Annotated in this window: 48 protein-coding genes (1 of these 48 running past the window's edge); 47 read left to right on the top strand and 1 reads right to left on the bottom strand. The window is 51.7% G+C overall.

Annotated elements, in window-relative coordinates:
- The 47 genes from NTU47_00315 to NTU47_00085 form a co-directional block, all read left to right on the top strand.
- Nucleotides 1–2048, top strand: partial view of a DUF5050 domain-containing protein gene (locus NTU47_00315; protein ID MCX6132225.1) — the 3' end only. Its footprint begins 5434 nt before the window's first position; the window shows 2048 of its 7482 coding nt (coding positions 5435–7482); the start codon falls outside the window, past its left edge; the stop codon is at nt 2046–2048.
- Between the two features lie 11 nt (nt 2049–2059).
- Entirely contained in the window at nt 2060–2575 is a 516-nt protein-coding gene (locus tag NTU47_00310; protein MCX6132224.1) for a hypothetical protein, read from the top strand.
- Between the two features lie 23 nt (nt 2576–2598).
- The gene (locus NTU47_00305) at nt 2599–3942 is read left to right on the top strand and encodes a caspase family protein (GenBank protein MCX6132223.1); all 1344 of its coding nucleotides are present in this window, start codon (nt 2599–2601) and stop codon (nt 3940–3942) included.
- A gap of 28 nt (nt 3943–3970) precedes the next feature.
- Nucleotides 3971–5695, top strand: a complete 1725-nt coding sequence (locus NTU47_00300) for a caspase family protein (GenBank protein MCX6132222.1) — start codon at nt 3971–3973, stop codon at nt 5693–5695.
- 106 nt (nt 5696–5801) lie between these two features.
- Nucleotides 5802–6629, top strand: coding sequence for a cohesin domain-containing protein (locus NTU47_00295; GenBank protein ID MCX6132221.1), 828 nt, complete (start codon nt 5802–5804; stop codon nt 6627–6629).
- A complete protein-coding gene (locus NTU47_00290) occupies nt 6626–19261 on the top strand; it encodes an FG-GAP-like repeat-containing protein (protein MCX6132220.1) in 12636 nt (4211 codons plus the stop codon). Before NTU47_00295 ends, NTU47_00290 begins: the two co-directional genes overlap by 4 nt.
- A gap of 82 nt (nt 19262–19343) precedes the next feature.
- The gene (locus NTU47_00285; protein MCX6132219.1) at nt 19344–21491 is read left to right on the top strand and encodes an adenylate/guanylate cyclase domain-containing protein; all 2148 of its coding nucleotides are present in this window, start codon (nt 19344–19346) and stop codon (nt 21489–21491) included.
- 9 nt (nt 21492–21500) lie between these two features.
- Nucleotides 21501–22739, top strand: a complete 1239-nt coding sequence (locus NTU47_00280; protein MCX6132218.1) for a M48 family metalloprotease — start codon at nt 21501–21503, stop codon at nt 22737–22739.
- Nucleotides 22740–22769: 30 nt separating this feature from the next.
- Nucleotides 22770–23102 (top strand): hypothetical protein, encoded by a 333-nt coding sequence (locus tag NTU47_00275; protein ID MCX6132217.1) that lies wholly within the window; start codon nt 22770–22772, stop codon nt 23100–23102.
- Nucleotides 23103–23493: 391 nt separating this feature from the next.
- A complete protein-coding gene (locus NTU47_00270) occupies nt 23494–29643 on the top strand; it encodes an FG-GAP-like repeat-containing protein (GenBank protein ID MCX6132216.1) in 6150 nt (2049 codons plus the stop codon).
- Nucleotides 29644–29760: 117 nt separating this feature from the next.
- Nucleotides 29761–34986: a T9SS type A sorting domain-containing protein gene (locus NTU47_00265; GenBank protein ID MCX6132215.1), complete on the top strand. Its 5226-nt coding sequence runs from the start codon at nt 29761–29763 to the stop codon at nt 34984–34986.
- A gap of 24 nt (nt 34987–35010) precedes the next feature.
- Nucleotides 35011–45162 carry an SUMF1/EgtB/PvdO family nonheme iron enzyme gene (locus NTU47_00260; protein MCX6132214.1) on the top strand — a complete coding sequence of 3384 codons (10152 nt, stop codon included), beginning with the start codon at nt 35011–35013 and terminating at the stop codon, nt 45160–45162.
- An 81-nt stretch (nt 45163–45243) separates the two neighbouring features.
- A complete protein-coding gene (locus tag NTU47_00255; protein ID MCX6132213.1) occupies nt 45244–45813 on the top strand; it encodes a hypothetical protein in 570 nt (189 codons plus the stop codon).
- Between the two features lie 63 nt (nt 45814–45876).
- Entirely contained in the window at nt 45877–46407 is a 531-nt protein-coding gene (locus NTU47_00250) for a hypothetical protein (protein ID MCX6132212.1), read from the top strand.
- A 2-nt stretch (nt 46408–46409) separates the two neighbouring features.
- Nucleotides 46410–47276, top strand: a complete 867-nt coding sequence (locus tag NTU47_00245) for a PEGA domain-containing protein (protein MCX6132211.1) — start codon at nt 46410–46412, stop codon at nt 47274–47276.
- A gap of 19 nt (nt 47277–47295) precedes the next feature.
- Complete coding sequence (locus NTU47_00240) at nt 47296–48555, top strand: hypothetical protein (protein ID MCX6132210.1); 1260 nt, start codon at nt 47296–47298, stop codon at nt 48553–48555.
- A gap of 147 nt (nt 48556–48702) precedes the next feature.
- Nucleotides 48703–49692, top strand: coding sequence for a hypothetical protein (locus tag NTU47_00235; protein ID MCX6132209.1), 990 nt, complete (start codon nt 48703–48705; stop codon nt 49690–49692).
- Nucleotides 49693–50446: 754 nt separating this feature from the next.
- Nucleotides 50447–51592: a galactose mutarotase gene (locus NTU47_00230; protein ID MCX6132208.1), complete on the top strand. Its 1146-nt coding sequence runs from the start codon at nt 50447–50449 to the stop codon at nt 51590–51592.
- A gap of 272 nt (nt 51593–51864) precedes the next feature.
- Complete coding sequence (locus NTU47_00225) at nt 51865–54666, top strand: trehalase family glycosidase (protein MCX6132207.1); 2802 nt, start codon at nt 51865–51867, stop codon at nt 54664–54666.
- A gap of 507 nt (nt 54667–55173) precedes the next feature.
- Nucleotides 55174–58164 (top strand): TonB-dependent receptor, encoded by a 2991-nt coding sequence (locus NTU47_00220; protein ID MCX6132206.1) that lies wholly within the window; start codon nt 55174–55176, stop codon nt 58162–58164.
- Between the two features lie 58 nt (nt 58165–58222).
- Entirely contained in the window at nt 58223–59878 is a 1656-nt protein-coding gene (locus NTU47_00215) for a T9SS type A sorting domain-containing protein (protein MCX6132205.1), read from the top strand.
- Nucleotides 59879–60356: 478 nt separating this feature from the next.
- Nucleotides 60357–62495, top strand: a complete 2139-nt coding sequence (locus tag NTU47_00210) for a heparinase II/III family protein (GenBank protein MCX6132204.1) — start codon at nt 60357–60359, stop codon at nt 62493–62495.
- Between the two features lie 185 nt (nt 62496–62680).
- Complete coding sequence (locus NTU47_00205; protein MCX6132203.1) at nt 62681–64819, top strand: heparinase II/III family protein; 2139 nt, start codon at nt 62681–62683, stop codon at nt 64817–64819.
- Between the two features lie 718 nt (nt 64820–65537).
- Nucleotides 65538–68198 carry a TonB-dependent receptor gene (locus tag NTU47_00200; GenBank protein ID MCX6132202.1) on the top strand — a complete coding sequence of 887 codons (2661 nt, stop codon included), beginning with the start codon at nt 65538–65540 and terminating at the stop codon, nt 68196–68198.
- Between the two features lie 56 nt (nt 68199–68254).
- Nucleotides 68255–71479, top strand: a complete 3225-nt coding sequence (locus NTU47_00195; protein ID MCX6132201.1) for a hypothetical protein — start codon at nt 68255–68257, stop codon at nt 71477–71479.
- A 34-nt stretch (nt 71480–71513) separates the two neighbouring features.
- Complete coding sequence (locus NTU47_00190) at nt 71514–72521, top strand: PorV/PorQ family protein (protein ID MCX6132200.1); 1008 nt, start codon at nt 71514–71516, stop codon at nt 72519–72521.
- A gap of 135 nt (nt 72522–72656) precedes the next feature.
- On the top strand, nt 72657–75665 hold the full coding sequence (locus tag NTU47_00185; protein MCX6132199.1) for a T9SS type A sorting domain-containing protein: 3009 nt from the start codon (nt 72657–72659) through the stop codon (nt 75663–75665).
- Between the two features lie 170 nt (nt 75666–75835).
- Nucleotides 75836–76150 carry a hypothetical protein gene (locus tag NTU47_00180; protein MCX6132198.1) on the top strand — a complete coding sequence of 105 codons (315 nt, stop codon included), beginning with the start codon at nt 75836–75838 and terminating at the stop codon, nt 76148–76150.
- A gap of 58 nt (nt 76151–76208) precedes the next feature.
- Complete coding sequence (locus NTU47_00175; protein ID MCX6132197.1) at nt 76209–78458, top strand: GH92 family glycosyl hydrolase; 2250 nt, start codon at nt 76209–76211, stop codon at nt 78456–78458.
- 84 nt (nt 78459–78542) lie between these two features.
- Nucleotides 78543–81887 carry a glycosyl hydrolase-related protein gene (locus NTU47_00170; protein MCX6132196.1) on the top strand — a complete coding sequence of 1115 codons (3345 nt, stop codon included), beginning with the start codon at nt 78543–78545 and terminating at the stop codon, nt 81885–81887.
- Between the two features lie 186 nt (nt 81888–82073).
- A complete protein-coding gene (locus NTU47_00165; protein MCX6132195.1) occupies nt 82074–84851 on the top strand; it encodes a DNRLRE domain-containing protein in 2778 nt (925 codons plus the stop codon).
- Between the two features lie 149 nt (nt 84852–85000).
- Entirely contained in the window at nt 85001–89530 is a 4530-nt protein-coding gene (locus NTU47_00160; GenBank protein ID MCX6132194.1) for a glycosyl hydrolase family 28-related protein, read from the top strand.
- A gap of 39 nt (nt 89531–89569) precedes the next feature.
- Nucleotides 89570–90451: a cupin domain-containing protein gene (locus tag NTU47_00155; protein MCX6132193.1), complete on the top strand. Its 882-nt coding sequence runs from the start codon at nt 89570–89572 to the stop codon at nt 90449–90451.
- 146 nt (nt 90452–90597) lie between these two features.
- Nucleotides 90598–92187: a sulfatase-like hydrolase/transferase gene (locus NTU47_00150; GenBank protein ID MCX6132192.1), complete on the top strand. Its 1590-nt coding sequence runs from the start codon at nt 90598–90600 to the stop codon at nt 92185–92187.
- Nucleotides 92188–92491: 304 nt separating this feature from the next.
- On the top strand, nt 92492–94033 hold the full coding sequence (locus NTU47_00145; protein ID MCX6132191.1) for a T9SS type A sorting domain-containing protein: 1542 nt from the start codon (nt 92492–92494) through the stop codon (nt 94031–94033).
- 125 nt (nt 94034–94158) lie between these two features.
- The gene (locus NTU47_00140) at nt 94159–96159 is read left to right on the top strand and encodes a hypothetical protein (protein MCX6132190.1); all 2001 of its coding nucleotides are present in this window, start codon (nt 94159–94161) and stop codon (nt 96157–96159) included.
- 224 nt (nt 96160–96383) lie between these two features.
- The gene (locus NTU47_00135; protein MCX6132189.1) at nt 96384–97451 is read left to right on the top strand and encodes a GntR family transcriptional regulator; all 1068 of its coding nucleotides are present in this window, start codon (nt 96384–96386) and stop codon (nt 97449–97451) included.
- 153 nt (nt 97452–97604) lie between these two features.
- The gene (locus tag NTU47_00130) at nt 97605–98486 is read left to right on the top strand and encodes a metallophosphoesterase (GenBank protein ID MCX6132188.1); all 882 of its coding nucleotides are present in this window, start codon (nt 97605–97607) and stop codon (nt 98484–98486) included.
- 216 nt (nt 98487–98702) lie between these two features.
- Nucleotides 98703–100523 (top strand): peptidylprolyl isomerase, encoded by a 1821-nt coding sequence (locus tag NTU47_00125; GenBank protein MCX6132187.1) that lies wholly within the window; start codon nt 98703–98705, stop codon nt 100521–100523.
- A 247-nt stretch (nt 100524–100770) separates the two neighbouring features.
- Nucleotides 100771–102090, top strand: coding sequence for a sugar MFS transporter (locus NTU47_00120; GenBank protein ID MCX6132186.1), 1320 nt, complete (start codon nt 100771–100773; stop codon nt 102088–102090).
- Nucleotides 102091–102246: 156 nt separating this feature from the next.
- On the top strand, nt 102247–103362 hold the full coding sequence (locus tag NTU47_00115) for an ROK family protein (GenBank protein MCX6132185.1): 1116 nt from the start codon (nt 102247–102249) through the stop codon (nt 103360–103362).
- A complete protein-coding gene (locus tag NTU47_00110) occupies nt 103343–103477 on the top strand; it encodes a hypothetical protein (protein ID MCX6132184.1) in 135 nt (44 codons plus the stop codon). Before NTU47_00115 ends, NTU47_00110 begins: the two co-directional genes overlap by 20 nt.
- A 13-nt stretch (nt 103478–103490) precedes the next feature.
- Nucleotides 103491–104759, top strand: coding sequence for a glycoside hydrolase family 71/99-like protein (locus NTU47_00105; protein ID MCX6132183.1), 1269 nt, complete (start codon nt 103491–103493; stop codon nt 104757–104759).
- Nucleotides 104760–104886: 127 nt separating this feature from the next.
- Nucleotides 104887–107187, top strand: coding sequence for a GH92 family glycosyl hydrolase (locus NTU47_00100; GenBank protein MCX6132182.1), 2301 nt, complete (start codon nt 104887–104889; stop codon nt 107185–107187).
- Nucleotides 107188–107417: 230 nt separating this feature from the next.
- Entirely contained in the window at nt 107418–109619 is a 2202-nt protein-coding gene (locus NTU47_00095; protein MCX6132181.1) for a GH92 family glycosyl hydrolase, read from the top strand.
- Complete coding sequence (locus NTU47_00090; GenBank protein MCX6132180.1) at nt 109616–111952, top strand: GH92 family glycosyl hydrolase; 2337 nt, start codon at nt 109616–109618, stop codon at nt 111950–111952. Before NTU47_00095 ends, NTU47_00090 begins: the two co-directional genes overlap by 4 nt.
- Before the next feature lie 75 nt (nt 111953–112027).
- Nucleotides 112028–113422, top strand: coding sequence for a sulfatase (locus NTU47_00085; protein MCX6132179.1), 1395 nt, complete (start codon nt 112028–112030; stop codon nt 113420–113422).
- A gap of 580 nt (nt 113423–114002) precedes the next feature.
- On the opposite strand, the gene NTU47_00080 is transcribed toward NTU47_00085, so the two are convergent.
- The gene (locus NTU47_00080; GenBank protein ID MCX6132178.1) at nt 114003–115181 is read right to left on the bottom strand and encodes an IS4 family transposase; all 1179 of its coding nucleotides are present in this window, start codon (nt 115179–115181) and stop codon (nt 114003–114005) included.
- Between the last annotated feature and the right edge of the window lie 162 nt (nt 115182–115343).

Genomic DNA, 115343 nt, shown 5'->3' with positions numbered 1-115343 from the left:
ACGATTCAACAATTGTCAACACCTCCTACCAAACGCCAAGCCTTGCCGCCAACACAGTCTACTATTGGCGGGTTGGCGGAGTAAACGCGGGGGGCGCGGGTGCCTGGTCCATCTCAAGAAGCTTTACAACGGTCCCGATCCTCACAGTCGGACCCGCGCTGATTTCGCCGCAAGACAATGAGCTGAACGTTTCTCTATCCCCAACGCTAAGCTGGAACACACTCAGCGGCGCGGTTTCATACCGTTTGCAGGTGTCTGCGACGTCGGACTTCGCGACTCTAATCCTTGACCAGAGCGGATTGACTTCACCTTCAAGATCAGTTACAGGCCTTGCGAACGGGGCAAAGTACTTCTGGCGCGTCAACGCATCGAATTCCGCGGGAACGAGCCCATACTCGGGGCAGCGGAGCTTCACTACTTTCTTCTTGCCGCCTGCTGCCCCCGTGATATCTTCTCCCGGGAGCGGTTCATCAAATCAGCCAACAACGGTGACCTTGACGTGGAGTGCCCCTTCAACAGCTTTGACATACCACTTGCAGGTGTCACAAAACACCGCATTCGCACCGACTCTTGTCGATGACTCGACGATCACTTCAACCTCCAGGCAGGCAGGCCCGCTCTCGTTCGGTGGTACGTACTATTGGAGAGTGAGTGCCTCAAATACTGGCGGGTCGAGTCCGTATACTCAAGCTTCCAGTTTCTCCGTCGTCCCGGCACCGGCTCCGAGTGTCAGCATCAGCACCACAATCTCCTTTCCAGCGAGATCCCGTGCTGGCGATTTTACGGCTTCGGATTATCACCTTATCGGCCTGCCTGGCTCAACGGCAATTCCGGTCGCTTCTGTTCTCTCCGGGACTCAGAAAAAGGACTGGCAGGTATATTGGGACAATGGAAATGCGTCGAATTATCTGGTTGAATATGTCGCAGGCAATCAATTCCAGTTTGGATCTGGGAAGGCGTTCTGGGTTGTGTCGAAGAGTAGTCTGACCATCAACCAATCGGTTACGTTCCCCACGCTCAATTCGTCCGGCAATTTCGAAATTCCGCTTCAACCCAGTTGGAATCTCATAACGAATCCATTCAACAGCTCGATACCGTGGTCGAGGATTCAAAGTGCCAACAACACGACAGCCTCGATATTTGCTTTCAATGGTTCCTTTGGCAGCCCATCTGTAAACTTCGACCCATATGTTGGGTATTACTACTTCAACGGCTCGCCGGGGACGACTCTCCCGGTTCTCAAAATTCCGTACACCGCTTTGTTTGGGAACCTCGCCGGACCGATCGGCCCGACGTATGACGGATGGAAAGTAGCGATGTCGCTTTCATCCGAAGGATCTTCGGAGCAGTCATTGGCCGAGGCTTCATTTGGAGTATCTGTTGGTGCGGCAAATGGGATGGATGCATTCGACATGCGCAAACCGCGTGCTGTGGCACAGACTTCCGGTCTCTACTTCGACAGGCCGGACTGGGACGCGCTCTATTCTACGTTCGGATCTGATATTCGTCCGGTGATCAACAGAATTGAGAAATGGGATTTCAAGGTCAACGCCGAACCATTGAGACCGTCTCGTCTGATATTCCGAGGTCTTGCTGATGTCCCGATGTCGAATGAGGTCTATCTGGTCGATGCGGCAAACTGTATTTCAGCGAATCTCCGTCTTGACTCAGTTTACAGTTTCGTATCACCGTTGAGAGAATTGCAGTTCTCCGTTTTCGTCGGATCGACAGATGCCGTTCTGGCTCGGATCGTTCAGGCGCTGCCAACGGAATATGAACTAAGCAACAACTTCCCCAATCCTTTCAATCCAACGACCAGTCTCAGACTTTCCCTGCCGGAGAGATCGATGGTCCATCTTGCGATCTACAACATCCTGGGCCAGAAAATCCGTTCGCTCCGCACAGGCACGTTGACTGCCGGCAATCACTGGATCACGTGGGATGGGAAGAATGATCAAGGGGCGATTGCTCCCAGCGGGGTGTACTATTGCAGATTAAACATTGAAGGAAGGCAAAGCATCGTCAGAAGAATGGTTTTATTGAAATGAGGACATTACATATGCAAACGAGAATGTTTCGGCTGAGGTCCGTCTGTGTCTTGCTTGCTGCTCTGTTGCTGGCAGAGCCACTGGCCGCATCTTCACCTGTTCCAGGCGAGGATATAGCGGTAAAGAATGTGCGGTTCGAGTTATCGGGCAAGACCGTCATCGTTTCGTATGATCTCGCTGGCTCATTGGATCAGGCGTACTTGATTAAGGTGACACTCAAACGGAGACAGGTCCCGGGGTTTGAATATGTTCCGAAGTCGCTATCGGGTGACGTTGGGGAAGGGAAATTCAGCGGAGTCGGCCGCAAGGTCCATTGGGACATGCTCCGTGATTACCCGAACGGATTGGAAGGCGATGATTACTATTTCCGAATTGAAGCGACAATGATTTCTCAAAGCAGCAATCTTCTCTATTACGTTGGCGGCGGTGTGGCGGTGGTAGGAGCGGTGGTTTACCTCCTGATTCACAAGCCGTCGGTTGACGAGGGCGCATTTCCGCAGCCTTCCGGGCGACCAAGTGGTTACTAATTTCAAATGAGGAGGATTTCGCAATGGTAAGTGCAAGGCGATCCAACACATCACCAGATTGCACGCGGTCTTGGGACCGATTCACAGTGCTCGTGCTGATACTGATGCTCGTGTCTGTATTCGTTCGTAGTGTCGCGTTTGGGCAGGTGGCATCTGGGGAAAGCCAGTCGGGATCGCTCCTGGTTGGAGGCAAGAAGGTGGACGACCTATCAGGGCCTACAATCGAGATTCTCGAGCCCGCTGGGATGGGGCAGAGGGGGATGAAATCTGTAGCCGAAGAAGGACTGGTCGTGACCAGCGGCGAGATCAAAATCCGGGGTCTCGTGCGTGGAGCTAACGCCATTGCTGTCGTGAAGGTCCAAGGCAAAGAAGCTGATCTGAGGCCGACCGGGGATGGATACGAATTTTCGTCGGATGTGCTGCTGGAGTTTGGTCCCAACTCCGTCTCCATCGAGGCCACTGACATCCGGCGCAAGAGCTCTACTCTTTCATTCAAATTGAAGCGAGAAGTACCTGTTGCGAAAGTGGATAAGAAAGTTCCTCAAACCGAACTATTCAAGGGCCGTCAGGTGTGGGCGGCGGTGATCGGTGTCTCCGAGTATCAGAATCCAAAGATAAATCCCCTTCGCTATGCTGACAGAGACGCCGAAGCGTTTTATCAGTACCTAATTACGCCTATTGACTCCGGCGGGAGAGGAGTTCCCGAGGGCCATATCCGGAAACTCCTCAATAAAGAAGCCACCAGGGTGAATATTGTGGAAGCTTTCAAGGATTTCATGCGGAATACCATTGATGACGACATTGCGATCATCTATTTCGCCGGCCATGGCATGGTCGACCCGGCGAAGCCGACCATCGCTCATTTATTAGCCTATGACACGGACATCTCGAGGCTGGGGGCGACGGCGGTACGGATGAGTGAAATACAGGAATCGATCCGGGACTACATCAAGGCAGGAAGGATCATCGTGTTTGCCGATGCATGCCATAGCGCTGCGGTAGGCGCTGATGTTGCAATGCGAGATGTTGCGAGCGCTGAAACCGTAAATAAGTTTCTTGAAGATATCGCGAAATCAGGAAACAGTATACTCACGTTCAGCGCGAGCGAAGCCAACGAAACTTCGCAGGAAGGGCCGCGTTGGGGTGGAGGGCATGGCGTTTTTACCTTCTATCTGCTCGAAGGTCTGAAGGGAAAGGCGAACATAGATTTCGATCCAACGGATCCATTCATACGGCTTGGTCGACTCGTGGATTATGTTGAGAGTAACGTGAAGAGGGACACTCAGAGCCAGCAACACGCCTCGCACAGCCAGGGCACGTGGGATCGCAATCTGCCGATGTCAATCGCGACTGAAAAGTCGAAATAGTTCCTTTTGATCGAAAAGGAGGAATTTCATGCAACCTCATGACCAGAGAACCGCAGTTCTGCTCGCCCTAATACTTTTAGGTCCGGTTCTTCTTGCGCAGGACCGCGGATTTCGCCCTCTTGATGCCTCAAAGATCGACAGCCTTTCTGTCAAACCGGGGAAAGACTATGCGCTGCTGATCGGAATTGATGCGTATGAGGAGTTGAAAACTCTGGCAAACCCAGTCCGCGATGCAAGAACCATTTCAGAAGAACTGCGGGACCAGTACGGCTTCCAAACAGAGATTCTCGAAAACGTGAGGCAGCGGGAAATCCTGCTGAAGCTGCGGGACTATGCCCTCAGGAAGTACGGAGAGCAGGATCAACTGTTCATTTTTTTCGCTGGACACGGACAATTCGACGATGTCACTGGTGACGGGTATCTGGCCGCCAGGGATTCCAAGCTGAAGGATGATGCCAAGATGAGTTACATCTCCCATTCCAGCTTGCGAACGAGCATCAACAACATCCCTTGCAGGCACATCCTCCTCGTCGTCGACGCGTGTTTCGGTGGGACGTTTGATCCCCTTATCGCTGCAAACCTCCAGAGGGGGGAAGAAAGCAGTGACATAGCGAAGCCGGAATTCATCGCCCGCAAGATGAAATTCAAAACGCGCAAGTATATCACCTCCGGCGGCAAGGAGTATGTCCCGGATGTATCGCCCTTCGTACGACGCCTTCTTGAAGCATTTCGAAGTTATGGCGGCTCCGACGGAATTCTCACCTTCAACGAGCTTCTCCCATTTCTCGACAAAGTAAGACCTGAACCGCGCCACGGAGATTTTGGATCTCCAGATCCCGGTAGTGATTTTCTCTTCGTAGCAAAAGCACCGCCGAAGTACCTTGGTACCATGACAATCCTGCCGAGTCCGCCGGATGCTAAGGTTTTCATTGATGGAAAGCACGTATCAACAGGCTCGCTGGAACGATTCGAACTCCCTCCCGGCAAGCATGATGTCATGGTAGTCAAGGAATCCTTCGACGAATGGCAAAAAGAGGTGAACGTCGATCAAGGCAAAGATACACAGATTGAGATGAAATTGGATATCACCAAGGGGTACGTGTCCGTTGTTGGGGTTCCTTCGGACGCCGAGGTACTCATCGACGGAAAGAAAATCGGATTGGGGCCGCTCGTGCGGCACGATGCCTTGCCCGGATCTCACGCACTTGAGGTGAGAACTTCAGATCCAGCGCTCGGGGCATCGCGTGAGGTGGTTATTGTTAACCGGCGGGAGAGCAAGCTCGAGGTTCGCCTCGGCCAGTTCAATCCATATCCGGCTCTCCGTTCGGCCGTGATCCCAGGTTTGGGGCAAATCATTAACGGCTCAATCGCCAAAGGGTTCATGTTCCTGGGCGGTACGCTTGGCGCAGGTGCCTATGTGGTCCTCACTCATCTTGATTACACGGACCAGGTTGGCAAATACAATTCGCTTGTCACCGCATACGCGTCAGCTGCCTCGGTGGATGAAGCGACGACGAAGCGCGGGGAGATGTTGCGGCAATTCACCGTCGTCGAAGACGCAAAAAAGATGCGACTGATCGCAGCTGGTGCAACCGCCGGACTTTATCTTCTGAATCTCCTGGATGCATTGCTCTTCGACGCGAAACAGAGCCAGCTTGTTCTCCTGTCTGATCAGAGTGAAATCCAAATGCGTCCGATGTTCTACTCTGCAGCGCAAGGACCGGCATTGGAGGTTAGAATAGTCATACGGTAATTCAACGATGTTCTTGAATGCTACCAGGCAGTCCAGCACAGCCGCAAGAACCAGTTCTCTCAAAGCAAAGAATCCAGGCCCTGTTTCCCAACCAAGCGAGAGTGCTATGAAGAAGATCCTTCGCAAAAGCCGGTTTGTCTGCCTGCCAGTAGTTTCCCTCCTCCTGGTTCTCTCTTGCGAAAAGGCAGTGACGCCACCCGAATCGGTCCCGACGAATCCACTCGATATCCCGGGACTTCCTGTGACAACCATTACACAAGGTCCTGCTCAGGGTTCCGTCCTCGCTACGAGCAGCGCGACGTTTCGCTGGTCCGGCAACTCCGAGGTGGGAGCATTCTCGTGCAGACTGAACGGGGGCACCTGGTCTTTCTGGTCGACAAGAACGGACACCACAATCGATGACATCGATGATGGATCATGCTTGTTTGAAGTCAAGAGTCGCCACAAGAACAATATTACTGAAGAACAGAACTTTCCCACCCGGTCCTTCTCGGTGGATGCGATACAGGGACCGGCCGCCATATTCTACCCAAGGCGCAAAGCTGTGACGGTTTCGCAATCATTCACATACGATATCCGGGCCGAAGATGTGAGCGGACTCCTTGGCTGCAAGCTGGCAATGACATATGACCCGGCAATCATCAAGATTGACACGATTGTAGCGGGTGACCTGGTGAAGAAGAACGGGGGTTTTGCAGAATCGTACCTGACAAGAGACCCAAGCGGCGTCAAGGTCGTATTTGAAGCCGTGATACTGGGGGGGACTCCGAAAGGTGTCACCGGAAGCGGCGCGCTCGCGACGCTTACATGTCGTGTCGTGGGTGCGCAGCAAGCAAACCTCGTGTTTGTGCAGACAGAAACACTGTACCGGGACACCGGCAATAAGCCTCTCACAATCCGGCAGTTAGTCGGCGGGAAGGTGGTGGCAAAATGAGAAACTCCATCCTCATCTCGCTCAGCTTGCTTTTCTTAACGCTTTCCACTTTCGCCCAGGTTCCGACCAACGGCCTGGTTGCATACTATCCGTTCAACGGCAACACAAATGATATGAGCGGAAGCAACTACCATATTACCAACTATGGCGCCGTCCTGACGACCGATCGTTTTAGCCAGGCCAACAGCGCATACGACTTTGACGGAACAAATGCCTACATGACGATACCCGATTCATCGAAGGGGCTTTCATTCAACGCTGTCACCGATGCCTACACGGTATCGGTATGGGCCAATTTCTCGTCCCTACCAAGTCGACATATTCACATTCTCACGGATCGCCTAGAGACGGGTGGATGGTCTTATTATCTCAATTATGATCAAGTGAACAAACAGATCTCTTTCACTCCATTTGACGGTTCGAACATAATCAGCACGGTTGCGAGTTGCACACTTCAGACAAGTACCTGGTATCACTTTCTGCTCGTGATATCAAACAAGTCGGTGACACTCTACATCAACGGTGCCTCTGTGATGACTGCGACAATCCCTGCGGGATATGGAAGCACAAAGAGAACCTCCAATGTTGCGCTGATTGGGGCTAGCGCGATGGCGGGCCCCAGCATCATAGACAAGATGGTTGGCAAAATCGATGATCTTAGAATATACAATCGTGCGCTGAATGTAACAGAGATTCTGGCGCTGTACTTTGAAGGGGTCCCCACTGTCACTTCGTTCTCTCCAATGAGTGGTCCCGTTGGCACCACGGTTACGATCACGGGCACGAACTTCAACACAACCACGTCTGCTAACGTTGTCTTCTTTGGAGCGGTTCAGGCCACTGTATCGTCTGCAGCCTCGACATCGCTTTCTGTATTGGTGCCAGCGGGCGCGACATATCAACCCCTGACAGTAACATGCAACGGACTCACTGGTTGCTCGGCAAAATCGTTCGTCACCACTTTTACCAGCAGCGGAACGGTCAATGTCAGCTCTTTTGCTGGAAGGGTGGATTTCCCTACCAGCACCAAACCACGGGGATTCAACGTTGCCGATCTCGACGGCGACGGAAAGCCGGATGTTGTCACCTGCAGTGAGAACGCCGCTACACTCTCCGTCTTGAGAAACACAAGTACGAGTGGAAGTGTTGCCTTCGCGTCGAAACTTGATATTGCTACAGGAACCACTCCTCTGTATCTCGCCATAGGTGATATCGATGGTGATGGGAAGCCCGACCTCGTCGTGCCAAACTATGGCAGCAACACAATGTCCGTGTTCCGCAATACAGGCACGAGCGGGACTATTTCCTTCGCGGCGAAAGTGGATTATCCGACATCGAATACTCCGTACGCGGTGGCACTCGCCGATTTTGATGGAGATGGAAAACTGGATATTGGGCTGAGCAACTACTCATCAGTTACAGCATCAGTATTCCGCAACCTGAGTACTCCTGGGACGATATCTCTGGCGGGAAAAGTGGATGTGCAAGTTGGAAGCAGCGCAGAAGGAATAGCCGTTGGCGACGTGGACGGAGATGGGAAACCGGATCTTGTTGTGGTCAACGGGACAAGTGCGTCGGTTGGTGTGTTTAGGAATACCACTGCTGGTGGAACGATTTCATTCTCATCCCGGAGCGATTTTGGGATGGGAAATGACCCCCATCTGATTTCTGTTGCGGACATCGACGGTGATGGCCGACTCGACTTGATAGGTGAAAATGCTGTCAGCCAATCGATCTCGGTTCTTAGAAATACAGGCAGCGTTGGGAGCGTTTCTTTTGCGACCAAGGTGGACTATCCGGTCGGCACCAATCCTCTGGCCACGGCCATTGGAGACGTCGATGGAGATGGCAAGGTCGATGTTTTGGTAGTGGAAAGTAGTGCCAACACAGTGTCTCTGTTCAAGAATGGAAGTAGCACAGGTTCCATATCTCTTGCCTCGAGAGTATCATTCACAACAGGTGCGTCCTGTTATAACGCCAGAATTGTCGATCTTGACGGTGACGGAAAACCGGATCTCGTTGTGGCGAATTATGGAGACAATTCGGTGTCAGTCTTGAGGAATATCTCTGTGCCCGCGCTCCCCGGAGAATACACGCCTGATGCCAACACGGTGCTTTTGCTGCATATGGATGAGACTAGCGGCTTGACGGTGAGTGATGCCAGCAGTTCTGGCAACAATGGAACCGCCACGGGGACATCCATTATCAATGGGAAATTCGGAAAGGGGAGATCGTTCAACGGAACGACTGATTACATAGATATTCCTCATACTGCTTCGTTGAATTCGAGCACAAATCTCACTATTGAGGCCTGGGTCACACTCAATCAATACGGTGGCAATCCACATCGTTATGTTTTCTCCAAAGGTACCTACGACTATGCTCTTCTTGTGCTTGATGACGGCCGTCTTGCCTTCAACAGGCTCGGCTATACCTATGTGGCGAAGACGGTTGCGCTCAATAGAATGACTCACCTCGCCGCAGTGGTGAGCGGTACTCAACTTACCCTCTACAAAGACGGCGTTGTCGACACCACCATCAATATGGGTGGGGGATTGACAAACAATTCCCAGAATCTCAGGATCGGAGGAAGCTCAGCTGGATCAGAGTATTGGGCCGGACTGATCGATGAAATCCGGATCTCCAACATGGCCCGTCTGCCCCATGAATTCGGTCTTCAACTACCTCCGAAGAACCTCGCTGCCACGGTATCTGGAACAACTATCAACCTGAGCTGGCAAAACGGAGGCGGTTTGAATGGACTGCTGAGATACAAGATCTATCGCGGAGGAGATTCAACCAACGTTACGCTCATTGACTCAACTTCTTCAACCTCGTACACGAACAGCAATCTGCTCCCAGGTAGGTACTATTACAGGGTATCAGCGGTTGACTCAACCGGATTTGAAGGCTCGAAAGGCTTCGCATCCGGGGCAATTATTTTCGGATTGGTGGCGTCATTTCCTTTTAGCGGTAGTGCGAACGATTTGAGCGGGAACGGAAACAACGGGACGGGGAGTTCGGTCACAGCAACTGCCGATCGGTTCGGGACTGCAAACGCTGCATATTCATTCAACGGGACTTCCAGCCTCATAGTCGTTCCAAATAGCTCTTCGCTCCGGATAAGTTCTGACATCACCGTATGCGCGTGGGTGAAGGCATCTTCCCCCCAGCAAGGCAGGGGCATTGTTGAAAAGTACTATGGAGGCACGAATACCGACCAAGGGTGGTTGCTCAATACAGAAACAGCGGGAACAGCCATTATGCAAGGACGCGACGGTCGCGGTGGGGCTACAACTCTCTCAAGCGGCTACTCAACTGGGTTTTCAGATGGTCAATGGCACTTTGTCGTTGGCCAGCGGCTCGGAAACATTTGGAAAATATTTCTCGACGGGCAACTGTCCTCCTCGACGGACGTCGGCGGAACGGCGGGAAGTATCGAATCGGGAGGAAACATCGCAATTGGCGCATACGGCAATCTGGGTCCGATTAGTGGGGTCTGGCAGGGATCCATCGATGACATCCGCATCTATAACAAGTCCCTGAGTGTTGTGGAGATAGACTCACTTTATCATCTCAATGGCTGGCCGGTTCTTCCGACGATTACGACCGTGACCCCAGTGAAGTTCTCAGCATCGATTAGTCCAACCGCTGCACTTACGGCGGTCTTCGACAGTGACATGAACCAGGCGACATTTACTGCCAGCACTATCAAGATCCGAGGATCACTCGGTGGCGCTTACACGTTCACACCGAGCTATAGCGCCGGGACGCGGACGTTGACGCTGACTCCGACCACCTCATTCAAAAAAGGAGAGATTGTCAGTGCGACCTTGACGCGCGGCATCAAGTCGGCAGCCGGTGATTCTCTCAAGGCACCCTATGTTTGGAATTTCAACGTCGCGGTCAGTGGTGGTGTGGGTTCCTTCACGGCGAGCCAAACGCTTGACATCGGTGGATCACCCACAAGACTGGCAGCAGGCGACTATGACAAAGACGGCGACCTTGACCTGGCGGTTGTCACGAACAGTCAGGGAACGGCACCGACAGTAACACTCTTGCGAAACAATGGGCAGGGTACATACGCATCTTGGAGCACGTTGAACGTTGGTGTATCCCCCAGCTACATCCTCACATCAGATGTGGATCTCGATGGTGACATGGATCTCATCATCGGCCGAACGTCGAGCGGTGCGGTGCTCACGTACCTCAATGACGGTACCGGATCGTTCACCCTCGGGGGGACATACGCTCTCGGCCAGCCATCGGAGATGTCCGTTGGGGACATGAATGGCGATGGCTATGATGATGTCGCACTATCAAATATCTCTTCGCAGCAGACTGTGATTCTGAAGAACAACGGCAATGGTCAATTGTCATCGCTTGCCACCCTCAGTATCTATGGAGGAGCGGTGCGGGTGACAGATGTGGATGGCGATGGTGACATGGACGTCGTGGTGTTCCAGGCGGGAAATCCGAATCCGAACGCATTGCACGTGGCCAAGAACGATGGGAAGGGGAGTTTCGCTGTGACGTCGACGGCTGTCGATGGAATTCAAGGCATGTATGTCTCCGCAGGCGATTTCGATGGTGATGGAGATATTGATCTTGTCCTCGCGGATGCAGGAGATTATCCATCGTACAACAACTCCAAAGTCCGGATATACAAGAACAACGGCTCCGGGTCATTCGCCCTCTTCGCAACGTACGCGTGCGGAAACTATCCTGTGGCTGTTGCGATCGGAGATTATAACAATGACGGCAAACTGGACTTTGCTGTGTCGGAATACACCGGCCAGTCGGTGAGCGTTTTCATAGGGAATGGTGACGCGTCATTCACAAAACTGGGGAATTCAATTGCTGTCTCCAATGCTTTCGGCATCGTCGCTGGTGACTTGGATGGAAACGGCGCTTTGGACCTGGCTGTGGCAAATTATCCGCCTTCCGGTGGCTCAGTGACGATTCTTAAAAGCGCAGCGCTTCAGTACGGTTTGGTCGCCTACTATCCATTCACCGGCAACGCCGGCGATTCGAGCGGTTATGCTAACCATGGATCGACGGTAGGTGGAGTTTCGATCGACACAGACCGTTTCAACCGTGCAAACTCTGCATACAGCTTAAATGGAGCGACGGGATACGTTCAGGTCCCCAGCTCAACCACTCTTCGGGCACCTTCCACTGCTCTTACACTTTCCGGGTGGATCAATATTGCAAATTGGCCTGGTACTCAGGTCGCGGGATTGATACAGAAAACAAATACAACCAGCTATGGCCAGTACTCTCTCTATTATCAAGGCTATGGCACACCCGGCGTCTACTTCAATTTCATCACGCAATCGGGATCACAGGGATTCGGAGCACCGATCTCGCTCCAATTGAATCAGTGGTATTTCGTGGTTGGCACGTGGGATGGGATCACCGCGAAGATCTATGTCAATAATTCGCTTCTTGGAAGCCAGAGTGTTTCCGGACAACTCGTTGCTGACTCTAATCCGCTCACGCTCGGTCTTGACAGCCCGGGTTCTGCGGAATATTTGCAGGGAAAGCTGGACGATATCCGAATCTATGATCGTTCGCTCTCGGCCGCAGAAGTCGACTCACTCTATCGCGTTGGGGGGTGGCCGACATCGACTTCGACATTGCCTGGTGAATACTCTGCCGATGCAAACACCGTTCTTCTGCTTCACATGAACGAAACCAGCGGCTCGATGATCACTGATGCCAGCGGCAATGCCAATACCGGGACCGCGACGGGGACCAGTATATTGGACGGAAGGTTCGGGAAAGGGCGCAATCTCAATGGATCTTCCGAATGGATCGATTGTGGAAACTCGCAGAGTCTGCAACTTACTTCAGCATTGTCGATTGATGGGTGGATCAAGCTCAGCGCCTATCCCGGGTCGGGCTACATCAGTTTCCTGGCTGGAAAATTCGACGGGTCCGCTGGAGATGCCAACAACAATTTCTGTTTAGGCATCCAAGACTACGGAAATCCAATATTGAGAGTAGGAGGCGTCGCGACGACGCTTGTTAGCCGTACGATAGTTCCAATCAACACGTGGGTTCATTTGGCAGCGACCTTCGATGTGTCAGGAAGTGGCGCGAACATGAAGATTTATGTGAATGGGGTGTTGGATACATCAAGTACCAGAAGCTCTAATGCCCCCACAAACGGATATCCGTTGCTTTTGGGTAAGAGACTCGCGAGTGAGAATCACAGGTTCTTTGGCCTCATGGATGAAGTGCGCGTCTCCAACAAGGCTCGGACGCCCCAGGAGTTTGACCTTCAGCGTCCCCCGACGAATGTCAGCGCTGCGCCATCAGGCACAACAGCCAATCTCACCTGGCAAAATGGCGGCGGCGGGGTCAGTCTCCTGAGGTATAGGATCTATCGAGGAGCAGATTCTACGACCGTGACGCAAATCGACTCCACGAGTTCAGTTTCTTGGACCAACACCGGTTTGACAGCCACCAGTACTTATTACTATCGTATTTCCGCAGTTGATATCACCGGTTTTGAGGGCGTGAGAAGCTATGCAGCAAAGGTGGTAGTTCCCAGCCTGCAACCGACGACGATCGCGTTAGCCTCAGGCAATAATCAAAGCAGTCTTGTGAGTACTGCATTAGCAAATCCATTCGTTGTGACTATTACTGATGTCGGTGGCAATCCAGTTCCCGGTGTGAGCGTTACCTATGCAATCTCCTCGGTTCCGTCCGGAGCCACGGGCCAATCGCTGAGCACAACCACGACTACGACCAACAGCAGCGGCCAGGCTTCCACGCTGTTGACATTGGGAAACAAGACAGGGACGTATACGGTTACAGCTATCTCGGGCACGCTCACCGGCAGCCCGATTGCGTTTACAGCGACTGGAACTGTCACGCAGGCGACAACAATCGCGCTGACTTCAGGGAACACTCAGTCAGCTCCGATCAGTACTCCTCTCACGAATCCGATGATTGTAACGGTAACGGGTGCTGGAGGGAATCCCGTGGCAGGCGTGAATGTCTCGTTCACAATTGCTTCGTCGCCGACAGGAGCAACTGGGCAGGCGTTGAGTGCGACATCCGCGACATCAAATTCAATTGGACAAGCATCTACCGCACTGACACTAGGCAACAAAGTAGGCACGTACTCGGTGACGGCGACAGCTGGCGGCTTAAGCGGAAGTCCGGTGACGTTCACAGCGACATCGAGCACAGGTCCCGCGACAGCGATCGCATTGACATCTGGCAATTATCAAACCGGGCCCATCAGTGCCGCGCTTGGCTCTCCTTTCGTTGTTACTGTGACCGATGCGGGGGGAAACCCAGTGTCGGGTATCACTGTTGGTTTCAGTCTCGCATCGGTTCCTTCCAGTGCGACAGGGCAGTTGTTGAGCACCACAAATGCAACGACGAACTCAAGCGGACAGGCTTCGGCTATATTGACTCTTGGGAACAAGACGGGAACGTACTCCGTGACTGCGACTTCAGGGAATCTGACCGGAAGCCCGCTCACGTTCACGGCAACTGCGGGTGTAAGCAACGCGAGGGCCATCACGCTTAGTTCCGGAAATGGCCAGAGCGCGGTTATCAATTCGGCGCTTTCCGCACCTTTCGTCGTGACAGTGACGGACACCGGAGGCAATCCCGTCTCTGGGGTGAATGTTAGTTTTGCCATTACATTGATGCCTGATAGCGCAACAGGGCAATCACTGAGCATCAGCAATTCTCAAACGAATTCAAGTGGTCAAGCGTCGACGGTGTTGACGCTGGGGAGCAAAGTAGGGACCTACACGGTGACAGCGACATCTGGTACGTTGAGCGGAAGCCCCATACTATTCACGAGCACCGCCTTGGTTGGACCGGCGAGGTCTTTGGTTTCAATGTCGGGCGACAACCAATCGGTGTCAATCAACGCGCCTCTCCCCAGTCCTCTTGTAGTGAAGGTCACGGATCAAGGAGGCAATCCCGTCTCGGGGGTCGGTGTGACTTTTGCGATATCTTCCGCTCCAACGGGAGCGAGCGGGCAATCACTTAGTATTGTCAACGCGATCACGAATTCAGTCGGCCAAGTGTCGTCGGTACTGACTGTTGGGGGCAAGAAGGGCACATACACTGTCACTGCAACCTCCAGCGGACTCAGCGGAAGTCCAATAACGTTTACTGCTACGGCAGGCGGCGGTGCTGCGACGACAATTGCCCTGACATCAGGCAATAACCAGAGTGCCCAGATAGGCCTCGGCATACCAAATCCATTTGTGGTGACAATAGTTGACCAAGGAGGCAATGGAGTGTCCGGTGTAAACGTTAGCTATGCGATCACTTCTGTGCCGACGGGAGCGGCCGGACAGTCTCTGAGCACATCCAGCGCAGTGACTAACGCGAATGGTCAATCCTCTACAATTCTCACCCTCGGCAATAAAACCGGGGCATATGTCGTCACGGCGGCATCGGCTGGATTGGCTGGGAATCCCGTCCTGTTCACCGCGACCGCTACTATTGGGCCGGCGAAGACGATCACACTTACGTCAGGCAATGGCCAATCAGCTCCCAATGGGAGTGCTCTGACGAGCCCATTCGTGGTTACAGTAACCGATGATGGCGGCAATCCGGTGCCCGGGGTGACCATTAGTTTTGGATTCACTTCGACACCGGCGGGTGCAGCTGGCCACATGTTGAGCGCTATGAACGCAACGACAAATGTGAATGGTCAGGCGTTGACAACACTTACTTTGGGGAACAAGGCAGGCTCATATTTGGTCACTGCAACGTCTGGTAACCTGAACGGAAGCCCGGTGACATTTTCGGCCACTGCCACCACAAGCGTTCCAACGACGATGAGTCTGACTTCAGGTAGTATCCAAAGCGCCGCGATCAACAATCCACTTCCCAATCCGTTCGTTGTAACCATTACGGATGCCAGTGGAAATCCTGTGCAAGGGGTAGGTGTCAGCTTTGCAATTGCTTCCACGCCGGGAGGAGCCACCGGGCAATCACTGAGCATCATCAGTGGGGTCACGAATTCTTCCGGTCAAACGTCGACTACTCTGACACTCGGGAATAGGATCGGAGCGTACTCGGTAAATGCTTCGGCAAGCGGCTTAAATGGGAGTCCGATAACTTTTACATGCTTGGCGGTTGTCGGGACGGGGAAGAACATCACTTCTACTTCGGGAAACAACCAGCTAGGAATGGTCGGATCCGCAGTGTCCAATCCATTTGTAGTAACAGTGACTGACGAGGGAGGCAATCCTGTCTCTGGTTCGTCAGTCAACTTTGAAATCATCTCTGTGCCACCAAGCGCCACGGGCCAGTCGCTGAGTATTGGCACGTCCGTGACGAGTTCGAACGGACAGGCGCTTACGACATTGACACTGGGGAGCAAAGTGGGTTTGTATTCGGTGGCTGCGACTTCAACTGGTTTGTCCGGGAGCCCATTGACATTTACAGTGACCGCAACACCAAGACCGGCCTCACAACTCACGTTGTTCAACGGAGATGGCCAGGCCGGACCTATCGGTAGTGCACTCTCGAATGTTTTGACTGCAAGGGTGTCAGACGTCTACGACAACCCAGTGGCTGGAATCAATGTCAACTTCGCTATTACAGCAACTCCGTCAGGGGCAACTGGACAAACCTTGAGTTCAACCTCGGCAATCTCTGATGTCAATGGACATGCGTCAACGAGGCTGACATTTGGGAATAAAACTGGCACGTATTTGGTCTCAGCATCTTCTGGGAGTATGGGCGGCAGTTTGGTCACGTTTACTGAGACTGCAACAACAGGAACGGCAAGAATTATTACGCTCGCCTCCGGCAACAACCAATCTGCCGTGATCAACAAGACTCTTGGTAACCCGTTTGTGGTCACAGTGACAGATGATGGAGGAAATCCCGTTTCGAACGTGGCAGTCGGATTTGCCATTTCTTTGACCCCGGCTGGTTCAGTGGGGCAATCGCTGAGTGTCAGCAGCACTACAACGAATGCCAGTGGTCAGGCGTCAACGACAATGACACTGGGTAGTAAAATCGGAGATTATGCAGTGACTGCAACGCTTGTTGGCACGGGTGGAAACCCAGTGAGCTTCACAGCAACCGGAATTGTCGGAGCAGCCAAATCAATTGCACATTGGTCGGGAGATAATCAATCGGCTTCAATCAACAACCCCGTTACAAATCCAATCGTGGTCGTTGTCACGGATGAAGGCGGGAATCCAGTGCCTGGAACCAATGTCAACTTTGGAATAGCTTCGACGCCGAGCGGAGCGACAGGGCAGTCATTGACGTTTAACACTGCATCGACGAACGCAAATGGATTGGCATCTACCTCGCTGACTGTCGGGAACAAAATCGGGACCTACTCGGTGGTGGCATCATCTGGAAGTCTGAGCGGTAGTCCAGTCGCTTTCACGATAACGGCAACACCGGCTGCCGCAAAGGCGATGTCTCTCGTTGCAGGTGACAACCAGCAGGCGCAAATTAGCACAACGTTGCAGAACTCATTTGTCGTGCTGGTGACAGATGAGGGTGGAAATCCTGTTCCAAATGTCTCTGTCGGGTTCACAGTCACAGCCTCACCCAGCGGTGCTTCAGGCCATGCATTGAATCCCCCTAATACAGCCACGGACGCGTCAGGTCATGCGTCAACAGTGCTAACCCTTGGTACCAAGGTTGGTATTTACCAGGTATCTGCAATTGCCAATGGTCTGATTGGGAGTCCTCTCAAATTTGCTGCGACTGCAACCACCGGGCCTGCGAAGACAATCGCTTTGACCTCCGGCAATTCTCAAACCGAAATGATCAGCACTGTTCTCCCGAACCCCTTTGTGGTTACGGTTGTCGATGAAGGAGGGAACGCTGTTTCCAATGTGTCAGTCTTCTTCGCAATAGCATCGGTTCCAAGTGGAGCAACGGGACAGTTGTTGAGCGTCACCAACTCAACTACCAATACCAATGGACAGGCGTCCTCCTCTTTAACATTGGGAAACAGGATCGGAGTATACACAGTGACTGCAATGTCGGGAAGTCTGAACGGCAGCCCTGCCACGTTCTCTGCGACAGCAGTAATCGGAAGGCCGACCAAGGTGGCATTCAGCGCTCAGCCCATGACCGGAAAAGGGGGGGCTCTCTTCTCCGTGGTCCCTGTCGTAGCGATCCAGGATGCACAGGGAAATACAGTCACGGGCAATACCGCCATGGTCACGGTCGCTCTCGAAAGCAATCCGAGTGGAGGTACTCTCAGCGGAATAACCAGCGTTGAGGCCGCTGACGGTGTGGCGACGTTTAGAGATCTAAGCATCGATAAAATCGGAATTGGGTACACACTTGTTGCGAGATCCTCAGGCCTGACACAAGCCACAAGTACTCCATTCAATGTCGTTGTCGGTCCCCCGAAAACAATCTCGATAAAAAGCGGAACCAATCAGCACAAGATCGTTACTCGTGTTCTTGATGATCCCTTCATTGTAAGTGTGATGGACGCGGGGGGAAATTCCGTGCCAGGTGCGAGAGTCTCGTTCAATGAGTCGGGATTTCCATCGGGGTCTCATCGCTACAGCCTGAGCACACGCGATACAACAACGAATTCTGTCGGCCAGGCAGCGACCAGATTGACTCTGGGAGACAAACGTGGGAACTATTCGGTGACCTCAAGCTTGCCAGATGCCATAGGATCCAATGTCGTTTTCACCGCGAGGGGGGACTACCCGGCAGATTTTACAGGAGATGATCGGATCAACGTTGCGGACCTCGCTATCTTCGTAAAAAGCTGGCAAGACAGGAGCCTTGCCATTGGCGATATCGGTCCGGTCAACGGCAACGTTCCTGACCTTGTTCCGGTGCCGGATGGCAAGATCGATTTTGAAGACCTCATGGTGTTCGGGCTTATGTGGAACTGGACACTGGACTATCCTCCCCCTGCCGCCAAGTCGATTCCGGGCCTCGTCCAAAGTCTCCGGGGTGTCTTCGAGATCCTCCCTGGTGAGATCCCGACATTCGATACCGGTGACACGAAACAAATCTCACTGATGCTTCGAGGCGCAGAAGACATACGCACGGTCTCGCTGGAGATGGAATTTGATCCATTGAGGGTTTTGGTGAAGTCTATTGATGTGGAGACCGACAACGGCACCATAGTGTTGAAGCGCATCATTCAGCAAAGGGGGTATGCAGTGCTCCAGCTTGCTTCGTTGGGCGGCACTCTCGAGCAGCGACTTGCCCTGCAAGGTGCCGTCCGGATTACGGTGACTTCACTCGCCCCCTTCTTCAACGAGCCGATGCGAATCAGCGCTGAATCGTACGGCAGCGATGCACAGCTGAACGCAAAGGCAGCCAAAGATCTGATGCTGAATCCTGGCCAATACATAAGCCAAGGGTTTATTCTTGGCCAGAACTACCCGAATCCGTTCAATCCTTCGACAATGATCTCCTACACATTGCCCCGCGATGCGCAGGTCAGACTGACTGTCTGCGATGTCCTGGGTCATGTCATGTCGTACTTGGTGGATCAATGGCAGCGCGCAGGAACGTATGAAGTTCAGTGGAATGCCCGGACAGGGGCGGGTGCCGAATTGCCTTCAGGTGTCTACATTCTCCGAATGACAGCTGATGAATATCGCGATTCACGGAAAATGCTTCTTCTGAGATAAGGAAGGTTGAGTTTTCAGCCGCTCCCGCTAAGGGGGTGTTGGATCAATTCATCGGGCAGGTTGCAGAGCCCGGAGAAAGACTATGTATTCGAACAGAACCTACGGTCTTGGACTTGCCTTGGGCTGCGCGCTTGCCATCACTATTCTCTTTCTCGCGGGTGCCATCGAAAGTCTTGAGCTAAAAAGCCTCGACCTCCGCTCCCACTGGTTCGCGGGCCATCAGAAAGCTGACACCAACATCGTCATCGCGGCCATCGATGAAAGAAGCCTGCTCGAATTCAAACACAGTGGCGTTGTCTGGAAGTGGCCGCGGGAGTTCTACGGGGCGCTTGTCCGGTACTTGCATCGTGGTGGGGCGAAAGCCGTCGTATTCGACGTTCTGTATCCGGATCCTGACATCGACCGCTCAAATACGAACGGAGAGGAGTCGGATTCTTCATTCGCTCGTGCGATGAACACCGCCGGAAACGTCGTCCTGGCCTCGTTGTTCCACCGGTCAGATGACCCGCTCTGGGAAGACAACCCGATCGTCTACAAGCCACGGTACCGGGTTCAGCTGCCATTCGATACGACTGCCGTGCGGTCGGTTCCGTTTGCGAGTCTCCCCATTCCGCTTTTTCAACAATCGGTTGCCGTCCTCGGCTCGGCAAACTACTACGAAGATCTCGACGGCGTCTGTCGCCGCAGTCCTCTCTTCTATCGCTATCACAATACCATCATCCCTCACCTGGGCCTTGCGGCTTATGTCGTATCGGAGAAGATCGACAACTTCCAAGTCGACGAAGGCCAGATCCGACTGGGCAAAAGAGTCATTCCGTTGGATAAGAGCGGGCAATTCCTTATCTCATACTATGGTAAGGGAGGTCCACATGGCGTTTTCCGGTACCACTCAATCGGAGCATTGCTGGCTTCTGCACGAGACGAGGAACTCCAGAAGCCGCCCCTCGTGCCCTCGGCCGAATTCAAGGACAAGATTGTGTTTGTCGGATCGAATGCGGCCGGCCTTTTCGATTTGAAGAACACTCCGTTCAGCGCGTTGGAACCGTATCCCGGCGTCGAAATTTCCGCCACTATCCTGAGCAACGTTCTTCACAATCACTTCTTGAGTCGAGTTCCCTCATTTGTAGTCATCCTTTCGATTCTGATACTGTCCTTGATAGTCGGAGCAGCTTTCTTCCATCTTCACAGTCCGAGAATCGCCGTCGCTGTTACGGTCGCGCTCGTTGCGGTCTGGAGCCTCGCAATCCTCATTCTGTTCAACTATTCCAATGTCTGGCTCGACTGGGTCTCGCCGATGATCGCTGTCACGGTGACATTTGCGGTCTCTGCGCTCGTGAGCTATCAGACAGAGGGAAAAGCCCGGCGCGAGCTCCGTCAAGCGTTCAGCGGGTATCTTAGCCCGGCGGTTGTTGAACACGTGATCGAGAACCAGAGCGAGATCACACTTGGAGGAGCGGAAATCGTAGCTACGGTCCTGTTCACTGACCTCAAGGATTTCACGAGCATCAGCGAAAAGAAGAGTGCGCCCGAACTGATCGAGATGCTCAACCGGTATTTCACCCTGACGAGCGCGAAGATTCTGGATCGGGGCGGACTTGTCGACAAGTACATTGGCGACTCGATCATGGCTGTGTTCGGTGCACCTCTTCCGGTGACAGAACACGCTTCGCTTGCCTGCAAGGCGGCGTTGGAAATCGCAAATCTGGTTTCACAATCCGGCGGTCAAAACGGTCTCCCCCTAGTGACCAGGATCGGAATAAATACCGGCAAGATGGTTGTGGGAAACGTTGGCTCGAACGACCGGCACGACTACACGGCGATTGGTGATACCGTGAATCTAGCTTCCCGGCTTGAAGGAACGAACAAAGTGTATGGGACGAAGATTATTGTGAGCGAATCGACACTCGAGCAGGTGCCAGACGCGTTTCTCGTCCGACCGCTTGACAAACTTCTTGTGAAGGGAAAACAGAAGCCTGTCGTCATCTACGAATTGATGAGTGAACGGATAACCGCGGGAGAACTGGAGATGGAGATTGTCGACGAGTTTGTGAAAGCACTCGGTCTCTATCGAAAACGTGCTTTCAAAGATGCGCTCTCAGTGTTTCGGCACATTCTGAGGGTCGCGCCAGATGATGGTCCTTCGCATGAGTATCTCCGACGATGCCATGAGTTCATCAAAAACCCGCCGCCAAGACGATGGAGCGGAGTTCACACCCTTCTCACAAAATAAGGTTCTGCTATGCGACGAATAGCATGGTTGTTGGTCATTGCCATCCTCAGCGTCTGGGCGCCGGGGATTTCACAATCGGTAGAATACACGAAGCGATCCAAGAATGAGGTTCGCGATGGTCCCGGAAGCTACTTCCAGCTCTTGAAGGTGCTGCCAAAGGGTGTCCCAGTTCCCATCATGAAGCGTGACGGAGGATGGGTGAACTTCAAGCCAGGGAACTCTGCAGGTGGGATGTCAGTCTGGCTTTCCAAGAATTGCCTGGTTGAAGGCAAGCCAATCGATTTGCTGCGCGATTTGAAGCTCGAATGGCAGTCGTCCAAAGCCTCCCCGTCTGCCGTCGCGGCAGCAATCCGTGGATTTGCCGTGCGGTATGGGAAAGTACCTTCAGCAGTTGTCGACACCGTGCTTGGGATGCAGGAGGGGTTGTTTACTTCAGAGGAATACGCCGAGTTTGAATTGATGACGAAAGGAGGCCGTCTGATCACTCAGCAGAAATCGTCCTCAGGTATTGCCGATCTGATGAAGGAGCCCGAGTCGTCGGTCTCTCTGGATGGATTAGGGGCAGGGATAGCAGCGCGGTTGGCGAGTCAGGGGTTGGTCTCGAACCGACAACTGGTGAAGTACGTAAACCTGCTCGCCGCCACACTTGCTGTCATGACGCCATACTTCGATACGCCAATGAGGGTTTATGTTCTCAAAGGCGAAGAGCCGAGGGCCTATGCGATCCCGGGTGGATACATATTCCTGGGGGAGGGATTGATCCATCTGTGCAGTGATGAGGCAGAGCTGGCCGCAATCATTGCGCACGAAATTGCTCATCTCGCAGCCGGCCATGCCATGGAGGAAGAGTTCCAACGGAGATTCAGAGTGAGAATGGATGAGGTCTTTGCGGAGCTTGAACGGGAGCTTGACCAGAAGCCCGATTCATCTGAGACGGATCTCGAAGAGATGATCCAGGAAGCATACGATGAGGTCGTGAAGCCTCGCCTCCAGGTTTACGAAGAACAAGCCGACAAGGCGGCAGTGATGATGCTCTCATCTCTTGGCTATGATGCGCAGGCTGTGCCGGGAATCGTCGAGAAGACTGGTCGAGTCATCAAGGGTCGCGTCAAAGACTGGACAGAAAGTCCCTTTATGCATCTGGATTTTGAGAAAAGGTACGCTGCGCTGCACAAGCTGCTGCAGGCAAACCCTGGTTACGCTGGCGGTGCCAGAAATGGAGAGAGGTTCAGGCGGATAGTGCGATAATTTGAAGAGATGCCGTGGGTAGACGCAGAGATGAAAAAGCTGATGCCGACGGAGATCAAGGTCGGACCGAACTATTCGAACCCGTTCTCCGCCGGAGGCGGATCCGCCTATGGCGGAAATCCGGAGACGATCATACCGGTTGAGCTGCCGAAGGCGATGGAAGTGAAGATATTCATTTATGATATCTTAGGCAGAGAGGTACGGATACTTCATGACGGGATGATGGCAGAGGGCAGAAGCTACATTCGGTGGGATGGAACCGATGGGCAGAGGCGTAAAATGGCAAGTGGGGCGTATTTGTATCGCGTGGAAATACCAACGGCAAGAAAAATCGTCAGCGGGAAAATCATGCTGGTGCAGTAGATCTTGAGGATAATTCAAATCGTCTGATCATGCCACACAAGACCCGTTGGGAGGTGGAAGGAGGAGAGTGATTCGACGATTGGTGGAGCATAGCAGCGTATGAGGCTCCTCTTGGGGAGCAGTAATGAAAGGGCTCCGATTGGCTAGCATGCGTTCGAGCAAGTTATCAAGATCATTGTACAATGACAACGAGTTAAGCAGTAGCATAATGGGCCAAAGAGCGCTTGTACGTATGTCGATCATTCTTCGAAGCACGATGTACAAGGCCGTTCATCGCGGAGCAACACCGATGGAAAAGTGCGGTTCGTATAGAAACACCAATTGGGTTTGCGGATGTCGTCGCTCCGGTGGTTTACACTTTGAAGTCAGTTCGATTTGTGAAGCAATGGTGATGGATACGAGTAATGCATTCCGATCACTCTGGCTGGTCTTTTGGGTGGGAACTATTCTGTGGTCGGGCGAAGTGCATGGTGCGGATATGATCACGGTCAGTGTTTCAGCTAGTGCAACATTGGGAACGCTTGTGACTGTTGGGTCGACCGCATTCCAGGAGAAAGACAAACTGTTTGACGATGAGATAAATTCAAATGTCCCTCAAAGAACAACCGATAAGGTTCTTGAACGAGGTAATAAACTCTCAAGAACAGGCACAATTCCCACGATTGTGTCCGTCTTCCCAAAATCAGGCCCGGTTGGGAGCATTGTCACAATTCAAGGGACGAATTTTAGTTCGGTGGTGGCCAACAATGCTGTCTTCTTTGGAGCTGTGCGAGCAACGGTCATTGCGGCAACAACGCAGTCATTGCAGGTCAAAGTGCCGGCCGGTTCGACATACAAACCTATTTCTGTCTGTGCTAATGGGTTAACTGCCTATTCACTGTTGCCGTTCGCTGTGACTTTTAGCCGAACTCAGGATTTGACTGTCAGCTCTTTTGGCAGCCAGGTCAACTATCGACAGGCGACTGAAATGTTTGGAATGGATATCGCAGACTTTACGGGAGACGGGAAGCCTGATATAGTAGTCGGGAACAGCAATAATAACAGTATCTCAGTTTTGAAGAACATGAGTCAGCCATATCAAATCGATGCATCATCTTTCGGCTTGGGTGCGATCCAGAACATAGGGCTTTCCTCCTGGAGCGCGCTAGCAGAGGATTTCGATGGCGATGGAAACAAAGACATCGCGATTGCCAGCTACACAAATGTCTCCATTTCGAGGAACACGGGTCAAGGAGGTCCCATTACCAGTTGGTTCGACCCGTCGTTCGACGTGGCAGGCGGAAGGACTTCTATGGTCTCTTTTTGCGCACATGATCTTGACGGCGATGGCAAGCCAGATCTGGTGGCACCCATGCAATATCCAGCTCAGAACCAGATAACCATTCTGAGGAATACGTCATCGCCTGGGGTTATGAATGCAGCAAGCTTTGCGGATACTCTGATTCTTCAATCGGGGAATGATCCCAGAAGCATAGATGTAGGCGATTTAGATGGCGACGGGTTGCCGGACATCGTTGTCGCGAACTATGCAGACAATACGTTTTCAGTATTGAGAAATGCCGGATCATCGGGACGCATTACACGTTCTGCGTTTCCATCGAGGTTGGATCTGCCGACGGGAACCAACCCAAACCACGTGATTTTGGCCGATATCGATGGCGATGGCAAACTGGACATCGTGATTACCAACCTCACTTCTGGCACCGTTTCGGTTATCAGAAATATCTCAGTTGCGGGGTCGTTAGCTGCTGGATCATTCGCGGCGAAAGTCGACTTCTCGGTTGGAGCTAATTGCTATATGTCAGCAATAGGTGATCTTGATGGAGATGGAAAGGTAGATATCGCGGTTGCAGGACAGGGGAATTTCGGAACGACAATTCTCCGTAACCAAAGCACGCCGGGAGTCATCGATTCGAACTCATTCGCGCCGGGGTTCAAGATATCTTCCTCACATACGCAAAGGGGGATTTGCGTTTGTGATGTAGATGGCGATGGAGTTCCCGACATCGTCTTCGTTAGCCAATTCATTGTGAGTGTTTCGATTTTCAGGAATCAGGTTGCCGACGCGCCGAAAATGAGTGCTGCCGAACTTTCGGCGCCATCGAACACTTCAACTTCCATCTCCACAAGCCCCCTTCTTTCCTGGAAAGGTGTTGATGGAGCGACTTCATTTCGTATCCAGGTCTCCACATCTTCTTCTTTCACGACGACACTTGTGGACGACAGCACGCTTCTGACCGGCTCGAAGCAAATCACTGGCCTACTGAACAACACCATCTACTACTGGCGAGTGTGTGGGCTGAATTGGGGTGGTCAAGGGCCGTATTCATCGACATGGAGTTTCACGACTGTCAAGGCTCCTCCGATTTCGGTAGCTCTTTTCTCTCCACCGAATGGATCATCTGGAATTACGAATAACACCCTTCTTTCGTGGACCCAAATCCGGGATGCATCGGGATATGCAATCCAGGTATCAAAGAGCACGAGCTTCACTTCTCTGGCTTTTGAGGATACCACTCTTACTGATGTGTATCGACAAGTCAGCACTCTCCAGAATGGTACAACGTATTATTGGAGAGTGCGGGCCAGGAATGCCGGGGGGTATGGGCCCTACTCTCCAATATGGAGCTTTGCTACGGTGCCCGCTCCGCCGGCCGCCATAGGACTGCAGGCTCCCACCAATGGGAGTTTGAGCAATTCCGTAAGCTTATCATTGGTCTGGTTTGGCATCAGCGGGGTGGACTCCTACCATGTGCAGGTCAGCTCCGATGTGAATTTCAGTGTCCTCCTGGTCGACGACACTGCTTTGGTCAGCACAGCGAAGCAAGTTGGTCCGTTCCAAAACAACACGACGTACTTCTGGCGAGTCCGGGGGAAGAACGCAGGTGGTTATGGGACGTACTCGCCAACATGGAGTTTCACAACAATCGTCGCAATGTCCCCGCAAGTTACCTTGATATCGCCACTAGAAGGATCTGCGGGAATTGATATCAACCCTATGATGAGCTGGAATGCTCTAAGTGGCGCGACGGCATACCATTTTCAGCTGTCGACCAGTTCATCGTTCATTACTTTGGCAATCGAGGACACGGCGGTCTTGACCACAACGCGTCAGTTGATTGGTCTTCAGAACGGTGGAAGCTATTTCTGGCGAGTACGAGCCAGAAATGCTGCGGGCTTTGGGCCTTTTTCACCAACATGGAGTTTCACCACAATCGTTGCCGCGCCAGTTGCCATTGTTCTGCAGTCACCGTCGAACATCTCAAAGGGTTTGATGATCACTCCCGTACTGACCTGGTTGGGTTTGGCCTCATCAGCATCTTACAATCTCCAATTGAGTCAGGATGCCGATCTTGGAACATTGTTAATAGATGATTCCGGGATTACTCAGCCATCGAAACAGGTTGGTCCGCTTCAGAACAATACAACATACTATTGGCGGGTTCGTGGTATCAATGCAGGCGGGAATGGAGGCTTTTCTTCGACGTGGAGCTTCACCACGGTTGTGAGCTTGCCTCAACAAGTCAGTCTGACTTCGCCAGCGAACAGTGCCACCGGAGTCAGCACGAATCCACTGCTAACTTGGAGCCAGCTCTCGGAAGCTTCCGTGTACCATCTAGAGGTTGCGACAAGTTCATCTTTTCTATCACTCAGTACGGATGATACGACGCTGGCAATACCATCACGTCAACTGGTAGCGCTTCAGAACAGCACGACGTATTATTGGCGAGTTCATGCGAGCAACGGAGCAGGAGACGGTCCCTACTCATCGACGTGGAGCTTCACGACGATCATAGCCGCTCCATCGGTGGCTGCACTGCAATCCCCTTTGAATACATCAACGGGCATTATTACCACACCGTTCTTGAGTTGGACGAGTATAAGCACAGCGACTAGTTATCACGTCCAGGTGAGCCAGGATTTGAACTTCAGTTCACTTGTAGTTGATGACACAACAGTGACGGGGACGGCGAAGCAGATAGGTCCACTTCAAAACAACACGACATACTACTGGAGAGTGAGGGGCAAGAACGCGGGAGGGTATGGTTCCTACTCTCCGACATGGAGCTTAACGACAACTGTGGCCTTGCCGTCAACTGTGATGCTGTCACTACCAGCTGATGGATCGGTGGGAGTGGCTGTTAATCCGATGGTTAGCTGGAATGGTGTCATGGGGGCAGCGGTCTATCATCTAGAGCTCTCGACAAGCCCATCGTTTACTGTGTTGGTGCTCGAGGATAGTACATCAGTCACCACGTCCCGCCAATTAGCCGGGCTGCAGAACAACACCACCTACTACTGGCGAATGCACGGAAAGAACGCAGCAGGAGACGGTCCCTACTCATCGACGTGGAGCTTCACCACGATCATCGCTGCTCCATTGGCGGCAGTGCTGCAGTCGCCGGGGAACACGGCGACGGGTATTACGACCGCACCGACATTAATCTGGTCAATCCTCAGCACTGCGACAAGCTATGATCTACAGGTAAGCTCGGATGTGAACTTCAGTTCGTTGGTGGTAGATGATACAACGTTACTCGGAACATCTAAGCAAATGGGTCCGCTTCAGAACAACACAACTTACTACTGGCGTGTTCGAGGTAAGAACGCGGGAGGGTATGGCCCGTACTCTTCGACATGGAGCTTTGCCACGATTGTAGCACTGCCGAGCATCGTTGTTCTTTCTGCTCCGAGTGACAACGCTGGCGGTGTGCCAACATCACCGGTGTTGAGATGGTCCTCAGTTCTGACAGCAACAACGTATCGTCTTCAAGTCTCAACAAGTGCAAGCTTTGGGACCTTGGTGTTCGAAGACTCAACGCTGACGGGGATATCACAGCAACTCAGCTCACTTCAAAATAGCACGGCGTACTACTGGCATGTCTGTGCAAGGAACGTGGCTGGCTATGGTCCCTACTCACCGACTTGGAGTTTTACGACAGTAATAGCCGCACCTGCATCAGCGACACTGCAGTTTCCTCCCAATGGATCAGGAGGGGTGCCTACCAGCCCGACACTGAGCTGGACAAGTCTTGGCGCAGCGACCAATTATCACCTGCAGGTCTCGACGGATGTGAGTTTTGCCTCCAACCTGATTGATGACACCACCCTGACAGCCACATCAAGGCAGATAGGTCCTCTTCAGAACAACACGATCTATCAGTGGCGCATCAGGGGGAAGAATGCAGGGGGGTATGGTCTCTATTCATCAACATGGAGCTTTACGACGATCCCGGTCTATACACCGGCAGTATCGGTGAGCACAAGCCTTGGGTTCTCAACTAGGGCAAAGGCATCAGACTATACCCCAACAGACTATAAGCTCTTTGGGCTTCCTGGAGGGAGTAACCTCCCGGTAGACTCGGTCTTTACTGGCAGAGAGAACTATGACTGGCAGGTGTACTGGGATGATGGAAGCTCGAGCAATTATATGAAGAAGTATGACGGGAGCCAGACGTTTAGGTTCACGCAGGGGAGGGCATTCTGGGTGATAGCCAAGAATGCGGTGAATGTGAGCCGGACGCTGGGAGCGGCAACGCTGAACACGAACCAGGAGGTCGAGATTCCATTGCAGGCGGGCTGGAACCTGATAACGAACCCGTTCAACGCATCAACACAGTGGTCGAAGATACAGACGATCAATGGAACGACAGCCCCGATATATTCCTTCAGCGGAGTGTTCAACGTATCCTCGACATTTGATCCTTATACAGGCTACTACTTCTTCAACGGATCTCCCAATGCAATCTTGACAACGCTGCGAGTGCCCTATGCCAGCCTGTTCACGAAGACAGTGGAAGCACCAGCGAACAGCAAAGGCTGGAGACTACAAGTCCAGGCAGGGGATAGCAGGGTGGAGATTGGTGTAGAGCCTGAGGCAAAACCAGGGCTGGATGCCTTTGATCAAAGGATGCCGAGAGCCGTGGGAGAGATCAGTCAGGTCAGCTTGAGCCGAGAGGAATGGGACAAAGACTATCCGACGTTCAGGATGGATATAAGGCCTCAGGTAAACAATATAGAGAAGTGGAACATCGAGCTCGCTGCGAAGGCCAAAACGACGACACAGATCAAAGTAACGGGGACAGAAACGGTCCCGAGTCAGTATGAAGTCTACTTGGTGGACCAGGAAGGGAAGAGAACTCAGGATCTCAGGAAGATGCAGGCATATGATTGCGATGTACAAAGCTCTAAGAGAGAGATCTCAATACTAGTCGGGACGAGTGAGTTGGTCAGGTCTGAGGCAGAAAAGAGTCTGCCCACGGAGATCAAGGTGGGTCCGAACTATCCGAACCCATTCAATCCGGAGACGATCATCCCGATTGAGTTGCCGAAGGCGATGGATGTAACGATCGTCGTTTACGACATTCTCGGTCGGCAGGTGAAGGTGCTGCAGAATGGAATCATGGAATCAGGCAGACATTATATGAGGTGGGATGGGAAAGACAGCAATCAGTCGAAAGTTGGCACTGGTGTCTACTTCTTCCGAGTAGAATGCAGTGGACTAAGGAACTTCGTTGTCAAAATGCTCATCATTCAATAATCCGAGAATATGAGGAACCTGCAGCATTCCAGGGTTATCGCTATCTGTTTGGTCCTTCTTGCCCAGGACATTGTCGCACAAGACTTCTGGCAACCGACAACAGGACCCACTGGTACAATGATCTCTGCAATGGCCGAAGATCCGTTTGGCGTTCTTTTCGCGGGAACGTATGGGGCAGGAATCTTCCGATCGACGGACAATGGCATCTCATGGATACCTGTCAACACAGGATTGACGAATTCTATTGTGATGTCACTGGCGTGCAGCTCTGATGGTACTCTCTATGCCGGCACGGAGGGGAGTTACCTCTTTCGTTCTGTTGATAACGGTGATCATTGGTCTCGTCTCACTGCGGGCGATGCTACGTTTGTTCTCTCGATCGCCGTTGCTTCAAACGGGACTGTCTTCATCGGAACGCCTCACATCGGAGTCTTTCGATCGACTGATAGAGGTGGTACTTGGCAGGCTCCGGCAGGCAGCTGGCAGGATTACAACTTCAGGTCGTTGAGCATTGATTCGTTGGGGTACGTTTTTGCTGGTGGGAATAATGGTGCGTACCGTTCAAGTGACAAGGGGATCAACTGGACTCCCATGAACAACGGGCTTTCGGGAGTCAGATTGACGGCATTGACAATCGATCCAAAAGGTCAATTGTTCGCGGGGTGCAATGTCGGCGTTTTCCGATCAATCAATGGAGGCGCTGCCTGGAGTCCGGTTGCCACTTCTCTCCAGAACCTTGATGTGTATGCGTTGGCAGCGAATCCATCTGGAACAGTGTTTGCGGGGACTTTCAACCTTGGAATCGCATCTTCGAGCGACGGCGGGACGGCTTGGAAACTGAGCAATACCGGTTTGACAGACAAGAGAGTAACCTCGCTGCTCAGTTCGAAGAGTGGACGGATCTACGCAGGTACCCGAGGTGGGAGCATCTATATATCGAGTGACGGTGGAACCGCCTGGAATGTAGCGGGATCCCTGACTGCGAATGAATACAGCAGATCGGTGGGGACGGGGGCAACGAACACGGTATTTGCGGGGACGCATTATCAACGCGGAGTCTTCAGATCGTCCAACAATGGTGCTACCTGGGCACTGACTACAAGTGTTTTCAATTCAATGTCGTACGCTGTTGACAAAAAAGGTGTGATCTACGCCGGAAGCGATGGAAGTGTATTTCGTTCAACCGATGACGGCATTACCTGGACCAGGTCACAAGTCGGTGCCTTTAGTATTACCAGCCTGGCTGTAAATTCATCGGGATCAGTTTTCGCCGGTACGGACGGAGGGGGCATCTATCGGTCCACAGATGACGGCCAGACATGGATTGCCATCAACAATGGGCTCAAGAGCAATGTTGTCTTCTCAATGGCGGTGAATTCCAGCGACTATCTTTACGCCGCAGCATATGGCGCGGGAGTTCATCTTTCGACAGATAATGGTTCGACGTGGAACTTGACGAGCCCCACAAGCACCACATGGAGTAATTTCCCTTATGTTCGAGCAGTTGCCATCAACTCTTCAGGCTATCTCTTCGCTGGATGCAACTGGGGTTTAATCAGATCGACTGACAACGGAAGTACTTGGACTGATCTCACGGCAAAGTTCTCCAATGGCACGGTTCAAGGGATCGTCGCCAATTCCATAGGAGAAATTTTCGTGGCGGTGTGGGGAGAAGGTGTTTATCGATCCACGGATAATGGCGATACGTGGTTGATAGTCAACTCGGGGCTGGGAAACATCTACATGCAGCTCCAGACTATCGCCCTGAGCCCAAGTGGTTTTCTATTTCTTGGGACGGCCGACGGTGTCTATCGAAGCGCCCAATCAACGATACCCCGCTACCTTGGCGAAAGTCTGAGTGATCCACGTACGGTTCTCTTGCTTCATCTGAACGAGACGGTTGGCTCGGCGGTCATTGATGCGAGCAGTTATGCGAACACAATGACAGCCCTTGCGACTGTTGTTCAATCTGGTCGATTTGGTCGGGCCAAGAAATTCAGCTTCGGTGGCTCACTTACGGTTAGTCATTCCGCGACGTTGAACATCGGGGCGTCGGATGTGACGTTAGAAGCATGGGTCAACACAAGAACGCCAGACAATCTCTGGACAGTCATGACAAAATGGGATGGGAGAAAGGGGTTTTCCTGGGAGGTCCAGTCCAATGGTATTGTTGCGTTCACTGTGTCGAATGATGCAGGGAATACGCGAAAGTTGACAGGTAAGCGAACCATTGACGACCTTAAGTGGCACCATCTCGCGATACGACGGCTGGGGACCCAGATCGCACAGTACATCGATGGCGCACTTGATGTGTCAATTGATGTTGGCGGATCTGTCGAAGACTTTTCGTCGACAGCGTCTCTTGTCATGGGTTCTGGCGCGGGAAATGTCCAGAACTTCAGCTTGGATGAAGTCCGAATATCGAGTGTGGCCCGTTCCCTTCAGGAGTTCGGCTTGCAGCTTCCACCGAAGAATGTATTAGTCTCCTTGACAGGATCAGCTGTAAATCTGAGTTGGACGAACGGTGGAGGTGCTGTTGGCGCCCTTCGATACAAAATCTATCGCGGGCTGGATTCGACGTTGGTTATTCTTAGAGACTCGACGACATCGCCGGCATACTCTGATCTTGGATTGGCTGCCGCCACACAGTACTACTACGCTGTCAGCGCCGTTGACTCCACAGGGTTTGAAAGCGGCAAAAGCGGCGTTGTCTCTGTGACCACTCAGTCAGCTTCAGGACCGATAGTGGCAACACTGAGTGTCTCTTCAGTAACATCTGGTTCAGCAACACTGAATGGAAGTGTGAATCCCAGTGGACAAAGTACCACTGCATGGTTCGAGTGGGGGACCAGTGCGACGTTCGCGACATACAATCAGACCACTGCACAATCTGTAGGCAGCGGAATCTCGGCGGCGACATTCAGTGCAGATCTCGCCGGGTTGGTGCAAAGCACAACCTACTATTTTCGATCAGTCGCTCAGAATGCAGGAGGTGTCCAGAAAGGCGGATTAGCAACCTTCACGACAACCAAGGCGGCGACTGGGCCAAGTCAGAAGGCAATGCGCTTTTCGGGATCTGGCGACTACGTTGAAATTCCTCATTCAGACAGTCTCGTGCCCTCGAAAATGACTATCGAAGTGTGGATCCGCGTAAATGCGGTGCCTCAAGGGCAAATTCCAGGCCACAATCAGAATATCCTCGACAAGCGAGGGTCTGTGGCTGGAGTACTCGGGGGGTATGAACTTAGGATCCCTGATCAAGCTGTCCCCATGCCGCTCATGCTCGTTCTTCCGTTGGGTGGGACTGAACAGCAGCTGAGTTTCCCCAATGTGTTCCAATTGCTGCGATGGTATCACATCGCGATAACTCATAATGGCTCCTTCGCCAGCCTGTATGTCGACGGCCAATTCGTCTCGAGTCAAGCTTCCACACTCTCGACGAGTTCGAAGGAGCCGCTCAGGTTTGGAGAGATCCCGTATTATCCACTCATCACGATGGCACTCGCGGACATCGATGAAGTGCGAATATGGAACTATGTCCGATCGGCGACTCAAATCAAAGACAACATGAATAAGCTCTTGTTCGGAGATGAGTCTGGATTGGTAGGATATTGGCCATTTGACGCTGATGCTGGAACATCGGTCGCAGACCGGTCGAGGACAGGCAACAATGGCCTGCGTTATGGGAATGCTCTGACGGTGGATTCGGATCTTTCTTTTGCCCCGGCCATGAAGCTAGTCAGTCCAACGAACGGTGCGAGCACGATACCCCTAGTAACTACCTTGGCATGGAACGCGACTCCCGGAGTGTCTCGCTACCGCCTGGAAGTTTCGAAAAGCGCATTTTTCACCAGTTACGTTCTGCAGGATTCGAGCCTCACCACGAAGAATCGACAAATCGGTCCGTTGCAGGATAGCACCACGTACTATTGGAGAGTAATTGCCACGACCACTACCGGAGAAGAAGTAAAAACGGATGTGTGGAGCTTCACCACTGTTCCGGCCTACAAATCTACGGTCGCCATCAGTACATCTCTCGGATTCATCAGCAAAAGCAAAGCGTCCGATTTTAGCGCCACCGACTACAGGCTGTTTGGATTGCCAGGGGCAAGCGATCTGGCGCTGAATTCAGTCCTCAATGGGACTCAAAATGTGGATTGGCAAGCGTACTGGGACAATGGAGCTTCAAGCAATTACATGATACCGTACGACGGCAGCTCCAACTTCAAATTCAGCGTTGGCAGAGGATTCTGGCTGATCTCCATGCGCCCGATCAGTGTTGATCGGGTGGTTGCGACGGCCCCGCTGAACAGCGATCAAGAGCTGATTGTGCCTTTGCGCTCAGGATGGAATATTATCACGAATCCATTTACCTCATCCATTCAGTGGTCGAAGATACAAAGCGTTAATGGAATTGCTGCACCACTTTATGCATTCGACGGAGCCTTCAAATCGTCGTTATCGTTCGATCCGTATGTCGGATACTATCTTTTCAATGGGTCTCCGAATTCGACACTGTCAGGATTAAGGGTGCCATACAGCAGCATCTTCACAAAGCTGGATCAACCGGTGATCGCCGGCAGCAAGGGATGGCGGCTCCATGTGCGCGTTACGGCAGGAAGTGAGGTTATCAAAGGTGTTGAAATCGGAGTCGAGCCTGATTCAAGGGCCGGATTGGATTCCTATGATGAGAGAATTCCAAGGGGCGCTGGGAAAGGCTCCGCAATTCTGCTCCAACGCGAAGAGTGGGACAAGGACTATCCTTCGTTTGGCACTGATATCAGGCCGGGTATCAACGGAGTGGAGAGATGGAACATGACTCTTGAAAGAAGTCAGTATGAGGGAGCCAGGAGTCAGAATGTTCTAATTCACGTAGACGGGATCGAGCGAATCCCGACGCAATACGACGTCTATTTGCTGGACATTGACGGGAAGCGAGAACAGGATCTCAGGAAGAATCAGACGTATGAATTCGAGTCACGGGGCACGATCCGGGAGTTCAGTGTCATCGTGGGAGAGCCCACCCTGGTGAGATCGGAGGCGGAGAAGAATCTGCCAACAGAGATTAAGGTGGGGCCGAATTATCCTAATCCGTTCAATCCTGAAACAATCATACCGATCGAGCTGCCGAAGACGATGGATGTGAAGATTGTGGTGTACGACATCCTCGGAAGGGCTGTGAAAACGCTGTATGATAGAATGATGGAATCGGGAAGACACTACGTGAGGTGGAATGGGAGGGATGAGCAGCAACGGAAGCTGGCGAGCGGCGTGTATCTGTTCCGTGTGGAGGTGACTGCTGGTAAGAAGATTGTAAGCGGAAAGATCACATTGGTACAGTAACGAATGAATGTGAATCGGAGCAAAATGATATTCTTCCGGCCAGGCAAAATGAGTGTGATCGGGCTGCTTGGTGTCCTTTGGTCGGCTCAATTGTTTGCCCAGGATTTCTGGCGGCAGACGAATGGGCCCATCGGTGGAGACGTAAGGTCACTTGCTGTCAGTGGCTCGAGCATCTTTGCAGGGACCGTCAGTGGTATCTTTCGTTCCACGAATAATGGAGCGAGCTGGTCGCATGTCGGCTTGGAGAATGACTACGTGTACTGTTTCGCCGTCAATGGCAGGAATGTCTTTGCGGGAACAGAAGGCTCTGGCGTTCTACTTTCCACAGACGATGGTGGCAGTTGGACTACTGTCAACAATGGTTTTGGCAAGTCCTACATCGTTGTGAGTGCTCTTGCGGTGAGCGGCACAAATCTGTTTGCAGGCGTTGGCGGAAGTGGGGTCTTCGTTTCCACCAACAATGGGTCGAGCTGGAATCAAACTGGGTTGACGAACACAACTATCCTTGCTTTCGCTATCAGCGGGTCAAGCATTTTCGCGGCATCTGACACGGGCGGGGTATTTCGTTCCACCAACAATGGGGGAACCTGGGCTCAATTCAATTCGGGGCTGTCGATCAAGCGCATCTGCTCTCTCGCGGCCATCGGAGCGAATATCTTCGCGGGTACCTATGGTAATGGTGTGTTTCTTTCGACAAACAGCGGTAGTAGCTGGACACCAGTGAATACCGGACTGACAAACGGTTATCCATCCGCACTGGCCGTCCTAGGGAGCAATCTCTATGCAGGGACAAACGGTGGAGGTGTCTATCTCTCCACCAACAATGGATCAAGCTGGACAAGTGTCAATTTGGGCTTGTGGCAAACTAGCGTTTCTTCCCTTCTCGCAAATGGGACGAGTCTCTATGCTGGGACTCTTGGCAGCGGCGTGTTTCGTTCCACCGATGGTGCAACGACCTGGACACAAGCTGTCGTCGGGATGAACGGTGCTACCGTCTTCTCTATATCCGCTTCTGACACAAGTCTTTGCGCCGGCACTGATGGTGGCGGTGTGCATATTTCCAAAGATCATGGAACTACCTGGAACCAGATAGGAATGATACATGGTTCAGTCAGCGCTCTCGCTCTGAGCGGAGGCTTTCTCGTTGCGGGGACCAATGGGAGCGGTGTTTTTGTGACTTCAAACAACGGCCAGCAATGGGCGGGCAGGGGCTCCGGCCTGACAAACACTTCCGTGAACTCGCTGGCGGTTGTCGATGCGAACGTTTTCGCGGGCACTGGTGGCGGCGGCATATTTATATCTACCGATAATGGGACAAGTTGGGCACAGCGGAATAGCGGATTGACGAATCTCGTTGTTCGATCGCTCGCAGTCAGTGGCACAAAGCTTTTCGCGGGAACCTATGGCGGAGGCGTTTTTGTGTCAACAGACAAGGGTAGCACTTGGTCAGAAGCCAATACTGGATTGTCGTGGAATCGCATCAACGCACTTGCCATCGATGGCGCTAACATTTTTGCAGGGACAGAGGGTGGGGCAGGTGTTTATGTTTCGACCGACAAGGGATCAAGTTGGGCCGCGGCCAACACCGGCCTGACGAATAATAATGTGCAGGCAATTGCGTTGAGTCGCAGCTCCAGCGGGACCGGCGGGAGGAACCTGTATGCAGGGACTGAAGGAAGTGGCGTATTCTTCTCCTCCAACAATGGTGCAAACTGGGTTAGCTTGAACGCCGGTCTTCCGAGCACCGATGTACGGTCACTTGCAATCAATGCCGCAGGGTATGTTCTCGCTGGGACTCGAGGCGGCGGTGTGTTCCGAGGTGTAGATTCGACTCCCAAATCGTTGAGTCTGCTTGGCGAATATTCAGCGGATGCCAACACCGTTCTCCTTCTCCACATGAACGAAACCACCGGCTCTGCGGTCGCCGATGCGTCGACGCCTGCAAACAATGGCACAGCGAGGGGAACCACGATCGTAGTGGGGAGATTTGGGAAAGCCCGGCTGTTTGTCCCGAATGAAAATGTTTCAGTGCTGCCCTCGGCAACGCTTTCGTTTAGTGGTGACTTCACGATTGAGACGTGGGTACGAACTCTGACGCCAGGGCCAACCGATCCGCTGTGCTTTGTCTACAAATGGGAAGGAAATGAGACAGGCCCTGGCTTCAAGATGGCTACGGAGGTTCCATCAGGCCATTTGTATTTCGGCTTCGGCGATCTCAATGGAGGCTCACTGGATCAATTTCTCTCCACGTCGCGCGTTGATGATGGGCAATGGCATCACGTTGCCGTCACTCGAGGTGGAAACACATTTCAACTTTTCATAGATGGCATATTCGACGGCTCATTGATATCCAGCAAGGGAAGCCTCGCAAACTCGAGTGCATTGAGTCTTGGCAATTTCAATGGCTCGCTGGACGAGGTAAGAGTCTCCAATCGCACACGTGCTCCGCAGGAGTTCGATCTCCAGCTTCCACCGATGAACCTGACTTCAGTTGGCTCTGGCACAACGATCAACCTCACCTGGCAAAACGGCGGAGGCGCAGTGCCCCTGATGCGCTATAAGATCTACCGCGGCGCGGATTCGACCAATGTCTCGCTGATTGACTCGACATCAACTCCGTCCTACGCCAACTCCGGCTTAAAATCCGGAGCTAGATATTTCTATCGTGTGAGTGCAGTCGATTCTACGGGATTCGAAGGGGCAAAGAGTCATGCCGCGGCGGCAACACCTTATCCTTCAAACCTTGTTCAAGTTGCCGGCGGCACATTCCAGATGGGAACCACTACGGGCGATAACGCAACACTGGTTCATACGGTAACAGTTGGTACATTCTATATCGACAGAACCGAGGTTACGTATGAGAAGTGGACGGACGTGCGCAACTGGGGATTGACCCACGGCTATCCGGATCTGGGGGCAGGTGGAAACGGCTACAGCGGTGCAGGCGTCAACCAACCGGCGACGCAGGGAAACTGGTGCGACATGCTGAAATGGTGTAATGCTCGTTCTGAGAAAGATGGGTTAACACCTGTGTACTACACAAGCAACACGCTCACTACCGTCTATCGCGCAGGGCAGCTTGATCTTTCAGCCGACGCTGTGAAATGGACAGCAAATGGGTATCGACTGCCGACAGAGGCTGAATGGGAATTCGCAGCGCGAGGCGGAACGAAATCGCAGGGGCGTCCGTACAGCGGTAGCGACACTATTGACGCCGTGGCGTGGATTTCCACGAACTCGGGCAACAATACTCATCCAGTGTCAACGAAAGCAGCGAACGAGCTTGGCTTGTATGACATGAGCGGAAATGTCTGGGAGTGGTGTTGGGATTGGTATGCCGCGTATAGCGTTTCGATACAAACAGATCCGAAAGGACCGGCTTCAGGGACAAACCGTGTACAGCGGGGAGGTTCGTTCGAAGTTAGCGGCGGTGGCCTCGAGTACTGTCATGTGGCCGTTCGATTCAACCGCAATCCGTACGACCGCGACCGCAACACTGGTTTCCGTTGTGTCCAGGGAGATGCCGCTATGGTGTTTGTTGCCGGTGGCACATTCCAGATGGGAAGCACAACGGGCAGCTCTGATGAAACCCCTGTCCATTCAGTGACACTTGGCGCATTCAACATTGACAAGACCGAGATTACGTACGAGAAGTGGACGGATGTGCAAAACTGGGGCCTGACGCACGGCTATACAGACTTGGTGGCAGGGAGAAATGGGTTCAACGGCGCGACGAACCATCCAGTGACTGAGATAAAATATCATGATATACTGAAATGGTGCAATGCCCGTTCAGAAAAAGACGGGTTGACGCCTGTGTATTTCACGAGTAACTCGTTTAGTACGGTATACCACACGGGTCGGATTGATCTTGCCGCCGATGCAGTGAAATGGACGGCGAACGGGTATCGGCTGCCAACGGAAGCCGAATGGGAATTTGCTGCAAGAGGAGGGACAAAATCGAAGGGGTGTATATATAGCGGAAGCGACACTATCGAAGCAGTGGCATGGGATTCTTTGAGCTCGGGCCACAATACTCATCCCGTATCAACGAAAGCAGCAAACGAGCTTGGTTTGTATGATATGAGTGGCAATGTATGGGAGTGGTGCTGGGATTGGTACGGAGGATATTCGAGTGCTCCGCAGACGGATCCGAAGGGACCGGCTTCCGGCACATACCGTTTGTGGCGGGGCGGTTCATTCAATCTTATCGATCGGCAGTGTCGAGTGGCCTATCGCGGCTTCCCCGAACCGATCTCGAGCAGCAGCGACGTTGGGTTCCGTTGCGTCCAGACAGAAAGCGCACCCATCGATCAATTCCCACCAACTGCTTCGACGATGTCGGTATCATCAGTGTCATCAAATTCGGCGACAGTAGGCGGCAGTGTCAATCCCAATGGGTTGGCGACTACTGCCTACTTCGAGTGGGGAACAAGCAGCACTCTCTCCACTTCGAGTGCGACTGCCACGCAATCGATTGGATCGGGCAGCAGTGCCGTCTCTCTTGTTGCCAATCTATCCGGGCTCAGTCCAAATACAACATACTATTACCGCGTGGTGGGACAGAATCGCGCGGGCGTGCAGAAGGGTGCAATAACAAGTTTCAGAACGACTGCCGGAGTGCTGGGCGAGTATTCGCCCGATGCCAACACCGTTCTCCTTCTTCACATGAATGAAACCAGCGGTTCGACCGTGAGCGATGCGAGCAGCTATGGCAACGACGGCACGGCCAACGGGACGACAGTCGTAAATGGTAGACTTGGCAAGGCGCGAAGCTGGAACTCCTCTGGGGAGCAGATCGATGTGCCTCACTCAGAAGCGTTGAATTTTGGAACGGGTTCGTACACAATCGAGGCGTGGTTGAATACCCTTGGTTTTCCTCCCTCCGGTGCGCCCCACCACAAGAGAGGCGTACCGCCGAGCATGAGGGGTTGGATTACTGGATTGAACCAGACGGGTGAGCCAGTGTTTGCGGTCTACAACAACCCCGCCTTTTCGGGCGAAGCTGGCAACAGCGGCCTCGGAGGAGGGATTCGCAAGATCAGCGATGGCAAATGGCATCACCTCGCGGTGGCGGTTTCACAAACGACGCTTCAATTGTATGTAGACGGTGTTCTGGACCAATCTGCTGGCGTTGAATTCCCCGGCAGTGCTGACAACGAAGGAATATTATATCTCGGATTTCAGGGCGGAGCTCCATTCCCATTTCGGGGCCTCATGGATGAAGTGCGCATCTCCAACATAGCACGTTCTCCGGAGCAGTTCAACCTTCAGCTTCCACCTAAGAATCTGACTGCTGTTGCATCGGGCACAACGACCAGTATCACATGGCAAAACGGTGGCGGCGCAGTGCCGATGCTGCGCTACAGAATCTACCGCGGTTCTGACTCAACGAATGTCTCGTTGATCGACTCAACGAGTTCAACAGGATTCAACGACAGAGGCGTTTCCTTAGGTACTCGGTACTACTACAAAGTAAGTGCGGTCGATGTTACAGGATTTGAAGGAGCTCAGAGTTCTTCGACCGGAGTGACCGTCGTTGGCGATCTGTCGGTCGTGGCGTTCTATCCTTTCAGTGGCAACGCAAATGACGGTTCAGGAAATGGCAACAACGGCATTAACCATGGTGCAACGCTGGCGACGGACAGATTCGGGAATGCAAACAGTTCGTACGCATTCGATGGAGTTAACAGCTATATAGATGGTGATAAGCTCCTCACGACTGTTCAAGACAACTTTGCGGTCAGTATCTGGATCAAACCCACCCAGCCTCACGAGATCGATGCCGAATCGGTTGTTGGTGGAATCGGAACCGAGGGCCAGAAATACGTCATCTTTCCAACCCACGGTACCGGGTTTGGAATCGGGCAAGCCGGAATGGGGATTTCTGCAGGGACCAATGGAGTGTCGGTGTATGAGCATGCTGCTGAATACATGCCGGTACTCCTTTCGTATTCTGGACCCATCTCAGGCTGGACGCATGTTGTGGTGGTGTACAAGAATAAGCAGCCCACGCTCTTTCTCAATGGATCACTGGTCCGTACCGGTTTGACAAGTTCGTATATTGTCCATCCTTCAATTGGAAAGGCGGGAGTATATCCGAACCATGTCGGTGGATTTGGCGGGGGAACGTATGGGTATTTCAACGGACAACTCGATGACATCCGGATCTACAGCCGCACATTGAGTGCAGCGGAGATTGACACGCTGTACCACGAAGGAGGCTGGCCACTCGGGTCTCCGGACTTAATTCAGGTCGTCGGCGGCACGTTTCAGATGGGAAGCACAACCGGCAACGCTGACGAAACGCCGGCCCACCCGGTAGCATTGAGCGCTTTTTACATCGACAAGACTGAAATCACTTACGAGAAGTGGACGGATGTGCGCAACTGGGGCCTGACGCATGGCTATTCGGACCTGGTTGCCGGGCGAAACGGCTACACGGGTACAACGAATCACCCTGTCATAGAGGTGAACTGGTACGATATTCTGAAATGGTGCAACGCCCGATCAGAGAAAGATGGGTCGACGCCTGTTTATTACGCAAGCAATACGCTCTCGACCGTGTACCGCACGGGTGAGCTTGATCTCGCTGCCGATGCGGTCAAATGGACGGCAAACGGCTACCGGCTGCCTACTGAATCCGAGTGGGAATTCGCAGCACGGGGGGGAACAAAATCGCGAGGGTACATATATAGCGGAAGCAGTATGATTGACAGCGTTGCGTGGTGTCTGTCGAACTCCGGCAACAACACGCATCCTGTGTCAACCAAAGGAGCAAACGAACTTGGCTTGTATGACATGAGCGGCAACGTATGGGAATGGTGCTGGGATTGGTATGGAGCTTATTCGAATGCTGCGCAGACAGATCCGAAGGGACCGGTGTCTGGCATATGGCGTGTGCTTCGGGGTGGCCATTTTGGCGACGTTGACGACGGCTGTCGTGCGACTTGGCGGTACATCTTCAACTTCGCTCCGGTGAACCGCGGCGGCGTCAATGGATTCCGTTGCGTCCAATCAGTAACTGCACCAGTTGCACAACTTCCGCCATCCGTTTCGACGACTGCCGCTTCAGCCGTTTCATCGAATTCTGCCACCGTGAGCGGCAGCGTCAATCCCAATGGGTTGGCGGCAACAGCGTATTTCGAGTGGGGAACGAGCAGCACCCTATCGACCTTCAGCGCAACGGCGTCACAGTCGATCGTCTCGGGCACAAGTGCCGTTGGTATAACGGCGAGTCTGACAGGATTGATCCCGAACACAACATATTACTACCTGGCAGTGGGCCAGAACAGTGCCGGCATGCAAAAGGGAGCGATTCTGTCCTTCACAGCTTCTCTGCCACTTCCAGCCATCACCGTGCTCTCTTCACCACTCGACGGCGCATCTGGTACATCGGTCAGTCCTGTCCTGACCTGGAGTCAGGTTGTGGGTTCCGAAACCTATCATCTGCAGGTGTCAACATCTGTCACATTCGTGACGCTCGCTCTTGATGACTCAACGCTGACATCCACCTCTCGCCAGTTGATGACGCTCTCCAACGAAACCAGGTACTACTGGAGGGTACAAGCCAGGAACAGTGCAGGGTACGGGCCATACTCTCTCACGTGGAGTTTCACGACGATTACGGCAGCACCATCCTCTGCCGTGATATGCGCGAGCCCTGCGCAGGGGGCGACTGGCATAGTGGTGTTTCCAGTGTTGAGTTGGCTAAGTGTTCCAAGAGGCTCAAGTTACCATGTCCAGCTCTCAACATTATCAGGTTTCTCGACAAGCGTATTCGATGACACGACTATCGTTGACACAGCGAGACAAGTGGGTCCCCTGCAAACGAACACGCTCTACTTCTGGCGGGTCAGGGCCAAAAACGACGGTGGCTATGGTCCCTATTCGGCGATCTGGTCGTTTGCGACTAACACGGGGGGACAGCCTGCAGCACCGCCCGCTCTTTCTGTGCAACTTTTGTCGCCAGCGAATCAAGCGCAAAAAGTTCCGGTAGATCCGAGATTGAGTTGGAGCCAACTCTTAGATGCAACGAAATACCAGCTGCAGGTGTCGACATCGCCGATTTTTGTGTCTCGGATATTTGACGATACGACCTTAGTGCAGACATCGCAGCAAATCGGAATGTTGCAGAACAATACAACGCTTTACTGGCGAGTGAGAGGAAAGAATGGGGCAGGCGATGGCCCGTATTCACAAACCTGGAGCTTCACAACCATCGTGGCTCTTCCGTCAACGGCCAGCTTGTCATCCCCGTTGAACTCGGCGGTGTCAGTTCCGATCACGCCAACGTGTACATGGGGTGCGTTGGCTGCAGCAACATCGTATCACCTTCAGGTCTCTACTACTTCTTCGTTTACGACAGCAATTCTTGACGATACTACGCTGACAGCAACGTCAAGACAATTGACAGGGATTCAGAACAGCGCTCTTTATTACTGGCGCGTCCGTGGGAAGAACGATGCGGGGTATGGGCCATTCTCAAGTTCGTGGAGCTTCACAACTATCGTTGCGGCACCCTCTGCCGTAAACCTCGTTTCACCAACAAATGCACAGGCAGGTGTTTTAACAAGTCCAACGCTGTCCTGGTCATCGATACCTGAAGCGTCAGGCTATCACCTCCAGGTCTCAGCTAATTCCAGCTTTGCACCATTTCTGCTGGATGACACAATTCTCTCCGCTACAACAAAGCGGTTGAGTCCCCTTCAGAACAATACCATCTACTACTGGAGAGTCAGGGCCAAGAACGAGGGAGGGTATGGATCATACTCGCCTCCGTGGAGTTTTACGACGATCCCAGCATATACTCCAACGGTGCCATTGAGCACCAGCCTTACGTTCGCTACAAAAGCGAAAGCCAATGAGTATACGGCACTGGAGTATCGGTTGATTGGCCTGCCTGGCTCGAGCGATATCTTCGCCAAGGACATCGTCTCAGGAATTCAGAACGAGGATTGGGAGATCGTCTGGGACAATGGAGCAGCGAGTAGTTACCTGAAGCGCTATGACGGCAGCGCAGACTTCAAGTTCAGTGCAGGCAAGGCATTCTGGATTATCTCGAAGAACCCTCTCAGTATCACCAGGACAGTCCCCTCCGCGCCCCTCAATGCAATACAGGAAGCAGAGATAGCGGTGCGATCGGGCTGGAACCTGATCACGAACCCGTTTGACAAATCAATACCATGGACAAGGATACAGACAACGAACGGTATCATGGGATCAATCTACAGCTTCAACGGGGCTTTTAACAACTCAGCCACATTTGATCCTTATGCGGGCTACTACTTCTTCAATGGTACGCCAAGCCCAGTCCTCAATACACTCAGAGTACCCTTCAGCAGCGCGTTCGGGAAGTTGACAGAGTTTGAGCAGCGTGCGGAAAGTGGGTGGAGGATGTATATCGAGGTTAGTACTGGCGGTAGGACGTCAGACGTGAGATGTGAGACGGAGAAGCAAGTCGGTGAGACGAGAGATGTAGGACGTGAAACGATCGAGATTGGAGTTGAACGAGAAGCAAAGGATGGTCTGGATGGATACGACCAGCGGATGCCGAGGAGGCTGGAGAAGTCGGGCCTCTACTTCGACAGACCCGAATGGGACAATACATATGTCGAGTTCGGAAGGGACATCAAAGCGGAAACAAACCACCTGAAGAAATGGGAGTTCACAGTGCAAGGGAAGTTGTTCGACGAGCGGACGATCACTGCCAAGGGAGTGCAGAGCATCCTGCAAACGGAGGACGTATTCTTGGTCGACAAAGAGCGGGGAGTGACAGTGAATCTCAAGCAGAAGAACGAGTACACTTTCGGGATGGTGAAGGGGAAGATGTCGTTTGAAATACTTATTGGGAAACGGGAGACCATAGACGAGGAGATGGAAAAGCTCTTGCCGACGGAGACTTCGGTGGGGCCGAACTATCCAAACCCGTTTAACCCCGAGACGTTCATTCCCGTTAGGCTGCCTGCTGCGACAGATATCACGATAATGGTCTACGACATCCTTGGGCGACAAGTGAGACTCCTGTATGGAGGCGTACTCACCAAGGGAGTACATTGGCTGAAATGGGATGGCAAGGACGATCGGCAACATGCTGTTTCCAGCGGTGTCTACTTCTATCGGGCATTGATCGATAACCACAAAATGCTGCAAGGGAAAATGCTCGTGACACGATAATCATGAGGGGGTGTGGGTGAACAACACGCGAATAGTAGTTGGCTCTGAGGAGCAATATCACTTATAGGAAGGGGCACGATCATGAAATCGTTATTCAGCGCCGCAATCGCCGTCTTTGTTGCCGTTTCGTTTTCTGCGGCGCAGGACAGCACTGTCGTGACACTGCCGGTCCAGCAGAAGATTCAACAATTTCAAAAACGACCGGGGAAAGTCGTTCTGATCGAATATGCAGAATTGGGTAAGCTTGAATCGACAATGAATGAAAGCATCAAATTCGAGACAGCCTACTCGTGTTACCTTGCAGATCGATCCAAGTTCATCAAGGCGCTTCGGCTTACCACTGAGCGCAAGAATTCATCCTCTGGCGGCGTATTCTTCATCGATGTTAACGAGTTGACGGATTTGTCGAATGCTCTCAATACAATGGTTCAGTACTCGACAAGATCGAGCGATGAGGAAAAACCATTTTCAGACGTCACGTATCGCACGCATGATGGGTTTGAAATCGGATTCACGCACATTGGTAAAGAACAAAGCGGCTACTACAGGATGGCTCCAAACAACGGCGATTACGCATCACTGAAGATCGAGCTTTTGTCCGCATTCAAGCAACTGGTTGATAAAGGAATCGCAAAGCTGAAATCAAAATAGCATTTGAAAAGTGAAAGCAGGGAATTTGACAGAAAATCAATGTATGCTTATGGGAGGCTTCGTATGGTAAAATTTCTCAAGCATTGCAGGCATGTTTGTTACTTGCTTGTCGGGCTCCTCATTCTTGAGGCTGCACCGTATCAGCTGGCCAGAGGGGCCGAAGGGATCAAAGTGACCAATGTCTCATTTCGTCTGGTCGGGACCCGTATTGCAGTCAACTATGATCTCGAGGGTATGGAAAAAGAGACCTATCGGACTCGCATATCCCTTCGAAAGGAAAGCGATTCAACATTTGTCTATGTCCCACGGCAAGTCAACGGAGATGTTGGTGATGGAGTGTATGCGGGGGCGAACAAACAAATAACTTGGGACTTTCTGACGGAGTTTCCGGGAGGGTTAGAAGGATCTGATTACTATTTCACGATCGAAGCCGAGGTTTATTCACCAGGTTCGAATCTTATCTATTGGATTGGAGGTGTAGTTGCCGCTGCTGCCGCCGCCGCCGCCTACCTCCTGGGGACCAAGGCAAGCACTTCAGCGACATCGGACACCGGGTTTCCAGCCCCCGTAGGCAGACCGTCAGGAGGGAGTTGACCATGAAGACGGCGAAGCGCATGGCTACATTACTTGCTATCATTCTTTCGGTTCCAATTCTTCAGCTTTCGGCTCAGCCCGTCAGCGGGAGAAGTAAATCCGGAGGTCTCATCAGCCCCAGTGCAAAATCAGCTGCGGCGGCTCCATACCTCAATGGTGTGATGAAGGTCGACTCGTTGTGGGAGAGTATCCGGGTTATCCGTGACGATGACAAAGCGCTTATCATTGTGCATTCGGAGGTTCCGAACCTCATTATTGAGAGCAACAGAAAAATCATCAAGGTCGATCAGAAATCTTCAGGGTATTGGGAAATCTGGCTTCCGTATGGCACGCACATCCTCAAGTTCGATGCTGTCGGGTTCCAACGTCTCGAAGTTCCGGCCCGGGCATACGCCCGCAAGCGGGTCTACGAAATGAGAATTTCCGGCATTGTGAAAAACCAGCTATCCACGTCCGATAAGGGAACCTTGATCCTGAGGTCGCAGCCGGACAGCGCCATCATTCAGATTGATGGCCTGCCGGATTTCAAGGGCACGACGCCGCATGAGTTCAGGAATTATGCCGCCGGTCTCTACCGAATCACGCTGTCGAGGGACAAGTATGAGACGAAGGAGACCATCGTGACGATAGAAAAGGACAAGACGGTCACCGAGAGTATCCGCCTCACCGCGCTCTTCGGCTACATCGAGATTGATGCAACGCAGGCAGGACAAGTTATGCTTGGTGCTCAGCGGTTAGAGAAGGGGAAACCGATCGAAATCCCGGTGGGACGACATACGTTCAACTTCCAGTTTTCAGGATCTGTCCGGCGTGACACCACTGTTGTCGTGCCTGCCGGAGAAAAGGTGATGCTCAAGATCACTCAATAAATCCAATATCAGGAATTCTATGGATTGGCTCCGCCGTTTTTCTGTGCTTGCCGTATTTCTTGGAAGCGTACAACTCTCTCTCGCGCAGAATCAAGAGATACCTGATTCCCTGTATTACTCGTCCGTCGGGATTGACAGAAACCTCGACAGAGCCCGCGCCTATGCTCTTAACGGCCTGACGCAGGAGATTCAGGTGTTGATTTCTTCGTCGTTTGAAAATCGGTCGGCCGAGACAAATGCACAGCTCGAACAGAGCACGGTTTCCAGGGTTATCACCCGCTCTATCACCGACCTCAAGGACGTCAGAGAGATAATGAAGATTACTCCAGAGGGGTTGTTCAGGGTGGTCAAGTACATTCCGAAATCTGCTGTGAAGCAAATGTTCGAGATTCGTAGGCAGAGAATTCAGGAACTGATCGCCATCGGAGAGCGGGAGCTTCAGGGTGAACCGGTGAGACTCGGTGCCGCCCTCAAGAATTTCTATTGGGCGTTGCTTCTGAGCCAGCTTTATCCAGACACACTGAGCTTTTCGGTGCGTCTCGACGCAACCACACCGTTGCTTTACGCAAATGTGCACAGCGGGATCTCAAACATCTTCGACAGGATTCTCAGAGAACTGAAGTTCGTGCCCGAAAAGCTGATCGAGGACGAATCCATAGTCTGGCAATACCGTATGCAGGTCAAAAACAAACCGGTCGATGCGCTGCATTTTGAGTACTATGACGGCATGGGGCAAACAGAAGCGGATGTCAAAGACGGAAGGACCAAGCTCACGTTCTTTTTTTCCAAGAAGGATATGCGGGAACGTGAAGTTGTCGTCGGGATTGACTACCGATCGGTTGAAGAGATGGATGAGCTTACGCGTGCCGCCGATTCACTCATGAGCGCCAATGCGCTGCCGAGCAAAATCACGATTGTGCTTCCTGCTGGGCCGATACCTCCGCCGCCAAAAGAGGAGAAGCCTCCGGTTGAGCCCCCCCGGCCCCGACCGCAGCAAGTATTGCCGGCTGTTCTGCAGGAGATACTCGCCGTGGGGAGTAACTTCAACGCCGTCCGGATCAAGCTTGACAGTCTGGCCAGGCGAAACAGGATCATACTGGGAAATGCAAATGACTTCGAATCGCTTCAGGGGTTGTACGGACTCGTTCTCGGTCCAGAGGGGGTCCTCGCGCTTCTTGTGGTCAAGGATCAAAAGTACCTTGATGCTCGTACGGGCAATGAAATCGACATGAAGAGGTATGGTGGCAAGAGAATAACGTGGATTGAGATTTTGAAGTAGGGCGACCTGCTTGCCCCGACTATCTCGGGGCCCGCCAACATTGATGGCAACAATGCAGGCGGGGATTCATATCGTCATCTGATGAAGGCTTGTCAGGAGCTTTTCGTCGCCCGACTTGATCGTCATGGACTATGAACCGGAGATTCAATGGAAAAAATCAAATCAGTGGTTGTTCTCACCTTGTTGCTTCTCTGCGGCGTGTCGGTTGCCCAGGTGAAGCCAAAAGTGTCCCTCATCGGTGGCGATGATGTGCCTCAACTCAAAAAGCAATTCGAGACCACGATCGAGACTGTTCTGCTGGAGATGAACAAACTGGAAAAGAAAACGGGGGACATCAACATACTCAAGCGGTATTTTTCCGCGGAGGCGCTGGAAGCATTCAAACAGTTCGTCTTGCAGAACAAAGCTTACACAGCCCGAAAACAATATTCCCCTCTGCTCATCGTCAGAGAAAACGGTCAATTCTACGATGTCAGAAGCCTTACTGTAAAGGTTGATCTGGGTCAAACCGAAGCCAGCGATAGCCAGAATCTGATCTTCACTTTTTCGAGGTCGGGGCAGATAGTTTCTGTGCGCAGTATGTTGCCGAACTACGACTTTCAGTCTGTTGTCTCCGCCGCGAAGTCACCGCAGGATTCGATCATGCGCGGCAGAATTCTGGACTTTCTGGAAGAATTCCGAATGGCCTACAACACGAAGAACAGTGAATTCCTGGAGAAAGTCTTCTCAGATGAAGCTCTTATCATAGTCGGGAGTGTACTGCAGGAAAAGAAACGCGAGGACGATGTCTTCAGAGGATCGTCGCTCTCTTCCACCAAGGTAAAACTCATCCAGCAGACAAAAAGAGAGTATCTCGACGGTCTCAAGAATAAGGCATTCAAGAATAATTCATTTATAAGCGTGCGGTTTGATGATGTCAATATTCTCCAGCACGAAAAAATTCCCGAAGTATACGGCGTCACCTGCTGGCAGCAATGGGCATCTTCGACCTACAAGGACAAAGGGTATCTGTTCCTGATGGTCGATTTTCGGCTCCCGAAAGAACCAACCATCCACGTGCGGACGTGGCAACCGAATCCGTTTGAGGACGGATCGTATGTGTCGCTTTATGATTTTGATGTGATCAAATTTGAGTAGAACCTGTCCCTCTTCAGAAGTCCATCCTGGCTAGAATTACGACGTTACTTCGATATTGAGGCCCTTCCGTGATTTGTACTCATCGGAACCGAATATCCGGCTACAGTACAAATTCGAACGATTTTTCAAAGGTTGCAACTGCCGTGAGTAGTGGGCCCCGGATTTGAACCTGCAACAAGCCGGGTATCGAGTGACATGACCTAGGCTTAAAGACTTGCGAGAGAATTCGGGTTTCCGTAACTTCGATATGAATCCACGTGTTAGCAGTTGGATTATCTGCTAAGAGGTGCTAACAACGATCGAATCGTGAGCTGAGAATTGTGCTGAATTTGCTGGACGTTCTTTAACTTTCAGAATCTTTTCAAGCTCGGTACACGAGTTCGAATCTCGTTGGGGGTACAAAAAGAATGTAGAATGCAGAAGTCAGAATGTAGAATGAAAAGCCGATCCGTTGCTGGGTCGGCTTTTCTTGTTCAGGGACAACGGTGCCAATCGATTTCTCAGAAGAGTCGATTGGCATTTGTGTTTTAGGGAGCAGCCCACGATAGTGATCGGCTTTTTTCTTTTACGACAATCGCCGTTGTTGACGACAGGTGGCAAATACCCCGAGACGAATGAGCCCCGCCTCCGTTTCACTCCGATTGTTGACAAAGAACACAACTATCGATTTCAATTTGAATTTACTATTATGTACGCGGATGAAGTTTTGATGAGACACAACCGACCAAGCTGAGCTACACCAAGGAAATATCCCGTGAAGACATCAATCGTTATCAGAACACTGGTCTCTTTGCTCTTCGCTTTACTTGTGGCATCTTGGAACGGAAGAGCGCAGGAGAGACTCACCGTCTCCAAAAGACCTTTTGGCAAGACTCTGGAGGGAAGAGACTCCTTCGTCTACACACTGCATAACAAGACGGGCATGGAGGCTCGGATCACGGACTACGGAGCGACGCTGCTCGCGTTGTTTGTCCCGGATCGAAACGGGAAACTGGCGGATGTCGTCCTTGGATTCGATTCGCTGATAACCTACATCAACGATGCCCCGCATTTCGGGTCAACGATGGGCCGGTACGCCAACAGGATCGCGAAGGCGATGTTCGAGCTGAACGGAATGAAGTACACGCTTGTAAGGAACAACGGGGCCAATCACATCCACGGTGGACTGAAGGCATTCGACAAAGTCGTCTGGAGTGTCAACGAGTCCGAGGGCGGGCTGGGGAACTCGCTGGTCTTGAATTATCTGAGCACGGACGGAGAGGAAGGGTATCCGGGCAATCTCTTAGTGAGGGTTGTGTATTCGCTTACAGACAGCAACGAGCTGAAGATTGAATACAGTGCGTCAACGGACAAACCGACTGTGGTGAATCTCACGAACCACTCCTTCTTTAATCTTGCCGGGGCAGGAAACGGAAGTATCCTCGACCACGAGTTATTCATTGACGCTGATCGTTTCACACCCGTTGATTCCGAATCGATCCCGACAGGCGAGCTGAAAAGTGTGCATGGCACCCCCCTTGACTTCACTGTCCCGACCGCCATCGGCGTGCGGATGGAGGAGAGTTTCGGTCAGCTGAAAAGGAGGAGAGGGTTCGACCACAACTTGGTGTTGAACAAGCCTGTCGATGCCTTCGGACTCGCCGCAAGAGTTTATGAGAAAACGTCGGGACGGGTGATGGAAGTTCTGACCACCGAGCCCGGTCTGCAGTTCTACACACCGAATTTCGTCCGCGCTATGCCCGTTGGAAAAGAGGGGAAGAAGTACGATCGTCAGTGCGCCTTCTGTCTCGAGACAGAGCATTTCCCGGATTCTCCGAACAAGCCTCAGTTCCCTTCGACGGTCGTGAACCCCGGGCAGCCCTATACATCGACAACGGTCTACCGTTTCTCGACGAAATAGATCCAGCAGTCCAGTCGAAAAGTCGTGCCACCAAGGCGCGAGGTCACGAAGGATCTTGAAAGTAACGAAAAGTCAAAGATATTCTTCGTGCCTTGGTGACTTTGTGGCAAGTCGAAGTTTTCGACCGGGTTTCTAGATGGTGTCCGTCACTTGCTGAACAGACCAACTAACGAATCGTTCGCACCACCAAAGGCAGCCAGATCCCTGGTTATGAATCGGGAAGCGACCTTCATGATAATACCATTGCCGTCTTCAGTCGGGAGGAAAGTCTCATGATCTTTTCCGTCAAGATAAACATGCTTCTCGCATCCATACTGGCTTTCACGTTGTTGCGCTCTGATGTCTCGGCTCAACCGCTTGTGAGTTCGACAGCGTTCAGCAACTTAGACGGAACGCACGATTTACACTTGCCGGATTGGGGGCCGTACAGCAAGCGCTATATTGGTGTGTCCCATATCCCAAACAAAAAGAGCGGGATGAGATTCGATCTCAGTGTGTTTCCCGGTTTCTATAGAAGAAAAGTTTCTGTGCCCAATGTGTTGTTTGAAAACGACTATCATCCCTGGGAAGCCTCGCCGAATTTGGAATATTTCAGTTTCCGCCACGAATTGGAATGGAAGGACCAGGTCTATACAGATATTTCATACTCGGAAATGTCTTCTCAGGCACGGCTCATCAGAATTGAATGTGTGAACAACACCGCATACGATCAAAGCCTGGCCTTACATTTTATGGCGTCCTTGAATTTTCCACCTATCAGGGAGTATACTGTTTATACACCGCTCTATCCGGGCGTCGTCACTTTGCCTTCCGGCGCCAAATGGAATGATGCGCTCAATTATGAGGAACTGAAGTTTCTCAAACCTAGACCGCGGGACAATCTTGTTTATGACGGGAAAATGCGAGGGGAAATTCGAGCAGACGGTTTTGTTGGCGGTTCAGGAATTGGAGATCGTTTTGGCCTCGATAGAGGAGATCTCGTTACCTATCAGATTCAAGTTGAGAAAGCTTATGATGATGCCGTGCTCTATGTACGATACAAATTGCGTGAACACAAAGAAGTCTCCTTTGACGCATCCGGTCTTGTCAATACACGAATAACCTTGAAGGGCGCATCGGGGTTTGGTAAGGAAATCATCAGGATCGGAACATTGAAAGCCGGCAAGTACGCACTGACGTTAACATCTCAAGGCGGAGATCCCATTGAACTGGACGGTTTTGTTGTCGTTGAAGCGAACCAGGTTGATCAGATCGAGATAAAGCAGAAGCAGTGGAATCCGGTTCCACACATAACCGCCGGCCCGGTGAGAAACTCGTTTGTTTTGAAGTATGACGACGTCGATTCATACTACGGGCTTCTCTGGCAGTATGATTCTTTTGAGATTCGCCAATGGAACGGACGGGAACTTGGCGACTATTTCAAACAAATGGTCAATGAACATGTGAAGATGAGTTTTGAAGGGGAAGGAGTTGGTCATTATGCAAATGTTTTTCTGAAGCCGGTTACCCTTGTGCCTCGATCCACGCGGACACTCTACGGCGTCGTGTGCAATGGGAGCAAAGAAGAGGTTGAGAAGTACTTGAAGGAGATGAACTCTTCTCAAGACAAATATGAAAGCATCTACCTGGCAGCGAAAGCACATGTGGCAAGCATGGAGGGACACAGGGAAGGGGACAAGTATCGGTTCAGTATCAAACGTATGAATGCTACACTAGCCAGTAACGTGGTGTATCCTGTCTATACTCAAAAAGAATACATTCGTCACAGCGCGCCCGGCCGATGGTGGGATTGTCTTTACACTTGGGACTCAGGATTTATCGGACTTGGATTGCTGCAGACGGATGCACAACGTGCGATAGAAAATCTTAATGCATACACGCAGAAGGCGGGCTCTCAATCAGCGTTTATTCATCATGGTTCACCTGTTCCTGTTCAGCATTATTTGTTTCAAGAATTATGGAACAAGACCCAATCAAAAGAATTATTAGAATACTTCTATCCCCGCCTGAAACAGTATCATGAATTCTTAGCCGGACGTTTGGGAAGTTCAACGACAAAGACTCTTCAATCGAACATCTTGAAAACATGGGACTACTTTTACAACTCGGGTGGTTGGGACGATTTGCCCCCACAAAAATATGTTCATGATAATGCACGCGAAAGCACGGTAGCTCCAGTAATAAACACCGCTCAAGCCATTCGAACGGCGAAAATATTGAAAATGGCAGCGATGGCTCTTGGCAAGAGTGACGATACGCAGCAGTACGATAATGACATCAAACTATTCAGCAACGCGCTTCAACGATATTCCTGGGATGAAGAATCGGGATACTTTGGTTATGTCGTTCATGATAGCGAAGGTAATCCATTGCACATTCTTAAGTACCAGGATAAGGTAAACTACGATATGGGATTTGACGGCGCGTATCCATTGATTGCCGGAATTTGTACTGATGCTCAAGAGAAAAGAATCCTGGGCTCTTTGAAATCGGAAAAGCACATGTGGTCCAATGCGGGCCTCTCTGCGGTGGATCAATCCGCACCGTATTATCGATCAGATGGTTACTGGAATGGAACGGTGTGGATGGCCCATCAATGGTTCTTTTGGAAGACCATGCTTGATCTGGGCGAAGCCGATTTCGCATACACAATTGCTACAAAGGCATTGGATGTATGGAAGACAGAGGTGGAGGCATCGTACAACTGCATGGAGCATTTCTTGATCGAAACTGGTCGAGGCGCCGGGTGGCATGAATTCGGCGGTTTGTCATCCCCAGTTGTTGTTTGGTATTCAGCGTATTATCGTCCGGGCAATTTCAGCACTGGCTTGGATGTGTGGATAGAAAAGAAGTCGTTCGATGACACGTTCAGCCAATTGTCTGTCCAATTATCTGCCGCAGGAAACAACCACCGTCTTACATCAGTGGTGGCGTGCATGAATCCAGCTTTTGAATATGAAGTCAAATGGAATGGGGAATCTCTCACGTACAAATCCCTGTCTCAAGGAACGCTGAGCATAGATATTCCCATAGAAAAGATGAGAAGGGGCAACTTAGAAATACGCAGAAAGTAGTTACGCTGGAATTGGGGCCATTCTCCCTCCGATCAGGCACCCAGGAAACAAGGCAGAAATCGTTGCCAGGAATGACACTTTTGAAAAAAATATACTTGCTTCAATCCTGATAACTGTATAAATACACATCACGATATAATGAGAAGAGATACCATTCAGTCGTGAAATGGCAGTGCCGGTCCAAAACAGTATTCAGGAGCTTGAGGTCATTTTCGGAACGTTGAATGCTAAGCATCGACTAGCGATGTCGGGATCATCAGCATTGTGACAAAGGACAGCGGCAACGGCTTGCGAGCGTTCTTCTCCGCCTATGGTGGAGATTTCTCGCCGCAGAAGAAAATGCACTTCCACGTCAGCCATCCAGTCTTTCTCTTTCGCAGTAAGCTATCCCCGCATACGGTTGTTCGCAGTTTGAGCGAATCGTGCGGCCGCAGCAAATCCGCAAATTGTCTGAAATGAAGGACTACGCCAATCTTACCTGTCTATCCATCGAGGAAGGACTATCCTATGAAGACCTTATTCCTTTTGTTCGTGTCTCTTCTGATTCCAGCGCTCTTGCTGGGACAGAATACTTTGCGAGGAGTTGTTACTGATTCCACAAGCGGTGAACAGCTTGTCGGAGTGAACGTTGTCATCGTGGGTACTGGGTTGGGGGGTGCAACCAACGCAAACGGCGAATATCGAATTTCGGGAATTCCTGCAATGCTTGTGAAGGTAAGGGTCTCCAGCATAGGATATGAAGTCAAGGTGAAGGACGTCGATTTTTCAAAAAGTGCCTCCGTGCAATGGAATGTTGCACTAGTTTCGACGGTGATTATTGGCAAGGAATTTGTCGTAACCGCTCAGCGGAAAGGTCAAATAGCTGCCATCAACCAACAACTTACCGCTCCGACTATTACAAACGTGGTGTCGGAAGAGAAGATTCAGGAATTACCGGATGCGAATGCTGCCGAGGCTATCGGACGTCTACCCGGCGTTTCGCTTCTGCGGACCGGAGGGGAGGCGAGTTCAGTTGTCATGCGGGGAATGAGCGGCAAGTTTTCGCTGGTTACAATTGACGGTGTGCGCATGTCGCCAACCAGTGATGTCGATCGATCCGTGGATCTCAGCACTATTTCCCAAGGATCGTTAGCCGGGATCGAGCTCTCGAAAGCGCTGACATCCGACAAAGATGCCGATGCTATCGCAGGCGCTGTCAATCTTGTCACCAAGAAAGCTCCTTCATCGAGAATGTTGAGAATTGAACCGAAGGGCTCGTATAACGCGATGGACAAATCGGCCAGCCAGTACAACGGTTCTGCACGCTACGGGGAGAGATTCTTTGATGATAAATTAGGAGTGCAGGTTTCCGGCAATATCGAAAGCACGATCCGAAGCAATGAATCAACGAATTTAGATTACGACGTCACGGGAATACAGGGTGGCACCGACTATCAGATCACGCTATTCGAGCCGAGGTATATTCACGAATTACGCAAGCGGAATGGCGGCAGTCTTCTGTTGGATTACACTACCCCCGATCAAGGATCCATTCGATTGAATACCGTTTACAATCGGACCTCAAGAGACTACTTAACCTCCTACAAACAGTTTCCACTGAGTGGTGTGGTCGTGTACGATTATCGTCAGAGAGAAACAAACATCGGAACATTCAGCACCTCTCTTCAAGGCGAGAATTTCCTTATGGGTTGGGAAGCTGACTGGAACCTTTCTTTCTCTCAATCAACGAGGAATGACCCTTTCGATTTTGAGTTGAATATGACTGAAACTTCTGCCTCTTCCGGTGGAGTCGTCATTTCAGGCATGCGTACTATCCCACCAGCGCTCTACAAAGGTCCCGTGGAGGAGTGGATCCCGTACGCTGTGAACAATTTTACGAATGCATTTATCGATCATGCATACGATTTCAGTCAAAAAAATCTGGATAAACAAATCGGTGCGCACCTGGACCTTCTGAGAAAATATAGTGTGAGCGACAATATTTCAGGCGAAATAAAATTCGGTGGGAAGTATCGAGAAACAGGAAGATTCAATTCTCCAAGTCAAACCGCTGCGATGTACTATCTCTATACACCATCGGCGTACACGAAGCTGCCTGACGGCACAATCGCACCGAAGGACCTTAAAGGAACGCAATTCGAGAATTTGAAGTTGGTCGGCAGTCAAAAGATTTCGTTTGCAAATTTCCTGAACTCCACACCTCCAAACCGTATGATCTATGGTAATTATGACTTGAATCCACTGATCAACGTGGACGGCCTGAAATTATGGCGGCAGCTCAACATTAACGGCTATCAGGACGCCGCTGGAAAGTTTCCGGAGTATGTGAGGAACGGTGAAGTCGATGGCAATTTCTATGACCTTGCGGAAAAAGTTTACGCCGGCTACGCAATGAACACACTCAACATCGGGCGCGACGTTACATTTCTCGTTGGTGTTCGCCTTGAAAGCGAAGACAACAGATACTCCTCGCGATATACGAAAGTCCCGCTCAGTGGATTCCCCTTTGGGCAGGGCTCCTTAAAGGACACGACTGTTTATCACAAGGAGAGTGTTCTGCTGCCCAATGTTCAAGCGATCATCAGACCGACAGACTGGATGAATGTGCGGCTGGCGGCATATGAAGCGATAGCCAGGCCGGATTATAACAACAGACTGCTGAAATTTGTTGCACGATCCACCTCGTCGAGCGATCTGAATATCGGAAACCCGAATTTGAAATCTGCTGTCGCATGGAATCTCGAAGCGCAGACGCAGTTCTATAGCAATACCATCGGTCTCTTTTCTGTGTCCGCCTTCTATAAGGACATCAAAGACATGTACCATACGATCAGCGGAGCAAGCCTCTCCGGTCAAGCGGTTCTCGATAGTCTTGGGGTTCCCTGGCAGACGCCGTTTGGCAAAGGCTATTACACTCTTACTTACCCATATAATTCATCGCAGCCAACCCGTGTGTGGGGATTCGAAGTTGAGCACCAGACAGATTTCAAGTTTCTCCCCCAACCCTTTACGAACATTGTGTTGAACTACAATTTTACGATTGTGCGTTCTGAAACATGGTCCACCAGTTCGAGAGTTGAGACCTTTAAGGATTCGACACTTCTCTTTGGAAGATGGATATATACCACAGGATCGAAAAACGTTCTCTTTGAGAAGAAACAGAAGTTAGAGGATCAGCCTGAGTTCTTTGGAAACGCGTCTCTCGGCTATGACGTCGCAGGATTCTCATTTAGAGTTTCACTGTTTTACCAGGGGAGCTTCAATGCCAGTTTTTCAGGGAATCAGAGAAGTGATGTGGTGACCGCCGAATACTCAAGACTGGACGTAACTCTGAGGCAAAAAATAACTGACAACATCTCTATCTCGCTGAACCTGAACAACATCACCAATACTGAGGAAGGCACGACGCTTGCCAATAGGATTACCGGCTGGATGCTATCCGATACCAGCAACAAATACGGCATGACCGCCGACTTCGGTGTACGAATCGAATTATGAAAACGCTGCAAGAGTTACCTAACCAACGATCGATTCATCATATCCACAGGAGGTTGTTATGGCTAAGTTGAAGTACCTCTTCTTTATCGCCATCCTGATGTGTTTTGTCCGGCCAGTCTCGTACGGACAAACATCACACGATTTGGTCATCCCGGATTACCAGGCAACGGGGAAGTTTTTGAACGACGATATCATGGGTGACAGCTTGTCAACGGGCGCCAGAAAGGATCCGGCCCGGGTATATGTATTAAAGAGAAACGGCATATATCTGGTGAACACATTCATCTCGAATCCGAACTGGGTACTACGCATCAGAGCAGAGTATGGAACGGGATCAAAGCCTGCCATTTATGCCTTCAAGAACGACCTCACGGCAGCCTATCCCGCGAACATATTAAGACCGGGCGCAGATTTGTACATGAAGAATGTGGCTATGGTTAATTGGCCTGAATTCATGCCAGCGGAGATTTCTTTGATGCCGACGGTCATGATCCAGGCTGCAGGCACTGGGCTAGCGATAGAGGTTGATAGTTGCGTCCTCAACGGCTACAAGACCGGGATACAACTTCCTGTTGCCACGCGCAAGCTCAGGGTGACGAATACGATTTTTGCGCAGTACGGAAATCTCTACAATGGAAATGAGGGCGATGGCAGACCAATCGACTTCAGATCTGTTTCCACCGATACTATATTCATACAGAATTGCACGTTCATGGATGGCACCGATAGAATTGTCCGTCACTATTCAAGCACTGGAGCTCTCGGCAACTTCGTTTTCGATCACAATACTTGCCTTAACAATTTTGGTTATCATGGCGTCATGGCGCTGGGTTTCGTTGGGAGCAAAGTGACCATTACGAACAACGTCTTTGTCGATTGTCTCGCGGCCGGCAATGACAGCACCGATGCTGTGCGTCTGGTTGAATGGGTGGAATCGAAAGAGAAGGGTCCGTCGGGCGCTGCCAGAATGTGTTTGGTAACATGTGTCCCCAACGATACAACCACATGGGTTGTCAAAAACAACTTCTTTTCGGTTACTCCTCCGCTCCAAGCCTGGTTTGATACTCATGCAGCGCAGGGGTTTGGAAACATAGTACCGTTGACGTGGTACATCAACAAGAAAATAGGTGCGGATTCTCTCACCGCTTTCAAGAAAGAAACCATCACCTTTGTGAAAAAGACCCGCGATCTTGTTGCTCTTGGTACCTGGTACAACGATCCAAACGGTGCAAACAGGTTGAAGGCCACTACAAATTTCAAAGCGGATTACGATTTTGCCCGCCCCCAATGGAAATTCTATACCGATACGCTCAACCTCTCTTATCAAACGAGTGCAGCAGCGTACACGGGCGGGGCAGCGGGATTCCCGGCGGGAGATTTGAACTGGTTCCCGACAAGGAAATCGGCATGGCTCTTGACGGATGTTGAAAGAACGACGGCCAGTGTGCCGCAATCGTTCGAACTCTCTCAGAACTATCCGAATCCGTTCAATCCAACGACCAATCTGGAGTACTCCATCTCCAAGAGCGGCAACGTTGTTCTCGAAGTATTCAATACCCTCGGACAATCTGTGGCGCGGCTCGTTGACGAACATCTGGTACCCGGCACATATAAGACAACATTTGATGCCTCAAGGCTGAGTTCCGGAGTGTACCTGTATCGATTGACAGCAAATAATTTCGTCCAGACCCGAAAGATGGTCTTGATGAAATAAGAAGCCTCATGACGGAGGGGGCTGGGCAAGACGGCTCAGCCCCCTGATTTTTACAAATGAACGTGATGCGACGTGCCAGCCGGGGAACTGCCTGCATCGTGGGTAGATCCTCTATGTCCGGCAGAGGAGTGTGGATCAGGCCATGCATGGGTAATGTGCACGAACAAGAGCTTCAACTTTCTTCTCTCACTCCTGATTTCAGATTCATCCCCCTCTGATGGCGGGCTCTTGTGCGCTGCAAACACCCGATCCGCCCCCAACATCTGCTCGTCACCAAGCATTTTCAACTGATTTGCCAGGAACCCTACTCCCCTTGGACAGTTCGTCGCGGGGTGGGAGCAAGGTGTGTCCTCACTTCTGATTCGTGTGGACATCAATGTGGACCTGAGGGAGTTTGAATGACGCTGCGGAAGTAGGACTGAGGACACAGTCAGGGGCAGCTTTCACCATCTATCAAAATAATGCGAAGGGAATTCACATGACCACGATACTGAGAACCGTCGCACAAGGCTTAAGAGGCAAGCTCATCTGCGTCTTGATTCTTGCGATCTCTTTTTCACTGAATGCTCAGGTGAGCAAAGAAGATATGCTCAAGAGCATCAAGATTGATAAACTGCAGCACCCCTATCTCTTCTTCACGAAGGATGAAATACCGGCCATGCAGAAAAGAATTCAATCCGACCCGGAAAGCAAGCATGTCATGGCCGGTTTGATGATGCAGGCGCACCGATGGCTCTATTTTCAGATCAAGGATCCGGCGCCGGAATTCCCACGCCATCCACGTTATGTGGCGGATACTCGCGGATATTTTGCGTACTACTCGGAACTTACTGAAGGAGCACTTACACTGTCGTTTCTGTATCAAATGACGGGGGACATGGCCTATGCAAAAAAGGCCATCGCATTTGCGGTGGCTATGAGCGATCTGGTCGATTGGACTGACTATGCGCATAAGTTCGACATCATCTATCCCCGAATCTGGCCGTGGAATGTTCCCGATGACAGGGTGGTCTTTTCCTATGACCACATGGCGGCAGACAGGGCGGCTACTATTGCGACAGTGTATGATTGGGTGTACCCGGTGTTGACGAAATGGGAAAGGGATAAGATCCGTGGCGCCCTTCTTGAACAGGCAGTCACAAAAGTACGAGGCAACTACGAGTTCTTCTGGTGGGCAACTTCCTACCGGTGCAACTGGTCGGCGGTTTGCAACAATGGGTTGGGTGTGTCTGCGCTCACTCTGTTGAAGGAGGATCCACAGGTTATCGATGTGGTCGCTGAAGCATACAACCGAATCGGTCTGACATTCGATCAAATCGGTGATGACGGAGGCTGGCAGGAAGGTCGGGGATATTACGGCTACCTGATGCGGACAGGCGTTAATTTCAGCGCCGCACTGAAGAAGGTTTCGAACGGCACATATAACTTGTTTCAGCATAAGAATGTAAGAAGCCATCCTATCGACTTTTTCCTCTACACCTTGACCGCGAACTTTGGAGACGGTGGAGGAAACCCGATGGGTCCTTTGTGGTTGGTGAACAAGCTGGTTGAAGAAACCGGCGACGGCACAGGTGCATGGTATAGAGACAAGTTCCTGGCTCAACCTACAGGGATGAGCGAAGGAAACAGTGTCTTTGACATCATCTGGCCCAAGAGCTCTGTCAAACCGGTCGAACCGAAACCGGAGTCGAAGCTCTTCAAGAGCATCGACTGGGCAATGATGCGCAGCAGTTTTCTGGATCCCTCCACGGTGACGATCGCCTGCAAGGCCGGCCTCAACGACGATCCCCATCACGGACATCTCGACTGCGGGCAGTTTATCCTGACCTGGTATGGCGTTCCCTTCATACGGGACCTTGGGAGCGGAGCATATGACGAGATCTATTTCAACGACGATCGCTTCCTCTATCCTCAAGCGTCAAGTGCGGGGAATAATCTGATTTTTGTCAACGGTGAACAGCAGTTGTCTGCCAAGACGAAGGATCAGCCATGGAAGGAAGGCATTGGCGGCAAGATACTCGATTTCCAGACGAGTGAGAAACGGGATTATGTATTGATGGATCCGACGCATGCGTACCCCGGCAAGGAATTGAAGAAATGGAGACGGAATATCATACTCGAAAAGCCGGTCGTGACGGTGATTCTGGATGAAGTCGGTTCTGCTCCCGGTGCAAAAATACAAGCGAGGTTCTTCCCAGGGGGTGAGGGATCACGGCGGAACGCGAGATTCACACCGCCTCCCGGTGTCGAGTACAAAATCTCAAGCGATCATGTTCTGCTTACCTCTCAACGACATACTCTTGCGCTCATTCCTTTAGTCCTGGAGAACAGCTTCAAGATCGTTGGCGATGCACTCCCATCAATGCCCGTGACCGAGGATGCCGTGCTCAGTTGGATCCCCTATTTTGAAACTGTCACAACGGCCAAGTCAAGCACATCCATCATTGTGACATTGGTCTTACCGGTCAACGATCAGAAGGAGGCCGAAGAGATTGTAAAGACGGCAAAGCTCGTTCAGTCGAATCCGAATGAGCTTGAAGTGAGCATCAGCGGAGCATCCGGGGTGTACAAGTGGGTGTTTGCGAAGGGGAAGGACGGCTACGCTCTCAAGAATTGACCACGGAAGCGGGGATTTGAGAAAACGAGCTTCGGATGACAAAGAACTGAAGCCGTCCTGGCAAGCTCGTCAAGTGTTTGTGATGGCGGCCGTCTGAGAGATTGGACGGCCGCTGCGAAAGCAAGCTCCGCATGGGTTTTTAGATCTCAGGCGTCATCGTCATTCTAACGGCGAAGGGAAATCACATGACCACGATACTGAGAACCATCGCGCAAGGCATAAGAGGCAAGCTTATCTGCGTCTTGATTCTTGCGATCTCTTTTTCCCTCAAGGCTCAGGTGAGCAAAGAAGACATGCTCAAGAGCCTGAGGATTGACAAACTGCAGCATCCGTATCTCTTTTTTACGAAGGATGAGATACCGGCGATCCAAAAAAGAATTCAAACCGACCAGGAAACCAGGGATATCATGGCCGGTGTGATGATGAAAGCGCACCGATGGCTGTATTTTGAGATTAAAGACCCGCCGCCAGAATTCCCCCGCCATCCGCGTTATGCGGCTGACAGTCGCGGATATTTTACATACTGCTCAGAACTCACTGAAGGAGCGCTCACGCTTGCGTTTGTCTATCAACTGACGGGAGATGTAGCCTACGCAAAAAAGGGAATTGCATTCGCAATAGCCATGAGCGATATGGTTGATTGGACCGATTGGGTTCACAAGTTCGACATCATCTATCCCCGTGTTTGGCCCTGGAATGTTCCCGATGACCGGGTGGTTTTTTCCTATGACCACATGGCAGCAGAGCGTGCCAGTCACATCGCGATTGTCTACGACTGGTTGTACCCGGTGTTGACAAAGTGGGAAAGGGACAAGATCCGGGGCGCCCTGCTTGAAAAGGCAATTACAAAAGTGCGAGGCAACTACGAGTTCTTCTGGTGGGCAACCTCGTACCGGTGCAACTGGTCGGTAATCTGCAATAACGGATTAGGTATGTCTGCGCTCACTCTGTTGAAGGAGGATCCCCAGGTTATCGATGTGGTCGCTGAAGCATACAATCGAATCGGTCTGACATTCGATCATATCGGTGAAGATGGCGGCTGGCAGGAAAGCCGGGGTTACTACCAGGCGATGATGCGTTTGGGCTTGCCGTTCATGGACGCTTTGAAAAGGACCTCGAACGGGAAGTACAACTTGTTTCAGCATAAGAATGTAAGAAGCCATCCCCTTGATTTTCTCCTCTACACGTTGACCGCGAACTTCGGAGATGGCGGAGGAGAGCCCATGGGCCCTTCATTCATGGTGAACAAGCTGGTTGATGAAACCGGTGATGGGACAGGTGCGTGGTATAGAGACAAGTTCCTGGATCAACGCACCGAGATGGGCCAGGGAACCGGCGTGTTTGACATTATCTGGCCCAAGAGCTCTGTCAAACCGGTCGAACCGAAACCGCAGTCGAAGCTCTTCAAGAGCATCGACTGGGCAATGATGCGCAGCAGTTTTCTGGATCCTTCGACGGTAACGATCGCCTGCAAGGCGGGCCTTAACGACGATCCGCATCACGGGCATCTCGACTGCGGGCAGTTTATTCTGACGTGGCATGGCGTTCCCTTCATACGGGACCTTGGGAGCGGAGCATATGACGAGATCTATTTCAACGACGATCGCTGGTTGTATCCTCAGGCATCAAGTGCAGGCAACAATTTGATTTTTGTCAACGGTGAGCAACAGTTGTCTGCCAAGACGAAGGATCAACCATGGAAGGAAGGAATTGGAGGGAAGATACTGGACTTCCAGACGAGCGAGAAACGGGATTACGTGTTGATGGATCCGACGCATGCGTACCCCGGCAAGGAATTGAAGAAATGGAGACGGAATATCGTACTTGAAAAACCGGCTGTGACAGTGATCGTGGATGAGATCGGCGCTGCTCCTGGTTCCAAAATACAAGCAAGGTTCTTCCCAGGGGTTGCGGGGCCACCACGGAACGCGAGATCCACGCCGCCACCGGGAGTCGAGTATAAGGCCTTGAGCGACCATGTTCTGCTTACCTCTCAGCGACATACTCTTGTGCTCATTCCCTTAGTGCTGGAGAACAACTTCACGATCGTCGAGGATGGACTTCCGTCACTTCCCGTGAGAGAAGATGGCGTGCTCACCTGGATCCCGTATTTTGAAACGGTCACGACGGCAAAAACAAGCACATCCATTCTAGTAACGTTGGTCTTGCCGGTCAACGATCAGAAGGAAGCGGAAGAGATGGTAAAGACAGCAAAGGTTGTCCAGTCGAGTCCCGATGAGATCGAGGTGATCGTCAGCAGGGGGTCGGTGGCGTACACATGGGTGTTTGCAAAAGGGAAAGATGGCTACGCCCTCAAGAATTGATCACGGAAGTGGGGGTACGAGAAAACGAGCTTCAGATGACAAAGAACTGAAGCCGTCCGGGCAAGCTCGTCTTGTGTTTGTGATGGCGGCCGTCTGCGAGATCTTGAAGAGATTACGCTAGGCTGCCTCGAAAATTCTGGCGCAATGGCGTTCCTGCCGGCATCGATTGAAATCTCTGTGTCCGGGGGCAATAAAGAGTACAGTTCACATGAGATGTCAAGCGGCCCTGTAGTGCAAAGAAGAGTCCTCATCGGTTCTCATCGATGAGGATTCTTTGTTTTCTCAGAGCGTGAAGACTTTGCCAAAACTGACAACGGAATTATTTCTAAGAATTTCTCCTATTTTGCGCATTTTCTCAAAATAAGTACTTGCCATCAGAAAAAAAATTGTATATATACACTTCGTGGTCAGAGCACAAGATATTCTATTCACTTGGCAAGAAATCCAGGATATACGCATTAGAATATATTCAGTTTAGTCCTGCTCTGACAACCTGATTACGCTAAGGCGAGACGATCCTCGCACCCTCTTCGCACCGGGCTGCTGACATTTCGATACTTTCTTCAGCCTCATTGACCAAGCGCATCTGATGGACAGCCATAATCTTGAGAGAGGGAGCATTACGTCCTTGACGGCCCCCCCTGTCCGTCCTGCTTGCCCGGAGCCGCAACGTGGTCCAGGGAAAGCGCTCACAATCCACTCTTCGAGGTATATCGCAATGAAGGTGAAACTCTCTCTCGTTGTCTTGTTGCTGACGACAATGCCCGCGTGGACACTCGCAGACACAAAAGGAAAAATCGCCGGCACACTCACGGATGCTGTCACCAAGGAGCCAATCATTGGGGCCAACGTCATGATTCTCAATACGACTCTCGGCGCCTCATCGGACGAGACGGGCCATTACTCTGTCTTGAATGTTCCCCCGGGGAGATACGACCTCCGGATCTCCTGCATCGGTTTTCAGACGGTCGTCAAGAAACAGGTGATCGTGAACGTGGACAGAACGACCACGATCGATCTTGCGCTGACTCCGGCCACAGTGAATCTCGAGACCGTTGAGGTGATCGCGCAACGACCGGCCATCATCCGCGACCTGACCTCCACCGTCGAGAACATCGCGGAAAGCGACATCGCCAACCTTCCGGTGCAAACGGTCGGTGATATTCTGGAGCTGCAGGCAGGTGTCACAACCGATGCGTCGGGGAATATCCACATGCGCGGTGGTCGCGAGTCTGAAGTACAGTACTACGTTGACGGCATGCCGGTCTCGAATCCCTTCAATGGCGCTAATGCTTTCAGCAACATCCAGAACTCCAACATCCAGGAGTTGCAGGTTATCAGCGGAACATTCAATGCGGAGTACGGGCGTGCTCTCTCTGGAATTATCAATATCGTAACGAAGGATGGGGGCGACAAGACGGATGTCTCTCTCACCGCCAGCAGCGCCGGCTTTGTCACCTCAAGGACGGAGGTGTTCCCTCATCTCACCAAGGTCAATCCCTTCAATCAGAAATATGTGGAAGCAGCGCTCAGCGGTCCGGTCTCTCTTCTCGGTGAGAAGATCAGCTATCGTGTTTCTGCACGCTTTAGGAAAGATGAAAATTGGCTTTTCGGCCGCCGGATTTATATCCCGTCGGACACGGCCAATTTCAACCATGCTCCCAACTGGATCGTGCAGCACTCAGGCGACAGTTCCGATGTTCCCATGAACCCGTTCGAGGCGGTTTCGGGGATGGCGAAGATCTCGTACCGTCCGATGACCAACCTCAATGCAACCTACAGCCTGATCGTCGACCGATCGCAGAACAAGAGCTACTCTCACGCGTACAAGTACACCCCCGACTACATGAGAAATCTCTACTCCTTGAGTCTCAACCATCTGGCGGTACTGACTCATACGCTCAATGCTTCGACATTCCACGAACTCAAAATCTCGTACGAAACGTACAGCCGCGAGGAACACGCAAGCGACAATCCGTTCGATCCGATCTATGATGCGGGGATTCATCCGCTGGCACAGTCCTCACTGCAGGACGTCTTCGTCGTCGGCGGCGTTGATCCGCGGTTCCTGGATCGCAAGAGCTCCACGACTGCGATCAAATACGAGATTACGAGCCAGCTCAATCAGTACAACATGATCAAGGCTGGAGCAGAATACCGGTTGCTCGACATCAAGGAAGAATCGTTCTCGGTTGTAAAGAACGAGCAATCGAAATGGCAGCTCACGATACCGGACATAAGTTCTTCGACGCACAACTACTATCACAAGAAGCCGATCGAGGGCGCAGCGTACATTCAGGACAAGATCGAGATTTCGGATCTGATTGTGAACGCCGGCATTCGGTTCGACTATTTCGACGCCAGCAGCAAAGTCCCGGTGTCGATGATTGACCCGCATAACGACGACACGCTCAGCCACGCCAAGTATACCGAAGACCAGGCCTACAGAAACGCAACGGCGAAGATGCAGGTAAGTCCCAGGCTGGGACTCGCATTTCCTATTTCCGACAACGGGAGTATTCATGCCTCGTACGGTCATTTCTTCCAGATGCCTGAATACCAGCGTCTCTACGAAAATCCGGAGTTCGAGGTCAATGGCCGGTTTCAGTCGTTCATCGGCAATGCGGATCTCGATGCTCAGCGGACAGTAACGTACGAAATCGGATTGCAGCAACGCATTGCAGAGAACCTGGTGCTGGACGCAACGTGCTTCTACAAAGACATACGCAACCTGGCAGGTTCGTCGCTGTTTCAGACATTCGACCTTGACCAGTACGGGCAATACTCGAACCGGGACTACGGGAATGCATGGGGGATCACGCTCGCGCTCGACATTCTGAAAACAGGAATGTTCAGTGCCAATGTCGATTACACGTATCAGGTTGCCGAAGGAAACGGATCTGATCCGCGGCAGGCATTTCTGGACGCACAGAACAGGGATGAATCCACGAAATCCCTGGTTCCTCTCGATTGGGATCAGCGAAATGTGCTGAATGCGGTACTCTCAGTCGAGGGTGAAACATGGGGGGTCAAATCCATAAGCCACTACGCGACCGGCACGCCGTATAATCCGACGACCACGTTCGACCAGCAACCTAATATTCAGCTGATGCGCCAGGGACGTCGTCGCGGGGAGTTCAATACGGACCTCAACTTCTACCAGCGTTTCTCGCTGTTCGGCTTCAGGCCGACATTGTTTGTATCGGTGTATAATGTGTTCGATGCGCAGCGTATTGACTCAAGACCTGAACTTTCATCAGTGGATCTGGCGTCGCACGAAACGCGCGCAGTTCTTAATTCGCTCTATGAATATCGCTTCAATCCGGCCAGTCAACCGCGACCGCGTCTCATCAGGGTCGGAATCGAAATCGGCCTGTAGAGCAGGCCAGAGAATGAACGAATGACTATGTCTCACCCATAGTATTGGACAAGTGTATGAAACGAAATCGACAGTTGTTTCTTGCCTTCCAGATGGCCCTGACTCTGCTGTTTGGAGACCTTGCGGCGGCCCAGAACAGCCAAGCCGTGTACATCGACCCGAATGTGGGGAACAAATTGTACCGAAGGTCGCTCATCATGAACCGCAACAAAGTGGAATCGATCGTTTTCAACAAGGGGACATTCGGGGAGCCGCAAAACCCCACTTTGTCGGGAGCATGGCCCATTGGTTCGGGACATGGCCACGTCTCCGAAATGAGTATTCTGGTCGGAGCTGAAGTGACGAGCGCGAAAGGGGATATCCTGCACATCATCAGCGAATCGTACGGAAACAACAAGGACATCTCCCCCGATCAAAGGACAGAGTACTGGTGGAATCCGCTACCAGGATATTTCAACCCGCGCCGACGGTACGTCAATCCACAAACATTACGCACGGATACCACTTCATTGATAGCGACGAGCACGGATCGGACGACTTGGCCGCCCACATGGCCCGGAAAAGATGCTACTTGGAACAATCGATGGAACGGATACTTCGGCAAGGATCAATTCACCGCAGATCAGGAGGCAGTGTACGTGATGGACGATTCCTACAATGCCGAATTCCCATACTATCCGTTCGCCAACGATAGCACCCGCCGGGGCCTGGGACTTCAGGTAGAGGCACGCCTCTTCCAATGGGCGCACCCGCTGGCTGAAGACCAGATCTTCATACACTTCCAGGTGTCGAATGCTTCCGACAATGATTACCGCCGGACCTCTACGCCCATCTATTTTGGGGCGTTCGCAGACACTCATCCGGGAGGGGAGGGCGATCATGACGACATGTCGGGATTCAACAGAGAGGAGAACATGGTTTTTGCCTGGGATTATGATAACGGCAGGGAATCACAATTTAGTTCGTACAGGAACATACTGCCGGGCTACATTGGCTGGAAGTACCTCGAGAGTCCGGGCATCAATGCAGATGGCATCGACAATGATAACGACGGCTTGACTGATGAAAGCCGGGATAACGACGCAGGGACCTGGATTTTTGGACCAGTGGGTAAATATGATAAGCCCAAATGGCACTGGAGCGGCGACGAAGATGGTGACTGGCAAAAGGAAATCGATGACGTCGGGTCCGATGGAATTGGACCGCTCGATCCCTACTACTCTGCGCCCGACGCAGATGGAACCGAGTCGAACGGGAAGCCTGACCAGGGTGAGCCGAATTTCGGGAAGACTGACAACGACGAATCCGATCAAATCGGATTGACATCCTTTATTGCTCCTGTCTACGGAACACTGCAGATTTCGAATGATGAGGCGGTCTGGAATTATATCACCTCGCGTCAATTCCAGACACCGGCTCAAAACGAAAACAACGTCTGGCTATTTGCTTCGGGACCATTCGATCTGAAAAAAAAGCAGACTGAGCGGTTCTCGGTGTGCTGGCTCTTCGGAAATGATCCTGTCGAGATTCTGCGCAATGCCCAAACTTCACAACGGATCTATGACAATGATTACCGCTTTGCCAGCCCACCTATTCCTCCCACCGTGAAAGCCGTCGCCGGGGACAGGAAAGTGACTCTCTACTGGGATGACATTGCGGAACGATCGCGCGATCCGCTCTACGGCAAGGACTTTGAAGGTTATCGGATCTATCGGGGCACGAATCCCCAGTTGACCGAAGCTGAAAAAATCACGGACGCGTATGGAAGCATTACCTACAAGCAGCCAATAGCTCAGTTCGACCTGAACGATGGGATCAAAGGGGTCCATCCCATTGCTCTCGGCGCGGAGCTCGGCGATCAGTACAGCACCGGCATTCATTTCAACATGGGAGAGGACACCGGGTTGCGCCACTACTTCGAAGACAACAATGTGGTCAACGGTGTTACCTACTACTATGTTATCACCTCCTATGACAAGGGCTATTATGAGGGGATGGACGACCGGAACCTGATACCGATGACTCCCTATGAAAGCCCCTACAATATCACGGTTGAGTATGGTGAGTTGGTGGGGTTGTCACAAAATGCAGTCGTTGTCACGCCGAATGCGCCCGCAACGGACTACGTCGCGGGAAAGATCGACAAGGCAAGTTTCTCCCATCCGGTCGGAGGAGCGACGGGGACGATTGGCGCAACTGTGGTCGATCCGGACCAGCTCCCCGACAACCATGTCTATGAGCTCACCTTCGGAACGACTCCCGGCGTTGAGGCCGGGATCGGCATTCCGTATGCCACGAGCTTTTCTCTCAGGGATACAACAACCAAAACCCTGATTCCCGGCATGCAGGACATCGCGATTCCGCTCAAACGGCTGGTCATCGATTCGCTCAGCAAGATGGCTACGTATCAGTGGCAGCGGTACGACACTGCATGGACGAGCACGGTGTTCGCAGGCATCGCGCTGAACTTCACAAATCCGACGCCATCGTTGCTGGCAATCCTGCAACGATCTGGTTGGGGGCCCAGCTCCAAGACCAATGCTTTCGTCGATGTGTCGTACACCGATACCTCTGCCTACACCTATCCAATATCGTTCCGGATCGAAATCACCGACACGATTTCCGGAAAAGGTTTTGCCTCGATGAGCGCGACCAGTGCGACCGTCAACACTCGCTTTCGGGTCATCGATGTAGCTACAGGGGAAATGGTGCCGTTTTATCTTTACCAATCGCTGGTATCCAGAAAAGGTTTTTGGGACAAGAACGATCCTCTTTATATAGGCGTGCGCAAAAGTGATGGCACGTATCGATGGGCATGGAGGTTAAATCAGGTTGTCTATCCTGAGACCATCCTGCCTAGCGGAGGAGACGTGTACAATTTCGTCTCGCCAATTCCGTTTAGCACGAGTGACAAGTACTATTTCCGAACCACGGCTAGCAAAACCGTACGCAATTCCCCACCCTTTCAGTTGGACAAGGTCGCAGTGGTTCCCAATCCATATCTTCTTACAGCTTCATGGGAACGCGGCTCATCGATGCCGGGACGAGGAGAACGGAAGATTTCGTTTATTCACCTTCCGTCGGAATGCACAATAAGGATTTACACCCAGAACGGCGTTCTCATAAAGACGATCGACCACCTCGGCAGGATGGCCGACGGAGCTGCAACGTGGGACCTGACAACGAGTGAAGGATTAGAAGTAGCATTCGGTGTCTACGTCTACTATATCGAAGCAAAAGATATTGGTCACAAAATCGGCACGTTCGCAATCATAAACTGAATCGAGTGTTGTTGCAGAATCTTGGAGCAAGACCATGAAACGAATTGTGTATGCCTCGCTCATGCTCATCCTTATCTCCGCTGGAAGAGCATCGAGTCAAGAGCCTGTCTCAAAGCGTGGAACGACTGCCGCTCCATTTTTGGAGTTCGGCGTCGGTTCGCGCGCAGTCGGGATGGGCAAAGCCTATACGGCGATCGCCAATGATGCCACGGCCATGTACTGGAACGTGGCAGGGTTGGAACAACTCCCTTCGAACGAAGTCTCCTTCAGTTACATGAATTGGATCGCCGACATGGATTTCATCTATGCGGGCCTGGTGATCAAGGCGGGGAGCGTCGGATCGTTCGGTGTGTCGGTGACCTCGCTTTCCACTCCGGAAATGCTCGTGCGAACCGTCGATCAGCCGGAAGGACTCGGCTGGAGATTTGACGCCGCCGATATTGCGATCGGGCTCAGTTACGCCAAGAACCTGACGGACCGGTTTACATTCGGTGGATCATTCAAATACATCCAACGGCGCATATGGCATATGGAGGCAAACGCCATCGCGGCGGACTTCGGAATTCTCTATTCGCTCCCGTGGAGGGGGGCGAAGATAGGCATGTCGATTACGAATTTCGGTTCCAAACTTCAGATGCAGGGAGTTGACGCGGTTGTTCCGACCGATATCGACCCGACGATGGCCGGCAACAACGGGACCGTCCTTGCCCAGCTCCGCACGAAGGAATGGGCATTGCCGCTCACGTTCCGGTTTGGCATGGGGTATGAGGCCATCTCATCGCCGGATCACAAAGTCACGGTCGCAACCGACTACCTTCATCCCAACAATAATGAAGAGAGTGTCAATGTGGGTATGGAGTATGAATTTCGTCAGACGCTCACGCTGCGGGGCGGCTATCAGTCGCTTTTTATGCAAGACAGCGAAGAAGGTCTGTCGATGGGTGTAGGCCTGAAGCAGAGCGGAATGAGCTTCGACTACGCCTATAGCGCACTTGTCCACCTCGGGAATGTACATCAATTCTCCGTCAGTATCGTCTTCTAAGCCATGAAAACCTGTAGTTCTTCGAAAGGAGGATTATGACTACGAACGCGACTGTTTTAGAGGGAAGGATTTTGTGAGAGTACCGTCCGGCCGAGGCCCGGTCCGGACATCAATCATGAACAAAGGAGACTTGTAATGAAAACACTTTTCAAACTCATTTGCTCCCTCGCATTGCTGTTGATGCTGATGAGCACCGTGCTCATGGCCCAGGGAGTCTCGATCGACCTTGGAAAGACGACACAGGGCCGCTACATGAAACTCGTCGGCAACAGTGGCGCTGGTCTTATACAAGATAACATCAAGGTTGCTGGGGAGTATTGCGCAAAGAATGCTGCACCTGGCAACGCGATGTATTTCGATGTCGCAGATGATTTTTTCAAGAATCTTAAAGCTGGTTCGTACTCTTTGATCAATGTCGAATACTACGATACGCTCGCAGTCACAATCGGACTTCAATATAGCGGGCAGGCCGGACCGGTGACGCATCCGGATGTGATCACGACCGCAGGGACACGAAAGTGGCTGGCATTCAGCTTCTTTGTCAATGACGCCTATTTTGGCAACAACCTGGCGAATTCAGCAGATATCAAACTGACCTGCGCCGGCACCATGATCATCAACGCAGTCAAAGTCATACCCTTTGAAAAGTACATAGACTTTGGAAAAATCACCGACGCCGCAGGTGTAAGAACAGACGACGCAGATGGCATTAAGCGTATCAATTTGGCCGGCACCGATGGTCTGATGCGCTATGTCGACACGCTGGGAATGAAGCTCATGACGTCCAACAGAGCTTCTGGAGGCTCAGGGTATGCCTATCTGGACTTGGACAACGCGTATCTCAACGGCTCCTCTGCTCCGTGGAGCAACGTGTTCATAACTATCGAGTACCTCGATGGCCCGGATCCAAGCAAGTATGTGCGCGTGCAGTATGATGCCGGGACGGCGGGCGCGAACAAGAGTACTGAGAGTGTTTTCCAAAAGAACTGGGGATGCTTGCGCACCTATACGTTTGAAATAAACGACGCATTTTTCAATAATCTGGGAGCTGCTAGCGGCGACATGCGCGTTCATTTTTCTGCGCAGGGGCTCTATATCAATAGGCTTACGATTACAAAGATTCCAAAGAGGCCTTTGCCCAGTACGGTAAGAGTACCAAACCAGAGCGCGTACAAATTCCTGGACAGTCCAGCGATCGACGGAAATGTGTCCGACTGGAATTGGCTGTTGTCGCGTCGCGACACAATGCAGATGAGGTATGATGCAAACAACTTCAGAACTGATGAGTTCTATCGCACCTGGATTCTGAATAACAGCAACGTGCCTGTGGTCGAGCCGGGAGAGGCAGGCGGTGTGGTCAATCCGGGTGTTCCTGAAGCGTGGGATCCCAAAGACCTGACCGGCATGGTGAGAATCGGTTGGGATGATAATAATCTGTATTTCGCAGTAGAAGTAAAAGACAACGTTCTGGATGTCACGGGGTCAAGCTGGGATCAAAAGGACGGCTTTGGTTTCTACTTCGATGTCTCGCACACGGTTGTGAACAACAAGCCGGCGGCGATACGGGATGATAATACCTTCCAGAAAGGTGAGCATTTCATCTTCTTGCCGGCTTCAAATTCTGACCTTGGTCTCTGGAAGCATAGCACAAGTCAAACGGGTGAAGCTTTGCCGACGACCGTCAAGAAATCAGTGGTAGCCACATCGGACGGGTACATTCTGGAAGCGTCAATTCCGCTTTCACTCCTGACCGAAGGAATTCCCTGGAAGCCAGATAGTGTCAATCATCCGGACAACTTCAGTCCTCTGTTTGCCTATGTCCTGAATGATGCTGACAACGTTGGGCCATCCAGCGGGCGGCTCATGTATGGTGGCCACAACGACGACGATGAGTTCTGGGGCCAATTGGGGTTTGTGCCTATTCCTCTCACTGACAAAGGTGTAATGGTAGATCTTGGCCCTACCAACTATGAGAGCTTCATGAGTCAGGTCGAAAAAACAGCCGCTGACGGCTCGGTAAAACAGCTAGATGTTCAGGGGGTGAAGTGCGTTCAAGTGGACAAGGGATATGCCTACTTCAACGTGAACGATGCCGTTCTGTCGGCCGCCAAGCCTCATAGCCGTCTTCTTGTTTCGGTAGAGTATTTCGACTCTGCCGCAACTGCCGGCAGTCGATTCAGAATACAATACAATTCATCAGACGCTTCCCTTGCCGGAGTGGCCAGGGATTACAAAGACACGCCGTGGATAACCATCGGGAACACGAAGACGTGGAAAACGGCGATCGTTAAGATCAACGACGCCGCGTTCGCCGGCAAGCAAAATGGCAGCGCCGACTTCAGAATTCACAGCGAACAAAACAATCTGATTCTTAATCAGGTGCGCGTGGCAATTATGGATATTTGGATAGACCTTGGCGATCAGTCAAATTACAACATCGTCAGTGTATATCCGGCCGATGGCCTTCGCGATTCTGCTTTTGTCGGCGGGTATAAATGTCAGAAGATAAGTGGAACAATGGGTTACATGTATTTCAATGTGGCTGACACTGTTATCTACAATGGAAACCACTCAGAATTGCTCGTCACGTTGGAATACTATGACACAACTGCCTCGACATCGATCGGTCTGCAGTACGTCAGCTTTGCAGAAAGCTATGCCGATCCAAGTGCCAGCGCTTTCATCGCGGGAACAAATCAGTGGAAACTGCAATCGTTCTATCTTCCGGATGCAAAGATGAATGGCGCCGGAAACGGCAGCTCTGATTTCCGCGTCAATAGGCAGGGCGGTCAGGCAGTGTTTATCCGACGCGTTATGATTGGATCTGTCGATGCACTGCTGAAAACGCTTACCGCAGTCGAGAGCGAGTCCTCGCTGCCGTATGTGTTCACTCTGCAGCAGAACTATCCGAATCCCTTCAATCCGGCTACCACGATCAGGTACTCTTTGCCAAAAGAGGGCCCGGCGACATTGAAAGTGTTCAATGTTCTCGGTCAGGAAGTCGCCACGCTCGTCAACACGGTACAAAGAGCAGGCGTTCATAGTGTACGGTGGAATGCATCTCAAATGTCATCAGGCGTGTATTTCTGCCGCCTTACGCAGGATGACAACATGAAGGTCCAGAAACTCATGTTGATGAAGTAAGCACTTGTCGTTCCCGACGCCGCCCGGAAGCAATCTGCGCTTCCGGGCGTGCTCGGAGCGACTAGCCTGGTCAAACGACTCGGCAAACCGAGGCAACATCTCCTCAACACGCTTGAGGGAACGTTGCAGCGTTTCTACACAACGAGACGCAGGCTTCGTCGCCGGGCACGGTGAAACTGCACAGCACGTTTGGTTTCTTCGACGAAAACCGGTCTGTCCTGAGCGAGGGAAATAGGGACTTCGCGCTGACCGGCAACTGTCAGACATTCGATATCGACGGCACGGCAACCGCTATTGCGTACTCCTGGACTGCAATTCGTCTGAGTGACGGGAGCGGACAGAAAGCTGCGGGAACGTTGTTTCTGGATGATGCGCGATTGATTGGCGCCAGCGTTGAGCCGCCCCCGCCGCTTATGCCCCGCGTTGTTCCGATAACGCTCCCATCCGATGATGTCTCAATCGCAAGTATCGTTTTGATGCGGTAAGAAATGCCAGGCATGTCGTCTTTGGTACATTTGTTCTGTGACGATTTTCGAGGTTAGAATGTATTTGAAACGGACACTCATAGTTGCCGCTCTTTTCGGATTGCTCTCGTCCAGCCTGTGGACGCAGGATGATGGTACTAAGTACATTGACCCAAGAATTGGAAATGTTTCACAATTGCTTGTTCCGACATATCCTACATTTAGTTTGCCCAATCAGATGCTGAGAATGTTTCCTGTGAAGAGTGATTATATCGACGATCAAGTGAGCGGATTTCCTTTACAGGTTGTTACTCACCGGTCTCCCGGTATTTTACAGATGAAAGTATCCGTCGGAGAAATTACTCCTGTGGCGTGGAAGAAAAGAATGAGCATAGATCATGACCTTGAAGAGATGCATCCATGGTTGTATTCTACCTACCTTATCGATGATGACATAACAATAAGTTTTACTCCGGGTAAGAAATGCGCCGTGTACAAGATCCAATTTCCTTCGGGTGTCAAAAAGAATATTCTGATAACTGGAACAGAAGCCATGCAATCCGTGGCAGTTGGCCCTTCTTCATTTACAATCGAAGAAACGATTGAGTATAAAACCAAAGACATAGTCCCAGTGACACGCAGGATGAAAGCGTATTGCTATGGTGAAATCATCGGGACTGACGATACACCGATAGCCGGAACAAGTATAAATGCAGGTAATGGCAAATTTTCAGTGAGCTTCCCCGAAGATGCTCGTTCGACAATGTTCATCAAGTACGGGATTTCATACATAAGCTTTGAACAGGCCAAAGAAAACTTCTTGAAAGAAGCCGATAAACAGAGCTTTGAAGATTTTGTTGCCAGGGGAAAAACTGAATGGAAACAAGTGATCAACCAGATTGAGGTTGAAGGGGGCACAGATGCGCAAAAGAGAACGTTTTACACGTCATTGTACAAAACCTATGAGAGAATGATAGACATCAATGAATATGGGCAATACTATAGCGGGTACGATGGGAAGGTTCACAAGAGCGACCGTTCTTTTTATGTAGATGATTGGATCTGGGATTCATATCGCGCGCATCATCCGTTACGAACCATCCTTGATCCTGGAAGAGAAAGCGATATGCTCAACTCATATACACCTATGTATGAGCAAAGCGGTTGGATGCCGACGTTTCCCCAGGTACATGGAAACCACATGTGTATGAACAGCTACCACTCGGCAGCGATTTTTATAGATGCGTATCGCAAAGGCATTGTGGGCTTTGACGCAGAAAAAGCGTATGAAGGCATCAGAAAGAATTTAACGATGGCAACTGGAATTCCATGGAGACAGGGAATTGCAAAATGCCGCATTGACGACTTCTATCAAACACACGGATTTTATCCCGCCCTCCGCCCGGGAGAAAAAGAGACGGAATCTCTGGTCGATAGCTTTGAAAAACGTCAAGCTGTGGCAGTCACACTTGGGATGAGTTACGATTCCTGGGCGCTATCCCAACTTGCAAAAGAACTAGGCAAAGAGGATGATTACAACTTGTTTTTCGGAAAGTCGAAGAATTACAGAAATTTGTGGTATCCGGAATTGCAGCTCTTCATGCCCAAAGATGAAGACGGGAACTGGATTCTGATTAATCCAAAATCTGATGGAGGACCCGGTTACCGCGACTATTACGATGAGAACAATGGATGGACGTATGCATGGGATGTTCCACATGATATTGATGGTTTGGTGGAACTATTGGGTGATAAAAAAGCTGCGGAAGAGCGTCTCGACCAATTTTTTAGAGAACCATTGGGAATGCGAAAGAACCAGTTCTATGTGAACGGGTCAAATTCGACAGGTATGGTTGGACAGTTTTCCATGGGCAATGAGCCTTCATTCCATATCCCATACTTGTACAATTATTTTGGCGCCCCTTGGAAAACCCAAAAGTTGACGAGGTTCCTGCTTGATGTATGGTTCAAAGATAACATTTTTGGAATCCCTGGTGATGAAGATGGCGGGGGAATGTGTGCATTTGTGGTGTTCTCTTCGATGGGGTTGTATCCTGTTACACCAGGATTGCCAGTATATGCAATAACCAGTCCTGTTTTTGAAAAGATCACCATCAACCTGGCAACAGGAAAGAAGTTCGAAATTGTCGCGAAGGGAGCAAGTAAACGGAAGAAATACATTCACAAGGTATTTTTGAACGATAAGGAGATTGACTCCCCGTTTATCACGCATCAGCAAATCATTTCCGGAGGAAAACTCGAACTGGTTCTGGCTGAAAAACCAGATAAAGAGTGGGGCAAAAATGCAGTCCCCGTAGAGTACAAATAGGCTTCATATCTATTCATAAAGTATCCACGGCGATGGTGAAACGGGCACCGTTGCAGTTGACGGATAGCGTGCAAGAGGATGCGAATGTTAAATAGAGACAGACATACTAGATTCATTATCATCGCCTGCATCCTCACTTGCGTGCTCACCACGATTGTTGGTGCTCAACAACCAGCGATCAAGACAATCGACCCTAAGTCGATTGACCTCACAAAGCCAACCTTGTTCATAGTTCCATACTCACATCTCGACGACATCTGGCGCTGGTCCTATCCTCAGACCATTCGTGATTTTCTGAAGAATACGCTGGATGAAAACTTCGCTGCCTTTGAAGAATACCCTCATTTTGTCTTGAACTGGACCGGTGCCAGTCGCTACGCGATGATGCGGGAGTACTACCCGGAGCGGTATGAGAAACTTAAGCAATGGGTTGCTGCGGGACGCTGGTTCCCGAGCGGCAGCTCTTGGGTTGAAAACGACGTCAACGTACCATCGACCGAGTCTATCATACGTCAGATCCTGCATGGCCGCAAATATTTCCATAATGAATTCGGCACACAGAGCCTCGAATATATGCTCCCGGATTGCTTCGGTTTTCCTTATTCGCTCCCCTCGGTTCTCAATCATTGTGGTATTCGCGGTTTTTCAACCCAAAAGTTGACCTGGAAATCGGCCAACGGAATTCCTTTCAACATCGGACGTTGGATTGGCCCGGATGGCAAATCTGTGATTGTGGCACTCAATGCCGGTAACTATGCCGCAGCTCACAAGGATGTATATACTACACATGATAAAACGCTCAAGCGTCTCGAAGAAAACCGGGAGCGATCCGGTCTGCCGATTGACCTTTTCTATATGGGTGGCGGCGATAAAAACAATGCCGACCGCGGGGGTAGCCCCCAGAAGGTTTCGCTTGAAACCCTCGAACAATGCTATGCGACCGAAGGTCCGGTCAAGGTGATCGCCGGTCCGGCGGATCTGATGGTCCGCGCCATCACCGATGAGCAGGCGAAAAAATTCCCCACATGGAGCCGCGACCTGCTGCTCATCGAGCACTCTACCGGTATGCTTACATCGCAATCCTATATGAAGCAACTAAACCGCGATAATGAGCTTCTGGCGGATGCCGGCGAACGCGCCGCTGTTTCGGCCAGCCTCCTGAATGGAGCAGCTTATCCTGAAGATGCGTTGAACCATGCATGGGGCTTGACCCTGCGCAATCAGTTTCACGACAACCTGCCTGGAACCAGCATTCCAAAAGCTTACGAATATTCATGGAACGACGGTATCATTGCCCTTAATCAGTTTGCCGGTGTCTATGCTGACGCCGTGGGCGCACTGTCACGCTCACTCAACACTGATGTGCCGGGCGTACCGCTGGTAGTCTATAACCCGCTCTCCATCGCGCGAGAAGATCTTGTGGAAGCTCTTGTTCCCGCAGAGCTGGCAGAGGCCAAGGCAATCACCGCTTTTGATGCACAGGGAAAGGAACTGTCCACTCAACTGACCACCGGATGGGATGGAAGGCGCCGAGTCCTCTTCCAGGCAAAGCTTCCGCCAGTTGGAGCCGCAGTTTTCGCACTGCGTGAAGGTGAGCCGGCGAAAGTGAAAAGAAGTGAACTCCTTGTCGGAAAAAGTTCGCTCGAAAACAACCGCTACGTCGTTACCATCGACAAGAACGGCGACATTGCCGGCATCTTCGACAAACAGGTTGGCAAAGAACTGCTCGAAAAACCGGCGCAGCTTGAGTTCATTGCAGACTTCCCTGCATCCAAGCCTGCCTGGCACATCGATTGGAAAGATATCAAAGAGCCGGCCCGCAGCGTGGCCGGAAATCCCGTTTCAATTCGCGTGGTTGAAAACGGCCCGTTGCGCATCGCCATCGAAGTGGTGCGCGACAATGAAGGCTCGAGGATCGTTCAGCGAATCCGCCTTTCGACAGGTACGGACGGCAGCCGTGTTGAGGTGGCGAACCTCATCGACTGGAAAAGTCGCGGCGCGCTGCTGAAAGCGGCCTTTCATCTGACCGCATCGGCACCTAAAGCAACCTATAACCTGGATCTCGGCACCATCCAGAGGGGAAACCGTCAAGCAACCCAGTTTGAAGTGCCGCATCACGCGTGGCTGGACCTCACGGACGACTCCGGCGCCTACGGAGTCTCCCTGCTGACCGGCTCCAAATACGGCAGCGACAAACCAGACGACAACACTCTGCGCCTGACTCTGCTCCATTCGCCGGATACGGAAGAGTGGGAAGACGAAACTGTCGACCGCGGTCGCACCAGGGAAATGCGCTGGCAGGATTGGGGACGTCATGAGTTCAGTTACGCCATCGCAGGTCATACAGGTGACTGGCGTGAGGGTCAAACCCACTGGGAAGCACAGCGTTTTGAACAGCGTCCCGCCGCATTTGCCGTACCGCATTACAGAGGGAACAAAGGAAGCTCTTTCTCACTGCTAAACATCAATACCCCGCAGGTCAATGTGCAAGCCATCAAGATGGCTGAAAACGGCTCTGGCGTGGTCGTCCGCCTGCAAGAATTGACGGGGCATCGATGCCCCGGTACCACACTGTCCGCTGCACTCCCAATCACGGCCGCCGAAGAACTTGACGGAGCCGAACGTCCGCTCAACAAAAAGCTGCCCGTACAAAACGGCACGCTGAAAATGGAATTTCTGCCCTATGAACTGAAAACAGTTCTGTTGACCATACCCGGCGCCGACCTCAAACCTGAAACACAGCCGGTTGCGCTGAAATACGACACCGACATCTTCAGCTATAACAACAACCGTGAAAACGGAAGCTTTGACGGCAAAGGCGGAACCTACCCGGCTGAAATGATCGGCGACTCCGTTCAAATGGGTAATGTTTCCTTTGTCATTGGCCCGCGTAAAGATGGTGCCCGCAATTCCGTGGCATGCCGCGGTCAGAGTATAAACGTACCAGCGAACACAACTGTAGTGCATCTGCTTGCAGCAGCCGATGTTGACAGTGATGTTATTTTCCAGGCCGGTAACACCAAGATCCCACTGACAATTGGTAGTTGGGCAGGCTATTTAGGATCTTGGGACAATCGACAGTTCGAAGGTTTGGTTGCTGAGCTATCCTATTCGTTGCGCAATGAATTGAAGAGCATTACTCCGGCATTTGTCCGCGATCAACGCGTTGCATGGTGCGCCTCGCATCGTCATCTACCTGTGGGCGAAACACTATATGAATATGGCTATCTGTTTGCCTATCGTCTGGAAATTCAGGAAGGTACTACCAGCATCACGCTACCCAATTCCCCGTTCGTGCGCATTGCTGCAATGAGTGTTGGCGACGAAGGCCATGCTGTTGCGCTGTGGTCACCCTTTGACGATCTACACCGGGACAACGCCTTCTCAGCAAAATTTTCCAGCTCTGACAAGAAGAAGGGTACACAATGAGTCATCCGGTTCCGACAGATTCTCACAGTTCGCCGGGACGTGCACGATGAGTGATTCTTGCCATGCGCTGGGTGCGGCGCCCATCAATGTGGGACTGGTATTGCCTGGTCTGGCTCAATATGGATTGATCGCATCTGACAAAGGACCATGCCTTTGCATGGTGATTTACCAAAGGGAAAAAGACGTATGAATTTCAGCGTATTATCCAGATCACTCTTATGCCTCTTGCTTTGGATCATGACCAGCCGGTTGAATGCTCAGGATTCCGTTGATGCTACAACACTGTATGGCAAGTATATGTGTGGTTACCAAGGCTGGTTTCGCGCAAACGGAGACGGTGCCAACAAGGGGTGGGTTCATTGGTTTTCAAGTACCACCGATCCTTCTGCCTCCAAAGTGCGTGTCGAACTATTTCCTGATCTAAGGGAATTGGACGCCGACGAGTTGTTTAGCACCAACCTGCGTTACAGCGAAGGGAGTACGGTGAAGCTTTATTCACCGCACATCGAGAAGACTGTGGTGCGTCATTTCAAGTGGATGAAGGAAAATGACATAGACGGCGTTTGGTTCCAACGCTTTAGCGCACCTCATATTGGATTGAACGATCCATTTAACCGTGTTCTGATGAATTGCCGCAAGGGCGCAGAGACCTACGGACGTGTGTTTGTTGTTATGTACGACATCTCCAGCAATAAAGAGCCTACACTCGTTGAGGATATCAAAAATGATTGGATGCATTTAGTTGATGTAATTAAGATCACCGAAAGTCCTCGCTATCTGCGGCATAAAGGAAAACCGCTTGTTTCCATCTGGGGGTTTGGTTGTGACGGCAGGCCAGGTACTGCAGAACAGGCTGCTGCGTTGATCAATTGGTTCCAGAAAGACGCGCCTGCTAAATACCAGGCGACATTCATGGGCGGTGTCAATGGCAGTACCGGCTCAAGTCACTGGAGTTTGCAGCCAGAACCATGGGCATCGGTTTTTCGGTCAATGGACGTTATCAGCCCATGGACAGTTGGCCGCTATTCGGACACAACCTCAGCAGATAGTTGGAAAGAGAACACGATGATACCCGATATCGCTATAGCGGCTGCTGCTGGGAAAGATTACTTGCCAGTAATTTGGCCAGGCTTCTCCTGGTATAACATGAAAGCTGGTCCCCAAAATCAGATACCTCGAAGGGGTGGAAAATTTCTCTGGAGACAGGCATACAATGCCATAGAAGCGGGAGCGAACATGCTGTACGGGGCTATGTTTGATGAAGTCGATGAAGGCACCGCCATATACAAAGCTTGCCCGAAGAGATCTATGGCACCAGTCGATCCATACTGGCTGACATTAGATGCCGACGGTTATGACCTGCCGAGCGATTGGTATCTTCGACTCTCCGGTTTGGCGAAGAAGATGCTGAACCGACAGATCCCACTCTCAAAGACAATGCCGCTCGTTCCACCACCGATTCAAGGGGGAACAAGATACAGACTCCAAACATACATAGTGGGTGAAGGCCAAGTCCAAACTGCCGGTTCTGAAACAGTTCTCATATCTCCTTCGGACACATCGTACTTCGTCGGCACGCGGGTTGTCTTCACGGCCCAGCCCGCGCTAGGCTGGAAGTTTGATGGATGGAGCGGCGACCTGACGGGGACATCGAATCCTGATTCAGTGTTGATGGATGCAAACAAAGCTATTACGGCAACATTCAGTCAGATTCCGGCAGGGCAGTTTGAGATCAGGAGAAGCACCGTGGGCTCTGGTGTTGTGGTGGCAGAACCATCAGGGCCGTATTATAGCAGCGGCACCATTGTAACACTGCGTGCGCGGCCGGCATGGGACAGCATGCTTGACGGATGGAGCGGAGATGCGAGCGGAACAGACACCGTTGTGACCATAACGATGAACGGTCACAAGAGTGTGACGGCGACGTTCAGGCGTCTGAAGACATGCGGACTTATTGTTCGCCCCGCTCTGCACGGGAGCGTTGGGCTGGAGCCGTCGGGAGGATCGTACGCGGAAGGGTCGCGAGTGCAGCTGCGTGCTCAAGCCGAAACGGGGTGGGAGTTCCATGAATGGACGGGAGATGTAAACGGCACGACAAATCCACAGAATGTTACCCTGAATGAGAACAAGGAAGTAAAGGCAGTCTTTCGGAAGATCGGAGGGGGTGTACGATCCTCCGGCGCAATACACGACAGTTACGTGCAGGGGGCTTTCAGCGCCTCGAGGAACTTTAATGCAGACAGTCTCTTGCGTGTGCGGGAAGGAACCTCGGACCTCAACCGGTATCGGGCGTATGTGCAGTTTGATGTAAGCGGTGTGACGGGAAATGTTCTCGGTGCTGTCTTGAAGATGCGCGTGCGGCCTGTCGGACTTCCGGATGGCAAGGGGATCAAGGCTGGAGTGTATGCTGTAAGCTCAGACACTTGGACGGAAACAGCGTTGAATTGGAACGGAGCACCGTCGGCGGGGACATTGATTGATTCAGCAACGGTGGGTTCGGTGGGGATGGAATATTCCTGGGATGTTGGAACCTACGTCGCTCGCGAAGTCGCTGGGGACAAAAAGGTGAGTTTGATGCTGAAGGACTACGCGGCCATGGATAAGCGGATCGATTTTGAGAGACGGGAAGATGGAAAGGGACCGGTGCTGTTGATCCTGACGAATACGCCGGTGGGGATAGAGAAAGAAGAAATCGTGCCTACACGGTACGCACTGCATCAAAATTATCCCAATCCCTTCAATCCCGAAACATCAATTGGATTCGACCTGCCAAAAGAAGGATGGATATCGTTGAAGGTGTACGACAGCCTGGGAAGGGAAGTTGCAACATTGGTCGATCAGCAGATGCGACAGGGAATTCACCAGGTTCGATGGAATGCCAGCGCGATGCCGAGTGGTGTCTATGTATGTCAATTGAAAGCAGGGACGTTTGCCGGTACAATCAAAGTGCTCTTGATGAAATGAGTGCCACGTTGGGGTGCTGATGTTCTTGTTGTATGAACCGATAGGACTACGGTAAGACCCTGCCAACCGTAGAGCAAGGGGTGGTCGCTGGCTGGGAGGCGAAGCGATAAGCCGCCCCACCGTGTAGCCAGAAAGGGAGCTATAGATACGTGACGCGATATCTTAGAATACTCTTTGTCTTCTGGTCGGTCTGGCTGAGTCCCCTCGCGGCGCAGAACGTAAATATCCTCGATGCGTACAACGGGGATTTTGAGTCTGGGCTGGCTCAATGGCGATTCTTCGAAGTGCCGACGCCTCTCGGCAGTACTGCAACTGTTGTGACATCTGACGTGGCGAGAGGCATAAAGGCCGTGAAGCTTGTCTTTGCTGCATCCGACGCTTCTCTGCTCGATCGTGCGCTCGATAACTGGGATACGAACGTCCCGGTTGTGGAAAACCAAAAGTACACGGTGAGCGTGCAGGCGAAGACCTCGTCGCCAGGCACATTGAAACTGCATATTACGTTTGGTTTCTTCAACGAAAGCCGGTCTGTCCTGAGCGAGGGAAGCAAGGACTTCGCGCTGACCGGCAGCTATCAGACATTCAGTATGGACGGCACAGCACCTTCGTCGGCTGTTTACTGTTGGATTGCGCTTCGCCTGAGTGATGGGAGCGGACAGAAAGCTGCCGGGACGTTGTTTCTGGATGATGCCCGACTGATTGGCGCCCGTGTTGAACCGCCCCCGCCGCTTGTACCCCGCGTTGTTCCGGTAACGCTTCCTTCCGATGATGTCCCAATCGCGAGTCTCGTTGTCACTGAATCACCCTACAATGCGAAACAGGATGGTACTGTCGATGCAACGACTCCTTTTCAGCAAGCGATCGACAATGCGGCGAGTCGCGGTGGAGGTGTGGTCTTTATCCCTGCCGGAAAGTACCGATTCGACGGAAGCCTGACCTTAAAAGAGAAAGTGACGCTGCGGGGAGACTGGCAGAGTCCGCAAGACGGGGGTGCCGGCATGGGGACGATCTTGCAGGTCTATGGCGGACGCGGAAGCGAGACGGGCACGCCCTTTCTGACCATCCATCGGGGGAGTGGCGTCAAGAATCTTACAGTCTGGTATCCTGCACAAACGATATCGGTTGTGCCATATCCCTGGACAATCTTTTGTCTTCCGAGTTTTTCTTCCGGAGGGAGTGACAATACCTCCGTCATCAACGTGACGCTGGTGAATCCATATCAGGCGATCAAGATCGGACCGGCATCAAACGAGCTGCACTATATCCGTAACGTATACGGCACTCCGTTAAAGACCGGCATCTGGCTGTCTCAAACAACCGACATCGGTCGAATCATCAATGTGCATTTCGAGCCGAAGTACTGGAGCGGCTCCGCGCTGAGCAACTCGCCAAGCGAGGCGTCCATCAAAGTGTGGACGCAAGCCAACGGCGAAGGAATTGCCATGGGGCGCTCCGATTGGGAATACATGTACGACATCTCGCTGATTGGCTACAAAACCGGCGTCCGCATTTTCCGATATGATCCCTCGGGCCCGGCAGCGAATGGCGTCATCTATGGTTTGCGCACGGAAGAAGGAGAAGTTGGCATCAAATTCGAGATGGGGAATCCGTACGGTTTTGCCATCACGAATTCGACGATCAATGCGTCAGCCGGGGCTTCCCCCGTGTGTGTGCTGGCGACGAATACTTTTTCGACGGTTGCGCAGTTCAATACGTGTTCGTTCGGTGGAAGCCCGAAAACTGCAGTCTTGTTCGAGGACAATTCGACGGCACGAATGACCTTTCAGAATTGCACGTTTGCTGATTGGGGTTATCAGGGTGGCGATGCAGCGGTCAGGCTTCAGAATGGATCGGTTGCAATTCTCGGGTCTGAATTCAAAAAAGATAAACCGCACGTCTATCTGGGATCCAGCGTACAGAACGCGCAAATACTCGACAATGTGGTTCCCTCGAAGCTCAACATTTCAAATTTGAGCGCGGGTGAAGTCGCCATTTCACAAGAACCCTTGGGAATGCCGAAGCTGAGTGCGCCGCCACACCAATTTGCCGCCGAGCGCAAACCTGCGACGAATGCACTGTTTGTCGTCTCCACCTATGGTGCGGTTGGCGACAAGTCAACGGACGATACACCGGCGTTCCAGGCTGCGTTGGATGCAGCAGGGCAGGCCGGCGGTGGGACGGTGTATGTGCCTGCCGGATGGTACAAGATTGCGTCGCACCTGAATGTTCCGCCCAGGGTGGAATTGCGTGGCATATGGGATGTGCCGCATCATACAATTTCGCAGGGGTCTGTGCTGCTCGCTTCGGAAGGGAACGGGAATGCCGGTGGTACACCGTTCATCACGCTTCAACAGAATTCAGGCGTGCGCGGTTTGACGATCTGGTATCCTGACCAAAACTACGTTGCGTTCCCCTGGACAATTCGCGTGGGAGGCGCGCATTGCTGGGTGAAAGACGTTGTGCTCGCGAACTCCTACCAGGGAATCGACCTGGCCACCGTTCCGTCGCCAAACCACTGGGTGAGCTACGTTGGCGGCTCGCCCCTGAAGACAGGCATATATGTGAGCAACAATACCGGAGAAGGCTGGATCGAGAACGTTCAGTTCAACTCGCACTATTGGGACAGAAGCACCGGCTACCCAAAGAATGTCAGCCCGAATCCAAGCAGTCCGACCGCTTACCAGCAATCCAATCTCGATGCGTTGAAAATCGGTTCTTGTTCCTATGAACATCAGGCGGGAAACTTTGTTTTTGCCGCCCGGTGCGGATTGTATTTTGTGAATGACGGCGGCGCGTGCAAATCGGATGTGTTCATGCATGGAACAGATGCCGGTTCGTATGGCATCTCGGTGGAAAGTCCTGTCGGTTCGCAACTCAATTTCATCAATTCCCAGCTTGTTCTCACGGCTGCAACATCGCAGGCGTACATACACACCGGTTCCGACTTCGCCGGCACCGCGGGGTTCTTCAACACGCTTGAATGGGGAAATCAAAGCGGAGCGACAGCAAGTATCAATGGAACCGGGACGGTGAGCCTGCAACAGGTGAACACCTCCGCATCCGGTATCACGCTTTCGGGCGGAGTGAGCGGTGTCCACAATGTAGCAATGTCGCAATCTCTCACTCCGCAATTCACGATCGGGTCTGGCATTGTGTCATCCACCATTTTTGGAAACTACGCGCCGGGCGGATTTCAGATGTCAAACGCTGCAGGCGACAAGGTGGAGGCGGACTATAATTATGTCCGGATGAAGGGAGCCTACGGTTTCGCCACAGGCTGGGAGTCCGCAGATCCGCAGAACCAATGGAATGACATGCTCTATAGTTCGGAGAATGTCGCACCATTTCCCGGCTCGACTCGTCCTCGCTGCGGCGCTGTGGGCATCGACGGAGGTAAGGCTCTGATTGTGAGCGGTCGTGACAGCAGCGCATCTGTCTCGTCGATCTATTTCAAAGTGTTCAAAACGAAAGTGCGGGTTTTTGCGTCGACTGTCCTGATCTATTCTTTGAATCCTCAGACTGAGCTGGGGCGGCGGATTCACGTCGATCTCCTTTTCACGGATGGGAGCCGGCTGACCGAATTGAAGGCGACTGCAAACGACTCTCTCCCTCTTTCCGTTCCGCGCGGCGTTTTGCAGCGATGGACGAAAGTCGTCTGCCCGGTGGGGAGTTTTGCTGAGGGTAAGCAGATTCAGGAGATTCTCGTTGGGTACAGCAATCCATCCGGTGAGGGCGATTTCAGCGCTTATCTTGATAGTCTGGAGCTGCGCCTTACCGGAGGCATACCGGCCCCCTGGTCAAGATCCGATCTCGGCGGTTCTTCGAAAGGAAGTGCTGTTCTCGAGAATGGACTATGGTACGTGCTGGGCGCGGGAAGGGGACTGATGTACGGCGGCGACAATTTCAATTTCCTTTCCCAACCGTTCAGCGGCAACGTCTGCATCACAGCCAGGCTCGAGACACAAGAGCAAGTGATGGGAGGTTCGTTTGCCGGAGTGATGATTCGGGAGTCGCAGGATGTGAGCTCGCGTTTCGTGATGCTGGGCCTCTATCCTCAATTTGGGATGCAATCTTCCTTCCGGGTGTCTCCGACGGCTCCAGTCCAATCGATCACGCACGATGCATACGGCAAGAACGCCCCGCGCTGGCTCCGGGTCGTTCGCTCGGGAAACCTCTTCACGACCTACACATCACAGGACGGCATTGTATGGCAAGACACCCTGTATCGACTCACTGTCCCAATGGATCCGGCCGTGGCGGTGGGACTGGCTGCGGGCTCCGGATCGACGAGCGAAACCATGGACTCGCGGTTTTCATCGGTGATTGTTTCGATCAATCCGCCGACGAGTGTGGGCGACGTGAGGGCACAAGTTCCTCAGGAATTCCAACTCTATCAGAATTACCCTAATCCATTCAATCCATCGACCATGATCCGCTACGCACTACCCCGGCGCAGCAACGTCGACATTGAAGTATTCAACATGATGGGACAGAATATCGCGTTGCTCGTCCATGATAGTCAAGCAGCCGGAGCGTACCAGGTTCTGTGGAATGGAGTGAATAGTGCCGGAATGCAGGTGGCGAGCGGGGTGTATATCTGTCGAATGCGGGTACGGGGTGATTCCGATGGGCAGTCGGATGGTCAGCTCTTTACAAAGAAATTACTTCTGGTGAGATAGGAGAAGCACATGACACTTAACAATCATTCGGGAGAAATAATGAAAACTGTTCGCACTTGGGTACGCACTGCTCTGAGCGTGGTGTTGTTCACTTTGCTCATCGGCATAGTCGTAGGAGCAGGGGAAGTAACCGCGCCGACAACCATCACACCGGTCGTGAAGCTCAATATTGGAGAAGCAGCGCGCAAAGCTGCGAAAACTGCTATCGCACGAGAAATTCTGCCTGGCGAGATTCCGGGAATTCGCAGCACCATGATCTCGCTGGCACCTGGTGTAACGCACCGCGAGCAGGCGTCCACCAAGGAAGATCGAGTATTCCTCGTGCTTTCCGGCAAAGGAATGATCACTGCGAAGGGGAAAGGACATCCGGTTGCGAAAGAAGCCATTGCGCATTTTCCGATGGGTTGGAGTGTGGACATGAAAGCGAGCGGTCCCCAGGGGCTCGATGTCCTCATCTTGCGTCTTACAATTACTCCCGTGGACCGGGAGAACCTCGCAGCCCACACGGACCTGAACAGCGTAGCGTACGTGAAGTCATTCAGTGAATGCGAACCGTACGGTGAAGCGATCAAGAGCCCCAAAACCGTGAGCCGCACGCTGCTTCCGAAGAACATTGTCCCGCGCATGGCAGTTGGTACAGTGGAAACTACTGGTCCCGACACGGTAAAACGCCATCGGCACCCGATGCTGGAACAGTATTTCCTGGGGCTCGAACACAATGATATTACGGTCCTATCCGACAGCGCGAGGACGGCTCTGAAAGAACACGAACTCTTCCACATTCCCTCGGGGAGTGATCATGGTTCTGTGGTTGCTGAAGGCAGGAAGCTCTATTACGTCTGGATGGACTTCTTCCAGGATGAGAAGGGCATGGAGTGGTTGAAAACGCACAAGTCACTTACGCCAGGAAAGAATCCATAGGCCGCTTGGCAGTGTCGGTCGTTCAAAGAAAAGAGTATGCGGTGGAAGAACTGGTCGGGGCTGATTGAAAAAAGAAATTGAACCCACTTCGGACAATGGTAAGAAATATGGCCACAACGAGGGAAACAAATAAATTACAGACCGTCATGAAACAACTATATCACAAAGCAGCCGCCTTGCTGGTTGCCGGGGTATTTTCTACGACTACTGTGGCTTATGGACAGAATGAAAGGTATCCAAATGTACTGTTGATAATGACCGACCAGCAGGCATGGAATGCAGTTGGTTATTCAGGAAACAAAATGATCAAAACGCCACATTTGGACAAATTGGCAAGCGAAGGAGTTAATTTTAGTCAGGCGATTACACCATGCCCGGTTTGCGTACCTGCCCGTACCTCTATTTTAACTGGACGATTAACGGAGACAACGACAATACGAGAAAATCATGATGTCGAAACAGGGGAATGTTATTATCCCACTTTCGATGAAATTCTTGCGAAAAGGGGATATTCCACCGAAGTATACGGCAAATTTCATTCGCCGGAACACATGGCGAGAGTTTATATGAACCCTCCGGTACAAGGATTGACAGGCACTGCCCCTATTGTTCAGTGGGAACCCATTTATGTGAAATACATTCAGGAGCATTTCAAAACAAGATCCTTGAAACCTGGTGAAATGTACGAAACGACGTTCTATGGTGGCGTTGTTCCTTACAAACTTGATCCGACCGACCGGTATTATAAATATTTGCCAACGGGCATAATACCTGAAGAGGAACGAAAACAAAAATTGAGTCAGGCTGATGTCCATGGAGTGCTCGATTTGCCAGTCGATTATACAATTACTGCAGTGCAAGGCAGGCAAACGGTTGCGGCATTGGAACGGCTGAAAGACAAAAACTTCGTCCTCACTTGCTCCTTTCACTGTCCCCATGTGCCAATAACTCCCTCCGAACCTTATGCATCGATGTATAAGGCGAAGGATATGGTGACTCCTGTTTCAATTCAAGACCGAAGGGAGAATTCACCGTACAATCCCGGCAAAATAGATTCGCCTTATAATGAAAAAGACAAAGTGCAATACATGACCGCGAATTACTATGCATTTGTTACTGAAATTGATGATTGGGTTGGAAAGATTCTGAATAAATTGGATGAACTGCAATTAACTGACAATACGTTGGTCATATTTGTTTCCGATCACGGTGAAATGCTGGGAGCTCATGGAATGCGTGGTAAGTTTTGTTTTTATGAAGAATCTGTTCGGGTACCGTTTTTAGTTCGCCACCCAGGCAAAATAAAAGCTGGTCAAACCATTTCAACTCCGGTTTCAGTGCTCAATATTTTCCCGACAATTCTCGATTATGCCGGAGTCAAATCAATCCCGACTGATGGTTATTCTCTCAAAGGTGTCATGGAGGGTACCCAATCTCCAAAATACGACTTTGCTGTTTCCGAATGGCAGTGGTCAAATGGTAGTGTCCCGTCAATAATGATTCGCACAGAACGTTGGAAGTTGATGACTACGCATCGACACGGCGGCAAAAATATTGAAGCTCTTTTTGATTTGAAAAACGATCCGTTTGAACTGAACAATCTTTTAGGCACAAATCCTGAACGGTTTAAGAACAAAGAGATAGCCGAAGAATTACGCTCACAATTAGTAGCGTATTTGAAGGATGCTAACTACCCGCTTGTAAAAGGAGTTGGGGAAAGAAATCTAGTCCGATAATAAGCTGGTATGAATTCAAGGGATATAATGAACTCAGTAACGTCCGGCTATACGTTGAACAAATCCAATTGGCTGAGTATTGATGGTTCCTCAGATTCATGCTGTGCATTGCTATGCGCTTGAAAAACAGAAAGTGAACTCACCCTATTGGAATGAGGCAAACAGCGCTCTGCGGCGCCGTGATGTTGTGGTAACACGAAGTGTTGTGCTCGGAGCATGTGGCAGTTCATCGCACGGAGATATGTCATAATAAAAAGCGTGGAGGACTTGCTATTATGAAGAACATCCGGAGCTTCTGAGAGTCATGAAAAGGAAAAGTATGCGCCCGTTGGCAAAGGATACTGGAATGTTCGTTCTTGTCTTCTTCAGTTTCATAGTAATATCCAGTGAGACACTCGCGGCGCAAACAAAAACGATAACGCCGACAGGGGGGGGAGATGATTATGCGATCATCCAGAATGCTGTTAATGGACTCGGATTCGGAGAAACGATCATCTTGAACGGTAATTTTATCATAAGAAATACGATCGTACTCAAATCGAACATACTATGGGTGTTGAATGGGAGTATTCAACTGGGCAAGGCTGTAAACAGAACAATGATTACAGATCCAGCTGCAGGTGCTACGAATATACATATGAGCGGCGGGGTCTACGATGGTAATTTGGCAAATCAGACGACAGAAGGGAGTTGCATCAATTTCCAAAAAGTGACTTATTCGCATTTTTCTGATTTTACCACTCAGAATTACGGAAAAGGCTTTACGTTTGAACTTGGTTGCAACAATAATATTTGCGACAGGCTTGTGGGAAAACATCACGGCAAAAAAATATCAACTGTTGGAAATGGTCTTGGTGACAGGGGAGATCATAATACATGGAATGATTGTATCGCGGATAGTAACTGGTCCGACAACTTCATAATCAAATGTAAGGACAGCCGATTCAATCGGTGTATGGCACGAAATAGCGGAAGTGCGGTAGGATTCGGATTCTATGCTCGTGAGAACAGCAACCCGGACAAAGGAGCGGATGTAAGCAGAAACAAATTTTATGCGTGCGAGGCCTCTGGAAATGCGCATTCTGGATTTAGTCTCAACTGTCCAAATAACGGGCCTGGCGCAAAAATTGAGGATAATTATATCCAGGCAGTAATCTACAACAATTGCCGGGTACAAGATGTTTCATCGCAAGCGGGAATCTATTTGAGAAACAAAATAGCTGATGGCATATGCCAGCGCAATCAATTGGACATTTTGACGTACAACAATGGGTCACAAGGGGGGATTGGGTTCGAAGCAACATACCCCATCACAGGCTGTTCTGGTGTTATTGTCACTTATGACAACATCCCCTACGACGCGAATATTGGTGGAAACAATAATGTGTTCAATATCTTTGCTCCCAAGGGAACAACGAAAATAGTCGTTGAGTATGGTAACACGGTAAATTTCGTTGACAGCAGTTATCAAAGTTCTTGGGCGATCGAGAAATATCGTGGTCGGAGCTTGAGTAGTGCTGATCCAGCAACATCGCTTATTCCCTCGGCCTCTGAACTCAAGCAAAATTATCCCAATCCATTCAATCCATCGACCACGGTACGCTACGTACTACCCCGACGCAGCAACGTCGACATTGAAGTATTCAACATGATGGGACAGAAGATCTCGTTGCTCGTCCAGGATCGTCAGGCAGCCGGAGAGTACCAGGTTCTGTGGAATGGAGGGGATAATGCCGGAATGCAGGTGGCGAGTGGGGTGTACATTTGTCGGATGCGAGTGTGGGGTGATTCCGAGGGGGAATCAGATGGTCAGTTCTTCACAAAGAAATTACTTCTGGTTAGATAGGAACGACAAATCACATGTCGCGCACGAAGTGACTTGTCACGGGCGGGATTCACCCGTGCTGTTTAGAGTCGGGGTCACTGAGGGTCTCACAGAAAATGCTCTTGATCAAATAGCGGCGATTCCCTATGGGTTCATTGAATACAACTGATTATCTGGTCATTGCGGCCTACCTGCTCGTTCTGGTTGGACTGGGCTTCTATTTCAGGAAGCGGGCCTCCAGGAGCCTGGAGGATTACTTTCTGGGAGGAAAGCGATTGCCGTGGTGGGCGATGGGCATCTCGGGAATGGCATCGTACATGGACATGGCCGGGACAATGCTGATTGTTTCGTTTCTCTATTTGCTCGGACCACGCGGACTCTACGTGGAATTCCGAGGTGGTGCCGTGCTGGTCCTGGCGTTCATGATGGTGTGGACGGGCAAATGGCACTATCGATCGCGATGCATGACCGGAGCCGAGTGGATGGAATACCGCTTCGGCACAAATTGGGGCGGAAAGTTCGCCCGGTTTATTTCGGCGGTGGCAGTCATCACGACCACGGTCGGCATGCTCGCCTACATGATCAAAGCGCTCGGAATGTTTGTGTCGATGTTTCTGCCGTTTTCTCCAGCAGCCTGCGCGCTGGTAATGATCGCTGTGGCCACGCTTTATACGATTGTCTCCGGCTTCTACGGTGTCGTATACACCGACTTGTTCCAATCTGTGATTGTGATATCGGCAATCGTGCTTATCACGGTCCTGGCAGCGACGCATATCGCCGATGGGCCGAGCCTGGCCGCGGCGGCCCTACGCGTAACGGGTGATTCCCAATGGATGAGCTTTTCCCTTCCCTTGCATGCAACCATGCCGAAAGGATATGAAGTCTATCAGGACCTGACGTTGTTCGCGACCTTCTATTTTATTCGTAGCGCGTTTATCGGGATGTCTTCCGCCGGTGCCGATCCGAGGTATTTTGGCGCCCGCAGCGAGCGTGAGTGCGGAACCATGACGTTTCTCTGGACTTCACTTATGATGCTCCGCTGGCCGATGATGATCGGGCTGGCAATCATGGGACTGTTTCTGGTGAGCGGTCTCTTTCCCGACCAGACCGTGTTGTCACAGGTTGCCCACTTGATCAAGACACATATCCAGGGCATACCGAAAGAGCGATGGGCAGACACGCTGGCCGACATACAGAATTTCCCGGAGCGGTTTTCCCCCGATCTGGTCCAGGGAATTCAATCGCTGCTGCGTGACGACTGGCAGTCGAAGCTGCACCTGGTCAGCTACGAAGGGACCGTCAATGCGGAACGTATCATCCCGGCTGTGATTCTTCTCTATTTACCGGTAGGGATACGAGGTTTCATGCTCATCGCGTTTGTCGCTGCGGCTCTTTCTTCGTTCAATGCGAAGGTGAACTTGACGACGGGATACTTCACGCGTGATATTTATCAACGGCACATGAGACCCAGCGCAACGAACCGGGAGCTGATTGCATCTTCGTACCTGTTTGCCGCAATCCTGGTGCTCGCAGGTCTTTTCTTGGCATACAACATTCAAAGCATCAATCAGATCTGGGGGTGGATCATGATGGGATTGGGCGGCGGACTTGCCATACCGTCGTTGTTGACGTTCTACTGGTGGCGATTCAACGGAGGGGGGTTTGCGATCGGGACGACGGTGGGAATCGCCGCTGCGATTGCACAGTCCTTCATCTTGCCCGGCCTTCCCGAGTGGCAGCAGTTCGTGCTCGTGTCTATGGTATCGCTCACTGCAACTATTCTTGGGACGTACTTGACAGCGCCAACGGACGAAAAGGTGCTGAGACATTTCTACGATACAACCAGGCCGTTCGGATTTTGGAAACCGTGCCGGGAGAAGCTGGACCCGGCCGCGAGAGAAGCGATGCTCCGTGAGCACAGAGACGACCTCCTCGCAATACCGTTTGCCGTTGTCTGGCAGGTTACGCTCTTCCTGTTGCCCATGCAGCTCATGATCCGCTCGTTTTCGGCGTTTCAAGTTACGTTACCGGTGTTCGTTGTTTCCCTGCTTGGTTTGTATTGGTTCTGGTACAGACGCTTGCCGTCATCCAATCCAGGAGAGCAGATGAATGAACCGGAACAAGTGAAAGACAAGAAGGAGAACTAGAACCTATCTGAAAAAAGAAGATAAGAATCACGCCAAGGCGCAAAGTCGCTAAGAATCATATATATTAGATAGCTTTGCGTCTTTGCGACTTTGCCTGCCCGCCTCGGGAAATTCCAGAGACAGGCGGGCGTGAGGGTTTTTAGGATGGGTTCTGGGCCCTCTCAGCATCCTTGTCAGATCGATAATGCTCTGTTGAACAATCGCACCACTACCACGAGATAACCATGGCCGCTAAGAAGAAATACGAAACCCTACGCAACGACATCATCGCACACATCATGAAGCATGGTCTCAAGCAACATGATAAGTTGCCAACAGTGTCTGAACTGATCGAAAACTATGACGTCAGCTATGCGACCGTACACCGGACACTGATAGAGATGCAGAACGAAGGAATCATTACCAAACATCAGGGCAAAGGCCTCTATGTCAATCGCGTTCCCTCAAAGGCGATGAACAACAAGACCGTTGCGCTCATTATTCCGAAGGATTTCAGCGCCCATAGAATTATGCTCGATATTCTGACTGGAGTCAGGGATGCGCTCGAGAAAGCGAACATCAGCCTTCTCGTTTCCATCTCGAATATGAGCCTTGAAAAGGAAAAAGAAACGGTTGACAAACTCCTTGCCAAGCACGTGGATGGAATGATCGTTTTCATGGAAGATCACTATAAGCAGGACTACTCTCACATCAAGAGGCTCAAGGAGAAGAACTATCCCTTCGTACTGATCGACCGGTACATACCCGAACTCGAGACCGACTATGTGATCATCAACAATATCGATGCTATGGGCCGGGTTTGTTCCTACTTGCGGTACAACCGCTCATGCGATGACATCATCTTCATTCCTTCAAACGATTCCTCGGTTACTGCATCATCGTCGGATGAGAAGCAACTTGGGTACAAACGTGCCATCAAAATGCTGTATGGCAAGCCGGAAGGCACGGTCATGATGATTGATGACTTTGTCGATTCGATCGACACGCTTTGCGGGCGGCACAAGAATGTGGGGATTTGTCTCAACCATGACACGATGATACCGTACTTGCACAGGAAACTGGCTGAAGCCGGCAAAGGAGTTCCCGACAACTGCCACATTTTCGGGTATAACAACAGTTACGAGAAGCCATATTACCCCACGGTCGAACAATTCAATGATCAGATGGGCAGAAGAGCAGCAGAGATACTCATTGCAAAGCTCAAGAACACGAATCACCAGCTTACACAGTTACGATTGGATGCAAAGCTCATTTTGCCGAACGGCAATGGCGAGTACTCAATGGAGGATTGATCAAACTCAGGGATTTAGAGCCACGTTGCCTCGGGCGGGATGGAGAAAGAGTCCCACCATGCAGTGAGGAAGAAAGGCTACAACGCAGGGGCCAAACAAGGAAGCCATCGAAAGCAAGCATTCCAAAACAGCAGAAGGACTGTGGAGGTCATTGTGTGCAACCGGATACGATCGGCGGGGATCGTACTGATTCTCGCGCTTTTATGGTGGGGGGAGCAATCGTACGGACAGAGCGATACGCTGCGCTTCGCCTTTGTCTCCGACATGCATTTTGGCCAGACAACGCAGTCGGGAGAAACGCTGACGCCGGACATCTGGCTCCGCAAAGCTCTCGCGGGGATTGAGCGGAAGAAGGTGGAATTCATCTTTCTCGGTGGAGACTTGATCACGTCGAGCAATTCCGCGGAGCAGTATGCAATGTTCGACTCGGTCATGGTTACCGCCATACCGTGGTATCCGATGCCCGGCAATCACGACATCAGTGAAGGAGCCTCGGCAACGCTTGACAAGATCACGGCGTGGATCAGCCGTGGGTACGGCCGTGGCCCCAACAACAGGGAGTACTACGGCTTCGTGAAGAAGAATGTCGGAGCATTCTTCGTTCTCAATACGCAGGCGCACTATTCGACGAGCCCTGCGGTCGTGGCCCGCGCCGATTCGCAGCTGGCTGAGATGGACAGCTTCTTCACCGCCAATGCTTCTGTCCCCAACAAGTTTGTCTGCTCGCACATACCTCTGTTCATCAACGCGCAGAATGAGGACAGCACCGGCTACTTCTCGATTGGTCCAACGTACCGGAAGCGCGTCGTTGCGCTGATGAGCAAACACAATGCACAGTATTATCTCGCAGGCCACCGGCACGTGAACGCCGTCAAAACTGACGGCAGCATCACGGTCTACGCCAACACCGCGCTGAGCTTCCAGTTGAGGACCGGTAATCAGCGAGGATACTACATCTACACAGTCACATCCGGCTCGGTGAAAAGGGACTTCTACCCTTTATCATTGGAACCGGATGTGGTCCGATGGAAATGAATCCCGTACGGTGGTACACGAACCAATGACGAAGCGCTTCGACCTGTTGCGGTTCAGAGCGGGCACGTTTATCGAGAACAGCAAGATGGTTCTCATAAAATAAGCAGAGCTCAGGTGAAGGTAACCTTCTGCACGTCTGGATTTTCCCCTGACTCATGAGCGAGAAACTCTTACATTGAACAAGCCAGCGTGGTTTCTCACGACAAGATGACATCGATGACGTTACAAGGAGTTGACGCGATTTTGCGAATTCACATTTCCAGACAATTCAGTCTTTGCACAGTCTTCCTTTCGACTCTGATCTTCTCATCATTCGTGAATGTGAATGACGGGTTGACGGTCGTCCGGATCAACGATCGCAGAATCGATCTGCAGGAATTCCAGGCGCGTCTGAATTACCTGCCTCAGACATTGAAACTCCCAGAAAAAGATATCAAAGAGACTCTCCTCTGTACGCTTGTCGCTGAAACGATACTCTCATTCGAGGCACATCGCGGTGCGCACGATACGCTGGACCGTGTCCAGCTGCTCTTGCGTGAGTATTCTCATGAAGCTCTGTATGAGCAATGGATGGATTCCGAGGTGCGACGCCGCGTGAACGTCACAGTGAAGGAGCTCCTTTCGGCCTACAAAAGGTTCAGAGAACGCCGATCGGTCGCATATTGGATCGTTCCAGACCTTGGACGCGCTACGGAGCTTCAAAAGAACGTCGCAAAAGGGATCGCGCCGTCAGAACAGACCGAGTTCAAGGAAATCGAATACTCGGAATCGCTGGAGAGCGTCGAGGACGCGGTCTATCGATTGAACGATGGAACGGTTTCGGAGCCGGTGCTCGTTGACGGCTCCTACTATGTCTTCCAGCTGCTGAAGCGGTCGCCGCATCCTGAGTATTCCAAGTATAATTTGACGTTCTGGAAGCCCTCGGTCGAGAAGAAAGTGAGAGCGCGCAAGGAAATGGCGTTGCTCCAGACCCGGCTCGCCGCGCTCATGAAGGGCAAAGAATACAGCGTCAAGAGAGACGTCTACGATTTTCTGGTGAGGCAGCTCAGTTCAGTGATCTTTGATAACGAGTCTTTCCAAAATGAATCCCCCGAACTCATCCAGCAGCAGATTGGGACGAAGGAAACAGGTGGACGAGGCTTCTTCGACCAACCTTTGATTACGTTCAATGACGGCAAAACCTGGACCGCAGGCGAATTCTGGAAGAAACTCTCTGTATGTCCCTACCCATTGAACTACAAGAGCCCCGAGACCCTCAGGAGTGGATTGCTCGATGTGGTGCGGAATATCATCCTCCTGGAATCGGTCGTGGAGGATGGAAAGAAGAAACGATACAGCGATTCCATGTACGTGCGGAGTCAATCCCAGATGTGGAGTGGTAATCTTCTTGCTCAGGCATTGGTGACAAATTTCAGGGACTCTATTTCCGTCGATGAATCAGAACTGACCCGATATTACAACTCGACAAAAGACAATCATCCGAAGCCGGAACAACGTAGGGTCATCCCTGTTATTGTCAAAACCAAAGCACTTGCCGAGGAGCTTCGTAAGCAGATCAATGCCGGCGCAGATATCGTCTCTGTCGCCAGGCAACACAGCCTCAACAAGCTGAATCTGGATCAGGTGAATCCCGGTGTGTATCTGAACCAAGATAGCTGGGGAGAGATCGGAACTGCTGCTTTTAGACTGAAGGTGGGTGGGCTTTCCGAGCCAATCAGGAATTCCGACACCACCTACGCGATCGTGAAGCTGCTCGAAGTGAAGCCGGCTGCGCCTTATCCGTTTGATGAGATCCGGACCGGACTTTATGTGGTGCTGCAGGATCGTCAGCTTCAGCAGAATCTTGAAGCATTCCTGTTGCGCGTTGTGAAAAAGTACGATATCAAGGTTGACCGGGCAGCATTGAACAGGGTAAAGTACTTCGGCGGGACCCTGGCTGTGAAGAAATCGCACTTTCCGCTGAGAAATGCAGTGCCGGGTTTTCGGCTGTTTGATCCAAAAGCGAAGTGGTACCAAGAAGGGGTAAGCAAGCACTGAAAGGAAAGTCTCCCCTCTTCTTGCGATGTCATGTGGAGGCTTCCTTTGACACCTTGATTTGTCAAGCTCAAAGATTGCAACAGCAGTATCGCAATGGATCAGGAGGCCTATCATCCAAACCACAAATCCAACCTAAGTGTGCGCTACAGGCTGAAGACTCAGGTTGCTGGTCACAATCGCCTATTTCTTATGCTTGCAGTAGGTAATTCGCAAATGTCACGAAATGAGAATCTATTAGGAGAAACAAATGACCTCTTCCACATCGGTACCTTCGACGATCACATCCGCGGACGGCAAACAAGATTATACGTTTGCTCTCACCGTTCTTACCTCTCTCTTTTTTATGTGGGGATTCATCACCTGTCTGAATGACATTCTTATCCCGCATCTCAAGGCAATTTTCACTCTGAACTATACTCAGGTAATGCTGATTCAATTCAGTTTCTTTACTGCGTATGCGATTGTTTCGATCCCGGCGGGAATTCTGGTTGAAAAGATCGGTTACAAGAATGGAATTGTCATTGGATTGGTAACAGCTGGTGTGGGATGTTTGTTGTTTTATCCTGCCGCTGGCTATCAATCCTATATAATGTTTCTCGGTGCGTTGTTCGTGCTCGCATCGGGAATAACGCTCTTGCAGGTTGCAGCGAATCCATATGTGGCGATCCTTGGCAAACCGGAAACGGCATCGAGCAGATTGAATCTATCACAAGCCATCAACTCTCTTGGACATACAATCGCGCCCTATTTCGGATCACTCATTATTCTGGCAATCGCTGTGAAGACAGCGGAAGAGCTGCAGCTCATGAGCTCTGCAGATTTGGATGCCTATAGACTGGCTGAAGCCAGTGCTGTTCAGGTTCCTTATCTGGGATTGGCAGCGGTGTTGTTTGCAATAGCGGCGGTCTTTGCGGTTATCAAATTGCCAAAGATAGAGGCATCGGAAATCTCTGCGAGTGGAGACGACGGGAAAAACTATCATGACTTGCACAAGAGCGCATGGGGCTATAGACATCTTGTTCTTGGTGCAATTGCGATTTTTCTTTATGTCGGCGCAGAAGTCTCTATAGGGAGTTTTCTAGTCAACTACTTTGGCCAACCATTTATTACGGGGTTGAAAGATTCCGATGCAGGGAAATACGTATCATTTTATTGGGGCGGCGCAATGGTCGGAAGATTTATTGGTTCAGCAGTTCAAAGAACAATGAGGCCGGCCAAAATGCTGATCTTCAATGCATTCGTTGCAGGATCGTTGGTTGTGATGTCCATGCTTACGTTCGGGCATGTTGCGATGTGGGCCATTCTCGCCGTAGGAGTGTTCAATTCAATAATGTTCCCAACAATATTCACTCTGGCGATCGATGGACTAGGCAAGCATACCGGTCAAGCCTCTGGAATTTTATGCACAGCAATAGTTGGTGGCGCAATAATCCCAGTCATTCAAGGGTATTTTGCCGATACCATTGGTATTCATCACGCATTCTTTGTTCCGGTGCTGTGTTACCTCTTTGTCGCCTACTACGGAATGAAGGGACACAAACCATCATACCTTCATGCCAAGGCATAGAGAAGAACAAGAACGGTATGATCCGGAAGAACCCCCGGGGAACTCAGGCCTCACTCTGGTTTGTGGATGTGCTCGAGTCTGTAGAAAGTGTTTCACCTCAGTGGCCGCGAGCCGAAAGTCCGCGGCGATTGCTTGAAAGGATCAAGGGTTATTACCATGGATCATCGACATGACACACGCGTCGTGATGACGCTCGACGCGGGCGGTACAAATTTGGTCTTCTCCGCCATCCGGGGCAACGAACAAATTCTCGACGAGATTGTTCTCCCCACCTACGCAAACGATCTGGACAAATGTCTGTCTACCCTTGTTGAGGGATTCAAGCAGGTCAAGGACAGGCTGCAGGTTGCACCGGTGGCTGTCAGCTTCGCTTTTCCGGGTCCGGCCGACTATCCGAATGGCATCATCGGGGATCTCCCAAATCTGCCCGCGTTCCGTGGAGGTATCGCTCTGGGTCCGATGCTGGCGGACAAGTTCGGATTGCCGGTATTCATCAACAACGACGGTGATCTGTATGCATATGGCGAGGCAATTGCCGGATTCTTGCCGTATATCAACGGGCTTCTTGAGAAAGCAGGAAGTCCGAAGAGGTATAGGAACCTCCTCGGCTTGACGCTGGGGACGGGTTTTGGTGCAGGGATTGCGCGCGACGGAAATGTGTTTCTGGGCGACAATTCTGTTGCCGGAGAGATCTGGCTCCTCCGGAACAAGTTGAATCCAAAGACGAACATTGAGGAACATGTGAGCATTCGGGCTTTGAGACGATTCTACGCCCACGGGGCGGGGATTCCCGAACCAGAAGCGCCTTCGCCGAAGGAAATGTTCGAAATTGCGACCGGGCAGGCGGGGGGGAACAAGCATGCCGCGATCCAGGCATTTCGCGAAATGGCTGAAGCTGCAGGAGACGCGATTTCTAATGCGGTCACACTCATCGACGGTCTTGTTGTCATCGGCGGAGGGCTTTCCGGTGCCTCTGAGCTGTTCCTTCCATTCATAGTTGAGGAAATGAACGGCTTCTACGACAAGCCCGACGGATCGAAGCTCCGAAGACTTATTGCAAACGTTTACAACCTGGAAGATGACAGTGAGCTTCAGAAGTTCTTGCGGGGTTCGACAAAGGAAATCACCGTTCCGGGATCCAGCAAGAAAGTGAAGTACGATCCGGAGATGCGCATTGGGGTTGGCATATCGAAGATTGGGACGAGCAGAGCCATCTCGATCGGAGCATACGCGTTTGCTCTGAGATCGATCGATGCGAACCGCACTGCGTGAAGAGATTCAGGTCGAGGGCGCCCTGATCCATGGATCAGCGATACAGAGCGTCGCACACATCGACGGCGGGCAGATCATCGTGGAACAAATCAGATTCCCTATTTATCACGCCTGAGGATCGCATCATCATGCAGAATAACTATTGGACAGGCCGCCGCTTGGTACGACATCTCATGCCATTCTTGGTGCTGATCATTGTTTCAACGGGAGTATCAGCCCGGAACAAGCATTCGAGAGAAACACTCTATCCGACCTATAAAGGACTGGTGATGGCGGGTTACCAGGGGTGGTTCATTCAGAAGGATGGGAAGATGTACGCTGACCCGTCGAAGATCAAGATCGATATGTGGCCGGATATGAGAGAATACGAAAAGTCGTATCCGACCGGATTCAGATATGCTGACGGGACTACGGCAACATTCTTCAGTGCCACGGATAAAAGCACCATCGACCTCCATTTCAAATGGATGAAACAGTATGGGATCGACGGCGTCTTCATGCAACGCTTCTTCGATTACACTCGTCCCGGAAGTCAGCGAAGAGGAGTGTTCGCCAAAATGCTCAGGGAAGCGCTGGAAGCTGCATCAAAATACGACAGGGCAATAGCTGTTGAATATGATCTGTCGGGACTCAAAGCCTCGGGAGAAGATTGTACATCAATTATTGAGGACTGGAAGTATCTGGTCGATTCCATTAGAGTAACTAATCAAAAAGGGAAGAAGACCCACCTCTTTCATAACGGTAAACCACTCGTTGCCATATGGGGGATCGGATTCCCTGACCGTCCGTACAACATCAGGGAAATCGGCTTGCTCAAGCTTCTTGATTTCCTCAAGAATGATCCGGTGTACGGAGGTTGCTCGGTACTGGTCGGAGTCCCGACATACTTCCGGGAGCTGGGGAGTGATTGCGTCAAGGATACCCTCCTGCATGAGATTATCAGGATGGCGGATATTGTTCTCCCCTGGATGGTTGGAAGATACGACGAGAACACCTACGACGCCTACAAAGATAATGTTGCAAAGGATGTTATCTGGTGTAAACAGAATCATGTGGACTATGCACCCGTGGTATGGCCGGGGTTCAGCTGGCATAATTTAGATAAAACCTCTCCTTCGAATAAGATACCACGGAACGGAGGATCGTTCTACTGGAAACAGGTGCAAAATTGTGTTCAGTCTGGTACGGAAATGCTCTTCATCGCGATGTTCGATGAAGTAAATGAAAGTACCGCCATCTTCAAATGCACCGATAATCCACCCGTAAGCACTGAAGCAGTATTCATAACCATGGAAGGCAAACCTTCGGATCATTACCTCTGGCTGACAGGGGAAGCCGCAAAAATGCTGAGAAAAGAAATTCCGTTGAGCAGTCAGATCCCACTCAGGAAAGAATAACCATTGTGTGATCCTGCTGCCTGATAGTGAAGGCACAATACCATGATGGCCGCCTCATCCTGAAAAACCAAATTTCGTATCTCTGAAATGACCGGTCCTCTTGCGGGGCGATACCAAGGACGCACGTATGACAAGAACTCGGGTCCCACTCATACTCCTGCTCGGCTTCTTCTTTGGCTGTACGGGTGCGAAGTACGCTCAGGGCGTTGATTATGCCGATAATGTCAATCCCCTGGTTGGCACGGATTCGGAGCGTCTCCTCTCCAACGGCAACACCTATCCCGCCGTCGCTCTCCCCTGGGGGATGAATTTCTGGACACCCCAGACCGGCCGGATGGGTGACGGTTGGCAGTACACCTATGCAGCGCACAAGATCATCGGATTCAAGCAAACCCACCAGCCCTCTCCATGGATCGGTGATTACGGGGCTTTCGCCATCCTGCCCGAGACCGGTCGCCCCAGGATCGGCGAGGAAGAACGTGCCTCCTGGTACAGCCACAAGAGAGAGACAGCAAGGCCTTACCATTACCGGGCATACCTGGGCGACTACGATGTCTGGACCGAGATTGCGCCAACCGAGCGTTGCGCTCAATTCAGGATCACCTATCCTGCATCTGATAGCTCCTCTTTGTTGATTGACGCCTTCAACAAGGGTTCGTACATCAGGATCCTGCCCGGAGAAAAGAAAATCATCGGCTACTGCCGAAACAACCAGGGCGGGGTGCCGGCTAGTTTCCACAATTATTTTGTGATCCGTTACGACGTGGAGATCACATCAGCCGCAACGTGGGAGGGGAATAAACTCTTCCCGGACCGTCTGGAGCTGAAGGGCGATCACGTCGGTGCCCTGCTACAGTTCAAGACCCGGAGTGGTCAGACCGTTCATTTGCAGGTTGCCTCCTCTTTCATCAGCCCGGAGCAGGCTGACATCAATCTCGCGCGCGAAGTGGGCAGCGATTCCTTCGAGCAGACCACGAGCAAAGCTAAGACGATCTGGAACGAAGGATTGGGAAGGATAATAGCCGAGGGGGGAACAGAGGACCAAACAGTGACTTTTTACACCGCCCTCTACAGGACGATGCTCTTCCCCAGGAAGTTCTTCGAATACGACCGGGAGGGGCGGGTCATGCATTACAGTCCCTACAACGGGCAGGTCCTGCCGGGCTATCTCTTCACCGACAATGGTTTCTGGGATACCTTCCGGGCGGCTTTCCCTCTTTTGACCATCATGCAGACGCAGCTGGTCGGCCAGATCATGGAAGGGCTGGTCAATACCTACAAGGAGAGCGGCTGGCTGCCGGAATGGGCCAGTCCCGGCCACCGGGATTGTATGATTGGCTCCAATTCTGCCTCCATCGTTGCCGATGCGTGGCTGAAAGGCATTCGGGGCTATGACATCGCAACCCTCTATGATGCCCTCCTCAAGAATTCAGATCAGGAGGGACCGCTGCATTCGGTCGGACGCCTCGGCGTGAAATTTTACAATGAGCTCGGCTACATCCCCTATGACGTCGGAGTGAATGAAAATGCAGCCCGGACCCTGGAGTACAGTTATGACGATTTTTCCATCATGAAACTCGCCCAGTCGCTCTCAAAGCCCGCCAGTGAGATCAAGCTTTTTGCAGGTCGTGCGCGCAACTATCGCAATCTCTTCGATGCATCGACCGGCTTCATGCGGGGCCGCAACAAAGATGGCAGTTTCCAGGTCCCCTTCAGACCCGACAAATGGGGGGATGCCTTCACGGAAGGGTGCGCATGGCACTACACCTGGTCGGTGTTCCACGATCCTCAGGGTTTGATCGACTTGATGGGAGGGCGGGCCCGATTCATCGATAAGCTCGATGCGGTGTTTTCCGCCGCTCCGACATTTGACTACTCCTACTACGGTCGTCAAATCCACGAAATCACTGAGATGGCCATCGCGGGAATGGGACAGTATGCCCACGGCAATCAGCCGATCCAGCACGGCATCTATCTCTACGATTGGGCCGGCGAACCGTGGAAGGCGCAAAAACATGTGCGCGACGTTATGGATCTGCTCTACACTCCCGATCCCGACGGGCTCTGCGGTGATGAAGACAACGGCCAGACTTCGGCATGGTATGTGTTCTCGGCTATGGGTTTCTATCCCGTCTGCCCGACCGCCGGGCAATACGCCCTTGGTTCGCCCCTCTTCAGCCGAATCACGCTGCAGCTGGAAAGCGGGAAGAAGCTGGTGATCACGGCCAACAACAACAACCGTGAAAATGTTTACATCAGCGCCGCCGAGCTTAACGGCTCGCGTTTTTCCAGGAACTACCTCCTCCATGACGAAATCATGAACGGCGGCCTCCTCGATTTCAAGATGAGTCCCGTTCCCAACATGAAGCGGGGCATCGATCCTGCCGATGCTCCATATTCCCTCTCGCGTGACGGAGAGAATCGCTAACAAATGACAGTTGGATAGACACTAGAAGTATTTCAAAAACAGATTCTTGTAGATCTACGGCATCTTTCCTTTGCGGTTCTTGGCGATCTTGGCGGTTATATTTTGACCGCTAAGGCCGCAAAGAGGCGCCAAGAGGATTTTTGAGATGAGTACTGGCATGAAATGGCACAGCAATCATGCTGTTGCCATAATTGAAACCAAAGTACATTTCGGAAAAAGGATTTCCTGACATGACAATCAAATCCGCATTTTTGCTCCGTTCAAGTCTCGGCAGAACAATTGTGCTGGCCCTGCTGGCTATCATCGCGGTCCGAGCAATCGCTCAGGAGCGTCAGGATGGGCTCAAGTACATTGACATGACCATTGGCAACGTAGGTCATCTGCTCGAGCCCACACGGCCGACAGTGCATCTGCCGAACCAGATGATGCGGTTCCATCCGGACCGCCGGGATCATCTTGACGATCAGATCTCTTGTTTCCCGCTGGCGGTGATCTCGCACCGCATAGCGAAGGCCTTCAATATCAAACCGGCTGTCGGAGCGTCGGACGAGTCGGCGTGGAATGCGCGGATGACCTGGGATCACAATCTCGAGATCAGCCGCCCCTGGTATTATGCAACGGATCTGATCGAGATGGGTGTGAAGGCGGAGTATGCGCCGGGTGCGCGTTCAGCAATGTTCCGGTTCACATTTCCGCGTACAGCAAAAAAGCACTTGCTCTTCGGACACTATTATAAGGGGGGAACGTTACAAGCAAACGGTCAGGAGATCACCGGCGTTGAGGTGTTCAAGAATGTTACGACTTACCTCTATGGCCGCGTCAGCACGATGCCTGGTGTCGAAGGCAGCGGCGAGAGGTTGCGCCTGACCTTTTCGGAAGAGAGCCCCTCGGTGCTGGAGTTCCGCTACGCAGTCTCATTTGTCAGCATGGAACAAGCACGCATCAATTTCGATCGCGAGGTGCAGGGTGTTACGTTCGCGGAACTCTGCAGCGGAGGGGAATCTGCCTGGTCCAAGGTGATCAACCAGATCAAGGTAAACGGCGGCACAGAGGCCTGGAAGCGCAGTTTCTACACTGCCCTCTATCGCTGTTATGAGCGACCGGTAAACATCTCAGAATCGGAGAGCTACTTCAGCGGCTTTGATAACAAGATCCACGTGGATGCAAGACCTTTCTACGTCGATGATTGGACATGGGATACATATCTGGCACATCATCCGCTCAGGATGATTCTCCATCCGACCATGGAAGCCGACATGCTGCAGTCCTACGTTCGCATGTACCAGCAGAGTGGTTGGATGCCAACCTTTCCGGTCATCTATGGCGACCACGCGTGCATGAATGGATTCCATTCTTCCATCATGTTTCTGGATGCCTATCGGAAAGGGATCAGGAATTATTCAGTCGATTCTGCCTTTGCGGGCATGCTGAAAAACGGCGACCACGCAACGATGGTGCCCTGGCGCAACGGACCCCGGTGTGAGTTGGATGAATTTTACGCGGCCCGTGGTTTTTTCCCCGCCCTGCATCCCGGCGAAAAAGAGAGTTACACTCTGGTCGACTCCTTTGAAAAACGGCAAGCCGTCGCTGTTACCTTGGGGCACAGTTACGACGACTGGGCTGTGGCTGAGATGGCGACGGAGCTTGGTCGCGGCGATGTGGCCGAACGATATCGGCCGCGCTCGCGTAATTATCTCAACCTCTGGAATCCGGATAAAAAGATGTTCATGCCGAAAGATTCGCTCGGCAAGTGGATCAATATCGATCCGAAGTTTGACGGCGGCCCGGGCGGTCGGGACTACTATGATGAGAACAACGGCTGGACCTACCTGTGGCAGACACAGCACGATATCCCCGGTCTGACGAATTTGCTCGGCGGTAAAAGCGGTCTCGAAGCAAAGCTCGACCAGCTGTTTCGTGAGGGATTGGGCCGCAGCAAATACAGTTACTGGGCGGTTTTCCCGGATGCAACCGCTCTCGTCGGACAATTCTCCATGGGGAATGAACCCAGCTTCCATATTCCCTACCTTTTCAACTTCACCGATTCGCCCTGGAAGACACAGAAGTGGACCCGTCTTCTCCTCGAGACATGGTTCAACGATTCGATCTTCGGCATTCCTGGCGACGAGGATGGCGGCGGCATGTCAGCTTTTGTGGTCTTCAGCGCAATGGGTTTCTATCCGGTCACGCCCGGTATTCCTGCCTACACCATCACAAGCCCGCAATTCGCCGACGTGACCATTCGCCTGGAAAACGGCCGGGAGTTCCGCGTCGTGGCGCACAACAACTTGCCGACCTGCAAATATATCCAGAGCGCCAAACTCAATGGCGCAAAGCTCGACAAGCTTTTCTTTTCCCATGAAGAGCTCATGAAAGGTGGGCTCCTGGAACTGGAGATGGGTCCGCTTCCGGTCTTGCAGGCGCAGAAATGATTCGGAACCTCATGCGACGATTTGGATATACGCTACCCTTATTGACAGCGTTCATCCTTGCCACCGGCTGGGGCGTTCGCACCGGCAAAACTCTCATCGACTATGTCGATCCCCTGATTGGCACAGGCCCGGCAAGGACACCAGGAGCCCTCAGGCACTCAGAAAAACTCGAGGCCAACGCCCAGGTCGTACCGGCAGTTACCATGCCGTTCGGTATGACCAACTGGTCGCCTCAGACCCGCGACACAGAAAAGAAATGCATTGCCCCTTACTATTACACCGATTCCCTGATCCAGGGCTTTCGCGGTTCGCACTGGCTGAGTGGCTCCTGCACTCAGGATTATGGCAGCTTCACGATCATGCCTGTAGCGGGAGAGCTGCGCTGTCGGCCGGAGGCGCGGGCCAGCCGTTTCACACATAAGCACGAGACCGCCGCACCAGATTACTACAGGGTCCTGTTGGAAGATTACAATGTACTGGCAGAGATGACCGCCACCACCCGCTGCGGCATGTTCAGTTTCACCTTCTCCGGCGCCGACTCGGCGCACATCATCGTCAATCCCAACAGCGATGAAGGGCTTGGGTTCGTGCGAGTCGATCCCGACCGCAACGAAATCGTTGGATACAATCCGGTGCACCGGATCTACCAGGGATGGGGAAAGTATGCCGGCTTCAAGGGCTATTTCGTCATGCAGTTCGATCGGCCGTTTGACAATTGGGGAGTATATACCAAGGAATTTCTGCGCTATCGTCTCGCGAGTATTCAAGACCAACCTGAGGTCGGGGCCTTCGTCAGCTATGGGCCGGCGAAGGGACAAAAGGTATCCGCCCGCGTGGGTACATCATTCACGAGCATCGAAGAGGCGCGTAGAAATCTTGAAACGGAAGTGCCGGATTGGGATTTTGCCCGCATCCGCAGCGGTCTGCGCAAGGAGTGGAACCGCCTCCTAGGTCGCATAGAGATCGAGGGGACGAACGACGAAGAGATGGTGAAGTTCTACACTGCCCTATACCACAGTCTGCAGCAACCCCGGATCATGAGCGACTGTGACGGCTCCTATCCCGGCTTTGCCGGAGATCCGACGATTCACAAAGCGGTAGGTTTCGACTACTACGACGATTTTTCACTGTGGGATACCTATCGCGCCCTGCATCCCCTTTACAATCTCCTCTTTCCGGAGAAGAGCGCCGACATGATGCGCTCCCTGATCCTCAAGGCCGAACAGGGGGGATGGCTGCCGATTTTTCCCATGTGGAGCAGTTATACCTGCGCCATGATAGGTGATCACGCGATTTCCGTTTTGGGAGATGCGTGGGTCAAAGGAATACAAGGATTCGATACCGTGAAGGCGTATTCGTATATGCATCAGAACGCTTTTCGGACCCCGGCGGATTCCGAGGAATATCTTGACGGCAAAGGACGAAGGGCGTTGTCGTCATATCTCCGTTACGGCTACGTCCCTCTCGAGGACCAGGTCCTCCACGCTTTTCACAAAGGAGAACAAGTATCCCGGACCCTCGAGTATGCCTACGATGATTTCGTCCTGGCGCAGTTGGCAAAGAGGTTGGGAAAGACAGAGGACTTTGAGTTGCTCAAACGGCGATCTCTCGGATATCAGCTTGTCTATGATTCAACCGTCGGATACGTTCGCGGTCGCCATGCGGACGGACGCTGGGCGGAACAGTTTGTTGCAACCGAGCGCATGCCTTATATCACCGAGGGAACGCCGCAGCACTATACGTGGTATGTGCCCCACGACATTGCTGGACTGATCAGGCTGATGGGGGGCGAGGCACCCTTCAATGCTAAGCTGGATACTCTTTTTGCGACCGGCCAGTACTGGCATGGCAATGAACCGTGCCATCAAGTCATCTATCTTTATTGCTTTTCTGGTCAACCGGAGAAGACGCAGGAGATTGTGCGCCGTGTTCTGCGGGAGGAGTACGGTTCCGGCCCTGGCGGGCTGAGCGGCAACGATGATTCGGGACAAATGTCCGCCTGGTACATCTTTGCGAAACTTGGATTCTATCCGGTCTGTCCCGGTACCCCGCAATACGTAATCGGCAGTCCCGCATTCTCGCGAGTCACGCTGGCGCTTCCAGGCGGAAAAAGTTTCGTGATTAAGAGCCTTAACAATGGAGAGAACCAACCCTATATCGAATCAGCACGACTAAATGGGAGATCCTACACAAAGCTCTATCTGGATCATAGTGATATCATGGCGGGGGGTACCGTCGAGTACAGGATGAGCGACCGGCCGCAGGGGGATTTTGGCAGGATGAGAGATTCCAAACCTTTTTCCATGAGTAATTCAAAGCAACTGAAGAGATGATGTTGTCGAAGAGGGGTATATCCAAAGAGCAATTGTCGGAAAGGTATGTCTATGTCTCAAAGCAGAAGAGAGTTCATGAAAACTGGCCTAAGGTTCTCGATTGCCGGAGCGTTGCTGCCAGAAGCTGTTCAATCTACTCTAGCCGAGGACTCTCAAGATACTGCCTCTTCCTCCAATGCGAAGAACGTGCTGTTCATGATGATCGAAGATCTGAGAGACAGTGTGCTTGGATGCTATGGCAGCCCTGTCGTCCGAACTCCGAACATTGACAGACTCGCAAGAAAGAGTGTGCTCTTCAAAAAGGCGTATTGCCAATTTCCGGTCTGTAATCCAAGTCGATCCTCATTACTCACCGGCTTGCGACCGGACACGATTGGAATTCTGGACAATGTGAAAGCGCTCTTTCACGAAAATCCCGACGTCGTAACTCTTCCGGCGGTGTTCAAGGATTCCGGATACTATACAGCCAGGGTGGGCAAGGTATTCCATGGCACCGGTGAGCATGATGATCCGAAAGCGTGGGCCGAGAAATTCGACTTTGATGACAATGAAATTGCGAAGAAGGGGACCGGGAGGAACATGACGAACGGGAGCGTGGAGTGGTGCCGATGGCTGGCTGCCGAAGGTCACGACAGCGATCATTCCGATGGGAAGAATACACTGAAAGCCGTCGAACTGCTCGGCAGGAAACGCGACCAAAACTTCTTCATAGCGGTTGGTTTCCACAAGCCCCATGATCCGTTCATTGCGCCTAAGCAATACTTTGATATGTATCCGCTGGATGAAATTGTTCCACCTACTGTACCAGGCAACATCGAGGAGGATTCGGGAGTAAGGATCGGCAGCGGATGGAAAAGAAATTTCGATGAATTCTCGGAGAGCGACAAGAAGGAATTCCTGAGAGCATACTATGCATGCACCACATTCGTCGATGCTCAAATCGGCCACGTCCTTGACGCCATGGACGGGCTGAATCTCTGGAAGGACACCGTGGTGATAGTAATGGCGGACCATGGGTACAACCTTGGTGAGCACAACTGGTGGAACAAGAATGTGCTGTATGATCACAGCTGCCGTGTGCCGCTGATGGTGTATGCGCCCGGCGAGACGGCCGAAGGTAAGACGTGTCATTCCATCGTAGAATCGCTTGACGTGTTTCCGACCATTACGGATATTTGTGGACTCACTTCTGCCAAGAATCTCGAAGGTGTCTCTTTCAGACCGTTGATCTGCGATCCTGCACAAGAGGGGAAAACGGGAGCTTACACACAGGTGCAGCGAGGCCGTATTCAAGGGCATTCTGTGAGGACGAAGCGTTGGCGATATACGGAATGGGACGAGGGGAGAGCAGGCAAAGAGTTGTATGACCATAACAACGACCCCGATGAGTACTATAACCTGGTCAACAAAGCGGGTCTCGAAGGTGTTATCCGTCAGCATCAAGAACTACTCCATGCTGACAAGAAGTGAGATTGAGTTTGTTTGAAAGTGAATCGAAGGGACGCGGAAAATGAAGAAAGAGTTAGCAGTGCTTCGCTCGCTCCTTTCATCGACTTTGTCCTCTTTAAGAGTTGATTAGGGCCAGAACTGCATCATGAACTTCTACACTGAGTTTCTTTTGCGGTTTGTGTTCAGGAAAGCTGAATCTCCAGCTACAGTGCCCATTCAAAGGATTTGTCAAGGGCTGCAAATAGCGATGATTACCCGGCCGCGGAATTGAACCTGGAACAGGCCGGGTATCGCGTGACATGACCTAGGCTTAAAGACTTGAGAGAGAATTCTGGTTTCCGTAACTTCGATGTGAATCCACGTGTTAGCGGCGGGATTGTCTGCTAAGAGGTGCTAATAACGATCGAATTGTGAGCCGAGAAAGACACTGATTGCACGCCAGTTTCCTTAGGTCCGATTATCTTTTCAAGCTCGGTACACGAGTTCGCCTGCCCGCCGGAGTCTGTTTCTCAAGATGCAGGCGGGAATCTCGCCCCGACTAAGAACATCGGGGTAAATTGGGGGTACAAGAAATTGTCGATTGTCGATCACTGCTGTCCAACTACAAGTTGAAAAGATTCAACTGGTTGCGGTGAAGACAGGTCTCGACTTTTTGTTGGGACTCTGTAAGTACTTGTAAAATCGGTTCTTTCTCAAAGAGCGTGATGCTCAAGATTTGTAGAATTGTGTAGAGCGGCTGTTCGAGGCCGAGCTCTTTTTTCACAATCGCGACCAAAACGTAGACTGTCAATGCGATCCAAATCTGGGTGCTGACAGCGTTAGGAGTCGTACCGAGGAACGCCTTAATACGCAAGTGTTGTTTGATCCACTTGAAGAACAGTTCGATCTTCCAACGCAGACGATAGAGTTCTGCAACAGTCAGAGCATCGAGGATAAAATTGTTCGTCAGGAACACAAGTGAACACTTGTTCACAGGATCAAAGACCTTGATGCGGCGCAACTGATCTGGATACTCCTGATGTGAACGCGGAATAACCAGAGTGATGGTTTGATCGACTCTGACGTTACCAATCTTCGACATCGTGTGTGAGTAGACTCTGCTGAAGCGAAGATCTCGCTTGGCCCGGATGACAAAGAACGCTCCTGCATTGTCGATGCGCTTTAAGCTGGTGAACCCTGTGTAGCCACGGTCTAAGACATAGAAGGCACCGGCTTCATAAACCAACTCATCGAGGATACGCAGATCACCGACGTTTGCGGCGGTAACCCTTGCAAAAACAGGGACATTTGACTGCACGTCCAGAAGCGTGTGAAGCTTCACCCCAGCACACGTGGCCTGATGGTTCGCTGCACGAGCCCAGGGAAAGAGTTCTAAGCACAGTTTGATGATCGAGGAATCAAAAGCATAGACCGCACCATCGAGATCTGCTAGAAACCGGTCATCTCGATATAACCTCTGTGCTTTGGCAATGAGTGAGAGAGCAAGTTCTTGGTAGACCTTCCACGAACGGTGCTCATTCGCATGTGCAAGTGTTGAACGACAGACGGTAGACCGGATACCGCTATGATAGAGCTTCGGTCCGAGCGATCGGAGACAGCTCTCGATGTCTCGCAGGCTTTCGCGATAAGTCAATTGAGCAAAGGCCATGCACAGAAATTGCTCCCAACATGAGAACCGGTACTTCCGATGACTCTTGTTCTGTTGTCGAACAAAACGACGAAACTCGTTGGGATCGATTTGATCCATAAGTTGCGAAAATACCGTCTTACCAAAGTTCATGCCAGTACCAGTCCAAAGTGATCCTGCGTCAGAGAAAAATCACCCTGGAAGGTACTACCAACTTCAAATCGATTACAACGGAAAATTCGTCTAACGAATAAATGTCAAAGAACTTACACGCTTACTTCCTGCCCTTAATTGGACAGTAGTGATTGTCGATTG

Source organism: Ignavibacteriales bacterium (genome assembly GCA_026390595.1).
GTDB lineage: Bacteria > Bacteroidota > Ignavibacteria > UBA10030 > UBA10030 > UBA9647.
Note: the sequence above shows the minus strand (reverse complement) of the source record. Positions and strands in the feature narration are given on the sequence as shown.

Coding starts and splice junctions, on each gene's coding strand:
- NTU47_00105 (MCX6132183.1), top strand. CDS start 103,491: ATGCAGAATAACTATTGGACAGGCCGCCGCTTGGTACGACATCTCATG.
- NTU47_00190 (MCX6132200.1), top strand. CDS start 71,514: ATGAAACGAATTGTGTATGCCTCGCTCATGCTCATCCTTATCTCCGCT.
- NTU47_00205 (MCX6132203.1), top strand. CDS start 62,681: ATGACCACGATACTGAGAACCATCGCGCAAGGCATAAGAGGCAAGCTT.
- NTU47_00280 (MCX6132218.1), top strand. CDS start 21,501: ATGCGACGAATAGCATGGTTGTTGGTCATTGCCATCCTCAGCGTCTGG.
- NTU47_00140 (MCX6132190.1), top strand. CDS start 94,159: ATGGGTTCATTGAATACAACTGATTATCTGGTCATTGCGGCCTACCTG.
- NTU47_00085 (MCX6132179.1), top strand. CDS start 112,028: ATGAAAACTGGCCTAAGGTTCTCGATTGCCGGAGCGTTGCTGCCAGAA.
- NTU47_00220 (MCX6132206.1), top strand. CDS start 55,174: ATGAAGACCTTATTCCTTTTGTTCGTGTCTCTTCTGATTCCAGCGCTC.
- NTU47_00155 (MCX6132193.1), top strand. CDS start 89,570: ATGAAAACTGTTCGCACTTGGGTACGCACTGCTCTGAGCGTGGTGTTG.
- NTU47_00290 (MCX6132220.1), top strand. CDS start 6,626: ATGAGAAACTCCATCCTCATCTCGCTCAGCTTGCTTTTCTTAACGCTT.
- NTU47_00260 (MCX6132214.1), top strand. CDS start 35,011: ATGATATTCTTCCGGCCAGGCAAAATGAGTGTGATCGGGCTGCTTGGT.
- NTU47_00300 (MCX6132222.1), top strand. CDS start 3,971: ATGCAACCTCATGACCAGAGAACCGCAGTTCTGCTCGCCCTAATACTT.
- NTU47_00115 (MCX6132185.1), top strand. CDS start 102,247: ATGGATCATCGACATGACACACGCGTCGTGATGACGCTCGACGCGGGC.
- NTU47_00200 (MCX6132202.1), top strand. CDS start 65,538: ATGAAGGTGAAACTCTCTCTCGTTGTCTTGTTGCTGACGACAATGCCC.
- NTU47_00285 (MCX6132219.1), top strand. CDS start 19,344: ATGTATTCGAACAGAACCTACGGTCTTGGACTTGCCTTGGGCTGCGCG.
- NTU47_00080 (MCX6132178.1), bottom strand. CDS start 115,181: ATGAACTTTGGTAAGACGGTATTTTCGCAACTTATGGATCAAATCGAT.
- NTU47_00150 (MCX6132192.1), top strand. CDS start 90,598: ATGAAACAACTATATCACAAAGCAGCCGCCTTGCTGGTTGCCGGGGTA.
- NTU47_00090 (MCX6132180.1), top strand. CDS start 109,616: ATGATTCGGAACCTCATGCGACGATTTGGATATACGCTACCCTTATTG.
- NTU47_00195 (MCX6132201.1), top strand. CDS start 68,255: ATGAAACGAAATCGACAGTTGTTTCTTGCCTTCCAGATGGCCCTGACT.
- NTU47_00310 (MCX6132224.1), top strand. CDS start 2,060: ATGCAAACGAGAATGTTTCGGCTGAGGTCCGTCTGTGTCTTGCTTGCT.
- NTU47_00270 (MCX6132216.1), top strand. CDS start 23,494: ATGGATACGAGTAATGCATTCCGATCACTCTGGCTGGTCTTTTGGGTG.
- NTU47_00165 (MCX6132195.1), top strand. CDS start 82,074: ATGAATTTCAGCGTATTATCCAGATCACTCTTATGCCTCTTGCTTTGG.
- NTU47_00170 (MCX6132196.1), top strand. CDS start 78,543: ATGTTAAATAGAGACAGACATACTAGATTCATTATCATCGCCTGCATC.
- NTU47_00135 (MCX6132189.1), top strand. CDS start 96,384: ATGGCCGCTAAGAAGAAATACGAAACCCTACGCAACGACATCATCGCA.
- NTU47_00245 (MCX6132211.1), top strand. CDS start 46,410: ATGAAGACGGCGAAGCGCATGGCTACATTACTTGCTATCATTCTTTCG.
- NTU47_00255 (MCX6132213.1), top strand. CDS start 45,244: ATGAAATCGTTATTCAGCGCCGCAATCGCCGTCTTTGTTGCCGTTTCG.
- NTU47_00240 (MCX6132210.1), top strand. CDS start 47,296: ATGGATTGGCTCCGCCGTTTTTCTGTGCTTGCCGTATTTCTTGGAAGC.
- NTU47_00305 (MCX6132223.1), top strand. CDS start 2,599: ATGGTAAGTGCAAGGCGATCCAACACATCACCAGATTGCACGCGGTCT.
- NTU47_00120 (MCX6132186.1), top strand. CDS start 100,771: ATGACCTCTTCCACATCGGTACCTTCGACGATCACATCCGCGGACGGC.
- NTU47_00275 (MCX6132217.1), top strand. CDS start 22,770: ATGAAAAAGCTGATGCCGACGGAGATCAAGGTCGGACCGAACTATTCG.
- NTU47_00295 (MCX6132221.1), top strand. CDS start 5,802: ATGAAGAAGATCCTTCGCAAAAGCCGGTTTGTCTGCCTGCCAGTAGTT.
- NTU47_00225 (MCX6132207.1), top strand. CDS start 51,865: ATGATCTTTTCCGTCAAGATAAACATGCTTCTCGCATCCATACTGGCT.
- NTU47_00110 (MCX6132184.1), top strand. CDS start 103,343: ATGCGAACCGCACTGCGTGAAGAGATTCAGGTCGAGGGCGCCCTGATC.
- NTU47_00235 (MCX6132209.1), top strand. CDS start 48,703: ATGGAAAAAATCAAATCAGTGGTTGTTCTCACCTTGTTGCTTCTCTGC.
- NTU47_00095 (MCX6132181.1), top strand. CDS start 107,418: ATGACAATCAAATCCGCATTTTTGCTCCGTTCAAGTCTCGGCAGAACA.
- NTU47_00210 (MCX6132204.1), top strand. CDS start 60,357: ATGACCACGATACTGAGAACCGTCGCACAAGGCTTAAGAGGCAAGCTC.
- NTU47_00250 (MCX6132212.1), top strand. CDS start 45,877: ATGGTAAAATTTCTCAAGCATTGCAGGCATGTTTGTTACTTGCTTGTC.
- NTU47_00100 (MCX6132182.1), top strand. CDS start 104,887: ATGACAAGAACTCGGGTCCCACTCATACTCCTGCTCGGCTTCTTCTTT.
- NTU47_00265 (MCX6132215.1), top strand. CDS start 29,761: ATGATCTCTGCAATGGCCGAAGATCCGTTTGGCGTTCTTTTCGCGGGA.
- NTU47_00185 (MCX6132199.1), top strand. CDS start 72,657: ATGAAAACACTTTTCAAACTCATTTGCTCCCTCGCATTGCTGTTGATG.
- NTU47_00215 (MCX6132205.1), top strand. CDS start 58,223: ATGGCTAAGTTGAAGTACCTCTTCTTTATCGCCATCCTGATGTGTTTT.
- NTU47_00175 (MCX6132197.1), top strand. CDS start 76,209: ATGTATTTGAAACGGACACTCATAGTTGCCGCTCTTTTCGGATTGCTC.
- NTU47_00125 (MCX6132187.1), top strand. CDS start 98,703: ATGACGTTACAAGGAGTTGACGCGATTTTGCGAATTCACATTTCCAGA.
- NTU47_00145 (MCX6132191.1), top strand. CDS start 92,492: ATGAAAAGGAAAAGTATGCGCCCGTTGGCAAAGGATACTGGAATGTTC.